This window comes from Agrobacterium sp. MCAB5 (assembly GCF_052114365.1).
Classification (GTDB): domain Bacteria; phylum Pseudomonadota; class Alphaproteobacteria; order Rhizobiales; family Rhizobiaceae; genus Agrobacterium; species Agrobacterium tumefaciens.
The window spans coordinates 569,732-681,646 of sequence record NZ_JBFREP010000001.1; the positions used below are offsets into that span (position 1 = coordinate 569,732).

General features: G+C 59.8%; 111 protein-coding genes (2 of these 111 only partly in view). 55 read left to right on the top strand and 56 right to left on the bottom strand.

Annotated features, from left to right (window positions below):
* From AB4Z23_RS02755 to AB4Z23_RS02785, 7 genes are all read right to left on the bottom strand, one after another.
* On the bottom strand, positions 1-608 hold the start of the coding sequence (locus AB4Z23_RS02755) for a glutamate--cysteine ligase (RefSeq protein ID WP_013635532.1). The gene continues 766 nt to the left of window position 1, outside the view; 608 of the gene's 1,374 nt are visible here — the first part of the coding sequence; it begins with the start codon at positions 606-608; its stop codon lies off the left edge, out of view.
* A gap of 173 nt (positions 609-781) precedes the next feature.
* A complete protein-coding gene (locus AB4Z23_RS02760; protein ID WP_421477883.1) occupies positions 782-1,519 on the bottom strand; it encodes a 16S rRNA (uracil(1498)-N(3))-methyltransferase in 738 nt (245 codons plus the stop codon).
* A 20-nt stretch (positions 1,520-1,539) separates the two neighbouring features.
* Positions 1,540-3,045, bottom strand: coding sequence for an inorganic phosphate transporter (locus tag AB4Z23_RS02765; protein ID WP_441359988.1), 1,506 nt, complete (start codon positions 3,043-3,045; stop codon positions 1,540-1,542).
* 161 nt (positions 3,046-3,206) lie between these two features.
* On the bottom strand, positions 3,207-3,647 hold the full coding sequence (locus AB4Z23_RS02770) for an NUDIX hydrolase (RefSeq protein WP_013635535.1): 441 nt from the start codon (positions 3,645-3,647) through the stop codon (positions 3,207-3,209).
* A 274-nt stretch (positions 3,648-3,921) separates the two neighbouring features.
* Entirely contained in the window at positions 3,922-4,692 is a 771-nt protein-coding gene (locus AB4Z23_RS02775; protein ID WP_421477884.1) for an HAD-IIB family hydrolase, read from the bottom strand.
* Positions 4,689-6,035: a glycosyltransferase family 4 protein gene (locus AB4Z23_RS02780; RefSeq protein ID WP_004432251.1), complete on the bottom strand. Its 1,347-nt coding sequence runs from the start codon at positions 6,033-6,035 to the stop codon at positions 4,689-4,691. The genes AB4Z23_RS02775 and AB4Z23_RS02780 overlap by 4 nt, the downstream gene beginning before the upstream one ends.
* Positions 6,036-6,137: 102 nt before the next feature.
* On the bottom strand, positions 6,138-6,911 hold the full coding sequence (locus AB4Z23_RS02785) for a FadR/GntR family transcriptional regulator (protein ID WP_019564254.1): 774 nt from the start codon (positions 6,909-6,911) through the stop codon (positions 6,138-6,140).
* A 290-nt stretch (positions 6,912-7,201) separates the two neighbouring features.
* Between AB4Z23_RS02785 and AB4Z23_RS02790 the strand changes: the two genes are divergently transcribed.
* Positions 7,202-8,476: a DUF3422 family protein gene (locus tag AB4Z23_RS02790; RefSeq protein ID WP_065688321.1), complete on the top strand. Its 1,275-nt coding sequence runs from the start codon at positions 7,202-7,204 to the stop codon at positions 8,474-8,476.
* Positions 8,477-8,485: 9 nt separating this feature from the next.
* Here AB4Z23_RS02790 and AB4Z23_RS02795 read toward each other — a convergent pair whose 3' ends face one another.
* Positions 8,486-9,385 (bottom strand): LysR family transcriptional regulator, encoded by a 900-nt coding sequence (locus AB4Z23_RS02795; protein WP_441359989.1) that lies wholly within the window; start codon positions 9,383-9,385, stop codon positions 8,486-8,488.
* A 98-nt stretch (positions 9,386-9,483) separates the two neighbouring features.
* Between AB4Z23_RS02795 and AB4Z23_RS02800 the strand changes: the two genes are divergently transcribed.
* The 3 genes from AB4Z23_RS02800 (at position 9,484) to glcF (ending at position 13,531) form a co-directional block, all read left to right on the top strand.
* Positions 9,484-10,932, top strand: a complete 1,449-nt coding sequence (locus AB4Z23_RS02800; RefSeq protein ID WP_404944505.1) for an FAD-linked oxidase C-terminal domain-containing protein — start codon at positions 9,484-9,486, stop codon at positions 10,930-10,932.
* A 91-nt stretch (positions 10,933-11,023) separates the two neighbouring features.
* A complete protein-coding gene (gene glcE, locus AB4Z23_RS02805; RefSeq protein WP_441359990.1) occupies positions 11,024-12,226 on the top strand; it encodes a glycolate oxidase subunit GlcE in 1,203 nt (400 codons plus the stop codon).
* A 3-nt stretch (positions 12,227-12,229) separates the two neighbouring features.
* Positions 12,230-13,531, top strand: coding sequence for a glycolate oxidase subunit GlcF (gene glcF, locus AB4Z23_RS02810; protein WP_113157280.1), 1,302 nt, complete (start codon positions 12,230-12,232; stop codon positions 13,529-13,531).
* A 150-nt stretch (positions 13,532-13,681) separates the two neighbouring features.
* Here the strand turns inward: glcF and AB4Z23_RS02815 are convergent, their stop codons facing one another.
* Entirely contained in the window at positions 13,682-14,341 is a 660-nt protein-coding gene (locus AB4Z23_RS02815) for an outer membrane beta-barrel protein (RefSeq protein WP_013635541.1), read from the bottom strand.
* Between the two features lie 263 nt (positions 14,342-14,604).
* A complete protein-coding gene (locus AB4Z23_RS02820; RefSeq protein WP_004432233.1) occupies positions 14,605-15,378 on the bottom strand; it encodes a L,D-transpeptidase in 774 nt (257 codons plus the stop codon).
* A gap of 237 nt (positions 15,379-15,615) precedes the next feature.
* Here AB4Z23_RS02820 and AB4Z23_RS02825 point away from each other — a divergent pair, with 237 nt between their 5' ends.
* Together AB4Z23_RS02825 and AB4Z23_RS02830 are read left to right on the top strand one after the other, a co-directional pair.
* Positions 15,616-16,245 carry a DNA-3-methyladenine glycosylase I gene (locus AB4Z23_RS02825; protein WP_421477887.1) on the top strand — a complete coding sequence of 210 codons (630 nt, stop codon included), beginning with the start codon at positions 15,616-15,618 and terminating at the stop codon, positions 16,243-16,245.
* Complete coding sequence (locus AB4Z23_RS02830) at positions 16,242-16,685, top strand: hypothetical protein (RefSeq protein WP_038489949.1); 444 nt, start codon at positions 16,242-16,244, stop codon at positions 16,683-16,685. Before AB4Z23_RS02825 ends, AB4Z23_RS02830 begins: the two co-directional genes overlap by 4 nt.
* 14 nt (positions 16,686-16,699) lie before the next feature.
* On the opposite strand, the gene AB4Z23_RS02835 is transcribed toward AB4Z23_RS02830, so the two are convergent.
* Positions 16,700-17,743, bottom strand: a complete 1,044-nt coding sequence (locus tag AB4Z23_RS02835) for a YeiH family protein (RefSeq protein WP_019564245.1) — start codon at positions 17,741-17,743, stop codon at positions 16,700-16,702.
* Positions 17,744-17,825: 82 nt separating this feature from the next.
* Between AB4Z23_RS02835 and AB4Z23_RS02840 the strand changes: the two genes are divergently transcribed.
* Entirely contained in the window at positions 17,826-18,743 is a 918-nt protein-coding gene (locus tag AB4Z23_RS02840; protein WP_004432220.1) for a LysR substrate-binding domain-containing protein, read from the top strand.
* Positions 18,744-18,794: 51 nt separating this feature from the next.
* On the opposite strand, the gene AB4Z23_RS02845 is transcribed toward AB4Z23_RS02840, so the two are convergent.
* The 3 genes from AB4Z23_RS02845 to relB are packed head-to-tail and all read right to left on the bottom strand — an operon-like array spanning position 18,795 to position 20,046.
* Positions 18,795-19,559: a hypothetical protein gene (locus tag AB4Z23_RS02845; protein ID WP_421477888.1), complete on the bottom strand. Its 765-nt coding sequence runs from the start codon at positions 19,557-19,559 to the stop codon at positions 18,795-18,797.
* Between the two features lie 6 nt (positions 19,560-19,565).
* Complete coding sequence (locus AB4Z23_RS02850; RefSeq protein ID WP_038489955.1) at positions 19,566-19,835, bottom strand: type II toxin-antitoxin system RelE family toxin; 270 nt, start codon at positions 19,833-19,835, stop codon at positions 19,566-19,568.
* Positions 19,819-20,046 (bottom strand): type II toxin-antitoxin system RelB family antitoxin, encoded by a 228-nt coding sequence (relB, locus tag AB4Z23_RS02855; RefSeq protein WP_013635548.1) that lies wholly within the window; start codon positions 20,044-20,046, stop codon positions 19,819-19,821. The genes AB4Z23_RS02850 and relB overlap by 17 nt, the downstream gene beginning before the upstream one ends.
* A gap of 156 nt (positions 20,047-20,202) precedes the next feature.
* Between relB and hisS the strand changes: the two genes are divergently transcribed.
* The 4 genes from hisS to hisG are packed head-to-tail and all read left to right on the top strand — an operon-like array spanning position 20,203 to position 23,932.
* Positions 20,203-21,726, top strand: a complete 1,524-nt coding sequence (hisS, locus tag AB4Z23_RS02860; protein WP_111796762.1) for a histidine--tRNA ligase — start codon at positions 20,203-20,205, stop codon at positions 21,724-21,726.
* A 4-nt stretch (positions 21,727-21,730) separates the two neighbouring features.
* Positions 21,731-22,099 (top strand): VOC family protein, encoded by a 369-nt coding sequence (locus AB4Z23_RS02865; RefSeq protein WP_065688461.1) that lies wholly within the window; start codon positions 21,731-21,733, stop codon positions 22,097-22,099.
* A 16-nt stretch (positions 22,100-22,115) separates the two neighbouring features.
* A complete protein-coding gene (locus AB4Z23_RS02870) occupies positions 22,116-23,243 on the top strand; it encodes an ATP phosphoribosyltransferase regulatory subunit (protein WP_004432209.1) in 1,128 nt (375 codons plus the stop codon).
* The gene (gene hisG / locus AB4Z23_RS02875; RefSeq protein ID WP_065688313.1) at positions 23,240-23,932 is read left to right on the top strand and encodes an ATP phosphoribosyltransferase; all 693 of its coding nucleotides are present in this window, start codon (positions 23,240-23,242) and stop codon (positions 23,930-23,932) included. The genes AB4Z23_RS02870 and hisG overlap by 4 nt, the downstream gene beginning before the upstream one ends.
* A 63-nt stretch (positions 23,933-23,995) precedes the next feature.
* Here the strand turns inward: hisG and AB4Z23_RS02880 are convergent, their stop codons facing one another.
* The 4 genes from AB4Z23_RS02880 to groES form a co-directional block, all read right to left on the bottom strand.
* Complete coding sequence (locus tag AB4Z23_RS02880; RefSeq protein WP_013635551.1) at positions 23,996-24,442, bottom strand: DoxX family protein; 447 nt, start codon at positions 24,440-24,442, stop codon at positions 23,996-23,998.
* A 261-nt stretch (positions 24,443-24,703) separates the two neighbouring features.
* On the bottom strand, positions 24,704-25,138 hold the full coding sequence (locus AB4Z23_RS02885; protein ID WP_025592588.1) for a hypothetical protein: 435 nt from the start codon (positions 25,136-25,138) through the stop codon (positions 24,704-24,706).
* Between the two features lie 619 nt (positions 25,139-25,757).
* The gene (gene groL / locus AB4Z23_RS02890) at positions 25,758-27,392 is read right to left on the bottom strand and encodes a chaperonin GroEL (RefSeq protein WP_004432205.1); all 1,635 of its coding nucleotides are present in this window, start codon (positions 27,390-27,392) and stop codon (positions 25,758-25,760) included.
* A 74-nt stretch (positions 27,393-27,466) separates the two neighbouring features.
* On the bottom strand, positions 27,467-27,763 hold the full coding sequence (gene groES, locus AB4Z23_RS02895) for a co-chaperone GroES (RefSeq protein ID WP_003494080.1): 297 nt from the start codon (positions 27,761-27,763) through the stop codon (positions 27,467-27,469).
* Between the two features lie 369 nt (positions 27,764-28,132).
* Here groES and AB4Z23_RS02900 point away from each other — a divergent pair, with 369 nt between their 5' ends.
* The 4 genes from AB4Z23_RS02900 to AB4Z23_RS02915 all read left to right on the top strand — a co-directional run bounded on the left by AB4Z23_RS02900 (position 28,133) and on the right by AB4Z23_RS02915 (position 34,036).
* Entirely contained in the window at positions 28,133-28,981 is an 849-nt protein-coding gene (locus tag AB4Z23_RS02900) for a TIGR01459 family HAD-type hydrolase (RefSeq protein WP_004432196.1), read from the top strand.
* Between the two features lie 43 nt (positions 28,982-29,024).
* Positions 29,025-30,005, top strand: coding sequence for a bifunctional riboflavin kinase/FAD synthetase (locus tag AB4Z23_RS02905; protein ID WP_004432194.1), 981 nt, complete (start codon positions 29,025-29,027; stop codon positions 30,003-30,005).
* Between the two features lie 268 nt (positions 30,006-30,273).
* Positions 30,274-33,177 (top strand): isoleucine--tRNA ligase, encoded by a 2,904-nt coding sequence (ileS, locus tag AB4Z23_RS02910; protein ID WP_421477890.1) that lies wholly within the window; start codon positions 30,274-30,276, stop codon positions 33,175-33,177.
* Between the two features lie 205 nt (positions 33,178-33,382).
* Complete coding sequence (locus tag AB4Z23_RS02915) at positions 33,383-34,036, top strand: hypothetical protein (RefSeq protein WP_421477891.1); 654 nt, start codon at positions 33,383-33,385, stop codon at positions 34,034-34,036.
* Positions 34,037-34,088: 52 nt separating this feature from the next.
* On the opposite strand, the gene AB4Z23_RS02920 is transcribed toward AB4Z23_RS02915, so the two are convergent.
* Positions 34,089-34,547, bottom strand: coding sequence for a nucleoside deaminase (locus tag AB4Z23_RS02920; protein ID WP_013635558.1), 459 nt, complete (start codon positions 34,545-34,547; stop codon positions 34,089-34,091).
* 71 nt (positions 34,548-34,618) lie between these two features.
* Between AB4Z23_RS02920 and AB4Z23_RS02925 the strand changes: the two genes are divergently transcribed.
* The 3 genes from AB4Z23_RS02925 (at position 34,619) to AB4Z23_RS02935 (ending at position 38,248) form a co-directional block, all read left to right on the top strand.
* The gene (locus AB4Z23_RS02925) at positions 34,619-36,595 is read left to right on the top strand and encodes a pseudouridine synthase (protein ID WP_441359991.1); all 1,977 of its coding nucleotides are present in this window, start codon (positions 34,619-34,621) and stop codon (positions 36,593-36,595) included.
* On the top strand, positions 36,576-37,133 hold the full coding sequence (gene rsmD, locus AB4Z23_RS02930) for a 16S rRNA (guanine(966)-N(2))-methyltransferase RsmD (RefSeq protein WP_004432183.1): 558 nt from the start codon (positions 36,576-36,578) through the stop codon (positions 37,131-37,133). Before AB4Z23_RS02925 ends, rsmD begins: the two co-directional genes overlap by 20 nt.
* A gap of 188 nt (positions 37,134-37,321) precedes the next feature.
* On the top strand, positions 37,322-38,248 hold the full coding sequence (locus AB4Z23_RS02935; protein ID WP_013635561.1) for a patatin-like phospholipase family protein: 927 nt from the start codon (positions 37,322-37,324) through the stop codon (positions 38,246-38,248).
* Between the two features lie 42 nt (positions 38,249-38,290).
* Here AB4Z23_RS02935 and AB4Z23_RS02940 read toward each other — a convergent pair whose 3' ends face one another.
* On the bottom strand, positions 38,291-40,120 hold the full coding sequence (locus AB4Z23_RS02940) for a monovalent cation:proton antiporter-2 (CPA2) family protein (RefSeq protein ID WP_421477893.1): 1,830 nt from the start codon (positions 40,118-40,120) through the stop codon (positions 38,291-38,293).
* 116 nt (positions 40,121-40,236) lie between these two features.
* Between AB4Z23_RS02940 and AB4Z23_RS02945 the strand changes: the two genes are divergently transcribed.
* The 6 genes from AB4Z23_RS02945 to lpxK all read left to right on the top strand — a co-directional run bounded on the left by AB4Z23_RS02945 (position 40,237) and on the right by lpxK (position 46,261).
* A complete protein-coding gene (locus tag AB4Z23_RS02945; protein WP_065658307.1) occupies positions 40,237-41,583 on the top strand; it encodes a TldD/PmbA family protein in 1,347 nt (448 codons plus the stop codon).
* A gap of 93 nt (positions 41,584-41,676) precedes the next feature.
* A complete protein-coding gene (locus tag AB4Z23_RS02950) occupies positions 41,677-42,483 on the top strand; it encodes a 3'(2'),5'-bisphosphate nucleotidase CysQ (RefSeq protein WP_004432172.1) in 807 nt (268 codons plus the stop codon).
* Positions 42,484-42,541: 58 nt separating this feature from the next.
* On the top strand, positions 42,542-42,781 hold the full coding sequence (locus tag AB4Z23_RS02955) for a DUF4170 domain-containing protein (RefSeq protein WP_019564234.1): 240 nt from the start codon (positions 42,542-42,544) through the stop codon (positions 42,779-42,781).
* 215 nt (positions 42,782-42,996) lie between these two features.
* Positions 42,997-44,319, top strand: coding sequence for a lipid IV(A) 3-deoxy-D-manno-octulosonic acid transferase (gene waaA, locus AB4Z23_RS02960; RefSeq protein ID WP_013635565.1), 1,323 nt, complete (start codon positions 42,997-42,999; stop codon positions 44,317-44,319).
* Complete coding sequence (locus AB4Z23_RS02965) at positions 44,313-45,050, top strand: HAD family hydrolase (protein WP_065688038.1); 738 nt, start codon at positions 44,313-44,315, stop codon at positions 45,048-45,050. The genes waaA and AB4Z23_RS02965 overlap by 7 nt, the downstream gene beginning before the upstream one ends.
* A 164-nt stretch (positions 45,051-45,214) precedes the next feature.
* Positions 45,215-46,261, top strand: coding sequence for a tetraacyldisaccharide 4'-kinase (lpxK, locus tag AB4Z23_RS02970; protein ID WP_003519054.1), 1,047 nt, complete (start codon positions 45,215-45,217; stop codon positions 46,259-46,261).
* A 229-nt stretch (positions 46,262-46,490) separates the two neighbouring features.
* Here lpxK and AB4Z23_RS02975 read toward each other — a convergent pair whose 3' ends face one another.
* Both AB4Z23_RS02975 and mutL read right to left on the bottom strand, forming a co-directional pair.
* Entirely contained in the window at positions 46,491-46,712 is a 222-nt protein-coding gene (locus AB4Z23_RS02975; RefSeq protein WP_003519053.1) for a DUF2093 domain-containing protein, read from the bottom strand.
* Between the two features lie 149 nt (positions 46,713-46,861).
* Entirely contained in the window at positions 46,862-48,682 is a 1,821-nt protein-coding gene (gene mutL, locus AB4Z23_RS02980; RefSeq protein WP_080799292.1) for a DNA mismatch repair endonuclease MutL, read from the bottom strand.
* Positions 48,683-49,089: 407 nt separating this feature from the next.
* Between mutL and AB4Z23_RS02985 the strand changes: the two genes are divergently transcribed.
* Both AB4Z23_RS02985 and AB4Z23_RS02990 read left to right on the top strand, forming a co-directional pair.
* On the top strand, positions 49,090-50,709 hold the full coding sequence (locus AB4Z23_RS02985) for a response regulator (RefSeq protein ID WP_049790311.1): 1,620 nt from the start codon (positions 49,090-49,092) through the stop codon (positions 50,707-50,709).
* A gap of 142 nt (positions 50,710-50,851) precedes the next feature.
* Complete coding sequence (locus AB4Z23_RS02990; protein WP_003519050.1) at positions 50,852-52,204, top strand: putative bifunctional diguanylate cyclase/phosphodiesterase; 1,353 nt, start codon at positions 50,852-50,854, stop codon at positions 52,202-52,204.
* 92 nt (positions 52,205-52,296) lie between these two features.
* Here the strand turns inward: AB4Z23_RS02990 and AB4Z23_RS02995 are convergent, their stop codons facing one another.
* The 4 genes from AB4Z23_RS02995 to AB4Z23_RS03010 all read right to left on the bottom strand — a co-directional run bounded on the left by AB4Z23_RS02995 (position 52,297) and on the right by AB4Z23_RS03010 (position 55,580).
* On the bottom strand, positions 52,297-53,184 hold the full coding sequence (locus AB4Z23_RS02995) for an SMP-30/gluconolactonase/LRE family protein (RefSeq protein ID WP_421477894.1): 888 nt from the start codon (positions 53,182-53,184) through the stop codon (positions 52,297-52,299).
* 4 nt (positions 53,185-53,188) lie between these two features.
* Positions 53,189-53,818 (bottom strand): 2-dehydro-3-deoxy-6-phosphogalactonate aldolase, encoded by a 630-nt coding sequence (locus tag AB4Z23_RS03000; protein ID WP_026330617.1) that lies wholly within the window; start codon positions 53,816-53,818, stop codon positions 53,189-53,191.
* Positions 53,819-53,895: 77 nt separating this feature from the next.
* A complete protein-coding gene (locus AB4Z23_RS03005; RefSeq protein ID WP_112673269.1) occupies positions 53,896-54,810 on the bottom strand; it encodes a 2-dehydro-3-deoxygalactonokinase in 915 nt (304 codons plus the stop codon).
* A complete protein-coding gene (locus AB4Z23_RS03010) occupies positions 54,810-55,580 on the bottom strand; it encodes an SDR family NAD(P)-dependent oxidoreductase (RefSeq protein WP_111783295.1) in 771 nt (256 codons plus the stop codon). The genes AB4Z23_RS03005 and AB4Z23_RS03010 overlap by 1 nt, the downstream gene beginning before the upstream one ends.
* Before the next feature lie 84 nt (positions 55,581-55,664).
* Between AB4Z23_RS03010 and AB4Z23_RS03015 the strand changes: the two genes are divergently transcribed.
* The 12 genes from AB4Z23_RS03015 to AB4Z23_RS03070 all read left to right on the top strand — a co-directional run bounded on the left by AB4Z23_RS03015 (position 55,665) and on the right by AB4Z23_RS03070 (position 67,569).
* A complete protein-coding gene (locus AB4Z23_RS03015) occupies positions 55,665-56,534 on the top strand; it encodes an IclR family transcriptional regulator (RefSeq protein WP_025592617.1) in 870 nt (289 codons plus the stop codon).
* A gap of 208 nt (positions 56,535-56,742) precedes the next feature.
* Positions 56,743-57,483, top strand: a complete 741-nt coding sequence (locus AB4Z23_RS03020) for a helix-turn-helix transcriptional regulator (RefSeq protein WP_025592618.1) — start codon at positions 56,743-56,745, stop codon at positions 57,481-57,483.
* 78 nt (positions 57,484-57,561) lie between these two features.
* Positions 57,562-58,785 carry a CmpA/NrtA family ABC transporter substrate-binding protein gene (locus AB4Z23_RS03025; RefSeq protein ID WP_003519038.1) on the top strand — a complete coding sequence of 408 codons (1,224 nt, stop codon included), beginning with the start codon at positions 57,562-57,564 and terminating at the stop codon, positions 58,783-58,785.
* Positions 58,786-58,912: 127 nt separating this feature from the next.
* A complete protein-coding gene (locus AB4Z23_RS03030; RefSeq protein ID WP_421477895.1) occupies positions 58,913-60,064 on the top strand; it encodes an Mrp/NBP35 family ATP-binding protein in 1,152 nt (383 codons plus the stop codon).
* A gap of 337 nt (positions 60,065-60,401) precedes the next feature.
* Complete coding sequence (gene corA, locus AB4Z23_RS03035) at positions 60,402-61,379, top strand: magnesium/cobalt transporter CorA (protein ID WP_065661583.1); 978 nt, start codon at positions 60,402-60,404, stop codon at positions 61,377-61,379.
* A gap of 15 nt (positions 61,380-61,394) precedes the next feature.
* Positions 61,395-63,314 (top strand): potassium transporter Kup, encoded by a 1,920-nt coding sequence (locus tag AB4Z23_RS03040; RefSeq protein ID WP_003511693.1) that lies wholly within the window; start codon positions 61,395-61,397, stop codon positions 63,312-63,314.
* Between the two features lie 146 nt (positions 63,315-63,460).
* Positions 63,461-64,612 (top strand): cell wall hydrolase, encoded by a 1,152-nt coding sequence (locus AB4Z23_RS03045; protein WP_019564219.1) that lies wholly within the window; start codon positions 63,461-63,463, stop codon positions 64,610-64,612.
* Positions 64,613-64,882: 270 nt separating this feature from the next.
* Positions 64,883-65,248, top strand: coding sequence for an AtpZ/AtpI family protein (locus AB4Z23_RS03050; protein WP_003511695.1), 366 nt, complete (start codon positions 64,883-64,885; stop codon positions 65,246-65,248).
* A 60-nt stretch (positions 65,249-65,308) separates the two neighbouring features.
* The gene (locus AB4Z23_RS03055) at positions 65,309-66,058 is read left to right on the top strand and encodes a F0F1 ATP synthase subunit A (RefSeq protein WP_003511697.1); all 750 of its coding nucleotides are present in this window, start codon (positions 65,309-65,311) and stop codon (positions 66,056-66,058) included.
* A gap of 73 nt (positions 66,059-66,131) precedes the next feature.
* Positions 66,132-66,359 carry a F0F1 ATP synthase subunit C gene (locus AB4Z23_RS03060; protein ID WP_003494147.1) on the top strand — a complete coding sequence of 76 codons (228 nt, stop codon included), beginning with the start codon at positions 66,132-66,134 and terminating at the stop codon, positions 66,357-66,359.
* A gap of 81 nt (positions 66,360-66,440) precedes the next feature.
* Complete coding sequence (locus tag AB4Z23_RS03065) at positions 66,441-67,082, top strand: F0F1 ATP synthase subunit B (RefSeq protein WP_003511698.1); 642 nt, start codon at positions 66,441-66,443, stop codon at positions 67,080-67,082.
* A 1-nt stretch (position 67,083) separates the two neighbouring features.
* The gene (locus AB4Z23_RS03070; RefSeq protein WP_003511699.1) at positions 67,084-67,569 is read left to right on the top strand and encodes a F0F1 ATP synthase subunit B; all 486 of its coding nucleotides are present in this window, start codon (positions 67,084-67,086) and stop codon (positions 67,567-67,569) included.
* A 218-nt stretch (positions 67,570-67,787) separates the two neighbouring features.
* Here the strand turns inward: AB4Z23_RS03070 and AB4Z23_RS03075 are convergent, their stop codons facing one another.
* The 3 genes from AB4Z23_RS03075 to AB4Z23_RS03085 all read right to left on the bottom strand — a co-directional run bounded on the left by AB4Z23_RS03075 (position 67,788) and on the right by AB4Z23_RS03085 (position 70,762).
* The gene (locus AB4Z23_RS03075; RefSeq protein ID WP_115064351.1) at positions 67,788-68,477 is read right to left on the bottom strand and encodes a permease; all 690 of its coding nucleotides are present in this window, start codon (positions 68,475-68,477) and stop codon (positions 67,788-67,790) included.
* A 137-nt stretch (positions 68,478-68,614) separates the two neighbouring features.
* On the bottom strand, positions 68,615-69,268 hold the full coding sequence (locus AB4Z23_RS03080; protein WP_333704074.1) for a ribonuclease HII: 654 nt from the start codon (positions 69,266-69,268) through the stop codon (positions 68,615-68,617).
* A gap of 336 nt (positions 69,269-69,604) precedes the next feature.
* Positions 69,605-70,762 (bottom strand): PA0069 family radical SAM protein, encoded by a 1,158-nt coding sequence (locus AB4Z23_RS03085; RefSeq protein WP_421477896.1) that lies wholly within the window; start codon positions 70,760-70,762, stop codon positions 69,605-69,607.
* 288 nt (positions 70,763-71,050) lie between these two features.
* Between AB4Z23_RS03085 and AB4Z23_RS03090 the strand changes: the two genes are divergently transcribed.
* Positions 71,051-71,569 carry a hypothetical protein gene (locus AB4Z23_RS03090; RefSeq protein WP_003511706.1) on the top strand — a complete coding sequence of 173 codons (519 nt, stop codon included), beginning with the start codon at positions 71,051-71,053 and terminating at the stop codon, positions 71,567-71,569.
* A 27-nt stretch (positions 71,570-71,596) separates the two neighbouring features.
* Here the strand turns inward: AB4Z23_RS03090 and AB4Z23_RS03095 are convergent, their stop codons facing one another.
* The 3 genes from AB4Z23_RS03095 to AB4Z23_RS03105 form a co-directional block, all read right to left on the bottom strand.
* Positions 71,597-73,030, bottom strand: a complete 1,434-nt coding sequence (locus AB4Z23_RS03095) for an FAD-binding oxidoreductase (protein WP_003511708.1) — start codon at positions 73,028-73,030, stop codon at positions 71,597-71,599.
* A 48-nt stretch (positions 73,031-73,078) separates the two neighbouring features.
* On the bottom strand, positions 73,079-74,056 hold the full coding sequence (locus tag AB4Z23_RS03100; RefSeq protein ID WP_111783291.1) for an L-threonylcarbamoyladenylate synthase: 978 nt from the start codon (positions 74,054-74,056) through the stop codon (positions 73,079-73,081).
* A gap of 65 nt (positions 74,057-74,121) precedes the next feature.
* Positions 74,122-74,730: a DUF6656 family protein gene (locus tag AB4Z23_RS03105; protein ID WP_013635584.1), complete on the bottom strand. Its 609-nt coding sequence runs from the start codon at positions 74,728-74,730 to the stop codon at positions 74,122-74,124.
* A 332-nt stretch (positions 74,731-75,062) separates the two neighbouring features.
* Here AB4Z23_RS03105 and AB4Z23_RS03110 point away from each other — a divergent pair, with 332 nt between their 5' ends.
* The 4 genes from AB4Z23_RS03110 to AB4Z23_RS03125 all read left to right on the top strand — a co-directional run bounded on the left by AB4Z23_RS03110 (position 75,063) and on the right by AB4Z23_RS03125 (position 78,792).
* On the top strand, positions 75,063-76,307 hold the full coding sequence (locus tag AB4Z23_RS03110; RefSeq protein ID WP_003511714.1) for an aromatic ring-hydroxylating oxygenase subunit alpha: 1,245 nt from the start codon (positions 75,063-75,065) through the stop codon (positions 76,305-76,307).
* A gap of 7 nt (positions 76,308-76,314) precedes the next feature.
* Entirely contained in the window at positions 76,315-77,397 is a 1,083-nt protein-coding gene (locus AB4Z23_RS03115) for a hybrid-cluster NAD(P)-dependent oxidoreductase (protein WP_013635587.1), read from the top strand.
* A gap of 181 nt (positions 77,398-77,578) precedes the next feature.
* On the top strand, positions 77,579-78,043 hold the full coding sequence (locus AB4Z23_RS03120) for a BA14K family protein (protein WP_003511718.1): 465 nt from the start codon (positions 77,579-77,581) through the stop codon (positions 78,041-78,043).
* A 224-nt stretch (positions 78,044-78,267) separates the two neighbouring features.
* Positions 78,268-78,792, top strand: coding sequence for a BA14K family protein (locus tag AB4Z23_RS03125; RefSeq protein ID WP_003511720.1), 525 nt, complete (start codon positions 78,268-78,270; stop codon positions 78,790-78,792).
* 103 nt (positions 78,793-78,895) lie between these two features.
* On the opposite strand, the gene AB4Z23_RS03130 is transcribed toward AB4Z23_RS03125, so the two are convergent.
* Positions 78,896-79,891 (bottom strand): transporter, encoded by a 996-nt coding sequence (locus AB4Z23_RS03130; protein WP_421416241.1) that lies wholly within the window; start codon positions 79,889-79,891, stop codon positions 78,896-78,898.
* 223 nt (positions 79,892-80,114) lie between these two features.
* Between AB4Z23_RS03130 and AB4Z23_RS03135 the strand changes: the two genes are divergently transcribed.
* The 3 genes from AB4Z23_RS03135 to AB4Z23_RS03145 all read left to right on the top strand — a co-directional run bounded on the left by AB4Z23_RS03135 (position 80,115) and on the right by AB4Z23_RS03145 (position 83,073).
* Entirely contained in the window at positions 80,115-81,899 is a 1,785-nt protein-coding gene (locus AB4Z23_RS03135) for an acyl-CoA dehydrogenase (protein WP_421477898.1), read from the top strand.
* Between the two features lie 10 nt (positions 81,900-81,909).
* Positions 81,910-82,668, top strand: coding sequence for a crotonase/enoyl-CoA hydratase family protein (locus AB4Z23_RS03140; RefSeq protein ID WP_003511725.1), 759 nt, complete (start codon positions 81,910-81,912; stop codon positions 82,666-82,668).
* Positions 82,669-82,758: 90 nt separating this feature from the next.
* Entirely contained in the window at positions 82,759-83,073 is a 315-nt protein-coding gene (locus tag AB4Z23_RS03145; RefSeq protein WP_421416249.1) for a hypothetical protein, read from the top strand.
* On the opposite strand, the gene AB4Z23_RS03150 is transcribed toward AB4Z23_RS03145, so the two are convergent.
* Positions 83,074-84,324, bottom strand: a complete 1,251-nt coding sequence (locus AB4Z23_RS03150) for a class I SAM-dependent RNA methyltransferase (protein WP_141193574.1) — start codon at positions 84,322-84,324, stop codon at positions 83,074-83,076.
* A complete protein-coding gene (locus tag AB4Z23_RS03155; protein WP_038490049.1) occupies positions 84,321-85,073 on the bottom strand; it encodes a TlyA family RNA methyltransferase in 753 nt (250 codons plus the stop codon). The genes AB4Z23_RS03150 and AB4Z23_RS03155 overlap by 4 nt, the downstream gene beginning before the upstream one ends.
* 276 nt (positions 85,074-85,349) lie before the next feature.
* Here AB4Z23_RS03155 and AB4Z23_RS03160 point away from each other — a divergent pair, with 276 nt between their 5' ends.
* Positions 85,350-87,371 (top strand): methyl-accepting chemotaxis protein, encoded by a 2,022-nt coding sequence (locus AB4Z23_RS03160; protein ID WP_141193575.1) that lies wholly within the window; start codon positions 85,350-85,352, stop codon positions 87,369-87,371.
* Positions 87,372-87,497: 126 nt separating this feature from the next.
* Positions 87,498-87,881: an ACT domain-containing protein gene (locus AB4Z23_RS03165; protein WP_421477899.1), complete on the top strand. Its 384-nt coding sequence runs from the start codon at positions 87,498-87,500 to the stop codon at positions 87,879-87,881.
* A 62-nt stretch (positions 87,882-87,943) separates the two neighbouring features.
* On the opposite strand, the gene AB4Z23_RS03170 is transcribed toward AB4Z23_RS03165, so the two are convergent.
* Entirely contained in the window at positions 87,944-88,399 is a 456-nt protein-coding gene (locus AB4Z23_RS03170; protein ID WP_080800555.1) for an Lrp/AsnC family transcriptional regulator, read from the bottom strand.
* Positions 88,400-88,518: 119 nt separating this feature from the next.
* Here AB4Z23_RS03170 and AB4Z23_RS03175 point away from each other — a divergent pair, with 119 nt between their 5' ends.
* On the top strand, positions 88,519-89,481 hold the full coding sequence (locus tag AB4Z23_RS03175) for a nucleoside recognition domain-containing protein (RefSeq protein ID WP_421477900.1): 963 nt from the start codon (positions 88,519-88,521) through the stop codon (positions 89,479-89,481).
* On the opposite strand, the gene AB4Z23_RS03180 is transcribed toward AB4Z23_RS03175, so the two are convergent.
* A complete protein-coding gene (locus AB4Z23_RS03180; protein WP_421477901.1) occupies positions 89,462-89,815 on the bottom strand; it encodes a putative quinol monooxygenase in 354 nt (117 codons plus the stop codon). The genes AB4Z23_RS03175 and AB4Z23_RS03180 overlap by 20 nt on opposite strands.
* A gap of 6 nt (positions 89,816-89,821) precedes the next feature.
* Complete coding sequence (locus AB4Z23_RS03185) at positions 89,822-90,616, bottom strand: helix-turn-helix domain-containing protein (RefSeq protein WP_421477902.1); 795 nt, start codon at positions 90,614-90,616, stop codon at positions 89,822-89,824.
* A gap of 107 nt (positions 90,617-90,723) precedes the next feature.
* Here AB4Z23_RS03185 and AB4Z23_RS03190 point away from each other — a divergent pair, with 107 nt between their 5' ends.
* Positions 90,724-91,086, top strand: a complete 363-nt coding sequence (locus AB4Z23_RS03190; protein WP_013635596.1) for a nuclear transport factor 2 family protein — start codon at positions 90,724-90,726, stop codon at positions 91,084-91,086.
* Between the two features lie 41 nt (positions 91,087-91,127).
* Here AB4Z23_RS03190 and dxs read toward each other — a convergent pair whose 3' ends face one another.
* From dxs to AB4Z23_RS03225, 7 genes are all read right to left on the bottom strand, one after another.
* Positions 91,128-93,047: a 1-deoxy-D-xylulose-5-phosphate synthase gene (gene dxs, locus AB4Z23_RS03195; RefSeq protein ID WP_003511745.1), complete on the bottom strand. Its 1,920-nt coding sequence runs from the start codon at positions 93,045-93,047 to the stop codon at positions 91,128-91,130.
* A gap of 98 nt (positions 93,048-93,145) precedes the next feature.
* The gene (locus tag AB4Z23_RS03200) at positions 93,146-94,069 is read right to left on the bottom strand and encodes a pirin family protein (protein WP_003511747.1); all 924 of its coding nucleotides are present in this window, start codon (positions 94,067-94,069) and stop codon (positions 93,146-93,148) included.
* A gap of 102 nt (positions 94,070-94,171) precedes the next feature.
* Complete coding sequence (locus tag AB4Z23_RS03205) at positions 94,172-94,426, bottom strand: exodeoxyribonuclease VII small subunit (protein ID WP_003503059.1); 255 nt, start codon at positions 94,424-94,426, stop codon at positions 94,172-94,174.
* A 2-nt stretch (positions 94,427-94,428) separates the two neighbouring features.
* Complete coding sequence (locus tag AB4Z23_RS03210) at positions 94,429-95,364, bottom strand: histone deacetylase family protein (protein ID WP_003511750.1); 936 nt, start codon at positions 95,362-95,364, stop codon at positions 94,429-94,431.
* Between the two features lie 26 nt (positions 95,365-95,390).
* Positions 95,391-95,954, bottom strand: coding sequence for a biotin transporter BioY (locus AB4Z23_RS03215; protein WP_035197936.1), 564 nt, complete (start codon positions 95,952-95,954; stop codon positions 95,391-95,393).
* Between the two features lie 31 nt (positions 95,955-95,985).
* A complete protein-coding gene (locus tag AB4Z23_RS03220; protein ID WP_421477903.1) occupies positions 95,986-96,591 on the bottom strand; it encodes a CbiQ family ECF transporter T component in 606 nt (201 codons plus the stop codon).
* The gene (locus AB4Z23_RS03225) at positions 96,588-97,268 is read right to left on the bottom strand and encodes an energy-coupling factor ABC transporter ATP-binding protein (RefSeq protein WP_013635602.1); all 681 of its coding nucleotides are present in this window, start codon (positions 97,266-97,268) and stop codon (positions 96,588-96,590) included. Before AB4Z23_RS03225 ends, AB4Z23_RS03220 begins: the two co-directional genes overlap by 4 nt.
* A gap of 115 nt (positions 97,269-97,383) precedes the next feature.
* Here AB4Z23_RS03225 and AB4Z23_RS03230 point away from each other — a divergent pair, with 115 nt between their 5' ends.
* Entirely contained in the window at positions 97,384-98,577 is a 1,194-nt protein-coding gene (locus AB4Z23_RS03230) for a winged helix-turn-helix domain-containing protein (RefSeq protein WP_038490068.1), read from the top strand.
* Between the two features lie 168 nt (positions 98,578-98,745).
* Here AB4Z23_RS03230 and ribB read toward each other — a convergent pair whose 3' ends face one another.
* From ribB to AB4Z23_RS03245, 3 genes are all read right to left on the bottom strand, one after another.
* Positions 98,746-99,846 (bottom strand): 3,4-dihydroxy-2-butanone-4-phosphate synthase, encoded by a 1,101-nt coding sequence (ribB, locus tag AB4Z23_RS03235; protein WP_003511757.1) that lies wholly within the window; start codon positions 99,844-99,846, stop codon positions 98,746-98,748.
* A gap of 11 nt (positions 99,847-99,857) precedes the next feature.
* A complete protein-coding gene (gene aroC, locus AB4Z23_RS03240; RefSeq protein WP_003511758.1) occupies positions 99,858-100,955 on the bottom strand; it encodes a chorismate synthase in 1,098 nt (365 codons plus the stop codon).
* Positions 100,956-101,092: 137 nt separating this feature from the next.
* Positions 101,093-101,395 carry a hypothetical protein gene (locus AB4Z23_RS03245; protein ID WP_421477904.1) on the bottom strand — a complete coding sequence of 101 codons (303 nt, stop codon included), beginning with the start codon at positions 101,393-101,395 and terminating at the stop codon, positions 101,093-101,095.
* 13 nt (positions 101,396-101,408) lie between these two features.
* On the opposite strand from AB4Z23_RS03245, the gene AB4Z23_RS03250 reads away from it, so the two are divergent.
* Complete coding sequence (locus tag AB4Z23_RS03250; protein WP_003511760.1) at positions 101,409-101,669, top strand: DUF1344 domain-containing protein; 261 nt, start codon at positions 101,409-101,411, stop codon at positions 101,667-101,669.
* 199 nt (positions 101,670-101,868) lie between these two features.
* On the opposite strand, the gene AB4Z23_RS03255 is transcribed toward AB4Z23_RS03250, so the two are convergent.
* From AB4Z23_RS03255 to AB4Z23_RS03270, 4 genes are all read right to left on the bottom strand, one after another.
* On the bottom strand, positions 101,869-102,462 hold the full coding sequence (locus AB4Z23_RS03255) for a histidine phosphatase family protein (RefSeq protein ID WP_003511761.1): 594 nt from the start codon (positions 102,460-102,462) through the stop codon (positions 101,869-101,871).
* A gap of 31 nt (positions 102,463-102,493) precedes the next feature.
* Positions 102,494-103,312, bottom strand: a complete 819-nt coding sequence (gene fabI / locus AB4Z23_RS03260) for an enoyl-ACP reductase FabI (RefSeq protein WP_003511762.1) — start codon at positions 103,310-103,312, stop codon at positions 102,494-102,496.
* Between the two features lie 131 nt (positions 103,313-103,443).
* Positions 103,444-104,553, bottom strand: a complete 1,110-nt coding sequence (locus tag AB4Z23_RS03265; protein ID WP_174068044.1) for a DnaJ C-terminal domain-containing protein — start codon at positions 104,551-104,553, stop codon at positions 103,444-103,446.
* 212 nt (positions 104,554-104,765) lie between these two features.
* Positions 104,766-105,215 (bottom strand): RT0821/Lpp0805 family surface protein, encoded by a 450-nt coding sequence (locus tag AB4Z23_RS03270; RefSeq protein ID WP_003511767.1) that lies wholly within the window; start codon positions 105,213-105,215, stop codon positions 104,766-104,768.
* A gap of 56 nt (positions 105,216-105,271) precedes the next feature.
* Between AB4Z23_RS03270 and pdxH the strand changes: the two genes are divergently transcribed.
* Positions 105,272-105,892 carry a pyridoxamine 5'-phosphate oxidase gene (gene pdxH, locus AB4Z23_RS03275; RefSeq protein WP_003511768.1) on the top strand — a complete coding sequence of 207 codons (621 nt, stop codon included), beginning with the start codon at positions 105,272-105,274 and terminating at the stop codon, positions 105,890-105,892.
* Positions 105,893-105,927: 35 nt separating this feature from the next.
* Here pdxH and AB4Z23_RS03280 read toward each other — a convergent pair whose 3' ends face one another.
* The 4 genes from AB4Z23_RS03280 to AB4Z23_RS03295 form a co-directional block, all read right to left on the bottom strand.
* Positions 105,928-106,602: an HAD family hydrolase gene (locus AB4Z23_RS03280; RefSeq protein ID WP_003511772.1), complete on the bottom strand. Its 675-nt coding sequence runs from the start codon at positions 106,600-106,602 to the stop codon at positions 105,928-105,930.
* A gap of 6 nt (positions 106,603-106,608) precedes the next feature.
* On the bottom strand, positions 106,609-107,046 hold the full coding sequence (locus tag AB4Z23_RS03285; protein WP_003511773.1) for a bleomycin resistance protein: 438 nt from the start codon (positions 107,044-107,046) through the stop codon (positions 106,609-106,611).
* Positions 107,047-107,321: 275 nt separating this feature from the next.
* Positions 107,322-108,737 (bottom strand): metalloprotease TldD, encoded by a 1,416-nt coding sequence (tldD, locus tag AB4Z23_RS03290; RefSeq protein WP_421477905.1) that lies wholly within the window; start codon positions 108,735-108,737, stop codon positions 107,322-107,324.
* Between the two features lie 79 nt (positions 108,738-108,816).
* Complete coding sequence (locus AB4Z23_RS03295) at positions 108,817-109,341, bottom strand: invasion associated locus B family protein (protein ID WP_003511775.1); 525 nt, start codon at positions 109,339-109,341, stop codon at positions 108,817-108,819.
* Between the two features lie 441 nt (positions 109,342-109,782).
* On the opposite strand from AB4Z23_RS03295, the gene coxB reads away from it, so the two are divergent.
* Entirely contained in the window at positions 109,783-110,646 is an 864-nt protein-coding gene (gene coxB / locus AB4Z23_RS03300) for a cytochrome c oxidase subunit II (protein WP_019564187.1), read from the top strand.
* 17 nt (positions 110,647-110,663) lie between these two features.
* Positions 110,664-111,915, top strand: partial view of a cytochrome c oxidase subunit I gene (gene ctaD / locus AB4Z23_RS03305; RefSeq protein ID WP_003511781.1) — the 5' portion only. 458 nt of this gene lie beyond the right edge of the window; only the first 1,252 of its 1,710 coding nucleotides appear in the window; its start codon is at positions 110,664-110,666; its stop codon lies off the right edge, out of view.

A 111,915-nucleotide genomic window follows, 5' to 3' on the forward strand; every position in this document is an offset into this window, starting at 1 on the left:
AGCTTCATGGAAACGCGCATCTTCTGGCGCATATCCGCTTCGGAAGAGAAGTCGAGGTTAACCTGAATGGTGCAGGTACGGTACATCATGTCGAGACCCTTGGTCCCGACCTTTGGCATGTAGCGCGTCATGATCGCGTAGCGCGATTTCGGCATGCGCGGTGTTTCGTCATAGCTCCACAGCGGGCTGCCGCCTATGCCGAGAAAACGGATGCCCATCGGCTCCGCCACTTCGCGCAGGGTCGCCAGATGCTGGTTGGATTCCTTGCAGGTCTGATGCAGGTTCTCGAGCGGGGCACCTGACAGTTCGAACTGGCCGCCCGGCTCGATCGATATGGCGCCCATGCCGTGCTGTTCGCCAAGTCCGATGATGTTTTCACCATCCATGATCGGCTCCCAGCCGAGCTTTTCCTGCATGCCCTTCAGCAGAGCGGAAATGCTGGCCTCGCCGAAATAGGGAACCGGCCGGTTGCCCTCGCGGAAAAAGGCGAATTTCTCGTGCTCGGTGCCAATGCGGAAGTCGGCTTCAGCTCTGCAACCGCCGGCCAGATAATCTGTAAGCTCCGTGACGGAGGAGAGGGGTGTCTGGTCGGTCGTATCGCGTGCCATGGCTTACCTTGTTATGACGTCTCTGTTGCGGCGAGGCATATGTGTGGCAGATAGAGCCGGATCGTATCCGGAGGCAAATGAATTTCTTTTAAAGATGCATGAAGCGCAATGGTTCAGCGCATGTCGCGTAAAACTGTGCAGCGGTTTTGCGATAAAGACATGTTCCAGATAGGTCAATTCCAGTCGCCGATCGATGCCTGAATGACCGCAAGTGCTGCGACCGCAGCCGTATCGGCCCTGAGGATACGCGGCCCGAGCGGAATGGGGGTGACGAAGGCAAGGCTGCGCAGCAACTCTCTTTCCTCTTCGGAAAACCCGCCTTCCGGGCCGACCAGAAGAGCGATTTTGCGTTCCTTGATGGATTGCAGGACAGGCAGCGGATTTTGGCCCGCGTCGCCCTCGTCGCAATAGATGATCCGTCGATCCTGGGGCCAGGTCTCGAGCATGTCTTTCAGTTTCACCGGCTCGGCCACGTCAGGCAACGACAGGATGCCGCATTGCTCGGCGGCCTCGATGGCATTGGCGCGCAGCTTTTCGGTATTGTGGATCTTGCCCTGCACATGCTGTGTCATCACCGGCTGCAAAAGACCGGCCCCCATCTCGACCGCCTTCTGCACCAGATAATCCATGCGTCCGACTTTCAGCGGCGCAAACAGGTAGTGCAGATCCGATGCCTGCGGCTGGGGCCGTGTCTGTTCCAGAGGGATGAGGGTGATCTTCTTGCGGCTCGGAAAGGAGAGCCTCGCCTTCCATTCCCCGTCGCGGCCGTTGAACAGCAGGATTTCCGCGCCATCGGTCATGCGCAGCACATTGGCGAGATAATTGAACTGTTCGGTCGTTGCTTCCTGCGCCGCGCCCGCAACAAGCGGGGTTTCGACGAACAGGCGTTGCATCCGGAAATTTGCGCGCATGGGACTTTTCTGTTTCAGCGTCAGAGAAAGAGGAAGGACATAAGCCAATATAACAGTGCTGCAAGCGTAGCACTTGCGGGAACGGTCACCAGCCAGGCGGCGATGATGGTCATGAAGTGGGATCGCCGAACGAGATAACGGCGGCGTATCTCGGAAGGATTGTCCAGATATCGATCGGCCCGGCGGATTTGAATGGTGCCGGCCTGGACGAGTTCCTGTCGCCGTCGAGACGCCTGCGTGTACCATTCGCGGAAGAAGCCGACGCCGAACACGGCGCCGATCGCCGTATGGGTGGTGCTGACCGGCAGGCCGAAGCGTGATGCGACGAGAACCGTCAGAGCCGTAGCCACGGAAACGCAGAAAGCGCGCATCGGGTTGAGCTTGGTGATCTGTTCACCGACAAGGCGGATGAGGCGCGGGCCATAGAGAAGAATACCGCAGGAAAGCCCGAATGCGCCGACCAGCATCACCCAGAGCGGCGCGCGGGCGGACGTCTCCACCGCCTCGTCGTGCAGCGCACGAACGATTGCCACCACCGGGCCAATGGCGTTCGAAACGTCATTTGCCCCATGCGCAAAGGACATGAGGCCAGCCGCAAGAACGAGCGGCCACTGAAACAGCGTTCGAAGCGACTGGTTGCGGTTTTCCAATCCCACCGATTGTTTGCGGATGATCGGCACGCACAGCCGCCAGGCGACGAGGCCGGTCAAAAGCCCGATGCCGCTTGCATGGCCAAGCGAGACATGCACGATCTGCCTCAGCCCCACCCAGATGAGATAAGCGGTGAAGACCCCGGTCATGATGCCGATCAGAACAGGAACCCAACGCTTCGCGGCGTCGATCTTGTCCTCCCGGTAGATGATGAATTCCTTGATGAAGGCAAGGAGGGCGATGGCGATGGCCGCGCTTATAAAGGGCGCTAGAACCCAGGCAAAGGCGATGCTGCCAAGCGATAGCCAGTCGACTGCCCGGATGCCATAGGCCGCCATTCCAGCCCCCGCAACGCCGCCAACCACCGTGTGGGTGGTGGAAATCGGCGCTTTCGTCCAGGTCGAGATATTGACGAGAAGACCGGCGGCGAGAAGGGCCGACAACATAGCCCAGGAAAACACGGTGCGGTCGGGAATGGTCTGGATGTTGATGATGCCGCTGGAAATGGTCTCGACGACGTTGCCGCCGGTGATCAAGGCACCCGCGATTTCGCAGATTGCGGCGATGATGAGTGCCGCTGCAAGCGGCATCGCCTTGGCGCCGACCGCCGGGCCGACATTGTTTGTCACATCGTTCGCGCCGATGTTGATTGCCATATAGGCGCCGATGGCAACGGCTGCGATGATGATGACGGCGCCCGCCGTGCCCGTGACGAAGGCGCCGGCAAATATCGCCGCCAGAACAACGAACATCACCCCCGCACCAAGGCCGGCAAGCTGCTGCGTGACGTGCAGCGTCGCCTCTTCGACACGGGTGATCTTCTCGAGATCCTTGTCGAGCGTCGGCTTCATGTTCGGTGGCGGCTTCATTGCCATTCAGACCTCGTTCGCCAGCATTCCCATTCGTCCGGCAATGTCGCGGGCTGAAGGCAATTTACAGAAAGACTGTTACATCTCGCACATCTTTCCAAAATGAAAGACAGTAAAAGCCATGTTGGAAAAACAAACTGCAGATTGCCACTATTCGGGCGTGGACGCTATTTCGAAAGCGCCATCCGCTTGTCGAAAGTGAGCATGAGCGCTTTCAGTTCCGGCTCGTTGACCCGTTTGGCGGCCTCTTCGGGAGTGACCCATTCAAGCCGTCTGGAATCCTTCTCGGGAAAGCTGTCCTGCAACTCCGCCACTTCGAGCAGATGTACCTGAACCTTGCACAGCACATTGATGCCGCTGTTCAGCTTTTTCTCATACTCATAAAAGCCGAACGGGGCCTTATCCACCCTGCCTTTGACACCAGCTTCCTCGTAGGCTTCCTGTTCGGCAACGGCATGCGCCTTCTTGTTGGCCATGGGCCAGCCTTTGGGAATGACCCAGCGCCCCGTATCCCTGCTTGTCAGCAACAGGACTTCCGGCTCATGATGTTTTTTGGACGATCGATAGCACAGCGCTGCATATTGCTGTCGCGGCGGTCTGCGCAACATCAAGCCTACATCTGTCGCCAATCGATTCAAAATCTTCAATCCGTGTGGATCCTTCTTCGCCTGTTAGTCGTAACTGCTAATATAGATATCCTTTATGTCCCGCCAATCCCCTCTCACGCATAACCCACGATTGTCTTCATGCCGTTGAAGAGCGTAGGCAGCAGGGGATGTGGCAGGGGTGCGAACGAAGGCTTTGCCCGGTACGTAACCGTCAGCGACCGATCGCGGAAATACTGCATTTTTTCTGTTTTACGCTATTCAGAACGCAAAACCGCTATGAATTATTGCCGGAACTGCGTTGGCCAGCGTGCAATCCCCAATTCTGGAGACCTTCGATCACACCGTCAGCTTCGGTCGCGCGCGAGAGGAAAAAACGGCTGTCATTGTTCGCCAGCGAAAGAAGCTCCGGCAAGGCATTGCCAACGATCACACCGCGAATACCATTCAACTCGAACATCGCCCGATCATTGCCAGTATCGCCCGCAACCACTGATTCGTCGAGACCAATGTGCAGTTGTCCACATAACCACGCCAATGCCGCACCCTTGTCTGCGGCCTTGGGTAATATGTCGAGGTCGCGGTTGCTGGAATAGACGATCCGGGCATCGATATCCGCCGCAACCAGCGTGGCTTCGATATCACTGAGCGTCTTCTCATCCGCACCATGCAGGAACCAGCTGGATTTGAGTCCATGCTGATAGCGTTCCGCCTGCATGGTCACACCCGGCAGGCCGGCCATGACATCGGCGATCTTTTGCCGGTCGAAACCCGTACCGAGCGAATGCGTATAAGCGCTTTCAAGCTCGCCCCGCTCTCTTGCGTGCAGCATGGTGCCGACCCCGCCGATAATGTAGTCGGGCCTCGGCAAGGGAACGTCTTCCAAAAGGGCGAGCTGGTCATCGACCAGCCTGCCGCTATTGAAGACCAGAACCGGGCGAAGATCGTCCGGCAGCGAATGCCAGAAATCGCGGAACCGGCGCGTAGCGGCGTTATCGCCGACGACGGTTCCGTCGAGATCGGTGGAAAACAGGCGAAGCGGTTTCAATCGCCGTCGTTCCATGGTTCTGCCCAATCGGATTCTTCCAGAACAGGCATCAGCGGCCTGCCTTCCACCAGCGCCAGCAATTGCTGCGCGATTCCCGTCCAGGTGAAAAGGCTGCGCGCCTTGTGCGCCCCCATGCGGGAAAGCCGCCCATACAGCCGCTCGTGCTTGAACGGCTTCATCATGGTGATGCCAAGGTCTTCCTTATCGAAAGGATCGGCAAACAGCGCGTGGCGGCCGTAGCTGACGGCGCGGAACAGCCCGCCGTGGATGGTTACCACGGTCGGAGTTCCGCTCGCCATCGCCTCGATTGCGGTCATGCCGAATGGCTCGTAACGGCTCGACAGAACGAAAAGATCGGCTGCCCGGTAGATATCAGGCAAATCCTCGTCCTCGACATAGCCGGAAAACGCCACCTTGTCCTCCAGCCCGAGCGATTTGACTCGCTCTTTCAGCTGATTGAGAATGGTGGTTTCCTGCTCGTCCATATTCTCGCCGCCGACGGCCAGATGAAGGCGGGCTTCCGGTTCGCGCGCCGCAAGAACCGAGAAGCCGTCGATCAAAAGGTCGTAACCCTTGTTGGTGGCAAGGCGTCCAAGCGCCAGCACCACCTTGCCCTCGAAACCGAAACGCTGCCGGATCATTTGCCGCGTCGCATCAGAGACGGGGAAGAAGCGGTTGTCGTCATAACCCGGCGGGATCATGTGGATGTGCTTGCGCTTCAGACCGTAATCTTCGATCAGGACGTCGAGTTGCACCGGCGTCGTCGCAATCACCATGTCGCAACTGCGATAGATGATGAGTTCGTGCTGGATACGTTCCTTGAAATTGAACTCAAGTTCGAAGGTATCGGCCTTTTCCGGGTAATCGGTTTCCATCTGGCGTTTTTTCCAGAGGCCGAGCGAATGCGGCGTGTGCAGATGCGGGACTTTCAGCGCCTCGGAAAGCCGCTGCCCGGCAACGCCCGCATCCCAGTAGTGGCTGTTGATGAAAGAGTAGTTGAGGTTGTTTTTCTTGATGAAGCGCAACGCGTTTTCGCACCATTCCATCAGGTGGCGGTGCAGATATTCCTTGGGAATGAAATCGCGCCCGCCGCAGGGAATGCGCACCACACGGACGCGCTCGTCAACCTCGTCGAATTCCGGCTGGTCTTCGAAGCGGCGGGTATAGAGATCAACGGTGTAACCGAGCTGGCCGAGTTTGCGTGCAAGCTCAAGCACATAAACCACTTGTCCCCCGGTGTCCGCTGCGCCGAGTGGCGGGTGCGCGGCGACATAGCCATGCGTCGATATGAGAGCTATCCTTGGATAGCGTTCAGTTTCGCTCGTGGTCGTCATGGGTCCCATCTTGGTAAATTTTTCCAATTAACCCCAGAAAAAGACCAAAGAGGACAAAAGGTTCCATAAAATCTGAAGAAAAGCGATGCCGCATTTCGTCTGAAGCTGTTTTCAGGCGTTGCGCTGCTGTTGTCGCAGGCGTGAAATCCGGTCCCATTCCCTTGCCTGATGCGCCTTTGATGTGGTGTCCACGATGAAATCGATATGGGTTTCCGCCGCAGCCCTTGCCCCTGCCGCATTACTGCCCGCAATGGCCTCGTGGATGGCGATATGCTGTCTCAACACCTCGTCATGCGCACCTGCGACGCTGAATATGAGATGGCGGTTATAGAAGATGTCGTCGCTCAGGAGCCGGTAGCAGGACCGCAATGTGTGCATCAGCACGATATTATGTGCCGCCTCGCCGATGGCGTTGTGAAATTCCACATCGCTTGCAAGTTCTTCTTCGAAGCGGCCAGCCTCATGGGCCTCCCGCATTTTTTCGACGATAGCCGCAAGGTTGCGCCTGTCCGGTTCCGTCGCCCGCTGTGCCGCAAGTTCGGCGGTCATGCCTTCGATATATCGGCGATATTCCAGAAAATCCCGCGTTGCGCGGCTGTGGCGTGTGATCAGCGCGCTCAAGGGATCGGAAAAGACCGGACCGACAATATCGGCCACATAAGTCCCACCGCCGTGCCGGCTGGTGAGAAGGCCGCGCGTTTCGAGTTCCTTCAGCGCTTCCCGCAGGATTGGCCGCGAGACATCGAGCTTCTGCGCCAGTTCACGCTCGCCGGGCAGCCGGTCGCCATCCCGCAATATGCCGTCGAGGATCAGTTCCTCGAAACGTAAGATCACCTCCTGCGATGTGCGGCTATGCTCTATTCGGGCGAACAGTGTTTCGTCCATCGCAACATTCTCCGGCGAAGTCCCGCCCCGTAATCGATGGGGCAAATTATCAGCGAAGCATCGCACTGGTCAAATATTCTGTCCAGTTCTGCCGTAAGCTCTGCGCCATGCCTGCGGCAACACGGCACCTGCCTTTTTAAACTGGCTTTTGTTAAAGCACCCGCACAGGGTGGTGATGGCGGCTTTTCTCCGTCAGGTGCATCAAAACAATTACATCTGCTTCGATTGCGGTGTCGTCATCGCGATGGATGTTCTAGAAAACCGGCGAAACAGGCGGGGACGATATCGCAATGGCCAAGGGTAGATTTGCTTTCGCAAGCGCGCCGGAAAGATCGCTGGCTCTCGGCGAGGTTCATGCGCGGCCGACCGTGCTTCTCGCGCCGTCGCGCATCATCGTCCAGCTTGCCTTCATGATGGATGGCGGTTCTGCCGTGCATCACTCGGTCATTGCGGAAATGTCGCGTAGCCGGGGTGTCGCGCCGCCGGAACGCGATGCCCGCCACCATGCCATGCCCTGGGGGCAGGGCACGCTGCGCTGGGAGCGGCATACCGAATTCTCGACATGGTTCTGGGATGGCCCCGCGCCGGAAAAATTCGGCGGCGATATTGTCGGCGATCCGTTCGGCGACGGTTTTTCACCACCCGGCTCCCTGATATCAGGCATACGGCTGGAAATCCGTCCAGAGGGCGCAACGGCTCCCAATGCGGAGACCATGTTCGAGCCGACGAGCCTCTGTTACAGCGACGTGCGCGACGGGCAGGCGGCGATCCTCACCGATTTCCGTCAGGATCGCGACGGGTTGACGCAGATATTGGTGATCGACCGTGGCTTGAGCGATTACAGCCGCGGTGCGCTGGTGCAGCGGCTGCTGGATATCGAGACCTATCGCACGCTCGCCATGCTCGGACTGCCGATGGCGCAGACGCTGTCGCCGGAAATCCGTCGCATCGAAGATGGCCTGACGGGAATCACCCAGCGCATGAAAAACGGCGCGCGCGACGAGGCCGATGCGCTGCTGGCGGAGATGACCCGGCTTGCGGCGGAACTGGAAGCCAATGCCGCGCTCAGCCTCTATCGTTTTGGCGCCAGCCGCGCCTATGACGGCATCGTGCGTGAACGTATTCGCGCGCTTGCGGAAACGCCCGTTCAGGGGCACGAGACCATGGGCAGCTTTCTGGAAAGGCGTCTGGCGCCCGCCATGCGCACCTGCCAGTCGGTCGAGGAGCGGCAGGCCAACCTGTCGCGCAAGCTCTATCGCGCTACGGCACTCGTCAGAAGCTGGATCGACGTGGAACTGGAACGGCAGAACACGGTGCTCCTGAACACCATGAACAAGCGCGCCGCCATGCAGCTTCGTCTGCAGCAGACGGTGGAAGGCCTGTCGGTCGCCGCCATCTCCTATTATGTCGTCGGATTGATCGGTTATCTCACCAAGGCGATCAGCCACGATGTGCTGCCGGTTGATCCCGCCGTGGTCACCGGCCTTTCCGTTCCCTTTGCCGTCTTTGGCGTCTGGTGGGTGGTGCGCCGCATTCGCCGCTCCCATGTCGAAGGCGGGCACTGAATACCGGCGTCAATCATGCTCCCAATAGGGTGAGGGGCCGTAAAGTCCGGCGAGATAGTCGATGAACAGCCGCACCTTCGCGGGCAGGAACTGGCGGCTTGGATAGACCGCCGACAGCGTGACGTTTCGCGATCCCTCATAGCTGGGTAGAACCTGCACCAGCCGGCCGGCGCGCAATTCGTGGCCGATATCCCAGGTGGAGCGCAACGCAATTCCCAGTCCCGATATCACCGTCTCGCGGATCACTTCGCTGGAATTGGTGACCAGCATGCCTTCCGGGCGGATGCTGAGCGCCCCGCCCGGTCCTTCCAGTCGCCAGATATCGTTGTTGTGGGCCGGCAGGCAGCGGTGCTTCTTAAGGTCCTCGATCGTCGCCGGCATGCCGTGGGCAGTGACATATCCCGCCGAGGCGCATAGCACGCGGCGCACCGGCGCCAGCCGGCGGGCGACGAGGCTGGAGGAATTGAGATCGGCGATGCGGATCGCCAGATCGTAACCGCCTTCGATGATATCGATGAATTCGTCGCTGAGCACCAGATTGACCGACAGGTCCGGGTGGCGCTCCATGAACGTCTTCAGATGCGGCGCAATATGCATGCGACCGAAGGAGGTGGGAGCTGAGATTTTCAGCGTGCCGTTGACGGTGTTTGCGCGCCCAGACACGAAATCCTCGGCATCCTCCAGCCCTTCCAACACGGCAAGTACCCGTTCGTAAAAGCCCTGGCCCGCTTCGGTCAGTGAGATCTGCCTTGTCGTGCGCTGGAACAGCCGTGCGCCGAGCTTTTCTTCCAGCCGCTTGATGCGCTTGGAAATAACAGCGGGCGAATAACCAAGCTCCTTGGCGGCAAGCGACATGCTGCCGGAGGCGGCAACGGTTGCGAAGACCTCCAGGTCGCCCAGATTTGTCACAGTTGCCTCCCGATTATTTCCAGAACGGAAAAAATCCTTAGCATTTGATTGCGCTCCTTCAAAGTGGTAAAGAAACAATACCACTTGGCAAGACGTGCATGGAGGAGGGGGCGGTGACGCAGCCGATCAAGTTTCTGGAGCCGCGTGCGGCGGTTTTATCGAGCCGTGACCGCATCATATCCGATCTGAAGGATATCCTGGCCGAGGACTGTCTCGTGCACGAGCCGCGTGAGCTCGTGCCTTTCGAGACCGACGCTTTCGTCTCCTACCGCCGCCTGCCGCTGGCCGTCGCCTTGCCGAAGACCACCGAAGAGGTCGCAGCGGTGATGAAATATTGTCACCGTTACGGCATTCCTGTCGTGCCGCGCGGCGCGGGCACCTCGCTTTCCGGCGGCGCCATTCCGCAGGAAGATGCGGTGGTGATCGGCCTTTCGAAGATGTCCGCGATCCTCGAACTCGATTTTTACAATCGCACGGCAAGGGTACAGGCGGGCGTCACCAATCTCTCCATTTCCGATGCGGCCGGTGCGGAAGGCTTCTTTTATGCGCCGGACCCAAGCTCGCAGCTTGCCTGCACCATCGGCGGCAATGTCGGCATGAATTCCGGCGGTGCGCACTGCCTGAAATACGGTGTCACCACCAATAATCTGCTCGGCGTAAAAATGGTGCTTGTCGATGGCACGGTGCTGGAGCTGGGCGGCAAGCATCTTGACGCCGCCGGTTACGATCTTCTCGCCCTCATTTGCGGTTCGGAAGGCCAGCTCGGCATCGTCACCGAGGCGACGGTGCGGCTGATTGCCAAGCCGGAGGGCGCGCGCCCGGTACTGTTTGGTTTCGAAACCTCCGAAGAAGCTGGCTCCTGCGTGGCCGATATCATCGGCGCGGGCATCATTCCTGTCGCCATCGAATTCATGGACAAGCCGGCAATCGAGATTTGCGAGGCCTTCGCTAGGGCCGGATATCCGCTGGATGTCGGCGCGCTGCTGATTGTCGAGGTCGAAGGCTCGGAGGCGGAAATGGACGCCATGCTGGCCGATATCGTCGCCATTGCGAAAAAACACGGCGTGAAGACGGTCAGGGAATGCCAGTCGGCCATGGAGGCCGCTGCGATCTGGAAGGGCCGGAAATCCGCTTTCGGCGCAACGGGCCGCATCGCGGACTATATCTGCATGGATGGCACGGTGCCGCTTTCCCAGCTTTCCTATGTGCTGAAAAAAACAAGCGAAATCACCGACCGCCTCGGCCTTCGCGTCGCCAATGTCTTTCATGCGGGCGATGGTAACATGCATCCGCTGATCCTGTTCAACGCCAACGATCCGCAAGACGCCGCCCGGGCCGAAGAGGCGGGCAATGAAATCCTGAAGCTCTGCGTCGATGCGGGCGGTTGCCTCACCGGCGAACACGGTGTCGGCATCGAAAAACGCGACCTGATGCGGCACCAATATGCCGAGGCTGATCTTGCCCAGCAGATGGCGGTTCGCGCTGCTTTTGACGAGGGTTGGTTGATGAACCCTTCCAAGGTGTTTCCGCTGGAGGGGAGGGGATGATGTACTTTAGCTTTGTAGCCTTGGTGGGTGCGGCTCACCCCTCCGTGCCCGGCAGGGCAGAGGAGGGTATCTCTTGCTCGGAGCGCACCCCATGCTGACCCCCTATGCAGAAACCCAGGTCGCCGACATCATCCGCGACCACACAACCCGAAAAACTCCGCTGAAAATCATCGGCGGCAACACCCGCTCCGGTTTCGGCAATGCGGTCGAGGCAGATGAAACGCTTTCCTCCCGCGCAATGTCTGGCATCATCGCCTACAACCCTGCCGAAATGGTCATGACGGTCAAAGCAGGCACACCGCTCGCCACCGTCGAGGCCGCCCTTGCCGAAAACCGGCAGATGATGGCCTTCGAGCCGATGGACCACCGCCCGATCATGGGAACTTCAGGCGAGCCGACCATCGGCGGCGTCTTTGCTGCCAATGTTTCCGGCCCGCGCCGTTATGTGGCTGGTGCGGCGCGTGACAGCCTGCTCGGCATCCGTTTCGTCAATGGAAAGGCGGAAGTCATCAAGGCGGGTGGCCGGGTGATGAAGAATGTCACCGGGCTAGATCTTTCGAAGCTTCTGGCGGGTTCACACGGCACGCTCGGTTTTCTCACGGAAGTAACCTTCCGCGTGTTGCCGAAACCGCCAGCGGAAAAAACCGTGGTTGTCTCCGGTCTGGACGACGAGGCCGCGACGCGGATCATGGCGGCAGCGATGGCGATGAGCGTCGAGGTTTCCGGTGCGGCCCATCTGCCGGAAAGCGTTCGCTCCCATTTCATCGCAGGCGCTCTGCCGGAAGGTCCGGCGACAATCCTGCGGCTGGAAGGGCTCGGGGCTTCCGTCGAGGCGCGCGCGGCGAAACTCCTTTCCGTCATGGATCGGGTTGGCCCATGGGCGCTGCTGGAAGGCGAGGAGAGTGCTGTTTTATGGCGGCAGGTGCGGAATGTCGCGCCCTATGCCGGGCAAGATGCCAAACCGCTCTGGAAAGTCTCGGTCGCGCCGAGCGAAGGCCACAGGCTGGTTGCTGCCTTGCGCATGGAAGCGGGCATCGATGCCTTTTATGACTGGCAGGGTGGTCTCATCTGGATGCAGATGGAGGCGGACCCCGAAGCGAAATTGCTGCGCGGTGCCATCCGCGCGCTCGGCGGCGGGCACGCCACCTTGATACGGGCGAGCGACGCGGTGCGCGCCACCGTGCCGGCATTCGAACCGCGCCCGGCGGCGGAGGCCATATTGTCTGCGCGCATCAGGGAAAAGCTCGATCCGGCGGGCATCTTCAATCCTGGCAAGATGGGAAGGGCCGTCTGAACCATGCAAACATCCTTCACGCCCGAGCAACTGGCTGATCCGCAAGTGGCGGAATCCGAAAAAATCCTGCGCAAATGTGTGCATTGCGGCTTCTGCACCGCCACCTGTCCCACCTATGTCACGCTTGGCAATGAGCTGGACAGTCCGCGCGGCCGCATTTACCTCATCAAGGACATGCTGGAAAATAGCCGCCCGGCGGACCGCGAAGTCGTCACCCATATCGACCGCTGCCTGTCCTGCCTTGCCTGCACCACCACCTGTCCGTCCGGCGTCGATTACATGCATCTGGTCGATCACGCCCGCGCCCATATCGAACAAACCTATAAACGTCCCTTCATGGACCGCCTGACCCGCAATCTTCTGGCTGCAGTTCTGCCTTATCCCGGTCGCTTCCGGCTGGCCTTGCATCTGGCACGGATCACGCGACCCTTCGCCGGTGTGCTCGCGAAGTTTCCCGCGCTGAAACCGCTGCAATCCATGCTCGCTCTCGCCCCGGCTTCCGTGCCCGCCGTTTCAGCTTCTGCCCGTCCGGGTGAACGGTCAGCCGAAGGTGAAAAGCGTGGACGTGTCGCCATTCTTACCGGCTGCGCCCAGCCGGTGCTCGATCCTGGTATCAACGAGGCGACGCTGCGTCTTCTGGCGCGGCTTGGCGTCGAGGTTGTCGTGCCGAAGGGGGAAGGCTGCTGCGGATCGCTGGTGCATCATATGGGGCGCGAGGCTGAGGCGCTCGCCGCCGCCCGCCGCAATGTCGATGTATGGATGCGTGAAATGGAAAATGGCGGCCTCGATGCCGTCATCATCACCGCATCCGGCTGCGGCACGACCATCAAGGACTACGGCCATATGCTGCGGCTTGATCCGGCCTATGCGGACAAAGCCGCACGGGTATCGGCACTCGCGAAGGACATCACCGAATATCTTGCCACGCTCGACCTGCCGCAAAAGGAAAGCCAGGGCCTGACGGTTGCCTATCATTCGGCCTGCTCCATGCAGCATGGCCAGAAGATCACCATGGCACCGAAGCAATTGCTGAAAGCGGCTGGTTTTACCGTCCGCGATCCGGCGGAAGGGCACCTCTGCTGCGGGTCGGCCGGAACCTACAACATCATGCAGCCGGAGATCTCAGGAAAGCTGAAGGCGCGCAAGGTGAGGAACATCGAGGCCACACGCGCGGATGTCATTGCCACCGGCAATATCGGCTGCATCACGCAGATCGCGACTGGCACGGAAATGCCGATCCTGCACACGGTCGAGCTGCTGGACTGGGCTTATGGCGGACCGAAACCCGCGAGGCTTTTGGCCTAGAGCGCCGTTCGCTTGTAAGGGCCATGGGACCCGACACAAGGTTCGGGCCGGTGCGTCGTTCGCTCTGCTCATCCTGTGACAAGCACAGGAGTGAGGTTTGAGGGTAGCTTGGCACCCTGTCGGAAAGCGCCCTCTATTTCCATCCCAGCTTTAGAACTTGTAGGCCACGCCGAAGTTCACCGCATTGGTCATGATATCGGTTTTCAGCTTGCCGCCATTGTCGATATCCACGTCGATAAAGGAGTAGGTGCCTTTATATTCCACGAAGGTCGACCAGTTGTCGGTTATGCGGTAGCTCAGGCCGGCCTGCGCCTGCAGGGTTGCGCCACCGAACTGGTATTCGAAGGTTTTGCCGGAAGCCCGGGTAACCTCCACATGCGGCACGTTGATGCCAACGCCCGCGCCCACGTAAGGCGTCAGGCGCCAGGTCTCCAGCGGGAAACGATAGAGCGCGTTCAGCGTCAAAAGGTTCAGGCCGTCGGTGAACTCGAAATGCGACCAGCCGGAACGCGCCAGCGTCTGGTCGTCGGCATAGACCTTGTCATGGGTGTAATCGAGCGAGATGCCGAGATTGTTGAGCTGGCCTTCCTCGAACCAGTACGTGCCGCGCACCCCCCAATAGGCCGGGCTCGAAAATGACTTGCCTTCCCACCCCGCCCGGAAGTCCGTTCCGTCCGAAACCGTGACATCGCTGTGCGGGGCGCTTTGCCAGCCGCCGTAACCGGAAAATTCAAATTCCCCCGCAATTGCGGAGGAGAAGGAAACGCCGCTGAGCAGCAGGGCGCAAAGAATGGAAACGTGGCGCAGCATGGGGAGAATCCAGTTTGGTGTTGAGGAAACACCAAACCGCTTTTTAGTAACATTTAAATGACAGAAACGAAAAACGGGCGGTCAGTTGACCACCCGTTTCAAGGCCGTTCCATCATCCCCCTGAGAGAGGTCCGGCGCCTGGCGTCCCCCGCCAAGTCTCCTTCAATCAATCTAGTAGCGATTGTACCGCTGCGGGACATCAATTCAAGCGCGATCTGCCGTGGTGTGGGCTGCAAGTCCGCGTATTAGCGGCACCGTTGCCGTCATATCACAATGACGGTTGTTCCGACGTTCACACGCTCGTAAAGATCGGTGACATCCTCGTTGCGCATGCGGATGCAGCCTGAGGAATTGTTGCTGCCGATCGTCCAGGGCTGGTTGGTACCGTGGATGCGGTAAAGCGTTGATCCGAGATACATGGCGCGCGCGCCCATCGGATTGGCAGGGCCGCCTTCCATGAAGGCCGGAAGGTAGTGTCCCTTCGTCGCTTCGCGGCTGATCATTTCTTTCGGGGGCGTCCAGCTCGGCCATTCCGCCTTGCGGGTCACCTTGTGTGTTCCGGCCCATTCGAAACCGGGCTTGCCGACCCCGACCCCGTAACGACGGGCCTTGCCATCCGCCATGACGAGATAGAGGAAGCGGTTCGGCGTATCGATGACGATGGTGCCGGGCTTCTGAGTGGTCTGGTAGCTCACGATCTGAGGCAGGAATTGCGGGGCGATCTGCGTGCGCACCGGCGCATTCGGGCGAACGGCGGCGTTCTGTACCCGGGCCGGGCGCTGCGAGGTGACGCCGGAGCTTGGGCGCTGTGGCATGGCGGCCTGGCGTTGCTGGAAGAAAGGCTGGCGGGCTGCTGGCGCGCGCGGGTAAACCACGGGGCGCACATTGCCGCCACCAAGCTGCGTTACCCAAGGGGCGGAAAGGTCTGGACTGACGACGACAGGCGGGCGCTCCCGGTAACGCTCACCTGCTGCGGCGGCCGGGGCGGCGAAGGTGGAAACGAGGCTCAGCGCCAGAAAAACGGACTTCATCGTCATCGGGTGGACTCTCTCTGCGGTATGTCGCAACAATAGCAATTGCGGGATCATTCGCCCGCCTTGCCGGCTACGTTCGCACCTTGACGCCAGCGAATCGTAAATGGCTGTTCATTAAAAAGCGCTTGATTAGAAAAAGCTGGATTTAAGGTTAGCGACCCGTTTTGAAACGTGGTGAATGAGTGGTAAGTGCGCGCATCACGCCGGTCACGGGCGGGAGCGAAAAAGGGTGGTTGCGGTATGAACGAGGCGGGACTTGAAACGGGCGCGGATGGCCGCGTACGGTGTTTCTGGCAGCAGGGACTTGAGGATTACAGCCGCTACCATGACAGAGAATGGGGTTATCCCGTCACCGACGATCGTCGCCTGTTCGAGAAGATATGTCTCGAGGGCTTCCAGTCCGGCCTCTCTTGGCTGACGGTGTTGCGCAAGCGCGAGGCTTTCCGTCTTGCCTTTGCCAATTTCGAATTCGAAAAAGTGGCGCAGTTCGGTGAAGCCGACATTGAGCGCTGTGTTGCGGACAAGGGCATCATCCGTCATCGCGGCAAGATCGTGTCGACCATCAACAATGCCCGTCGCGCCATAGCGCTCCGGGACGAATTCGGTTCGCTTGCCCATTATTTCTGGGGGTTCGAGCCTTCCGCCGCAGAAAGGCCGCAAAGGCTGGGCTATGCGACGTTAAGGGCCAACCCCACCAGCGACGCGTCCATTCGTCTTTCCAGGGATTTGAAAAAGCGCGGCTGGACCTTCGTCGGCCCGACGACCGTCTATGCATTCATGCAGGCCATGGGTATGGTCAACGATCATATCGAAGGCTGTCATTGCCGTGAGCCGATCGAGGCCATGCGGCGGGAGTTTGTACGTCCATGAAAGCAAAGTCCCTTTTTCTGGCTTTTGCCATGGCCGTGGCGGCCGTGCCGCATCCGTCCTCTGCGGAAAGCCGCAACGTCGACGGCATCTGGCTGGACGACGGCGAAAGGCTCAAGGAAGTTGCCCTGCCGCCCACCGGGCCGCTGAAACTCGATGGCTGGACACGGCGCGGCCGTGGCGATGTCTACCGCCTGAAGGTCAAGGCCGGGCAGACGATGAAGGTCGAGCTTACCTCTTCCAGCGAATTCGTCCTGATGGCGATCTTTGATTTTTCGACGCCGGATCAGGACGCGATCTTTTTCAGCGACTCCGAAGGTAAAATCGCCACGTTGACGCCGAAGGCGGATACCGAATGGCTGATCCGCCCGACGCTTATCCTGGGATCACCGCGTCGCGGGCTCGGCGCGCATTATATCCTGACGGTCAGCACTCAGAAATAACGGCCCGCCGCACCTCAGGCCGTTTGCGTCAGCGCGATCAGGCCGAAGCTCAAGATTCCAAGCAGCACGAGCGAGAGGCTGGCGGCGACGATGACCTTGCCGCCGGCATGGCGAAGGCTGCGAATGTCGACCGACAGACCAAGCGCCGCCATCGACATGATGGTGAGGATGTTGGAGAGCGAGGCGAGGGGGCCTAGCAGAACCTCGGGAATAAGGCCGAAGGAACGGGCCATGATCATCAGCACGAAGCAGATGATGAACCACGGAACCATCTGCTGCAACTTCAGCCGGCCCTTGCCGGACTGGCCGTGGATGACGGAGAGGGCAGCAATGACCGGCCCCAGCATCAGGACGCGTATGAGCTTGACGATTGTCCCGGTCTGCACCGCAACGGCGCCGAGCGGGGCGGTGGCTGCTAGCACCTGCGGTACGGCATAGACCGTCAGGCCGGCGAAGATGCCATACTGGGTGGCATCAAGACCGAGAAGCTGCGGCAGAAACGGCATCAGCAGAACGGCGGCGACACCGAGAACGGCTGTAAAAGCAATCGATGCGGCGACATCTTCTGGCTTGGCGCCAATGGCGGGCGCTGCCGCCGCGATCGCCGAATTGCCGCAGATGGAATTGCCGCAGGCGATAAGGGTTGCGAGTTTGGGTGGCAGCCCCAGCATCCGCCCGGCGGCATAGCTGAAGATCAGCGACAGGGCGACGATGACAGCGATGCCGCCGATCAGCAAACCGCCGGCGCCTTTGAGAATGGCAAGGCTCAAGGATGCGCCAAGAAGCGCCACCGCAATCTCGAGCAGGGTCTTGGCACTGAACTTGATGCCGGCCGAAGCAACCGCTGGCAGCGACACGAGCGAACGCAAAAGCGTACCGATCAGAATAGCCAGCACCAGATCGCCGAGCCATGCATGTCCGGCAAGCCGCACCTGAAAGCGTTCCGCCAGAATGGCAGCGCAACTGACCGCTGCGCAAAGCAGAATGCCCGGCAGAAGCGGGGTCAGCGAGCGAAAAGAAGACTGGAAGGGATGAGTGAGGGTGCGATGCTGTGCCATGGCCAGACAATGCCGGAATGGCCTGTTTTATTCTATCAAATAATATGGCATATATTATTCGATAAAATCGAATGAAAAAGCCATGACCTTCGAACAACTCCGCATTTTCATCGCCGTCGCCGAACGCGAGCACCTGACAAGGGCCGCGCAGGCGATCGGTCTGACCGCTTCCGCCGTCAGTTCTGCTATCAAAAACCTCGAGGCATTTTACAATGTCGAGCTGTTCCATCGCGTCGGCCGCAATATCGAATTGACCGAAAGCGGCCGGGTGTTTCTGGGTGAGGCCAGGGCGACGCTGGCGCGTGTGCGCAGCGCCGAACTGATTCTCTCCGAAATGGGCGGTCTGACGCGCGGCGAAATCACTGTCTGCGCCAGCCAGACCATTGCCAGCTACTGGCTGCCGCCGATCCTCATGCAATTCAAGAAGCTTTATCCGGGTGTTACGCTGAAACTCGATATCGGTAATACGAAAACGGTAACGCAGGCCGTGCTCGATGGGCTGGCTGAGGTCGGCTTCATCGAAGGCAAGATCGACGAGCCGGCGCTGATGGTGCAGCCCGTGGTATCCGACAAGCTTCTGGTCGTCACCGGCTCCGCCCACCCCTTCGCCGACGGCCGTTATCTCACCGCCCTCGATATTCTATACGGAACGTCCTGGGTGTTGCGCGAACAGGGTTCCGGCACCCGCTCCGCCTTCGAGGCGGCGGTGCGGCAGATGGGCGTCGACCCGGCAGATCTTTCCGTTATGCTGGAACTGCCCTCCAACGAGGCCGTGGTGATGGCGGCACGCTCCGGCGGCGCGGCGACGGCGGTTTCCGCCTCCGTCGCTTCCCTCTTCTTACGCCAGGGATTGTTGGTCCGCGCCGGAATCGATCTGCCCGCCCGCAATTTTGCTCTTTTGCGCCACAAGGAACGTCACACCAGCCGTGCCGCCATGGAACTGGAACGCCTCAGCCGTGCCGCCTCGGAGGACTACAAGGCCGGTCTTGCCGGTTTGTAGGTCGAAAGGCCGCGCGGCATTATCGGGATCGCGGCGCGCGGGCAGAGCCTCTCAGGTCAGCTCATGCGCAACGACGTGATGAACGATTCGATAGTCCCTGCTTTCCTCTCCCAACGGAGCGAGTGGCCATTCCCATGCGGCGGCCGGCGCGGACAGATCAACGCCATGCAGCAAGTCCTCGTGCTGGTGCAGGCTGCCGTCTTTGCCGATAACGTCAAAGCATGTGTCCGTTACCAGGCACACCTTGCAGGGAAGGGCGGCCAGCGCATCCAGATGCGTCTGAATGAGCCTCGGCAAAAGGTCATCAGGCGCGCCGGCAATCTTCTCCCGCTCCAGCCGATGCCGCGCGCCGGTGCCGATCTGTGACAGGAGGTTGGCCGATACGACGAAATCCAGATAGGGCACCCGCCGCAGGAACTCGAGCGGTTCCGGTTCTTTACCGGCAACGATATCGTCAAAACCGGAAAGATCGCGGTTGACGATGCGCACATTCTTTTTGGAATTGAAGCGCAGTTTCGCCTGCACGCTGGCAAGATGCACCAGATCGACCAGAACCACGGTATCGAACATCGCCACCAGCGCATCGTATGGCACGTCGCGCAGCAGACCCGACCCGAGCACCACCGCCGTCCGTCTCTGTTTGAGTTTTCTCACCGATTGCAGCACAAATTGCTGGCTGTTGTTTTCATGCTCCGCCCATGCTGTTGCGCAGCGATTGGCGCGCGCCCATAGATTGACGGAATAGCGGATATGCGGCCGGAATGGCTTCGGCGTGGCCGCACGCGTGGCGGCATATTGCAGGGCTTCGAGGATCATTGATGCCTAACGGTAAATTTCTCGGCGATGGCCAATTTCCACCACCAGCACGACAAGCTTGTGGTCCTGTATATCGCAGATGATACGGTAATCGCCTACCCGGTAACGCCAGAAGCTGCCGAGTTCTGAGCCTTGCAGGGCGGCACCTGTCTGGCGGGGATTGTCGAGCGCCGCTACTCTCTCTTGAAGGAAAGCGCGGATACGCTGACGCGTCTGCGGATCGATTTTCCGCATCTCTTTCTGGACAAGAACATCGTATTCAATTGTCCAGATCACGCCAGAACTCCTCGGCGCTTACCACCTTTGATTCACCGCGCTGGATGCGCCGCGTCGCCTCTTCGGCTAGATAGAGATCTTCCATATCCTCAATATGTTTCTCAATCGCCTCGCGGATATAGTATGCGGACGTACGGCCCGTGCGCTCGGAAAGCGCTTTCAGCCGTTCATAGGTCTCGTCCGGCAGGCGGATGGCAGTCTGTTTGCTCATTGCTTGCGCCCTTTTCGACTAAAATGGGATACATGCATCCCATATAGCATTGTTTGCCCCGTGCGGCCAGTAGAACCAGAGGCTTTGCGGCTTGCCGCACCGGGCTTCATCATCTAATACACCGGCATAATTTCAGGAAAATATCGGATCGGCATCATGAGCGAAAAAGCAAAAAAGCCTCAGAAACTGAAAGCCCGCCTGCCGCGTGGCTTCGTGGACCGTTCTGCTGCCGATATCCATGCCACCAATGAAATGATCGACAAGATCCGCAAGGTCTACGAGCTTTACGGCTTCGATCCGGTGGAAACACCGCTGTTTGAATATACCGATGCGCTCGGCAAATTCCTGCCTGATAGCGACCGTCCGAACGAGGGCGTATTTTCGCTGCAGGACGATGACGACCAGTGGATGAGCCTGCGTTACGATCTCACTGCACCGCTTGCCCGCCATGTCGCGGAAAATTTCAACGAAATCCAGCTGCCCTACCGTACCTATCGCGCCGGTTATGTGTTTCGCAATGAAAAGCCCGGCCCCGGCCGCTTCCGCCAGTTCATGCAGTTCGATGCCGATACGGTCGGTGCTGCCGGTGTGCAGGCCGATGCCGAAATGTGCATGATGATGGCCGATACGCTGGAAGCGCTTGGTATTGCGCGCGGTGACTATGTCATCCGCGTCAACAACCGCAAGGTGCTGGACGGCGTCATGGAGGCCATCGGCCTTGGTGGAGAGGAAAATGCCGGTCGTCGCCTCAACGTGCTCCGCGCCATCGACAAGCTCGACAAGTTCGGCCCTGATGGTGTGAAGTTGCTGCTTGGTCCTGGCCGTAAGGATGAGTCCGGCGATTTCACCAAGGGTGCGGGTCTCGGTGAAGAGCAGATCGAAAAGGTTCTGTTTTTCGTCGGCATCAAGGATTATGCGGAAAGCGCCGATGATCTCGCAAAATTGGTTGCGGGCACATCCAAAGGCGCGGAAGGCGTCGATGAACTGAACATCATCGGCTCTCTGGTTTCCGGTGCCGGTTACGATGCGACGCGTATCAAGATCGATCCCTCCGTCGTGCGCGGTCTCGAATATTACACCGGCCCTGTCTATGAGGCCGAACTGACCTTCGACGTCACCAACGAAAAGGGCGAAAAGGTCGTATTCGGCTCGGTCGGCGGTGGCGGCCGTTATGATGGTCTCGTCTCTCGCTTCATGGGTCAGCCGGTTCCGGCAACAGGCTTCTCCATCGGCGTTTCCCGTCTGATGACGGCCTTGAAGAACCTCGGCAAACTCGGTCAGGTCAAGCCGCTCGCCCCGGTTCTCATCACCGTCATGGATGGCGATGTGGACAGCATGGGCCGTTACCAGCGCTTCACGCAGGCGCTGCGTGCCGAGGGCATCCGCGCCGAAATGTACCAGGGCAACTGGAAGAAATTCGGCAATCAGCTGAAATATGCCGACCGTCTCGGCTCCCCCATCGCCATCATCCAGGGTGGTGACGAGCGCGCCGAAGGCGTGGTGCAGATCAAGGACCTGATCGAAGGCAAGCGCCTGTCGGGTGAAATCGAGGACAATGCCAGCTGGCGCGAAGCGCGGGTGGCACAGATCACCGCGCCGGAGACGGAACTGGTGGCGAAGGTTCGCGAGATTCTGGAACATCATGCAGAGGACGTTCGCCGCGCCGCTGAAGGGCGCTGAGGCGATGGCGATCCTCGCGCTCGATCACCTTCAACTGGCGATGCCCGTCGGCCGGGAAGACGAGGCGCGAGCCTTTTATGGCGACCTGCTCGGCTTTGCGGAGCAGGCGAAACCCGCCAATCTGGCGGCGCGCGGCGGATGCTGGTTCTCATCTGAACCGATAAAACTCCACCTCGGCATCGATCAGGATTTCAGACCTGCCAGGAAAGCCCATCCTGCCTTTCTGGTAGACGATCTCAATATCTTGCGAAAAACACTTGAAACTGCAGGCTACCATGTGGTTGAGGATGAGCCGCTCGAAGGATATCACCGGTTTTATGTCCTTGATCCCTTCGGAAACCGCATCGAAATGATGCAGCCGCTCGAACCGTGACGAAAAGTACCGTTCCATGCCCCTGATCGACATGCCGGAATTTTCCGGAGAGCTACTGGAAGAATTCGCCGCGCGCCGCACAAGTCGTGTGAATACGCCTGTCATCCAGCCTGCCGAACCGTTTCTGGATATGGCGGGCGAGGATTTGCGCCGGCGTATTTTCATGACGGAGAGCGAGACAGGTGAAAGCCTTTGTCTGCGCCCGGAATTCACTATTCCCGTCTGCCTGCGCCATATCGAGACAGCGACGGGTACGCCGAAGCGTTACTCCTATCTGGGTGAGGTCTTCCGCCAGCGCCGGGAGGGTGCGAACGAGTTTTATCAGGCCGGCATCGAGGATCTTGGCGATACCGATATCGCCGCCGCCGATGCCCGCGCCGTGATTGATGCAACCGCCATTCTGAAACGCCTTCTGCCTGGCCGTTCGCTCGCCGTCACGCTGGGCGACCAGCAGGTGTTCGAGGCGGTCGTTGCAGCGCTCGGCCTGCCGCTCGGTTGGCAGAAACGGCTGGTGCAGGCTTTCGGCGATATGGCGCAGCTCGACGCGCTGCTGGAAAGTCTTGTGCACCCCAAGCCCATGACCGGCCTTGACGCGCGGGTCGCCGGCCTTCTGGCGACGGGCGAAGAGGCGGTGCTGGTCGATTATCTCGACACGGTAATGCAGGAAACCGGCTATTCCACCAATGCCAGCCGCTCGCCGCAGGAAATCGCCCGCCGTCTGCGGGAAAAGCTGGCGCTTGCCGCCACGCGTCTGCCGGATGAGAGTTTCGAACTGCTCAAGCAGTTTCTGGCCCTGCAGGCGCCCTTGCCGCAGGCCTCGCAAGTTCTGGCCGATTTTGCCGCAAAGGCTAAGCTGAAACTGGACGGTGCGCTTTCCGCTTTCGATAAGCGTGTCGCGGCCCTTGCGAATGCCGGGGTCGATCTCGAAACAGTCAGCTACGGCGCGGCCTTCGGCCGTCCGCTCGATTATTATACTGGACTCGTTTTCGAGGTGATGGAAGAAGGTAGCGATAGCGTTCTGGCCGGTGGTGGCCGTTTTGACCGACTGCTGACGCTGCTTGGCGCGCAGGAAAAAATACCGGCCGTGGGCTTTTCCCTCTGGCTGGATCGCATCGAAACGGTGCGCGGGAGCGATAAGCCATGATCACCATTGCCTTGCCCTCCAAGGGCCGGATGAAGGAAGACGCCTCCGCCGTTCTGGAACGCGCCGGGCTGAAGGTCGCAGCTGTCGGTAACGACCGGTCCTATCGCGGCCGCATCGAAGGGCGCGACGATATCGAGATTGCCTATCTCTCAGCCTCCGAGATCGCCCGCGAAATTGGTGCTGGCAGCGTGGATTTCGGCGTGACGGGTGAAGACCTGGTACGAGAGGGGCTGACCAACGCCGATGCGCAGGTGGAATTCTGCGCCCGCCTCGGTTTCGGCCATGCCGATGTCGTTGTCGCCGTGCCGGAAATCTGGCTGGATGTGGACAGCATGGCCGATCTCGGCGATGTGGCCTCGGAATTCCGTGCCCGTCATGGTCGCCGTTTGGCAATCGCAACCAAATACTGGCGGCTGACGCAGCAGTTCTTTTCGCGCCAGCACGGCATTCAGCTTTACCGTATTGTCGAAAGCCTTGGCGCCACCGAAGGTGCTCCGGCGGCAGGGCAGGCGGATATCATCGTCGATATCACCTCCACCGGCTCGACGCTGAAAGCTAACCACCTGAAAATCCTCTCCGACGGCATCATCGTCCGCTCGGAAGCCTGTTTCGTGCGCGCCCGCAAGCCGGACCACGAAGGTGATCCGGCGGTTCAGGAGATCGCGGCGCGAATAAAAGCGGCTGTCTGATAGCATAAAAGAAAAAAGCCGCCGGAGCGATCCGGCGGCTTTTTTCTTGGTCAGCCTATGGGTTCAGGCGCGGGCGGTAACGAAGCCGCGCTTTGCGTCGACGGAGTAGGCGCCTGCACCGAAGGTTGCGAGCAGGATATAGGCGCCGGCAAGGGTGATGTTCTTCATCAGCATGATGCCGTTCAGTGTGTTGATCCAGCCGAGAGCAGGCTCAGGCCAGCCGGGAACGGCAACGGTGCCGCTGTGGAATACGAGGCCGGTGAACACGCAGAATGCTGCAAGCGCCCATGCGGCGATCTTCGTCTGGAAACCGGCGAGAATGGCAAGACCGGCAACGAGTTCGAACAGGCCGGCAAGATAGGCAAGCGCGGTTGCGGCAGGCATGCCGGCGCCCGAGATCATGCCGGCAGTGCCAGCCGGATCGGTGAGTTTGCCGAAGCCGGAATAGATGAAGATGAAGGAAAGCAGAATGCGGGCGATGAGAACGAGAGCGTTCTGGCTGCTGGACATGGAGTATCTCCGGTAAGTGATCGGCGTGTCGCCGGTTAAACTGCAAGGTGATGTCTGGAGATATCAATGACCGAAAATCATGCATCTATAAAGATGAACAATAGAAGACAAATTGTCTTCATTTTGTGAACGACCAACAATGTCGTTCAATGACATTGAGCGCGCATCCCCGTTTGAACGGGACCATTCGACTCGATCTATCTATTTGTTTTAACAAATTTTCCTGACATAAAGCCGCTGCGCAGTTTTACTGGAAACGCGCTAGGCGGCGAAGCGCATATCCTCGAAACGCGGAAACAGGAAGAGCCCCGAAATGCGCCCTTGCTGGCCGATCTCGAAACCCGAGGATTCGCCCATGCAAATAAGCGGCTGCCGCATTGCCGGCAGGGTGAACAGGCCGGTGGAAAAGCAGAAGCGTGAGGGTGCGGCGGAAGCCTGTTCGAAAATTTCGAGCACGCGGTCGTGGTGACCCCGATCATAACAGCGGATCAGGCTGAGCAGGCCGCACTCACCCTGCGGCAGCCCATGCATGAAAGATGCATGTTCGCCAAGCTTGATGACGCCGCTCGAAAGATCGCCGCTCCATTCCTCCGAAATAAAGAAATGCGAGAGGGTCTGAGTATCCGGCATGGTTGTCGCGGCCGCAGGCAGAGCATCGTTGCGTCTTGATATTTCGAACAAATCGCGCCCCCGCATGAACATCGTACCAGCGCTGCAATCTCAAGCGTCGCTGCCAAGTTGATTTTTCATCGCCATCCGCATTCGAGCGTGCCTGCCAAGCATCGAACCCCTTCAATGCTTGCATCCCGCCGCGGCACCCTCACGGGCGCTGACTTATAGTTTATTTTCTTCTACCCACAACAACCTGTCAGAGAGAAAATCAAAAATAATATGTATTCCTTCATCGTAATCGCGAAATATATGAAAAAAAGACAACTAAATGTCGTGCTTATAAACTGGAGAGGGCGAAAATCCGCCCCATCGGCAATTGTGATTCGCCTCTATCGGCACCCGATTATTGCACGCGCTGCCAAAAACAAGCCGACTAAAGTTATCGCTGTTTCAAAAAGAGACAATATTTTTTAAGCCCGATCCCGGCAAGTGAAGATATCGCGCCAGCTGTCCCAAGGGGCATGGGCGGCAACGAAAAAGGGCGATCCGAAGACCGCCCTTTCGTATTCCAGTGACAGGACTGATTGGAAGTCCATGCCGCCCGTCTGGCGCGCTTGCGACGCCAGATCACCAAAAGGCATGGGCGGCAACGAAAAAAGGGCGATCCGAAGACCGCCCTTTCGTATTCCAGTGACAGGACTGATTAGAAGTCCATGCCGCCCATGCCGCCGCCAGGCATCTGGGGCATTGCCGATTCCTTCTTAGGAAGTTCGGCGATCATGGCTTCGGTGGTGATCAGCAGCGAAGCAACCGAAGCTGCGTTCTGCAGAGCCGTGCGAACAACCTTGACCGGGTCGACGATGCCGAGCTGGATCAGGTCGCCATATTCGCCGGTCTGGGCGTTGTAGCCGTAGTTGTCTTCGTTCCGGTCGAGGATCTTGCCAACAACGATGGAAGCTTCGTCACCTGCGTTTTCTGCAATCTGGCGAACCAGAGACTGCAGAGCCTTGCGGACGATGTTGATGCCGGCTTCCTGGTCGTCGTTCTCACCCTTGACGGTGATCTTCGTGGAAGAACGCAGCAGGGCAACGCCGCCGCCCGGTACGATGCCTTCCTGAACAGCAGCGCGCGTCGCGTTGAGAGCGTCGTCGATGCGGTCCTTCTTTTCCTTCACTTCAACTTCCGTCGAACCGCCAACGCGGATCACGGCAACGCCGCCAGCGAGCTTGGCAAGACGTTCCTGCAGCTTTTCGCGGTCGTAGTCGGAAGTGGTTTCTTCGATCTGCGCCTTGATCTGGGCAACACGGCCTTCGATGTCGGACTTCTGGCCAGCACCGTCAACGATCGTGGTGTTTTCCTTGGAGATCGAAACCTTCTTCGACTTGCCGAGCATGTCGAGGGTAACGCTTTCGAGCTTGATGCCGAGATCTTCGGAAATGACGGTACCACCGGTCAGGATGGCGATGTCTTCCAGCATGGCCTTGCGGCGGTCGCCGAAGCCAGGAGCCTTGACGGCAGCGATCTTGAGGCCGCCACGCAGCTTGTTGACGACGAGCGTTGCAAGGGCTTCGCCTTCTACGTCTTCAGCGATGATGACGAGCGGCTTGCCGGTCTGAACGACAGCTTCGAGAACAGGCAGCATGGCCTGGAGGTTCGAAAGCTTCTTTTCGTGCAGAAGGATGTATGCGTCTTCGAGGTCCGCAACCATCTTTTCCGGGTTGGTCACGAAGTAAGGCGACAGGTAGCCGCGGTCGAACTGCATGCCTTCGACGACTTCGAGTTCGGTTTCAGCGGTCTTGGCTTCTTCAACGGTGATGACGCCTTCGTTGCCGACGCGCTGCATTGCTTCAGCAATGTCGAGACCGATCTGACGCTCGCCGTTTGCAGAGATCGTGCCGACCTGTGCAACTTCTTCCGAAGTGTTGATCTTCTTGGCCTTGGCCTGAAGGTCCTTGACGACTTCAGCAACGGCCAGATCGATACCGCGCTTGAGGTCCATCGGGTTCATGCCGGCAGCAACTGCCTTTGCACCTTCGCGAACGATGGCCTGGGCCAGAACCGTTGCGGTGGTGGTGCCGTCACCGGCGATGTCGTTGGTCTTGGAGGCAACTTCGCGAACGAGCTGTGCGCCCATGTTCTCGAACTTGTCTTCGAGTTCGATTTCCTTGGCGACCGAAACGCCGTCCTTGGTGATGCGCGGTGCGCCGAAGGACTTGTCGATAACGACGTTACGACCCTTCGGGCCGAGGGTGACCTTCACTGCATCAGCGAGAATGTCGACGCCCTTGAGCATCTTTTCGCGCGCTGTGCGGCCGAATTTGACTTCTTTGGCTGCCATTTTCAAAACTCCTGGTTTCGAATGGCCGGACGGGGTCCGGCTTGAAATTTAAGGAAACAATGGGTGCGGCGAAATCAGCCGATGATACCCATGATGTCGGCTTCCTTCATGATCAGAAGGTCTTCGCCGTCGAGCTTGACTTCGGTGCCCGACCACTTGCCGAACAGGACGCGATCGCCAACCTTGACGTCGAGAGCGACGACCTTGCCGGCCTCATCGCGAGCGCCGGAACCGACGGCGACGATTTCGCCTTCCTGCGGCTTTTCCTTGGCGGTATCGGGAATGATGATGCCGCCCTTGGTCTTTGCTTCGGACTCAACGCGACGAACGACGACGCGATCATGAAGCGGGCGGAAATTGGTGCTTGTCATTGCCTAATCCCTCGATCAAATGACTTCAGGAACCTTTTGCAGGTTCACGTGATGGGTGTTAGCACTCCTCTTGTTGGAGTGCCAGCAAAGCCGAGATAAGGAGGCGTCCCCCCGGAGTCAAGAACGCACTGCCGGAAAAATTTCACGGCCTATGGTTACCAGCGTTCCATGACAGAAAATTTCCACGCTATGACGGACGAGGACAAATCGCTCTTTTTCAGGCAACCTTCGTTTTCGGCGTAGAGGGGTTTTATGTTCGGATGGTGGCCGGTGGTCCGGAGGCAGGCCTGGCGCCGCTTTTTTCCTTGCCATCGGCGTCGTGCTTTGCCATGTGACGCACACCCTTTTTTCGCACCCGGAAAGCATATCATGGCCCATCGCATTCTCACCCTCGGCGAAATCACTGATGGGTTCGACGTTGTTCTTTCGGATGTCTGGGGCGTGCTGCATAATGGCGTTAGCGCTTTCCCGGATGCGGCGGTTGCGCTGCACGACGCGCGCAAGGCCGGCAAGACCGTGGTGCTCATCACCAATTCGCCGCGTCCGGCCCCCGGTGTCATCGCCCAGCTTCGCGTTCTCGGCGTGCCGGATGAGGCCTATGACCGCATCATCACATCGGGCGACGTCACCCGCGGCCTGATCGCGGAAGGCCCGAGAAAAGTCTTTCTGCTCGGCCCCGAGCGGGACATGCCGCTGCTGGAAGGTCTCGATGTCGAACGGGTCGGCGAGGCGGAAGCGGAATCCGTCGTCTGCACCGGTTTCTTCGATGACGAGACGGAAACGCCGGAAGATTATACGGAAATGCTGAAAGGCTTCATCGCCCGCAAGGCACCGATGATCTGTGCCAACCCCGATCTGGTGGTAGAGCGCGGCGAGCGCATCATTCCCTGCGCCGGCGCCATGGCCGCATATTACGAACAGCTTGGCGGCGAAGTCCGTATTGCCGGCAAACCGCACGCGCCGATCTATGAAGCCTGCCTTGCGGCGGCGAAAGAAGTGCGCGGCGATTTCCCGAAGGATCGCGTGCTCGCCATTGGCGATGGCATGCCGACGGATGTAAAGGGCGCAATTGCGAGTGGCCTCAACCTTCTTTATATCAGCGGCGGCATTCACGCCGCCGAATATACGCTGAATGGCCAGACGGACGAGGCGCTTCTGAACGCCTATCTGAAGGGGCAGGGCGCGGCTCCCGGCTGGTGGATGCCCCGCCTTGCCTAGGAAACGTCTGGCGTAAGCCGGCGTAAACAATGGATCGACTGCAATGACCGTCTTTCATCGCAATGAAAAAAAGGAGCCGCTGCCTGAAGGCTTGCGCGGCGGCGTCATCGCGATCGGCAATTTCGACGGTGTGCATCGCGGCCACCGCGCCGTTCTGGACCGGGCGCTGGAACTGGCCGAGGCGCGTGGCGTTCCGGCACTGGTGCTGACCTTCGAACCGCATCCCCGTTCCGTCTTCCGCCCCGAAACGCCGGTCTTCCGCCTGACGCCTGCGCCGTTGAAGGCACGTATTCTCGAGGCCATCGGTTTCCGCTCGGTCATCGAATACCCCTTCGACCGCGAGTTTTCGCAGCGCTCGGCGGAAGAGTTCGTCAATTCCATTCTGGTCGACTGGCTGGGCGCCAGCGCCGTCGTCACCGGCTTTGATTTCCATTTCGGCAAGGGCCGCGAAGGTGGCCCGGCATTTCTGATGGCGGCCGGCAAGCGCAACGGCTTCGACGTGACGCTCGTGGATGCCTTTCGCGACGAGGGCGCGGATGTCGTCTCCTCGAGCCGTATCCGCTCGCTTCTGTGCGAAGGAGATGTGGCAGGTGCCGCCGGACAACTCGGGTATCGTTTCACGGTGGAAAGTGAAGTCATCGGCGGCCAGAAGCTGGGGCGAACGCTGGGTTACCCAACGGCCAACATGGCGCTTTCACCCGAAACGGAGCTGAAAGCCGGCATCTATGCCGTGCGGTTCCGCCGCCCCGACGGGGCGATTTACGATGGCGTTGCAAGCTTCGGTTACCGCCCGACGGTCACCGATAACGGTGCGGCCCTTCTGGAAACCTACGTCTTCGATTTTTCCGGTGATCTCTATGGTGAGGTCTGTTCGGTATCCTTCTTCGGGCACCTGCGTGACGAGCTGAAATTTGACGGCTTGGACCCGCTGGTCGCGCAGATCAGGCGGGATGAGGAAGAGGCGCGGGCGATGCTGTCAGGCGTGCGGCCGCTCAGTGAATTGGATGCGAAGATAGCATTTTGAGCGGGCAGATAATCCTGTCCCGGATTGTCGTCGCTTTTCACTTCCTTTTTGCCGGAAAACCGCATAAACAACCGGCCATGTCCCAATACCGGTTGCTGTTTAAAGTTCAGATAGGCCGAATTATTGGCCCGGCCTTCCGCCCGCTCTGAAGAGCCGGAAGGTCCGGGATTTTGGCGCTCGTCATGGCATTTGACATGGCGCTTTCCGTATTTGCCCTCTTTGAAATTGAGACGGCGCGACCGACACGGCGCGCAACAACGGTACAATTATGAGCGACACCGCAGAAAAATTCGACTATTCCTCGACCCTCTATTTGCCGCAGACGGATTTCCCGATGCGTGCCGGCCTGCCGCAGAAAGAACCGGAAACGGTGAAGCGCTGGCAGGAAATGGGCCTGTATAAAAAGCTCCGCGCCTCCGCCGCCGGTCGCGAGAAATTCGTGCTGCATGATGGCCCGCCCTATGCCAACGGCAACATCCACATCGGCCATGCGCTGAACAAGATCCTGAAAGACGTCATCACCCGCTCGTTCCAGATGCGCGGTTTCGACGCCAATTACGTGCCCGGCTGGGATTGCCACGGCCTGCCGATCGAATGGAAGATCGAGGAAGCCTACCGCGCCAAGGGCAAGAACAAGGACGAGGTTCCGGTCAACGAATTCCGCAAGGAGTGCCGCGAGTTCGCTGCTGGCTGGATCAAGGTTCAGTCGGAAGAGTTCAAGCGCCTCGGCATCGAGGGTGACTTCGAAAACCCCTACACAACCATGAACTTCCACGCGGAAGCCCGCATCGCCGGCGAACTGCTGAAGATCGCCAAGAGCGGCCAGCTCTATCGCGGTTCCAAGCCGATCATGTGGTCGGTCGTCGAGCGCACGGCGCTGGCGGAAGCCGAGGTCGAGTATCACGACGTTGAAAGCGACATGATCTGGGTGAAGTTCCCGGTGAAGGACGCTGCGCCAGCTCTTTCCGGCGTCTCTGTCGTCATCTGGACAACCACGCCGTGGACCATCCCCGGCAACCGCGCCATCGCCTTCTCCTCGCGGGTCGAATATGGCCTGTTCGAAGTCGAAAGCGCGCAGAACGATTTCGGTCCGCAACCGGGTGAAAAGCTGATCTTCGCCAGAAAGCTTGCCGATGAGGCTGCTGCCAAGGCGAAGGTGACCTTCAAGTTCGTGCGCGATGTGAAAGCTGAAGAACTGGCCGCCATCACCTGCGCCCATCCTTTGGCGTCGCTTGGCTACGATTTCCCGGTTCCGCTTCTCGATGGCGACCACGTCACCGACGATGCAGGCACGGGCTTCGTGCACACCGCGCCGAGCCATGGCCGCGAGGACTTTGACGTCTGGACTGCGCATCAGCGTGAGCTGGAAGCGCGCGGCGTTTCGCCGGCCATCCCGTTCCCCGTTGGCGATGACGGGTTCTACACCGAGGACGCACCCGGTTTCGGCCCGTCTGCCGAAGGCGGTGCGGCCCGCGTCATGGATGATAACGGCAAGAAGGGCGATGCCAACGAGCGCGTCATCAAGGCGCTGATCGCGGCCAACAACCTGTTCGCGCGCGGCCGTCTGAAGCACAGCTATCCGCATAGCTGGCGCTCCAAGAAGCCGGTGATCTTCCGCAACACGCCGCAGTGGTTTGTCTATATGGACAAGGAACTGGGCGACGGCACGACGCTGCGCTCGCGTTCGCTTGATGCCATCGACCAGACCCGTTTCGTTCCGGCATCCGGCCAGAACCGCCTGCGCGCCATGATCGAAGGTCGGCCCGACTGGGTTCTGTCGCGCCAGCGCAGCTGGGGCGTGCCGATCGCGGTCTTCGCCGACGAGCAGGGTGCGGTTCTGGTCGACGAGGCTGTCAACGCCCGCATCCTCGAGGCCTTCGAGGCTGAAGGTGCGGATGCCTGGTTCGCCGAAGGCGCCAAGGAACGTTTCCTCGGCAATGACCATGACCACGCCAAATGGCAGCAGGTCATGGACATCCTCGATGTGTGGTTCGATAGCGGCTGCACCCATACCTTCACGCTGGAAGACCGCCCGGACATGAAGTGGCCGGCGGATGTCTATCTCGAAGGCTCGGACCAGCATCGCGGCTGGTTCCATTCGTCGCTGCTGGAAAGCTGCGCGACGCGTGGCCGCGCGCCCTATAACGCCGTCGTCACCCATGGCTTCACCATGGACGAGCAGGGCCGCAAGCAGTCCAAGTCTCTCGGCAACGTTGTTGCACCACAGGACGTGATGAAAGAGTCCGGCGCGGATATCCTGCGCCTGTGGGTCATGACGACCGATTACTGGGAAGACCAGCGTCTGGGCAAGGCCATCATCCAGACCAATATCGACGCGTATCGCAAGCTGCGCAACACCGTGCGCTGGATGCTCGGCACGCTTGCCCACGACAAGGGCGAGGAGATCGGCTATGCCGATCTGCCGGAACTGGAAAAGCTGGTACTGCACCGCCTGTCCGAGCTGGATAAGGTCGTGCGCGACGGGTACGACGCCTTCGACTTCAAGAAGATCGCCCGCGCCCTGATCGATTTCGCAAATGTGGAGCTGTCGGCTTTCTACTTCGACATCCGCAAGGACACGCTTTATTGTGACGCGCCGTCGTCGCTGAAGCGCCGTGCATCGCTGTCGGTCATCGCCAAGCTGTTCGATTGCCTCGTCACATGGCTTGCGCCCATGCTGCCCTTCACCACTGAAGAAGCATGGCTTTCGCGCTATCCGGATGCGGAATCGGTGCATCTCGCCCAGTTCCCGGAAATTCCGGCGGAGTGGAACAACGACGCGCTGGAAGCGAAGTGGGAGAAAATCCGCAAGGTCCGCACGGTCGTCACCGGTGCGCTCGAAGTGGAACGCCGTGAAAAGCGTATCGGCTCCTCGCTTGAGGCAGCGCCCATCGTGCACATTGCCGACGCCGATCTTCTGGCGGCTCTCTCCGGGCAGGATTTTGCCGAAATCTGCATCACCTCGGCCATTTCGGTGGTCGGCGATGAAGGCCCTGCCGATGGCTTCCGCTTGCCGGAGGTCGCAAAGGTCGTGGTCGAGCAGAAGCTGGCGGAAGGCGCAAAATGCGCACGCTCCTGGCGTATCACCACCGATGTCGGTTCCGATCCGGACTATCCGGAGGTTTCGGCCCGTGATGCGGCGGCACTGCGCGAGCTTGCCGCGCTGGGATGATTTAAAGCTGCTGCGCATCGTTCCTGTCGAAAAATCGATTTCGAGTTTCGGGCCGATGCGCGAGGAAAATGGCCGGATGAATTGCGCTTTAGCTCTTCATCCGGTACACCTGCCTGAAAATGGCCGGATTTGCACGGCAATGCGGGCTACCGCCTGCCGAAAGACGATGTCTGGCGCAATGGGACGGACGGCTGGAAGGGTTTTTATGAAGACGATGAAGGCTTTTGGGCAGGATAACGCGCAGGGTTTGAGCATGTTCCGCACGGTTGCAGGTATCACGGCGATAGGCGTGCTGCTCGGCGCCTGCACGAGCCCGACCTATGGTACGGGCAAGACTGCGGCAGAACAGCTTGTAGACGACCTCGGCAACGCGACTTCGATCACCGGCAACGATCAGGAAAAACGTAACCTGAAGTACAGCCCGCGTCCCGGTCTCGTTGTCCCCGCCCAGTCCCGCGCCGAGCAATTGACGACGCCGCAGCAGAACATGGCAAGCCGCGAAAACAACCCGCAATGGGTCGAATCGCCGGAAGAGACCCGTGAACGCCTGCGTGAAGAGGCGGATGCCAATAAGAACAATCCGCATTACCGCTCACCGCTGCTTGCCGGCAACGGCACGGCCGGCCAGATGACCGAAAGCCAGAAATGGGAAGCCTTCCGCAAGGCCAAGGCAGATGCCCAGGGTGGCTCTGTCGTCAACGCCCAGCGCAAGTTCCTGACCGATCCGCCGCAGGAATATCGTAGCGTTCCGCAGGATCAGCTGACTGACCTCGGTGAGCCGGAGCAGAAGAAGGAAAAGCGCCGTAAGAAAGAAGCGGCGATGGCAAACACCGGCAAACCCTGGTGGAACCCCTTCTGATAAAATGAAGGGCTTATGGCCTGCGGGAAAGATTGCATCTCCCGCCGGCTGCTTATTCGTCGAGACGTTTCTCGCGAAAGAATTTCCGCAGAATTTCAGCACTTTCGCTTTCCGCCAGCCCCGAATACACATCAGGCGCGTGGTGGCATGTCGGCTGGCTGAAGAAGCGCACGCCACTATGCACCGCGCCGCCCTTCGGGTCTTCCGCACCGTAATAGAGACGACGGATGCGGGCAAACGAGATCGCCGCCGCGCACATGGTGCAGGGTTCCAGCGTTACATAGAGATCGGCACCGGGCAGGCGTTCCTGTTCCAGCGCCTCGCAGGCCATGCGGATCACGGCGATTTCGGCATGCGCCGTCACATCGTTCAATTCACGGGTGCGATTGCCGGAACGGGCGATGACGCGACCGTCCATAACCAGGACTGCGCCGATCGGAACCTCCTGCCGCTCACCGGCGGCACGGGCTTCCGCCAGCGCCAGTTCCATGAAATGCGTCCTTTCGGCCATTGCGTTTCAATTTCCTCTTAACCCTTGTGCTTGGACCTGATAGGACAGCCCAAACAACAGGCAAACAGCAAATGACTTTTAAAGACAAGCCGAAGCGTGACGGTGGCAAGACTTTTAGCCGCGACAAGAAGCCGAAAGGCCCCGGCAAGCCCGCCGCAGAGCGTGAAAAGAAACCGGTAGAAGCCAAGGCGGCTCCGGTGCAGGAAGCCGTTATGGGCACCAAGCCAGAGCGCATTTCCAAGATCATGGCGCGCGCCGGCGTTGCCTCGCGTCGCGATATCGAGCGCATGATCATGGAAGGCCGCGTGTCGCTGAACGGCGTCAAGCTGGACACTCCGGTGATGAACGCGACTCTTTCCGACAAGATCGAAGTGGATGGCATGCCCATCCGCGGGGCTGAGCGCACGCGCCTGTGGCTTTACCACAAGCCCGCTGGCCTGGTGACGACCAATTCCGACCCGGAAGGCCGCCCGACCGTTTTCGACAATCTGCCGGGTGAATTGCCGCGTGTGCTCTCCATCGGCCGCCTCGACATCAATACCGAAGGCCTGCTGCTGTTGACCAATGATGGCGGTCTCTCGCGCGTGCTGGAACTGCCGACGACCGGCTGGCTGCGCCGCTACCGCGTGCGCGCCCATGGCGAGGTCGATCAGGCAGCGCTCGACAAGCTGAAGGAAGGCATTGCCGTCGACGGCGTGCTTTATGGCGCTATCGACGCGACGCTCGACCGCACCCAGGGTCACAACGTCTGGATCACCATGGGTCTGCGCGAAGGCAAGAACCGCGAGATCAAGAACGTGCTCGGCGCGCTCGGCCTTGAGGTCAACCGCCTGATCCGTATCTCCTACGGCCCGTTCCAGCTTGGCGATCTGCCTGAAGGCAAGGTACTTGAAGTGCGTGGCCGCATGCTGCGTGACCAGCTTGGTCCGCGCCTCATCGAACAATCCGGCGCCAATTTCGACGCGCCGATCTACGATGCGCCTGTCGCCGACGACGAAGAAGAAAACACGCCCAAGCGCGCGCCCCGGTCCGAATGGGCAAAGAGCGACGCGCCGGAAGGCAAGGCGCGTTTCGACAGGGCTGCCGGCAAACCGGAAGATCGCCGCGAAAAGGCGCTCGGCCGTCTCGACACCAAGCGCGGTGACAAGCCAGCCGGCAAGTTCGGTGGCAAACCTGCCGGGAAATTCGGCGCGAAAACCCGTGGCGAAGAGGATGGCGAAGAACGCCGCCCCGCCCGCCCGCCCGCGGGCACCAGCCGCACGGCCAATGTCTGGATGGCGCCCGGCGCAAAGCCCACCCGTGATGGCAAGGAGCGGAAGTCTTCTGTCCGCGCGGAAGCGGAAAGCCTGTTCAAGAAGGCATCCGCCCAGGCGGAAGCGCGCCGCAACGTCGTCAGGCATGCCGATTCCGAGGGCGAGTGGATCCGTTCGGATTCCCCGCGCGAAGAGGAAGGCGGTCGTGGACGTGGCGACGGCCCGCGCGGTGGAAAGAGCTTTGGAGATCGCGGCGGGAAATCCTTCGGTGACCGCCCGTTCCGTGACAAACCACGTGAAGCGGGAGATCGCCCGCGTGGCGACGGTCCTCGCGGCGAGAAGAGCTTCGGAGATCGCACCGCACGCGGTGGAAAACCGTTTGGCGACCGTCCGTTCCGTGACAAGCCACGTGAGGAGGGTGATCGCCCGCGCAGCGACCGCCCACGCGGCGAGAAGAGTTTCGGAGATCGCACGGCACGTGGTGAGAAACCTTTCGGTGAGCGTCCGTTCCGCGACAAGCCCCGCGAAGACGGTGATCGCCCACGCGGCGACCGGCCTTTCGGTGACAAGCCAAGAGGCGCAAAACCGGGTGGAAAACCCGGCGGCAGGCCCGCATCGGGCAAGCCTTCTTTTGGAAAACCGGGTGAACGTGGCGAACGTTCGGGTTTTTCAGGCAAGGGCAAAGGCCCCGGTGGCGGTAGCGGCCCCGGCGGCGGTAAACCGGGCGGCAAAGGCCCGGGTGGCAAACCTTCTGGTGGCAGGGGAATGACACGTAATGCGGATCGTAGGCGGTGAGTTCCGCGGCCGAAATCTGGCCGCGCCGAAAACAAATTCCATTCGTCCGACAATCGACAGGACACGGGAAAGCCTCTTCAATATTCTAAGCCACGCCTATCCGGAAAGTCTTGACGGTACGCGCGTTCTGGACGTTTTTGCCGGAACGGGCGCGGTCGGGCTGGAGGCGCTTTCGCGTGGCTGTCGTGTGGCGCTCTTCGTCGAAAACGGCGTTGAGGGCAGGGGGCTGTTGTGGGAAAATATCGATGCGCTGGGGTTGCATGGGCGTGCCCGCATCCTGCGGCGTGACGCGACCAAGCTTGGCGGCGTCAACAATATCGAGCCCTTCGATCTCCTGTTCGCCGATCCGCCCTATGGCCAGGGCCACGGGGAGAAGGCATTTGCCGCTGCCCATGCTGGCGGCTGGCTGGCACCCGGTGCGCTCGCCATTCTGGAAGAGCGCGGCGATGTTGTGGTCAATGTCGAGCCGGTGTTCAAACCGCTCGAAAGCCGCATCTTCGGTGACTCGAAAATGCACTTCTACCGCTACGAGCCCTAGAGCATTTCCAGCAAAAACGGCCCCGGTTTCCGTGCGGAAATGCCGCAAAACAAAGAGTTAGCGTGTTTTCGCGATTTGAAGAAAAGCGAAAACGCTCTGACGGCAGCACTTTCCCGTCACGTCACGGTCTTGTCTTGTTTGCCGAATAGGCAGAGGCTTTGCCGTGGAAAGGGTCTTGGGTATTTGGCATGGAGCAGGGTGTAAACGACAGCGTCACAATGGTTCACGCCGGGCAAGAGGCAATCGATGCCAGCCGCGAGAGCGGTCATGAGCCGACATTCGGCCTGGCGCTCGGCGGCGGTGGCGCACGCGGCATCTGCCACATCAACGTTATCGAGGCATTCGACGAACTAGGCATTCGCCCGGTCGCGCTTTCCGGCTCCTCCATCGGCTCCATCATCGCAGCAGGCATGGCGGCCGGCATGAGCGGCAAGGAAATCCGCGAATATACGCTTGAACTCATGGGGCGGAAGGGTTCGGTCGCCAACCGTCTCTGGAGCCTCGGCCCCGCATCCATGCGCCATGCGGTCGATGGCTTTCGTCTTGGCCAGTTCAATCTCGAACTCATTCTGCACGCCTTGATGCCGCAGGCCCTGCCGAAGGATTTTTCCGAACTTGCCATTCCCCTGAAAGTGGTGACCACGGATTATTATGCGCAGACCGAAGTGGTGGTGGAAACCGGCGAGATCATTCAGGCGCTGGCGGCTTCTGCGGCTATTCCGGCTCTATTCATGCCGGTGCGCGTCAACGGCCGCATCATGATCGATGGCGGCATCTTCAATCCTGTGCCCTATGAGCATCTGATGGATCAGGCCGATATCATCGTCGGCATCGATGTGGTTGGCGGCCCTGAAGGTGACGGCACCACCATGCCGAACCGGCTGGACAGTCTGTTCGGCGCCAGTCAGTTGATGATGCAGGCGGCCATTGCCCTGAAACTCAGATTGCGCCCGCCGCATATTTTCCTGCGCCCACCGGTGCACCGTTTCGGCGTGCTGGATTTCCTCAAATCGGAAGAAGTGCTGAACGCTTCCGCCGGGATCAAGGATGATCTGAAACGGCAGATCGAAATGCAGGTGGAACTGTTCCATCGCGGGCAGGGCGTGGAGGCTTGAGCGGTACTCCTTGAGTATTCGCTATAGGCGAGCGCGTGCCGCTTAGTGGGTGACTGCTATTTCACCCTCGTCTTCGTCCTCTTCTTCCTCGCGCTTTTCCACCTTGTTCTTCGGCTTCATCAGTGGCTCGGGTTTCACTTCGCGCACCGGCTTGTTGTGCAGCATCTGCCTGCCGGCGGCGAGCCCTTCCACGGCCTGTAGCTGCAATCTCTCCTCGTCGCGCTCGCGTATGTCGTCGGAAATGGCAAGCGCCCTTTCGCCGTCCATGTCCAACCCTTCCAGAATGCGGCGGCCAAACAGCAGGCCCGATTCCAGCGTCTCGCGGATTTCGTATTCCACGCCCTTTTTCCTGAGATCGAGGGAATGAATGCGGTCATAGGAGCGGGCATAGATGCGCACGCTTGGAAATTCCGACTGGATCATGTCGATGATGCGGTCGGTGACTTCCTTTTTATGGGTGCAGACCGCCACGAGATCGGCGCGCTCTATGCCAGCCGCGATCAACACGTCCTTGCGTGTACCATCGCCAAAAAAGATGCGGAAACCGAAGCGGGAAGCCTGACGTACACGATCGGCCGAACTGTCGATGACAGTCACGTCGCGCCCACCGGCAAGCAGGATTTGCGAGGCGATCTGGCCGAAGCGCGAAAAGCCGATCATCAGCACATCGGCGCCAGCCCCGTCAAAATCCTCGTCCAGCTTGTCCTCATCGGCATCCTCCGCCGTCAGCCGGCGAGAAACCACTGCCAGCAGCGGCGTCAGCGCCATGGAAAGCGTCACGATGGCGACAAGGATGGAAGCCGTCGCCTGCGGAAACAGGCGGGAGGCGGCAGCAGTGGAAAACAGCACGAAACCGAATTCGCCGCCCTGCGCCAGCAGCAGCGCGATACGGCTCGATGCATAACGGGACGAACCGGCGATGCGGCACAGCCCATAGATTACGGCCGCCTTCACAGCCATCATCGCCGGCACGGCGATCAGGATGAGAAGAATGTGCTCGTAGACGATGTTGATGTGCAGCGACATGCCGACAGCCATGAAGAACAGCGCCAGAAACAGCCCGCGAAACGGCTCGATATCGGCTTCCAGCTCGTGCCGATAAGAAGATTCCGACAGCATCAGCCCGGCCAGGAGCGCACCCATGCCCATCGAAAGCCCAACCGCCTCCATGATGGCGGCCGCACCGATGACGACGAAGAGGGCGGCGGCGATCATCACCTCCCGCGCACCCGTGCGGGCGATGATCTGGAACATCGGCGTCAGCAGATAACGCCCGGCCAACACCATGCCAGCCACCGCGACAACGGAGGCGACGAGATCGTAGGCCATCGAATCCGTCGGCACGTCCGGCCGGTTGGAAAGAATGGTGACAAGGGCGAGAAGCGGTACGATAGCGAGATCCTGAAACAGCAGGATCGAGAAGGAGCGGTTGCCATGCCGCGTATTCATGTCGCCATCGTCTTCAAGAATCTGTAACGCAAAGGCGGTGGAGGAGAGTGCAAGGCCGAAACCCGCAACGAGGCTGCCGCGCGCGTCGATCAGTCCGGCCCACCAAGCAATCAATGCCAGCACGCTGCCCGTCACCAGCACCTGCGCCAGCCCCAGCCCTAAAATATCGCGCCGCATCTGCCATATGCGCGATGGCTTGAGTTCGAGGCCGATGATGAAGAGCAGGAAAACCACGCCCAGTTCCGAGACGTTGAAGATATCTTTCGCGTCTGTCACCAGATGCAGGAACGGCCCGATGACGATGCCCGCCACCAGATAACCGAGCACGGTGCCGAGGCCGAGTTTGCGGAAAATCGACGCCGCGATGACAGCGCCGGCCAGAAGCAGCAAGGGTTCGGAAAAGAGAGCGTCGTGCTCGGTCATGCTGGCTGACTTTCGAATATGGTGGCGACAAAGCCTTGTCGATGGAGAAAGCGGCGTTTCGCCCTTGATGCGGGGTTGATGGCACAATAAATGGAACAGGAATGAAAGGCCAACTCATGTCCTCAGAAATAGATTCTTCCAAACTTCTCGATCGCGCCAGCGAGCTTGTCGATCTTGCCCGTGCTGCAGGCGCGGATGAGGCGGATGCCGTCGTCGTCCGCTCTCGCTCGCAATCGGTCGGCGTCCGGCTTGGCAAGGTGGAAAGTACCGAATCCTCCGAAAGCGATGATTTTTCGCTTCGCGTTTTCGTCGGGCGGCGGGTGGCGAGCGTTTCGGCCAATCCCGGCTTCGACCTGAAGACCCTGGCGGAACGGGCGGTGGCCATGGCGAAGGTTTCGCCGGAAGACCCCTTCGCCTGCCTGGCAGACAGGGAGCGGCTCGCAACCTCCTACGACGATCTCGAGCTTTTCGATGCGACCGAGGTCTCTACAGATCAATTGCGTGAGGCAGCGCTCGCCTCGGAAGAGGCGGCGCTTGCCGTCAAGGGCGTCAGCAATTCCTCAGGTGCTGGCGCATCGAGCGGCATGGGCGGCCTCGTCCTTGCCACCTCGCACGGTTTTTCCGGCAGCTACATGGGCAGCCGTTTCAGCCGTTCCGTCAGTGTCATCGCCGGCGAGGGCACGAAGATGGAGCGCGACTACGATTTCGACAGCCGCCTCTATTACGCCGATCTGGATGCAGCCGAAGAGATCGGCCGCCGCGCCGGCGAAAAAGTCGTGCGGCGGGTCGGCCCGCGTCAGGTCGATACCGGCAGCAATATTACCGTGGTTTTTGATCCCCGCATCGCGCGCGGTTTCGTCGGCGCCATTGCCGGCGCGATCAATGGCGCTTCAGTTGCCCGCAAGACCAGCTTCCTGCGCGACAGGATGGGGCAGCAGGTTCTGAAAAAGGGCCTTTATCTGACGGACGATCCGCAGATCGTTCGTGGTCCATCGTCGCGTCCTTTCGATGGCGAGGGTGTCCGGGGAGAGAAGATGACGATGATCGAGGACGGGGTGCTGAAGCATTGGTTCCTCTCCACCTCGGCAGCGCGTGAACTCGGCCTTGAAACCAACGGTCGCGGCGTGCGCGGTGGCACTTCGGTATCGCCGTCCTCAACCAATCTTGCGCTGGAGCCAGGCGATATTTCGCCGGAAGATCTGCTGAGGGACGTCGGAACCGGCTTTTACGTCACCGAACTGATTGGCCATGGCGCCAATATGCTCACCGGTGAATATAGCTGCGGTGCGAGCGGTTTCTGGATCGAGAATGGTGAAAAATCCTTCGCGGTTTCCGAGGTCACCATCGCTTCGAACCTGAAGGACATGTTCATGCGTGTCACGCCGGCTAACGATATCGACCGCAAATATGGTGTAGCAGCACCGACGCTTGCTATCGAAGGCATGACGATCGCGGGCAAGTGAGGCGACCCGCGGGTTGTTTTCGCCAGCACTTTGTGTGCAAGTGCGAAGGGAAAAACAGGCGCGCCGTATGAGGCGCGCGGAAAAGACGGCAAAATGAACGATATGGCTGAGGCCCGCTGGGCTTCCGATCTGAGGCTGGTCCTCGAAGCCGCACGCAAGGCGGGCGAGACGGCCCTCGGTTTCTTCCGCAAGGACCCCGAGGTCTGGTGGAAGAATGGCGGGCTTTCACCGGTCAGCGCGGCCGATTACGCGGCAAACGAAATTCTTGAAACCATCCTGCGTACCGCCCGGCCGGAATATGGCTGGCTGTCGGAAGAGACGGATGACGATACGACAAGGCTGGCCCGCTCCACCGTCTTTGTCATCGATCCCATCGACGGAACGCGCGCCTTCATCGGTGGACGGGATACCTGGTGCGTCAGCGTCGCGGTGGTGCATGAGGGGCGACCGGTCGTTGCCGCCCTTGTCGCGCCTGCACTCGCAGAGGAATTCACCGCACTTGAAGGCGGCGAAGCGCTGAAGAACGGCAAGCCGATTTCAGCCGCCCGCGAGAACACCGGCGTCTTCCATCTGGCCGCACCGGAAGACGTGATTACGCATCTGCCGGAAGAGGTGCGCAGCACCGTCAAGCGCATTCCGCATGTGCCCTCGCTCGCCTACCGGCTGGCGATGGTGGCGGATGGCCGCATCGATGGAACGCTGGTCAAGGCGAACTCGCACGAGTGGGATCTGGCCGCCGCAGACCTGATCCTCGAAAGGGCAGGCGGCAGTCTGGTCGGACTTGATGGAAAACCCCTGATGTATAATCGCCGCGAGGTAAACCACCCCGCATTGTGCGCTGCAGCAGAATATGCGCTTCCCGCGCTTTTGAAAGCGTTTTCACATCTGTCCGATGGTTGACGTTTGCCCGGAAATCCCGCAGATGAGGGGCTCTCAGAGCTTAAGAAAGAGACAAGACATGACGGAATCTGGCAAACAGAAACAGCTGCTGCACCTTGTGTTCGGCGGCGAACTGGAAAATCTTCAGGATGTTCAGTTCCGGGATTTGAATGCGCTCGATATCGTCGGCATCTATCCTGACTACGCTTCCGCGCTGACCGCGTGGAGATCCAAGGCGCAGATGACTGTTGATAACGCCCATATGCGTTATTTTATCGTGCATATGCACCGTCTTCTCAATCCCGACGATAAAAATTGAGTCCTTTTGCCCTTGCGTTGTAATACTATTGGGTGAAGGCGAGTTTTCCCGTGATTCCTGCCCGGAATGGAAGGCAGGAAATTCGGTTGCGAGAAAACGTGATCGCGCTTTTGTTTCCGATGATAAAAAATGACGCAATTTGAGAAGAAGTAGGCGGCGATAGCAACAAAGAACAGGGGCAGGGCATTGCGCGGAATGATCAAGGGCAGAATGTCATGAGCAGCCGTATCGCACGTTTCGCTCTTTCCGGTTACAGGATTGCCGGTATCGCCGCTTATCCGTTTGCACGGCCTTATCTTTCCTATCGGGCCGCAAAGGGCAAGGAAGACAAGCGCCGCCGTCTAGAACGTTTCGGATACGCCAGCGCGGAGCGCCCCCGTGGCCCGCTCGTCTGGTTCCATGCCGCAAGTGTCGGCGAAACGCTCGCCCTCATTCCGCTGATCCGCGAAATACGCAAGCGCGATATCTTCGTGCTTCTGACCACAGGCACCGTCACCTCGGCCGAGCTGACCCGTACCCGGCTTGGCGATGATGTGATCCACCAATATGTGCCGCTCGACATCAAGATCGCGGTCAACCGTTTCCTCGCCTACTGGGCACCGGATGCCGCCATCACCGCTGAATCAGAAATCTGGCCGGTGACGATGATGGAGCTGGAGCGCCGGCACATTCCGCAGATCCGGGTCAATGCGCGGCTCTCAGACCGTTCCTTCGACCGCTGGAACAACCGGCACGACATTGCGGAATCGCTGTTCTCCAAGCTGGCGCTGGTGGTTGCGCAATCCGATGTCGATGCCGAACGCTTCCGTGATCTCGGCTCCTGGCCGGTGGTGATATCCGGCAACCTCAAGGGCGATACGGATCCGCCGCCTTGCGACGAAGCTCTGCTCGAGCACTATCGCAGGCAGATCGGCCCCCGCAAGACATGGGCGGCGATCTCCACCTTCGACGGTGAAGAGAAGGCAGCAGCCACCGTGCATGCGGCGATCAAGTCGCGCAACGGTCAATTGACCATCATCGTGCCGCGCCACCCCGAGCGCGGCGACGACGTGGAAGCCATGCTGAAGGGCATGGGGTTGACCGTGGCGCGCAGAAGCCGCAACGACGTGATCACACCGGAAACCGATATCTTCCTCGGGGATTCCATTGGCGAAATGGGGCTTTACCTCAGGCTCACCGAACTTGCCTTCGTCGGCCGTTCGCTGACGGCCGAGGGTGGGCAGAACCCGCTGGAGCCGGCAATGCTGGGCTGCGCCGTACTGTCAGGCGCGCATGTACAGAATTTCCGCGAGGCCTATCAGAAGCTGATCCGCGCCGGCGGCGGGCGCATCGTCCGCGATGTCGAGATGCTGGCCAAGGCGGTGCATTACCTTCTGGTCAACGACAATGAACGCTACAAGATGATCGATGCCGGCAACCGGGTCATTCAGGACATGCGCGGCGCGCTTTCCGCCACCGTCAAGGCGCTGGAGCCCTACATCAACCCGCTCACAGTCACCGCCAAGCTGCAACCGCGGAGTGCCATCGGTTCATGGTAGCGGATATGGAGATTGATGCGACCAAATCGATTGCCGCAGTCCTTTTCGACAAGGACGGTACGCTGTTGGGTTATGACGCAAGCTGGGGGCCGGTGAACCGCGAACTTGCGGCGATTGCGGCCAAGGGCGATCCCGTTCTTGCGGACCAGCTTCTCGCCGCCTGCGGCATGGATCCGGTTACCGGGCATGTGGTGCCCGACAGTCTTTTGGCTGCCGGCAATACGGCGGAGATAGCTGCCGGTCTCGTCGCCGCCGGTTCGCCTTGCGATGTCGTGGAGTTGACTGCGCGGCTCGACCGGCTATTCACCGAGGCAGCGGATAAATCCGTGCCGGTCACCGATCTCAAGGCATTTTTCGCAAGGCTAAAGGCACGCGGCTACAAGCTTGGCATCGCCTCCAGCGACAACGAAAAATCCATCCGCCAGACGGCGATCCGTTTCGGTTTCGAAAGCGATGTCGATTTCGTTGCCGGTTATGACAGCGGCTACGGCACCAAGCCGCAACCCGGCATGGTTCTCGGTTTCTGCGACGCGATTGGTCTTGCGCCTGCGCGCGTGGCAGTGGTCGGCGACAATAATCATGATCTGCACATGGCGAGAAATGCCGGCGCAGGATTGCGCATTGCCGTTCTCACCGGAACCGGCTCGCGCGAAAGCCTTGGCGCCGACGCCCATTATTGTTTCGATGATATTACCGCGCTGGAAACCCTGCTTCCGGAACGCGTTGTTTAGGTCATGTCCCCGCAGTGCGCGCCACTTGTCGCACAAGATGGGAAGAGACGAGCTGCGCATGTATAGCCGGGTTTTGCAATTCAGGGTTTTTTCTGGCAAATACCCATGTGACTTATCGAATTTAAGCGCAATGCCGTGGGTGATGCGGCCGGGAGCAGGCATATATGGTTTCTGAAGCGCCGCCTTTCTGGTGGCAGAAAGCAGGCTGGCAAGCCTGGCTGTTATCACCGTTTTCCCTTCTCTACGGCAATGTTGCCGGCCGGCGGATGCGCACGGCAAAACGGGCGAGCGTTCCGGTTCCGGTCATCTGCATCGGCAACTTCACCGTTGGTGGTGCCGGAAAGACGCCGACCGCAATGGCAATCGCCCGAGCCGCCACCGCAAAGGGCCTGAAACCCGGCTTCCTGAGCCGTGGTTACGGCGGCACACTTGATGTCACCACCCTCGTCGATCCCGCGCAGCACCGCTCCGCTGATGTCGGCGATGAACCCCTGCTGCTTGCCCGCGAGGCGGTGACGGTCATCTCCCGCAAGCGGGTGGAAGGTGCACATCGGCTGGTGAAGGAGGGCGTGGATCTCATCATCATGGATGATGGCTTCCAGAGCGCACGCCTGACATTGGATTATGCGTTGGTCGTTATCGATACGGTGCGTGGCATCGGCAACGGCCATCTTGTGCCGGGCGGCCCGGTCCGGGCGCCGCTTGCCGAACAGATGCGGCATATGACCGGACTCTTGAAGGTCGGTAACGGCCATGCGGCCGATCCGCTGGTCAGAACCGCGGCAAAGGCCGCCAAACCGGTTTTCGTCGCGGCGATAAAGCCGCAGGAACCGCAGGATTTCAGGGGAAGGCGCGTGCTGGCCTATGCTGGTATCGCCGATCCCGCCAAGTTTTTCCGAACCGTCGAGGGGCTTGGTGGCGAAATCGTGCTGCAGCGCTCCTTTCCTGATCATCACCATTTCAGCGATGACGAGATCGCCGATCTTCTGCAGGACGCGGATAAGGAAAACTTGCAGCTGGTGACAACGGCCAAGGACGCCGTGCGTCTTAACGGACACCATGGCCGTGCGGAAGAATTGCTGTGGAACAGCCTGGTGATCGAGGTCGACATGGTGTTCGACGATCCCAATGCGGCCACAACGATCATCGAGACGGCGGTGCGGAACTGCCGCGCCCGTTTGCTGCGAGAAAATGCGCGGACGTCAATTTAGAGCATCTCGTAACGCAAGCCGCCGGGCACTCACCCCCTCATTCCTGTGCTTGTCACAGGAATCCAGCCGACGTGTGTCTGCGCGGCCAAAAGACACCTTTCAGCCCAAGGACTTTGGCTGGCTGGATCCCTGTGACAGGCACAGGGATGAGGTTGGAGAGGTAAGCAGCCCTCAGCGCGAAAAGAAGAATTCGCACACGCGGCCATTTCGGGCGTGCTTCCGCGCCTGATCAGGCGGGCAAATTACCAGCCTTGCGCTCTGCCTCCAGTGAGGCGCTGGCATCCACATAGGCTTCCTGCCGGGCGACGCTCCAGTAGCGCAGCTCGTCGACCGGAATGGTCTTGCCGGTGATGGCGCATATGACATGCGAGCCGGTCTGCACGATCCGGAAGTCACCGTCGAGATATTCGATGACGGCGATGCGGTTTCCGCCTCCCTCAAATCTGTTCATCCGTTTTCGTCTCCTGCTATGTCCTGTCAGTGCATCCAGCCCAAAACGGCGTAGCGTTCTCCTGAACAATCCGGATGCTCCAGTCCCTTGAATTTATATCGCTGAGCTACGCCCAAGGCCAGCCCTGCCTGCTGCCCCCGGGTTAAGGCTCAGCTTCGGCCGAAGAGACGTTCTATATCGGAAAGTTTTAGCTCAATATAGGTCGGACGACCGTGATTGCACTGTCCTGAACCCGGCGTGTTTTCCATCTGCCGTAAAAGCGCGTTCATCTCCTCCGGCCGCATGCGCCGCCCTGAACGCACCGAGCCGTGGCAAGCCATGGTAGCGGCGACATATTCCAGCTTGTTGGCAAGCGTGGAGGCAGCGTCCCATTCAGCGATCTCGTCGGCAAGCTGCCGCACCAGCCCCTGCACGTTAACCTCGCCAAGCATCGCCGGCGTTTCGCGAACCGCGACCGCCCCCGGCCCGAAACGCTCGATGACCAGTCCCAGCGCATCGAAACCAGCCGCATGGTCCATCAGCCTGTCGCAATCCTCTTCGGGAAGGTCGATGATCTCAGGAATGAGCAGCACCTGTGAAGGCGGGCGTCTGGAATGCAGCGCATTGCGCATTTCCTCAAACACGAGCCGTTCATGCGCCGCATGCTGGTCGACGATGACGAGGCCGTCTTCCGTCTGCGCGACGATGTAATTCTGGTGCAACTGCGCCCGCGCGGCGCCGAGCGGATATTGTGACGGTTCCAGCGACGGGCTTGCAGAGGCCTCGTAAACCTCGCTGGGTTCTGCCCGCGCGGTCGGCATGGTGATGTCGGAAAAGCGCGATTGCACGGCCTCGGCAAATTGCATGTTCCCGGAAACGGCAAGCGGTCGGGAAGGCGAGGCCGCGGCGGACCATGTCGCAGCGGCAGACGGTCGGAGATTGGACGGGCTGTAGCCGGGGCGAAAGGCGTTCATCATCTGGCTGGCACCAGTCGTCGCCGCCCTGTCACCGTCACGAGTCAGCGCCTGGCGGATCGCACCGACGATCAGTCCGCGAACGAGGCCGGGATCGCGAAAGCGCACATCTGATTTCGCCGGATGCACGTTCACGTCGACAAAGGCGGGATCGAGCGTCAGGGACAGCACTGCGACCGGATATCGCCCGTGCGGTACGGTTTCGGCATAGGCACCGCGAATGGCGGACAACAGCAATTTGTCCTGCACCGGGCGACCGTTGACGAAGACATATTGATGCGCCGAGTTGCCGCGGTTGAAGGTCGGCACGCCGGCAAAACCGGAGAGCGTTACATCCTCGCGCCCGGCATCGATTTCGATGGCGTTGTCCTTGAACTCGGCACCGAGAATCTGCGCCATGCGGGCAAGGTGATCGTCGCCGGTGGAGGGGATTTCAAGCGTGGAGCGGTCGGTGCCTGACAGCACGAAGCGGATATGCGGAAAGGCAATTGCCATCCGCTTGACGACTTCGGTAATGGCGGCTGCCTCCGCTCGCTCCGTCTTCAGGAATTTCAGCCGTGCGGGCGTCGCGAAAAACAGGTCGCGCACCTCAACGATGGTGCCGGCATTGGCAGCGGCGGGCCGGACCTCGGAGACTTTGCCGCCGGTGACGGAGATCACCGAACCCTGCTCTGCGCCGTGTTGCCGGCTGGTGATGGAAAGCTTGGCAACCGAGCCGATGGAGGGCAGGGCCTCACCGCGAAAGCCAAGCGTGCGGATATCGTCAAGCGTGGTGGATATTTTCGAGGTGCAATGGCGTCGGACCGCAAGCTCCAGATCGGCAGGCGACATGCCGGAGCCGTTATCGGTGATGCGCACCAGTCCCTTGCCACCGCCCGCCGTGGCGATTTCGATGCGCGTTGCGCCCGCGTCGATGGCGTTTTCCACCAGCTCCTTCGTGGCGCTGGAGGGTCTTTCGATGACCTCGCCGGCGGCGATCTGGTTGATGAGGGTTTCTGAAAGCTGCTTGATGGCCATGATCATCATTTTCGCGGATTCGTCACGGCTTCGAAAGCAAAAAACTCAAGTCGTGAAAGTTTGCACATGTTTTGCGGCCTGCCCGGCGTTTGATCATTTCCGTTCAACGTCAGGTTAAGCGTTAATCCGCCTTTAATCGGCCTTGCATATGGTGAGGCGGCTTGAAATGACTGCAGGAACGAGGCCCCCCTTCGCCGGGTGGTGTGACGTCGTATATGGGTGAACGTCATCTTCCCCTCAAGACTGCTTCAAGTAGCGAACCCTGATGTCTCTTTTGCGGAATTTACCGTTTCATCCCGGCATTTGCCTCGGACGATTCCAATAGAAACATAAGCCTGACCCTGAAAACAGGTGGGAGTTTGCAGTTGAGTGATTTGGCGTCCTCCGGCGCGGGCGTTCATACAGTGATGCTTGATGCCCTTTGCGACGCGCTTGGCGCGGCGATCGTCGTTTACGACCGGAACGATCACATCGTTTTCGCAAGCCGGAAGCTTTTGAGTTTTTTTCCACTGCAAGAGGCCGTTATCGGGCCGGGCGCGCGGCTGCGCGACTATCTGAGCGCGCTTTACGATTGTTATCTTCTGGAAGCGGAAAGCCTGTCCGCCAATGCCCGGCAGCTGGGACGCGAGGAATGGATCGGCGAGCGGCTGGCGCTGCACTGGAAGGAAAGGTCTGAAAAAACCGAGCGGCTGAAGGGGGAGCGCTTCCTGCGCTTCGTCATGAACCGCCTGCCTTCCGGGCTGGGCATCAGCGTCGTTGCCGATATTTCCGAACAGAAGAAAAGAGAAGAACAGTGGCGCATCGACCTCGAACGCGTGCAGCTGATCGAAGACATTCTCGACAATCTGCCGTTTCCGGTCCTCGTCAAGGACCGGAACCTCGCCTATGTCGCCGTAAATAAAGCCGCCTGCACCATGGTCGAGACCAGTGCAGAGAGCATTCTCGGCCGCACGGTTTTCGATCTGCATTCGCGCCAGGTCGCAGGCCGGATCGACGCTGCCGATCGCATGGTGCTGGACAGCGGCACGCCGAGCATCCTTCCCGAAAGGGTGAGGCGCGCGAATGGTGAAGAGGTGCTGACGATTACCCGCAAGCAGCGGGTGGGTCGGCCTGGCCGGCATTTTCTGGTCACGACGATGGAGGACGTGACCGCGCTCGCCACCATCGACGCGAACGGCATGCCCGTCATCCCCTCGCTCGAACATGTCGATTTCGTCGCCTCCACCTATGGCAAGGATGAAGATCGCGATTCCGCCGGCGGTCTGCTGAAAAGCAAAGCGGTGCTGGTGGTTTCCGGAAACGGGCGCTTTGCCGAAGCCGCCTGCCACCGGCTGGCCGCGAGCGGCATGGATCATGCCGTGGTGAGGAGCGAGGAAGAACAGCGTAGTTTCATCGATATCGCCGCTTCCGCAGGCGTCGGCATCGATGTCGTCGTCGTCGACGCCCAGATGAGCGTCACATGCCTCGATATCGCGGCCGCGCATGACCTGCCGGTCGTCACCATCGAGGAAGAGGAGATCGATGCTTCGCTGCTGCATTATCTCGCCGTCGGGCTCAAATCGTCTCCGAAGCAAAAATCCTCCGACGAGGACTGGGAGATCATGACCGAGGACCTGCCCAAAATCCTCAAGACCGGCGGCGTCTGCGAGATACTTCTCGTTGAGGACAACAGGGTCAACCAGATCGTCTTCTCACAAATCCTTGAGGGATTGGGGCTGTCCTGGCGGCTTGCCACGTCGGGTGAGGAGGCGTTGCGTCTTTTTGAGGAGCAGGCACCGTCCGTCGTCCTGCTCGACACCACGCTTGGCGATATCGACGGTTTTGAGGTCGCCCGCCGTATGCGTGCACTGGCCGGCGACGAGCGCATTCCCATCGTCGGCGTCATCACCCACGCTTTCGAGGGCGATCTCGACAAATGCCTGGCGGCGGGCATGGAAGACATGCTGCTGAAACCCGTCAGTCCCGATATGGTCGATGCCGTTTTCCTGCGCCTTTTCGGCAAGGATGCCCTGCGGCTGCAAGCCTGAAGCTCCTCCATTTCAGCTTTTTGTGTTCGAGCCGCTGGCATTGCGGAGACGCCGCCGCATTTTCGGTGCGCGGTTCTATGGCTTTTTTAATACTTGCCCTGCATTGTGATCGCGGTCGACACGGGATTCACGAGATGCAGGAATGAAACGGGCAGAGCCGCAGGCGTTGCACGTCAGCCAGAACGAGCTGCAGGCGATGGCTTACAGCGATCCGCTGACGGGGCTTGGCAATCGTTACCGTTTGCGGGACAAGATCCGCATGCTCGCCAGCGAGCGTTCCAGCGATCCCGCGCCCTTCACCGTCGGCATTGCGAATATTGACGGCTTCAAACCCATCAACGATCTTTTCGGCGTGCAGGCGGGCGACGAGATTTTGTGCCAGGTCGCGCATCGGCTGAAGGCTTGCATTCCCGATGGCGCCGCCGTGACGCGCCATGATGGCGACGAGTTCGCCTTCGTGCTGCCGCTGGTATTCGAACGCACCGGCGCAGAGCGCATAGGCAACATGATCAAGGACGTGCTTTCTGCGCCTTACGATCTCGGCGACCGCAACGTCCGGCTTTCCTCCTCCTTCGGTTTTGCCATCTATCCCTTCGCCGGCGATGATTTCGAGGATTTGCTGAAAAGCGCCGAGACCGCGCTTTACCGCTCCAAGCGCCGTGGTCGTGGACAGATAACGGTCTATTCGCGCGAGATTGCGCAGGAAATGAAGCGCGCCACCCAGCTGGAACAGGCGTTGCGTAACGCCATCATCACCGATGCGATCGACGTGCATTTCCAGCCCATCGTCAGGCTGGAAGAAGCGAAGGTCATCGGTTTCGAGGCACTCGCCCGCTGGAACGACCCCGATCTCGGTTTCGTGTCGCCCGCCGTTTTCGTGCCGCTGGCCGAAGAACGCGGTTTCATCGACGCGCTGTCGGAAGCGCTGCTGAGGAAGGCGGCGGAAGCGGCGCTGTTCTGGCCGCGAGAGCTTTTCCTGTCCTTCAATCTGTCGTCCGCGCAATTGATGGACCCCGGCACAGCGGATAATATTCTGTCCATCCTGTCGCGTGTCGGCCTTGATCCGCACCGGCTGGAGCTTGAAATAACCGAAACCGCTGTCATGACTTCCGCCGATACCGCGCAGCGCATCATCAGCGAATTGCAGGGTGCGGGTGTTCGTATCTCTCTTGACGATTTCGGCACCGGCCAGTCGAGCCTTGGCCGCCTGCGCGACTTTACCTTCGACAAGGTCAAGATCGACCGCGCCTTTGTCTCCCGCATCAGCAGCGACCGTCCTTCGGAACATATCATCAAGGCCATCGTCGCCATGTGCGAAGGGCTTGATCTCGAGGTCGTCGCGGAGGGTATCGAGGAGCAGGCGGAAGAGGAAAAACTGCGCGCGCTCGGCTGCGCTATGGGGCAGGGCTATTTTTACGGCCGCCCCGCCGATGCCGCCGCCACGCAGCGTTACCTTCACGAAAACTATCGCGAGATCCTGTCGGATATTCCCTGAGAAATGGAGTGGCCTTGCACATAAGGCTGTAGGGACCTCCCCAACCTCATCCCTGTGACGAACAGGAATTAGAAGGCGGCACGCGCCGCGCTTCACAACCGGTAGAGCGGCTCGAACCTGCCCTTCACCTCAATCCCGAGCTCGAATGTCTTTCCGTGCTGCGGATTGGCGGCAATGGCGTCGTCGTCAAGATTTTCGCGGGCGGATGTGATGAGAAGGCGCGACGCATCGGGGCCGATGAAGGCCGGGCAGGTGGTCTGTCCCGCTGGCACCAGATAGCGTTCGATGTGGTTGCCGTCGGCATCGTAACGATCGACCGCACCCATGCCCCAGCGGGCGTTCCAGATATGTCCTTCCGCATCGCAGACCGATCCGTCTACGCCACCGTCGATGCCGGCGGTGTCAATGAACACCTCTGCCTTGCCGGTGGGAAGTCCCGTCTCGGCATCGAGCGGCACCTTCATCAGCTCGTTGACCTTGGTGTCGACGTAATATCCGGTCGTGCCATCGGGCGAAAAGCAGATCGAATTTGGAATGCTGACATCGGCAAACAGCTTGGTCACGGTTCCCCTGGCAACGTGGTAGATGCTGCCCGCGCCGATTTGCGCCTTGCGGCCCATGGTGCCGATCCACAGCGCGCCCGAGGGATGCATACGCCCGTCATTGGAGCGGTTGTCGGGCATGTCCTTTTCAAGCTCCGCATGCAGCGTCAACACGCCGGTTGCCGTATCGCGAAGGAAAAGGCCGTCATCGGAGGCGATCAATTGCTTGTGGTCGCTGATTTTCGCCAGTGCGCTGCCCATGAAGGGCAGGGCGTGCACCGTTTTGCGGCCGGAGGCGAGATGCAATTCATGCAGTTCGCGCCCGATGATATTGAACCACCAGGCCGTGCCGGTCGCCGGGTCGAAAGTCGGGCCTTCGCCAAGCGTCATCGGCGTTTCGTCAAGAACACGTCCGGCAAAGGGAAAAACGGTCGCCATGCTTTTATCCTCCAATTGCTGCATCATAGGCCGAAAGTGTGACGATGGCGCGCTCGCGCACCTCCGCGGCCGTCATGCCGGGCTTGTAGAGACTGGTGCCAAGCCCGAAAGCGAGGATGCCGGCGTTGGTATAGTCGGCGAAATTCTTGTCCGAGACGCCACCAACGGCGGCAATGACCAGATCCTTGGGCAGGATCGTCCGGATCGCATTGATGCCGGCCGGGCCGATGATGCTGGCGGGAAAGAACTTCAGCCCGGTTGCCCCGGCTTTTGCGGCAACCAAAGCCTCGGTCGGAGTCAGAACGCCCGGCATCGTCACCATGCCCTTGACGCGCGCGGCGGTGATGACGTCGGCATCGGCGTTGGGGCTGACCATCAGCTTGCCACCGGCGGCGTCCAGCGCATCCACGTCTTCCGTGCTGAGCACGGTGCCGGCGCCGATCAGGCAATCGGCGGGCGCCATCTTCGCGGCGATCTCGATCGAGCGGAACGGATCGGGCGAATTGAGCGGGATTTCGATGGCGCGGAAGCCGGTCTCGATCAGCGCGCCGACGACGCCTTCGGTTTCCTCGGGTTTAAGGCCGCGCAGGATGGCGATCAGCGGATATTTCATGGCGGGGAAGGGGATACGCATGGTGGGTCTTTCGTCCTTGAGCGGGATGGCGAAAAGCGTGAGCGGTTTTCGCCTGGAATTCCGCTCCACTGAATAATCTATGACCAGATGGCATTTGCGGCGGCTAACAACCCGCGCCGAACGGCCTCGTCTGCGTCGATGACAGTATATTGAATCTCAAGGGCTGCGAATGCACCCTCGTAAAGCGCACCGAGCGCGCCGGAGCCGATCAGCACCACCGGCGTGTCCCGCCGTACGGAGGAATGCGCACCGGCGATTTCCAGTCCGATCATGATGCCGGAAAGCTTGGCCTTGGCGTCTGTCGCGGTGAGGCCGTGCAGCAATTGTCCGGAGCGCAGGGTGAACAGACGGTTGGTGGCGAGCTGCGGATTGGCATAGACGTCACGCACCGCCGCCCTGAATACCTCGTGCTCGCCGGTAAAGGCTTCGGCTTCCGCCACCGCATGGGAAAGGATGGTCTGTTTCGATATGACCTCAAACAGCTCACCGGTCATGAAGGTGGCAAAGCCCGTCACGTCGCTGCCATCCACCGTTACCCATTTGGAATGGGTGCCGGGCATGCAGACCAGCTTCCTGCCGCCACCGGCGGAGCTGAGTGCACCGAGCAATTGCGTTTCTTCGCCGCGCATCACATCAGGTGCGTTTTTGTCCCGCTGCGCCAACCCCGGCAGAATGCGGACGTCCCGCTCCTGACCCGGCACGCGCACCGCACCATCGAGAACCGCTGAAAGCGATGCAGGCACGTCGATATAACCGGCCTCCACCCAGCCCTGCCGCGCACCTGCCATGCCGCAGATAAGAACCGGCAGTTTTTCCGGTGCGCCGATGGCATCGAGATGCGATTGCAGCACCTCTGTAAAGCCGGTCCGCATGGCCGTCGTCATGCCTTCAGCACTTCTGCGCTCAGCCAGCACCGCGCCGGACCGGCTGAGCAGCCAGAGCCGGAAACTGGTAGTGCCCCAGTCGACGGCGATAAAAGCGGGTTCAGACATTATAACAGGCCTCCGTCTACGATTATGGATTGCGCGGTGATCGCGCTCGATGCCGATGATGCGAGAAACAGGCACGGACCCACCAGATCGGCGGCGACAAGCGTGCGCTTGAGACATTGCCGTGCCGTGGTCGAGGTGACGTCGTCGTCCGTCAGCCACAATTCTTTCTGCCGTTCCGTCACGATCATGCCCGGCAGCAACGTGTTGACGCGGATATTTTCCGGCCCCAACCGTCCGGCCAGGCTTTTCGTCAGGCCGATGATGCCGGCCTTGGCTGCCGCATAAGAAGGAAGCTCGCCCATGTTCAGCAAAAACGAAATCGAGGAGAAATTGATGATGGCTGCGTCCTGCGCTTGCCGCAGATGTGGCAAGGCGGCCTGAACCGTGAAGAACATCTGCTTGAGATTGACGGCCTGATTGGCATCCCAATAGGCTTCTGTGACGGTATCGATGTCGTGGCGGTCGTCCCATGCGGCATTGTTGACGAGCACCTTGATGCCGCCGGTTGCAGCTGCTGCCGCCTCCACGCTCTGCCGGGTCGCCGCAATATCGCGCAGGTCGGTCTTGAAGAAATGGACCGGATGGCGTGCGGCATGAGCAAGCCGCGCAACGAGCGCCACACTCGGCTCTTCGGCGATGTCGATGAACGCGACCCTTGCGCCCTGCGCCGCAAAGGCCTCCACCAGCGATGCCCCGATGCCGGAGCCGCCGCCGGTGACGAGCACGCCCGCGTCCTTGAGGTCAGGGAAATGGGCTTGCATCATCGACATCGTCTCGTCCAGTGAGGGGCTTGATTGTTCCATTATTTGGAACTAGATTTTACTAAGTGGAATTATTCTCTTGGCCATAGGCTTATGTCAAGACAGATGACGGTGGATGTTGCCATGCTCGATCACAAAAACCCAAATGACAGCGAGCATGAGGTGGTTCCTGCCTTGGATCGAAAAAAGGAAAGCGTAACCGGCACGCTCGGTAAGGCCGTCTCGCTTCTGGAGCTTATCGCCCTTGCCGAAAAACCGATGCGCTTCACCGACGTTGTCGAGGCTTGCGGCCAGCCGCGCGGCACGGTGCACCGCCAGCTCGCCCATCTCGTGGCCGAAGGTCTGGTCGATCATGTCGCCGACCAGACCTATGTCGTGGGTCTAAGGCTGCTGCAATTGGCCGCCAAGGCCTGGAGCAGCAATGATCTGCGCAGCGTTGCCGCGCCGCATCTGGCGGCGTTGCAGGAGGCGACGCAGGAATCCGTGCATCTTGCCGTTCTGAACGGCGGGCAAGTCACCTACCTGGACAAGATGGAGGGCAAGCATACTTTGCGCATGCATTCGCAGGTGGGCAAGACATCACCCGCCTATTGCACAGGGGTGGGCAAGGCCGCGCTGTCAATGCTTTCCCCTGACGATCTCGCTGCACTTGCCGCAGAGCTGGACTTCCACCGCTTCACGCAAAATACGATCGTAACCCCGCAAATGCTGGGGCAGGATGTGGCCGCCATTCGCAGCAATGGCTACGGTTTCGACCTTCAGGAGCATGAAATCGGCATTCACTGCGTTGCCGCGCCGGTAATGGCGCCGGGGCGCAATTTTCTCGCGGCGATTTCCGTCACCGGCCCAGCCTATCGCGTGGATGTGGAGCAACTGCGGAAATGGGGTCCTCTGGTGCGCGAAACGGCCGATCAAATTTCGGCGGAACTTGCCTGCAGATTATCTCCGGTTGCGAATGGTTGAGAAAAATGGATGCGTGAAGCTGTTGGTTTCCGCTTCAAAAACGGCAGATCGCGCGGCGATGCGTGTAAGTGAAATCTTATTTTCGATTATTCGGAATTAAGTTTCAACTTTTGTTTGCATGAATCATTTTGGCGAGTAACATCCGCGCAATTTCCGCACGAAGGCAGGCCTTTGCGGCGGTATTTTCTCTTTTTTGAAGAACCGCTTCATGCAGAAAACAGAGACGGCCGCCGTTCAGTCGATTGGTGTTGATTGCGTTCGCGAGATCGCCGGTCTCAACACGCAATTTGATATATTCCGGTTTTTGAAACGGCTGACGGAAGCCTGGGGATTCAAGGCCTTCATGGTGCTTGACCTGTCGGCCGAAATGGCGAGCGAATTGTCGCAATGCACCATCATCACCAGCTGGCCGGCCGAGCTTTTGCAGCGTTATGATGAAGAGGGCATGCTGCAGAGAAGCCGGGTTATGGCGCAGTTGAAGAAATCGACCACACCCTTTTCCGTCTCCCTGGATTTTCTGGTTAGCGGCGACGAAAACGCGCCGAAGAAACCGGTCATCGGACTTTTTGAGCGGTTCGATATGATCAATTCGGTGTGGTTTCCCGTTCACGACATCACCACGATGCGGGGAGCGGTGTCCTTTTCCGGTAACAAAACGACTTTGCCCACCAGCCAGCTAGCGGAACTTTTTTACATTTCCAGCCACATCTTTGCCCGGCTATCTGAAATCCGCCGCCTTGATCTGCGGGTTCCCGAGACATTGAACGAGCGCGAGATAGATTGTCTGAACTGGACGGCCGCCGGCAAGACCAGCGCCGAGATCGCTGAAATCATGATGCTCTCGGAACATACCATCAATCACTACCTGAACCGTGCGACGAAAAAACTCGATACTGTCAACCGCACCCAAGCCGTCGCAAAGGCGCTCCGTGTCGGTCTGATTAAATAGCGAAACCGCAAATTTATCATTGTGATAAATGGGTTCCTGGGCGATCCTTCTTTCGAATCACCGGGAAGGAGAAATCGTTTGCCGGAACGGCATAGGATAAAAGCGGGGTTTTCTCCGACTGTCGATTGCGCCGTACTGATAGCCGCTGCCGAAAAAGGCTTTGCTGCCGACGAAGGCGTAGAACTGGAACTCATCCGAAAACAATCCGCGCGCGCTGTGCTTGCAGCACTTGGCGAGGACGAGGTTCAGATCGCCCATTTGCCTGCCGCGGTTCCCGTCGGTTCCGCGGTTGGCCTCGATGACCTGCCGGCCGATATTGTCGGCGTCTTCACTCTTTCCCTTGGCGGATCGGCAACGACCGTTTCGCACGGATTTTTCGACGAGCTTTACCGGGAGGGCATGAAGCTGCCGGACCCGGCCGCGTTCGGGCGGGCGATGGCCCGTGTCTGTTCCGCGCGCCGGGCGGCGGGTGAAAAACCGCCGGTCTTTGCGATCGAGGATATCGTGTCCACGCCGTTTTATGCGTTGCGTTATCTGCTCGGAAGCTGCGGTGTGCTGCTCGGCCGCGACATGGAAATCGTCGAAGCCCTGCCGAAGGCTATGCCGGCACTTTTGGAAAGCGGCAAGGTCGATGCGCTCTGTACCGCCGAACCGGCGGGCAGCGCTGTGGTGCTGGGTGGCGGCGGGCGGATCGTCACCACGGGAGCGCTGATCTGGCACAATGCGCCTGAAAAGATACTGGCCGTGAAGCGGCCCTGGGCGGAAGAGAACGCCACTGTGCTGGAAGGCTTGCTGCGTTCGCTTTATCGCGCCGGCGAATGGTGCGCCAACTCCGCCAATATCGAGGAACTTACCGGCATTCTTGCCGCCCCCCATTATATTGACGAGAACGGCGAATTCCTGCTTCCGGCGCTGACGGGCTATATTTCCACTTCGCAAAGGGACATGCAGCGTTTTCAGGAGTTTTTCGTAACAAGCGCCAAGGCCGCCAATTTCCCCTGGCAAAGCCAGGCGCTGTGGTTCTTCAGCCAGATGTTGCGCTGGGGCGAGGTCCCCCCCGATCGCCGGTTCGATGCAGCCGTTGTGGAGGCCGCGCGCAATGCCTATCGGCCGGATATCTTCCGCAAGGCGATGAAGCCGCTTTTCGTGCCGGTGCCGGGCGCGAACCTGAAGCTGGAAGGCACGTTGCGGGAGCCGGTCCATGTCGGGGCGTCACGCTCGGGTCTTGTCCTCGGCCCCGACTGTTTTTTCGATGGTCGGGTTTTCGATCCGGAAACGCTTGATATGGACGACGAAATCTGAAGTCTGCGAATAAACCGTCGCGGTGATCCGCTGTTTGCGGTTTGGCATTGGCGAACGGGCCGCGTTTGTCTATGGATGGCGCGGAATGCAGCCCATATCCGGCGGGATGATGTAGCGGAGTAAACATATGGCAGAGGTCAGCAAGCACCAGGTCGAAACGGCTTTGGAGGCAGTCATCTATCCGGGCAGCGGCAAAAGCATTGTGGCGCTTGGCATGGTCTCGGAAATCTTCATCGCCGACGCGAAAGCCTATTTCTCTATTACCGTCCCGGCCGACAGGGCAGCCGACATGGAGCCGTTGAGGCTTTCGGCTGAACAGGCCGCCAAGGGGGTTCCGGGTATCGCCGGTGCTGTCGTCGCGCTGACAGCGGATCGCAAACCCGGCACACAACAACCCGCACCGGCGCGCCCGGCGCCGGCACCGGCGCGCCCTGCGGCTGCAACCGGCCGGCCGGCCGCGCAGCCCGGCTCGTCGAAGGTCGGCGTTCCCGGCGTCGGCGCGATCATCGCCGTTGCCTCGGGCAAAGGCGGGGTCGGCAAGTCCACGACCGCCGTCAACCTGGCGCTGGGCCTACAGTCGCTGGGCCTCAAGGTTGGCATGCTCGACGCCGACATTTACGGCCCCTCGCTGCCACGACTGCTGAAGATTTCAGGACGCCCGCAGCAGCAAGAAGACCGCATCATCATTCCCATGGAAAATTACGGACTGAAGGTCATGTCCATGGGATTTCTGGTGGATGAGGAAGCGGCGATGATCTGGCGCGGGCCGATGGTTCAGTCCGCATTGATGCAGATGTTGCGTGAAGTCGCCTGGGGTGAACTCGATGTGTTGGTTCTCGACATGCCGCCTGGCACCGGCGACGCGCAACTCACCATCGCCCAGCAGGTGCCGCTCGCCGGCGCCGTCATCGTCTCCACGCCGCAGGATCTGGCGCTGATCGACGCGCGCAAGGGCATCACCATGTTCCGCAAGGTGGAAGTGCCGCTGCTCGGCGTCGTCGAGAATATGAGCTACTTCATCGCACCGGATACCGGCGCGCGTTATGATATTTTCGGCCATGGCGGTGCCAAGGCAGAGGCTGAGCGGATTGGCGTGCCGTTCCTCGGCGAAGTGCCGCTCACCATTTCCATCCGTGAAATGTCTGATGCCGGAACGCCGGTGGTTGCCGCCGAGCCGGATGGTCCGCAGGCCGCCATCTACCGCGATATTGCGGAAAAAGTCTGGGCCCGCATCGGTGCGGGCGAAAGAAAAGCCGCCCCGAAAATCGTTTTCGAATAACGTACCGGTTGCGGAAGAAAAAAAGGCCGGGCGGTCGCCCTGCCTGGATATATTTTAAAAACAATATGTTAACTGGTGGCTTCGGGAAAGGCCGATGCATTTGAACGCCAGAGATGCATCGCCTGCAATGCTGTCGCGAGAAAATATTGCTTGATTGGGTCTCGCTTTGGGAGCATAGCCCTGCGCCGTTTGGTTCTTGGTCCGTCAGTCCGGCGGGATGTGAAAATCCCGCTCGTTCCTGTGTTCCCTGAAGTGTTGTCCAAAGGTTTGCCGACCTTGAACAGGATATGTTAAGCAGCATTGCGCTGAAGCCAGCGATGCGGACCGGAGAAACGGATTGATAAAAGCCTATCGCGCCAACTGCGAGGCGATCAGCCTGTCGCCAGACGACGGCCGTGAACAGATTCCCGACGATATCGTCTGGATCGACCTTATCAATCCGACGAGGACGGAAGAGCAGTATGTTGAAAAACTGCTGGGGCTTGAGCTGCCCACCCGCGAGGATTTGAAGGATATCGAACCTTCCAGCCGCCTTTACATGGAAGATGGCAACGTCTTCATGACCGCCTCTCTGGTTTGGAAGGCAGATTCCGACGGTCCGCGCCTGACAGATGTCGCCTTTATTCTTGCCGGCAAGCGCCTTGTGACGATCCGTTATGCCGAGCCGAAATCATTCCACCTCTTCACCGCCGCCATTACCCGCGTGCCGCACGAGATGCGCAGCGGCACCGCGCTGTTGCTGAAACTGCTGGAAACCATCGTCGATCGCACGGCGGAAATTCTCGAAAACTCGGTGGCAGGCATCGACAATCTCGCCGCCGATCTTCTCGGCAGCCAGGCGCGCAGCAAGCGCAAGGCGCCGCGTTATCTGGAAGACCGACTGACGAACATTGCCGCCTATCACCGGCTGATCTCCAAGGTTCGCGACAGCCTTGCTTCCCTTGCACGCCTGCAGACTTTCCTGTCCACAAGTGCACAGGTCCAGCAGGACAAGGAAGCGAGGGAACAGAGCAAATCGATCGGTCGGGATATCCAGTCGTTGAGCGAACATGCCTCCTTCGTTTCCGGCAATCTGACATTCCTGCTGGACGCTTCTCTCGGCATCATCAACATCGAGCAGAACGGTATCATCAAGATTTTCTCGATCGCGTCGGTCGTGTTCTTGCCGCCCACTCTGGTGGCGTCGGTTTACGGAATGAACTTTCAGCTCATGCCGGAGTTGAACTGGACGTTTGGCTATCCACTCGCGCTCGTCGTCATGCTGATGTCGGCAATCATCCCGTTTCTCTTTTTCCGTTGGAAGGGCTGGCTCTAAGGAGCCAGGATCATCATGTCTCAAATCGCAGACAAGGACTTTACCGAGAAGCCGGATTCGGATGACAAGCATCAGAACAAGGGGCTTTATGCCGCGATCCTTGGTTCTATCGGCGTCGTCTACGGCGATATTGGCACCAGCCCGCTCTATGCCTTCCGCGAAGCGCTAAAGCCGATCGCCTATGATGGCGTGACGAGAGAAGAAGTCATCGGCCTGACATCCCTGATGATCTGGTCTCTGACGATCATCGTGACGTTCAAATACATCACACTCCTGCTGCGCGCCGACAACGACGGCGAGGGCGGCACACTCTCGCTTCTGGCGCTTTTGATGAAGACGGCGGGCACTCACCGCAGCGTTCTCATCGTGCTCGGCCTCATCGGCGCAGCCCTGTTCCTGGGCGATGCCATGATCACGCCGGCGCTATCAGTGCTTTCGGCGGTGGAGGGTCTGAAGCTCGTCACTCCGGCCATGGACGACTTCATTATTCCGATCTCCGTCTGCATTCTCATCGGCCTCTTCGCGATCCAATCGCACGGTACGGGAACGGTGGCGAAATTCTTCGGACCGATCACCGCTGTCTGGTTCCTGGTCATGGGTTTAGCCGGCCTCATTCACATCGCCGATGATTTCGGCATTCTCTATGCCTTCAACCCCTGGCATGCGGTCGAGTTTCTCGCCAATGAAGGCTTTTATGGCATCGTAGTGCTGGGCGCGGTTTTCCTGACGATCACCGGTGCTGAAGCGCTTTATGCCGATCTCGGCCATTTCGGCCGCCGTCCCATTCAGTGGGCATGGTTCTGTCTGGTTTTCCCGGCACTGACGCTGAATTATCTCGGTCAGGGCGCGCTGGTTCTCAAGGACCCGGCGGCGATGTCCAATCCGTTTTATCTGATGTTCCCGCAATGGGCGATCCTGCCGGCCGTCATTCTGGCGACCGCCGCCACCATCATCGCCAGCCAGGCGGTTATAACAGGCGCGTTCTCGCTCGTGCGTCAGGCGATCCATCTCGGCTATCTGCCGCGCATGGAAATCCTCTTCACTTCGGAAACCAATACCGGGCAGATCTATCTTCCCGCCGTCAACACCATCCTGCTGTTCGGCGTCGTCGCACTGGTGCTCACCTTCAAAAGTTCGGATGCACTGGCCACCGCCTACGGCATTTCCGTTACCGGCGCGATGGTCGTCACCAGCATGATGTTCTTCGAATTCGTTCGCAAGCGCTGGCAATGGTCCATCTGGCTGGCGATTGGCGTGCTGGCGCCGCTTCTGCTGCTGGAACTGATTTTCCTCGGTGCAAACCTGCTCAAGATACATGATGGCGGCTACGTGCCGGTGTTGCTGGCAATCGCTTTCACCATCATCATGACCACCTGGCAGCGCGGCTCGAAAATCCTTTTCGCCAAAACCCGCCGCAGCGATGTGCCGCTGAAGGCTTTCGTGGCTTCGGTGGAAAAGGAAAGCGCCCATGCGCCGGTGCGTGTGCCCGGCACAGCGATTTTCCTGACTGGCGATCCGGATGCCGCACCCGCTGCATTGCTGCACAATCTCAAGCACAACCACGTCCTGCACGACAAGAACGTGATTTTGACGATCCGCACGGAAGACCAGCCGCGCGTCCGGCCCGAAAATCGTTACACGTTGACGAAGCTGAGCGATCGTTTTGCCGTGGTCGAACTGCATTTCGGCTTCATGGAAACGCAGAACGTCACCCAGGCGCTTGGTTACCTCAGGCGCACGGGTTACAAGTTCGACATCATGTCCACCTCGTTTTATCTCGGTCGCCGCAAGCTGGTGCCGGATCCGAAATCGGGCATGCCCGGCTGGCAGAATCGACTGTTCATCGCGCTTGCCGAAACGGCCGCCGATCCCTCGGACTACTTCCGCCTTCCGGCCAACCGCGTGGTGGAACTCGGGTCTCACGTCGTCGTCTGATTATTAGAAGGTGGTTACACATTAACGTGAAGCCGCGCCCGCGCGCGGCGTTAACCAAGCATCAAGGTTAATAAGAGATTCTCGAACACCTGTAACAAATATGGTTCCTGGTGTTCGGAGTGCTGGTTTTGCGTTCGAAAAGAGTAATGCGTCGTCGGTCCTTTGCGTCCCTTCAGGCATGGACCTCACCCGTTGTCTTCGGCCTTGCTGCCTGGCTCGTCTTTCCTTCCATTGCCGCACGCGCGGATTTGGCCTCCCTGCTGGCAGGGCTGGACAATGGCGGCGAGCAATGGCGCATGGTGCTGACCGCGTCACCGGCAGGCTCTGTCCATAATGCCTCGCTCACCTTTAACGATGCGGAAGGGGAGGCGGCGTTGCATGGCAGCGGCATGACCCTGCCCGATGGCCGCAAGGTGGCTTTCGTCACCAACAAGAAGGGTGACGAGACGACACCCGACAGCGAGCGCGTCAACCGTGCCGCCAAAAAGGGTCGCATCGTCGCAACCGAAATCATGCAGCCGCCAAAGGCCTTCACCGCCGGTTCCGTGCTGGAACGCACCAGCATGTTGGATATAGAGCCGCTGAAGCGCAAGGACCGCACGGCTTTCGTGAAACCGAAACGCGGCAGCGACGTCAAACTTGCCTCCTTCTATTTCCGCCGTGAAGAAAAGAAGGCCGACAAAAGCGTCTCTCCGATGCTGGCGGAACTCGTCACCAACAGGACTCCCGATATTCTCGCCACGGCTTACGCGCCGGCCGAACCGGACTTCGCCCGTGAATCGCCGTTCGACGCCATTCTGAAAAAGCCGGAGGCCGGCCGCTTCGTGCCGTTGATCGGCGCGGACGATCACGCATGGGCGGCAACGCCGCTGCCCGCTGCCGTGTTTTCCGCAGCCGAACAGCAATGCCTCGCATCCGGCATCTATTTCGAGGCGCGCGGTGAATCGGTCAAGGGACAGGCGGCGGTGGCACAGGTGATCCTTAACCGCGTGCGCAACCCCGCTTATCCGAAAACCATCTGCGGTGTCGTTTATCAGAACAAGGACTGGCGCAACCGCTGCCAGTTCTCCTTCGCCTGCGACAATATAAAGGACCGGGTGAATTCCGAACGTCACTGGAAAATGGCGCGCGAAGTGGCCATGGCAACCACCGCCGGCAAAATCTGGCTGACGGAAGTGGGCTCGGCGACTCACTATCATGCCGTCTATGTTCGTCCCGCCTGGGGAAAATCCATGAAGAAGGTCGGCAGGATTGGCTTGCACGTCTTTTATCGAACCTATGGTGGCGGCTGGAGCTGATACCACCGCCAATTTGTCGCAATTTGCGTGTCAAAAATGCCGATTCCCGGGGGAAACATCGTCGGCAAACGGCGATTTGGCGTTAAGCCTTTGTTTTTAAATATTTAATTTGTCAAAAAACAAGCTTCGCCAGTGCCTTGACTAGCGAAGCCCCTAAAACTATGTTGCGCGCGACTTCAGAGCGGGCTGGAACAGGCTTAATCCGTCACCGTTTACAACTCCAAAGGGTTCTGGCATGGCTGGAACGGAGAAAATGGGTGGGATTTTAAGATGACTGGCAACCGTGACGATAGTCTGGACGAGCGTCGCAAGCGCCTTGCCGAAGAGTTGGCAAAGGTGAAGGCGGAGGATGAGGCGGAAGTGAGGGCGGAGACCAATGCCGCGGAAAGCCGGAAAGGCTTTGCGATGGCGGTGAAGCTCTCATCGGAGTTCATTTCGGCCATCGTGGTCGGCGCTATGCTGGGTTATCTTCTGGACTATTTTGTCGGCACGACGCCGTGGGGGATGATCGTTCTTCTTCTTCTCGGTTTCTGCGCAGGCGTATTGAATGTGTTGCGCTCCACGGGCGCGGTGGCAAAGCCGCCGCTGCTTGAGAGAGCCGACAAGCGAGACGAGGGTGGAAAAGACGGCGTTTAAGCTGTTTTTTCTTGCAGTTGAGATGCCGCCATGAGCGGCGACAGGTAAAGAGGGCAGCCGGTGGCAAACGATCCGACCCATCAGTTCTTGGTGCAGCCGATCATTCCGATCGAAATTGGCGGCGTCGATTTTTCCTTCACCAATGCGTCGCTTTTCATGGTCGCGACCGTGGCCGCCGCTTCCGGTTTCCTTTATTTCGCAACGTCGAGCCGCGGTCTGATCCCGACCCGCATGCAGTCCGTTGCTGAAATGTCCTATGAATTCATCGCCTCCATGCTGCGCGAAGGCGCCGGCAAAAAGGGCATGGTGTTCTTCCCATTCGTATTCTCGCTGTTCATGTTCGTGCTGACTGCGAACCTTCTCGGCATGTTCCCGTATTTCTTCACGGTCACCAGCCAGATCATCGTCACCTTCGCGCTTGCCTGCCTCGTCATTGGCACGGTCGTCGTTTACGGTTTCTACAAGCACGGTCTGCATTTCTTCGGCATCTTCGCACCTTCTGGCGTGCCGAAGGCGCTGTTGCCGCTTGTCGCGTCAATTGAAATGATTTCGTTCCTGTCGCGTCCGATCAGCCTTTCCGTTCGTCTCTTCGCGAACATGCTGGCTGGCCACATCACGCTCAAGGTTTTCGCAGGCTTCGTCGCCTCCATGGGTGCGCTCGGCGCGCTCGGTATCGGCGGTGCAGTCCTGCCTCTCATCATGACGGTCGCAATGACCGCTCTCGAATTTCTCGTTGCCTTCCTGCAGGCTTATGTGTTCGCGGTACTGACTTGCATGTACCTGAACGACGCCGTGCATGGTGGTCACTGAGAAGTAAAGTCGCTGGCCCCGGCAACGGGCGCCAAAAGATAGCCGCAACAACCAATATCTCAAGGAGTCTCACATGGAAGCGGAAGCAGCAAAGTACATCGGCGCAGGTCTCGCATGCCTCGGCATGGCTGGTACGTCCCTCGCACTCGGCCGTATCTTCGGTGATTACCTCTCCGGCGCACTGCGCAACCCCTCTGCTGCCGACAGCCAGTTCGGCCGTCTGGTATTCGGCTTCGCCGTTACGGAAGCTCTGGGCATCTTCTCGCTGCTCGTAGCTCTCCTTCTCCTGTTCGCTGTCTAATAACGGCATCAGGTCTGGATCACGGCTCGCGCAAATTGCGTGCCGTGATCCTTCGCATTTGCAGTCCCCCTGGAGGTGAGCATGTTCGTGACCGAGGCTTATGCCCAGTCAGCACCGACCGTAGGTGAAACGCATACGGAAACTCCGGCTGTCGGCCAGCCGCAACCGGAAGCCACGCACACGGAAACCGGTGTAGCGCACGGCGCCGAACACGGTGCTTCCGGCGTTTTCCCGCCGTTCGACCAGTCTACTTATGCATCGCAGGTCCTGTGGCTGGCGATCACGTTCGGCCTTTTCTACCTGCTCATGCAGAAGGTCATCGTTCCTCGCGTCGGCGGCATTCTTGAAAACCGTCATGGGCGCATTGCACAGGATCTCGATGAAGCGGCACGGCTGAAAAGCGAAGCCGACGCAGCCGTCGAAACCTATGAAAAAGAACTCGCGGCAGCCCGCGCCAAGGCAAGCTCGATAGGCTCCGCGGCACGTGACGCCGCCAAGGCGAAAGCCGATGCCGACCGCGTCGCTATCGAAGCCGGACTTGCCGAGAAGCTTGCCGCCGCAGAAAAGCGCATTGCGGGTATCAGGGATCAGGCATTCGCGGATGTCGGCGCCATTGCCGAGGAAACCGCGACCGCAATCGTTGACCAGCTGGTTGGCGCCAAGGTCAAGGATGCCGACGTCAAGGCCGCCATTGCAGCCGCTTCGACTGTGAAGGGAGCCTGATATGGCGTTTGATGCATCATTTTTCGCTCTTGTCGGTCTTGTCCTTTTCTTCGTCCTGATCGCCTATCTCAAGGTTCCGGGCATGCTTTCCAAGTCTTTGGACGAGCGCGCGCAGAACATTCAGGACGAGCTGGCCGAAGCCAAGCGTCTGCGCGAAGAAGCACAGCACCTGCTGGCCGAATACCAGCGCAAGCGCAAGGAAGCCGAAGCTGAAGCAGCCGGCATCGTTGCCGCTGCCGAACGCGAAGCGGCCGCCCTGACCGCCGAAGCCAAGCAGAAGACGGAAGAATTCGTCGTCCGCCGCACGGCCCTGTCGGAACAGAAGATCAAGCAGGCAGAAGAAGACGCCATCGGCGCCGTTCGTGCCGCCGCCGTGGACATCGCCATTGCAGCTTCCGAGAAGCTCATTGCCGAAAAGACCACCGCTGCCGCAAAGGCCAAACTTTTCGCCAACACCATTGGCGAAGTGAAGTCGAAGCTCAACTAAGTTCATCTCGGACTATTCAAAACCCCTCCGGCACCCGCCGCGAGGGGTTTTTTGTTTTATGCCTCAACCAGGGGCGGTGTTGGCAGGCTCGCGGTTGCACACTGTGGTGCCGGCTTGCAGCGTGTCTATCGATGTCTGTCGACCTTTGGAGCAAAAGCATCGGCTTTGAAGACTGGATGCTGGCCGGCAATTCGTGGCTGCCGGTTTGTCGAGGCTTGTTAAGTGATCGCGGGATAGATTGTCTTGGCCTCGAGCGCTATCAGCACCGCCAGTACAAAAGCTGCTGCGGTGGCAACCAGAAATGCGCCACTGAAAGCCAGGCCTGCTTTCGCGATGCCCAAGCCAAGATCCTGCATCAGCCATCGTATCTGAGCCTGCGCATACCAGATCGTGGCGAGCGCGATAATGGCGAGCCCGAACGTAAGGCCATGTTCCATAGGCATGGATGCAAAATCAAAACCCAGAACCAGGACAAATGTAAACGGCGCAGCCACGTAACATTGGCTGAAGAACGGCGGACGCAGTGAATTTCGGGTGATCCTCACCCGTTTCCACCGCAGAAGCGTGACGGCCATACACAGCGGATAAATCCCGAATATAACGCCACGCGCTATGAGCAGGTTCGAACCCGAACCAAGCTCCCGGGCGGCCAATGTGGGATCGTAAATGGTCGGAAGGAAGGCGGAGAGCCCCTGCGAAAATAGCAGAGTGATCAGGAGGAAGAGGGGCGGACTCAGTGTGTCGTCATACTGGTCCTCAAGCCGATCCGCGAGTTCGCTATCGGCGTAGCGCATCATGCTGAGCGGTGCGACGACCGATCGCCACATTGTCAGCGGATAGAAGAGGAGCCATGAAACCAGCTCGTAGAGAAGTTCTTCGAGCGACTTCAACAATTTCATGAAATCCAAATCTCTTCTCCCAAGGCCCGGCAAGTCCACGCATTGAGATAGAGTTCTACCAGTGGAGACGGAGATCGTCACCTCATGGCACGGCGCTGGAATCCCGGGCGAGACCGCATTCTCCGCTTCAGGATCGTGGTTTTCGATCAGTCCTGCTTCAGCGGCCTGAAACTCATCCGGTGCAGCGGGCAGGGCCCATGGCTTTCTATGGCGCGCAGGTGGGCTGGTGTGCCGTAACCCGCATGGCCTTCGAAACCATAGGAGCTGTGCACTACACCGGCCCGTTCCATCATCCGGTCACGGGTCACCTTGGCGATGATCGAAGCGGCGGCGATTGAGAGGGAGCGGGAATCGCCCTTGATGACGGCCTTCGACTCGCAGGTGATGCCCGGCGGCTTGTCGCGGCCATCTGCCAGCACGAGGGCCGGGGAGATTTCGAGGCCGAGTACGGCGCGACGCATCGCATCGAGGCTGGCGCGCAGGATATTCATGCTGTCGATAAGGCCGGGGCCGGAGGAGGCGACGGAAACGATCGATGTTTCCATGATTTGCAGAAACAGGCTTTCCCGTTTCAGCTTGGTCAGTTTCTTGGAATCGTCAAGACCACCAGGAATATTGTCGGGATCGAGAATGACAGCTGCCGCAACCACTGGTCCCGCGAGAGGTCCCCGACCTGCCTCATCCGTGCCGGCCACGGGCCAAAGCCCCTTCTTCCTCGCTTCAAGTTCGAAGGAGAAATCGGGTCCCGTATCGGCGAGATCAAAGAGGGCAGGAGAATCGGGTGTGGTGCGGCGTTTCATGCGGCAGAAACTTGCACACACACCCGATCTCCTGCAAGCCCCCGGAAGCGGGCGATGACGGGCGCGGCCAGCCGGGTCAAGGGGCGTGGCCAACCGTGCCCCTTAGGTCGTCATGACCTTTGATCCTCCAACGGGGCGGCGGAGGAAAAACGATCGCACGCGAGGCGGCGGGTTCCGGGGGGGATGTCCGACGGGCCAGGGAAACCCGCCGGGCATTTCGTCAAGAGCATGGCCCCGTCAACAGGAAAGGGCCACCACTCCTTATGGGTCTGCACCGCTGGGTATCGTTGCGCGCATCGTAATGCGCCTTCGATCGGCCAAGCGGGCCTCATATTTTCAAAGCAGCGACAATTGCACGCCGGCACCTCCCGGCGGCACGAAGATATCGTCGCGCAGGTGAATGCCGCGGCGGATGAGGCCAAGCCGTTTCGTCGCCATTTCGAAACGCCTGCCTATCTGCCATGCATAGGGACCAGCACCCTTCATGCGTTTTCCGAATTCCGCATCGTAATCCTTGCCGTCGCGCATGGAGCGCACCAGCGACATGACATGCCGGTAGCGGTCCGGATAGTTGCGCAGCAGCCAGTCGCGGAAGAGCGGGCTGACCTCCAGCGGCAGGCGCAGCAGCACGTAGGAGGCCTCCTTTGCGCCAGCGGCCTTGCCGGCTTCGAGAATGCGTTCGATCTCATGATCGTTGAGTGCGGGAATGACGGGTGCCATCATCACCGCCACGGGAATGCCGGCATCCGTCAGCGCCTTGACCGCTTCCAGCCGCTTTTCGGGCGTGGCGGCGCGCGGCTCCATGCTGCGTGCAAGCTTGCGGTCCAGCGTCGTCACGGAAATACCAACCTTCACTAGACCCTTCTTGGCCATGGGCGCGAGAATATCGATATCCCGCTTGACCAGGGCCGATTTGGTGACGATGGCGACGGGATGGTCGGCCTTTGCCAGCACTTCCAGTATCTGCCGCATGATCCGCCATTCGCGCTCGATCGGCTGATAGGGGTCGGTATTGGTGCCGATGGCAATGACGCGCGGCTTGTAGCCGGGCTTCGCCAGCTCCCTTTCGAGCAGCTTTGCCGCATCCGGCTTGGCGAAAAGCTTCGCCTCGAAATCCAGCCCCGCAGAAAGCCCCATATAGCTGTGCGTCGGACGGGCGAAACAGTAGATGCAGCCATGTTCGCAGCCGCGATAGGGATTGATGGAACGGTCGAAAGGGATGTCAGGCGATTCGTTGCGGCTGATGATGCTGCGCGGCTTTTCCACCTGCACTTCGGTGCGGAACTCCGGCAGCTCCTCGAGGGTCTGCCAGCCATCGTCGAAAACCTCCCGCTGCAGGGCCTCGAAGCGCCCGCCCGGGTTAAGTCCGGCGCCACGCCCTCGACGACGGTCGATCTCGATGCGCAGGCCCGACGCATCGGCCAACGCATTGGCAATGTCAGGCGTATGGCTCGGCTGGAAAGCAGCCTGCCCCGAAAGCGTATGGTCTCTCATCTGGATGCTCCCAGGGTGCAGCACGCCTCTCAAGGCAAGCCAACGCCCTAAACCGTTTCCACTCGAACCGGCGTTTCATTGCCTCTTCGAATGATTAAATTCCTACCGTAAAAATGAGAACATTACAAGAACAAAAAACGCAAAATCGATAGCTGGCAGACCCGCGGCCGGGGTCTTGTTTGTATCAATCCCACCTGAAGGTGGGTTAGAGTTAAGCCTGAACGGTCGCGGATTTTCTGACATTCAGTGCAGTGGCAATTTATTGTGCGATGCGTTAGAGCTATGCATATGTTGACAGTCATAATGGAATGCCGGGATCAGGAACCGGAACTGGCGCATACGCTGTCTGCGCTTGTAACCGGGGCCGTGGAAGGGCTGGTAAGCGACGTTGTGATCCTCGATCACGGTTCGCGCGATGGATCGTCGCGCGTCGCCGATGCCGCTGGCTGCCGTTTTTATGCGCAGTGGGACATTGAGGATGTCATGCGCTCGGCGCGCGGGCATTGGATCCTGCTGGTCGAACCGGGTGCGCGTCCGCAGAGCGGCTGGATCGAAGAGATTCTCGAATATGTGGCTGTCTGTGCCGAGCCCGCGCGTTTCTCGCCTTCCCGGTATCACAAGCGGCCCTTTTTCAGCCGGATAGTGCGCCGCCGTCCTCCCTTGGAATGCGGCTACCTGATGCCGAAGAAACATGCGGTGGCGATCGCAAAATCCGGCATGGGCCTGACACAGCTCGTGCACGCGCAAAAGCCGCGCCGCCTGAATGCGGAACTGGTTCCCGCCTGGACGGCGAGAACTTCCAACTAACCTGCAACGATGATGAAGCTGCTATCCCTAGCGGGCGGTGATCACCTTGCCGGGGTTCATGATGCCGGCGGGGTCAAAGGCGTGTTTGATGCGTCGCATCAGGTCCATTTCAATGCCAGGCCTGATAGCGGCCAGCTCGTCGCGCTTCAACTGGCCGATGCCATGTTCGGCCGAAATCGAACCGCCGAGCGACAGCACGATGCCGTGCACGATCTCGTTCATATCCCGCCAGCGACCGATGAATTCAGCTTTGTCCGCACCAACCGGCTGGGAAATATTGTAGTGGATGTTGCCATCGCCCAGATGGCCGAAGGCGCAGACGCGGGCGCCGGGAATGGCGGCAAGAACGGCCTTTTCCGCCGTTGCCATGAATTCCGGTATCTTCGACACCGGAACGGAAACGTCGTGTTTGATAGAGCCGCCTTCCGGCTTTTGCGCATCGGACATGCTTTCGCGCATATGCCAGAGCGCCTGACGCTGCGCTTCCGATGAAGCGATCACCGCATCCTCGACCAGCCCAGCCGAAAAACCGCGCTCCAGCAGCGATTGCATCATTGTTTCAGCCGTCTCAGCCGAATCGGAGGTGGAGATATCGATGAGCGCGTACCAGTCATGCGGCGTTTGTAGCGGATCGCGCACGCCGGGAATATGTTTGGCGGTGAATTCCACGCCGATGCGCGGCATCAGCTCAAAACCGGTCAGCGCCGTGCCGCAGAGGTTCGAGGCCATTTCGAACAGCTTCAACGCATCGTCGGTGGATCGAAGACCGGCAAAACCCACCTGATGGCCGAGCGGCACGGGGAAAAGCTTCAGCACCGCACCGGTGATAACGCCGAGCGTGCCTTCCGAACCGATGAAGAGATCGCGCAGATCGTAACCCGTATTGTCCTTTTTAAGCCGGCGAAGCCCGTCCCAGATTTCACCTGTCGGCAGCACCACTTCAAGCCCCAGGCAAAGCTGGCGCATATTGCCATAAGCGAGAACTGCCGTGCCGCCGGCATTGGTGGCCAGATTACCGCCGATGCGGCACGAGCCCTGCGAACCGAGCGACAGCGGGAACATCCGCTCCACGGTCGATGCGGCCTTGTGGATGTCGTCTAGAATGCAGCCGGCATCCGCAACGATGGTGTTGGCGACCGGATCGATGTCGCGGATACGGTTCATGCGCTCGAGCGAGAGGATGATGTCGGTTCCGTCAGCACGCGGCGTCTGGCCACCCACAAGGCCGGTATTGCCGGTCTGCGGCACGATGGGCGTGCCGGTCTCGCTGGCGAGCTTCAGGATGGCTGCAACCTCCTCGACAGTGCCGGGCTTGAGCAGCAGCGGTGACGCACCATGGTAAAGCCCGCGATTCTCCACAAGACGCGGCGCCATTTCCACAGCGTCGCGCACCGCGTTTTTTTCGCCGACAATGGCAGTGAAGCGGTCGAGGATGTCGGAGGAGGGGGCTGCGATTGTCATTGGCGTCTCGCTGTCATTTGAAACGGTGGGCGAAATGGTGAAGTACCGTCAGCCTCGCGGCGCGGCGGCGCGGGAAAGGCGGTCATTGATCGCCTCTCCAAGACCGTGGGCGGGAATGGTTGTGACCGCGATTGTCGCGGCACCGCTCGCATCGGCTGCTTTGAGATAATCGAACAGATTGGCGGCCGCCTCGGCAAGATCGCCGGAAGGGCTGAGGTCGAGAACGGTACGGGCCGTCTCTTGTCCCTCAACCGCGATGCCGCCGAACCGGATCAGTGCCTCGTCAGAAGAAACGGACGTCGCGTCGAGGCGAACAGCTGCACCGGGCGCATAATGCGAGGCGAGCATTCCGGGTGCCTCGATGGCAGCTGATGCCTTTTCCGGCCGTTCGAGCTGGGTGCCGGTGATGCGCTCGATCTCCTCGGTGACGATGCCGCCGGGACGAAGCAGCCGCACCCGCCCGTCGTCTTCCACTTTGACGATGGTGGATTCGACACCGACGGAGGCAGCACCGCCATCAAGAATGAGGTTGATCCTGTTACCGAGATCAGCCTCGACATGGGCGGCACTGGTGGGGCTGATCTTGCCGGAACTATTGGCACTGGGCGCAGCAAGAGGTTTGTCGAACCGGCGGATCAGATCACCGGCGAAACCCTGCGGAACGCGAATGCCGACGGTATCGAGCCCGGCCGTTGCGAGTGAGTGAATGCCGCTTGCCGGTTTCAGTGGCAGAACCAGCGTCAACGGGCCGGGCCAGAAGGCTTCGGCGAGGCGTCGCGACACGGGATCGAAAACCGCATAACGTTCGGCCATGGCGATATCGGCCATATGGCAGATCAGTGGATTGAACTGTGGCCTGCCTTTCGTTTCGTAAATGCGGGTAATGGCCGCCGGATCGGTGGCGTCCGCAGCAAGGCCGTAGACGGTTTCCGTGGGCAGGGCGATTGGCTGGCCGCGGGAAAGCTCCTCGACGGCCGCCTGCAAGGCGGTTTCCCGCTCGTTTTCGATATCGATATGACGCGCCATGATGCTGCCTTTCAGGGCGTCAATAGCGTATTTCAGGGCCTTATGGAAAGCGCTATCGTGGGCTTTTATATTGCCTTGATGATCTTGCGCATTTCGTCCGAGCGGGCGCCGAGCATAAGCACGTTTTTGAGCGCAACGCGTGGGTCGTGGGTCTGGAACAGCAGGCCGCCGCGATGGAAGGAGGTATCGATGGCGACGTTCTTGTTTGGAAGCGCGTTGATGGCGACTGCGAAATACATCCGCGAATAGCGCGCATCGATGTTTTCGAAGAAGTTCTCGGCCCCGCTCAACTCGGCGAAGAAATTCGCGAAATAGAATGACCAGAGCACATGGCGCTCGGCGTCGAAACTGGTTTTCGCTGCCGTGACATGGCAATAGCCGAGATGCGGCCGCTCATCCAGCAGATGGTGGAAAACCATCTTGGGAAAACGGATGGACTGGTGAAAGCCATTGAGACGGCTATGGGTGGCATCGGCAGCAGCCTCGAGCTTGCGCCCGGTCATTGCCGCCACTTCTTCATGGCTGTAATAGACGCGTTCCCTCGGCAGCCAGCGTTCTTCGTAGCGGCTGATGCGCCCGGTTCGCAGGAAATCCGAATGCGCGGTCTTTGAACGTATCGGCGTGACCGAATGTTTGCCGGCATCGAAATAACGTATGCGTGTCGCCTTCTCCACCCGGAACGCCCTCGTTGTTGTCGATCAGTCAATATAGTTTAGGGCATGTTAAAACTCCGTTGCGCCACAACCCCCGTTTTTTAACGGGTAGAGAGGGAGCCGCGCGACATCATGCGTCATATTGCGACGTGGTTTCCGGCGGGGAATAGCTGCCGGATTTCGCAGCGGAATGGCGTGCAACGGCCATTGGCGCATGTCGCAATTTGTCGCCAATGCGGAAGCCGATGTCGCTGTCTGCGCTACCGCAAATGAACGCTGATGTTTAGATGGGATCACACTTCCGCAGTCCGATAAATGGTGTGGGGCAGGGCGGTTTGATCGAGGATTTGGCCATGGAATTGCGTGATACCGTACTGCGTCAGCTGAAGAACCGCCGCGAAGGCTTCAGCCTGGAACAGTCTTTCTACACGGACCCGGATTATTTCAATCTGGACATGGAAACCATCTGGTACCGCGACTGGCTGTTTGTCGGCCATGATTGCGAAGTGCCGAAGGCCGGTAACTACATCACCGTTCAGGTCGGCGCCTATTCCGTCGTCATCATTCGCGGTCGCGATGGACAGATTCGCGCCCTCCATAACTCCTGTCGCCATCGCGGTTCCCGCGTATGCTCTTCTCATAAGGGCCAGTCCGCACGCCTCGTCTGTCCCTATCACCAGTGGACCTACGATCTGGACGGCAAGCTGCTGTTTGCCCGCCATATGGGCGATGATTTCGACAAGGCTGAATTCGGCCTGAAGCCGGTCCACTGCGAAACCGTTGCCGGTTACGTCTTCATCTGCCTGGCAGACCAGCCCGCCGACTTCGCGCCGATGCGCGCCGAGGTCGAAAGCTACATGGCGCCGCATCGCATCTGGGAAGCCAAGGTCGCGCATGAAAGCACGATCATCGAAAAGGGTAACTGGAAGCTCGTCTGGGAAAACAACCGCGAGTGCTACCATTGCGCCGCCAACCATCCGGAACTCTGCCGCACCTATCCTGAAAACCCGAGCGTTACGGGTACGGACGGTGGTGCAAGCGATCCCGAGATCGGTGGCCACTGGGCACGCTGCGAGGCTGCCGGCCTGCCGAGCCGCTTCAAGATCGATCCGAAAGGCCAGTTCCGTGTTGCCCGCATGCCGCTGATCGGCGAGGCGGAAAGCTACACCATGTCGGGAAAACGCGCCGTGCGCCGGCCGCTTTCCGATGACGTCAGCATCAGCCATATCGGCGCGCTGCTTCTGTTCCATTATCCGACGACCTGGAACCACTTCCTCGGCGACCACACCATTTCCTTCCGCGTGCTGCCGCTCAACGCCAATGAGACCATGGTCACTACCAAATGGCTGGTGAACAAGGATGCGGTTGAAGGCGTGGATTACGATCTCGAGGACCTCACGCACGTCTGGAACGAAACCAACGATCAGGACCGCCGCATCGTTGAGGAAAACGCCTTCGGCATCCGCTCGCCCGCTTACCAGCCCGGCCCCTATTCCATGGAAGACGAGGGCGGCGTGATGCAGTTCGTCAACTGGTATGCCGATTTCATGGTTGACCGGCTGTCGGGCGACAAGGCCCGCCTTTCGGCAGTAGCGTAACGCGAAGATGAATATGGCTGTGACCTACAAGCACATAGACGAGATGAAGCCGTGGAGCGACAAGCTCCACCTGCTGGAATGCATTTCGGTGACGCCCGAGACGCCTGACGTGATGACATTCCTGTTCCGGTCGGAGGATCAGAACTGGTTCCGTTACCTGCCGGGCCAGTTCGTGACGCTGGAGTTGCCAGTAGGCAAGGAGCCGCTCTACCGCACCTACACATTGTCCTCCAGCCCGTCGCGGCCCTATGCGCTGTCGGTCACGGTCAAGGCGCAGGCCACCAGCATCGGCACGCGCTGGATGTTCGACAATCTGAAGCCCGGCATGAAAATCCGGGCACTCGGCCCGCTCGGCGATTTCTCTTATGTCCGGCATCCCGGCGACAAATACCTGTTCATCTCGGCCGGCTCCGGCGTGACGCCGATGATGTCGATGGTGCGCGACATGAGCGACCGCGCGCCGCAGAGTGATATCGCCTTCATCAATTGCTCGCGCTCGCCATCCGATATCGTGTTCCGTCACGAGCTGGAATATCTTGCCCGCTTCATGCCGAAACTGTCGCTCGGTTTCATCGTGGAAAATTGCGGCCGCACTGATCTCTGGTCCGGCTTGAAGGGCATGGTCGACAAGGCCAAGATTGCGCTTCTGTCGCCTGATTTCATGGATCGCACGGTGTTCTGTTGTGGACCGGAGCCTTTCATGGCCGCCATCCGCTCCATGCTGGATGCTTCCGGCTTCGACATGAGCCGTTACCACCAGGAAAGCTTTTCGCCAGCCGCCCCGGTTGCTGTGGGCGAGAGTATTCACACCGTGGCGGATGGCGAAGCACTCTCGATGGTGGGGTTTACGCTTTCCGGCAAGGAAGTGCCGTGCCAGCCCGGCCAGACCGTTCTGATGACGGCGCGCGCCGCCGGTGTGCGCATCGGTGCCGCCTGCGAATCGGGGATTTGCGGCACCTGCCGGGTGCTGAAGCTCTCCGGCGAGGTGGAGATGAACCACAATGGCGGCATTCTCGATGACGAAATCGATGAAGGCTATATTCTCGCCTGCTGCTCGCGGCCGTTGACCGACGTGAAGGTGGAAGCCTGAGCGCACGAAATCCTGCGTCTTATGCGGGAATCTATTTTTGAACCGGAACCAAAGGTCTTAAAACTCGTTTGCACGTCATCGAATTCTTTTCGGGTGTTTCAATGGGGCTGCCCCTACCTCCGACAAGACCGAGTAGTTAGAAAGCGCGGTTCAACGCGCCACAGCAAACGGAGGAAAGATCATGATGAATTTCCGCACGACGAGCGTCGCTACGGCGGTTGTCCTGTTCCTGACAAGCTTCACGCCGTCGCAGGCGTTCCAGGCGCCTGTTCCAATGGCGAAGCCGGCAATCTCAACCGAGAATGTAGTGCCGGTACAGTACCGTGAATGGGACCGCCGAGGTGACCGTAGATACGGCGACCGCATGTATCGTCCGCGCCCGTCGCGGGACGGATATTATAACGGCCATCGCGGCTATCGCGACCGCCGTCCGGGCTACCGCTATCACAACGGAATGTGGTTCCCTCTGGCGGCCTTCGCCACTGGCGCAATCATTGGCGGCGCCATGGCGCAGCCGAGACCGGCCTATGGCGGCAGCCATGTTGCCTGGTGCCAGAACCGTTGGCGCTCTTACCGCGCCTACGATAACAGCTACCAGCCGAACAGCGGTCCGCGTCGTGTATGCGTATCTCCATACAGCCGTTAAGCACGCCTTTCGAAAGCCCGGATCCGATCCGGGCTTTTGCTTTCGAGTGCCGAGTTTCGGTAACCGAAGCGTGACAACGCCGTTAATGCTGGGTTCAGGCGAAAGCGCCTAGCCTGCAACCTGTGATGTTCCAGCCAGCACCGACAAACTGGCTGGATAAAAAGAAAAAGGTGTTATTATTCACGTGCAACGGCCTGTCGACCGTCGTGAATGGAGGAAGTCAGATGAGAAGCTATGTGAAGAATATCCTGGCTGTCGGTCTTTCTGCAATCGTGGTTGCAGGAGCGATTGTTCCCGCTGAGGCAATGCCATTGCTGATGGCGCCGAAGAGTGTCGAGACCCTGGGTAACGATGCCGGCAAGAATGTCGTCAATGTGCAATACTGGCGCGATCGTGACAATCGTGGCGGCTGGGGCGGCGAACGCCGCGGCTGGTACGGCGGCCATCGCGGTTATCGCGACTACCGCCCGGGTTATCGTCACCACGACGGTTACTGGTTCCCGCTCGCAGCCTTTGCGACGGGCGCGATCATCGGCGGCGCACTGTCGCAGCCGCGCGAAGTCTACCGTCCGGTTCCGGAATATCGCCCGCGTCCGGTCTACCGCGAATATCGTCCGGTCCGTCGTGCCGGCATGAGCCAGGCGCATGTGAACTGGTGCTATGGCCGTTATCGGTCCTACGATGCCTATAGCAACACGTTCCAGCCCTACAATGGCCCACGCCAGCCCTGCTATTCGCCTTACAGCTGATAGCAATACTCCGTCACTCCGGCCTTAATCCGGCAAGACGGAGTAGGGATTGACCAGCCTGATAGTTATTACGAGCCGCCCGGATGCGGGCGGCTTTTTGTTTTCACAGAATGCGAGCCCGCTTCAGCACGAACCAGGCAAGCATAACCGAAATCACGATGAAGATGCTGGCCGCCATCGTGCCGCCGGTGCCGACCGTAAATGGCAACTCATCCGTGTTCATGCCGAAGAAGCCGGTGACCAGCGATGGCGGCAGCAGGAATGCCGTCATCAGCGACAGGATATAAAGATGCCGGTTGGTTTCGGACGAGAGCTTGGAATCGATTTCCTCGTGCAGCAGCCTTGCGCGTTCCTGAAGGGCGTAGACATCGTGATCCACGGCCTCGAGGCGGCCCATCAGCCGCGAGGCGACATCCTCGAAACCGTCAGGCATCTCGTCCTCATCGGCCGCAGACGCCCGCCGCATCAGGGTGAGCACCGTGCGCAGATGCCGGTGGAGGCGAACGACCGTGCGCCTGAGCGGCGCAAGCCGCCGCCGCTCGTCGCGGTTTTCGCTGTCATAGACCAGGTCCTCGATGGCGTTCAGCTCTTCGGTCGTTTCCATCACCAGGCTGATCAGCGAACGCTGGAATTCCGCGACGAGGCCTTCGAAGACATGGGCCGGCGTGAGGTAGCGGTTGGAATTCTTGTCGACTGCCGCTTTCAGCCGGTCCACTGAGCGCAAAGGTTGCAGACGGGTGGTAATGATGAAACGGTCGCTGACCGCGAAATGCAGCCAACCGAAATCACGCGTTTCCTGATCGAACTCGCGCTGGAAATCGACCAGCGTCCCATAAAGTGACTTTTCATCCACCGTGATGGACGGATGGGTTTCATGGGTGGTGAGGCTTGCCAGCGCTGCCGGATCGAGACCATCGATCGTTTCGAGAAAGCCCGCCACCCGCTGATCCGCAAGATTGAGGTGCAGCCAGAAGAAGCCCTCGCATTGCGCCATCTCGCCAAAGCCCGCATCGGGCGCAAGCCGCCGGCATGGCGCCGTTCCGGGGTGGAATTTATAGGCCCAGACAAGGCCGGGGATAGCGGGCGTTATGAGATCCATCGTGGCAGTCCTGACCGGCGGAATGGGAGGGGAGGCGTCCGTCGCCCCAAGACGGAAACGGCAGCGGTGGCACGGCACCTGTCAGCGCATGCTGAGCAAATTCATATGACAGTTTTATAACAATCCCGCTGAAAAGGCGGGAATTTTCAAATTGACGTTTACGTAAAAATCATTTAGCCCGAAAGCAACAGCACGATAGGCAAGAGCTTCGGGAGGAGGCAGCATGTATACCGCGCCGGTGGATGATATCGCCTTTACACTCAAACATGTGGCGGGTCTGCAAGACGCGTTGTCCAGAGGTGCTCTGGGAGACCTCGGTGAAGATGTGGTCGATGCCATATTACAGGAGGCCGGCCGTTTCGCCACCGAGCAGGTCGCGCCTCTTGCCGATATAGGCGACCGACAGGGCGCGCGGCTGAGCGACGGCAAGGTCTCAACGCCGGACGGCTGGGCCGATCTTTACCGGCGCTGGGCTGAGGCCGGCTGGAACAGCCTCACCGCACCGGAAGAATTCGGCGGCCAGAGCCTGCCGCATATGCTGAACGTCGCCGCACTCGAAATGTGGAATTCCGGTTCCATGGCTTTCGCGCTTGCGCCGACGCTCACCATGGGCGCGGTGGAAGCTCTCGTTGCCCACGGTAGCAACGACCTGAAGCGCATCTATCTTCCCAAACTCGTCTCCGGCGAATGGACCGGCACGATGAACCTCACCGAACCGCATGCGGGATCGGACCTTGGCGTGCTGAAAACCCGTGCCGAGCGTAATGGTGACGGCACCTACCGCATTTTCGGGCAGAAGATTTTCATCACCTGGGGCGAACATGACGCCGCGGACAATATCATCCACCTCGTTCTCGCCCGCCTGCCGGATGCGCCGGCCGGCACGCGCGGAATTTCGCTGTTCCTCGTGCCGAAATTCCTGCCCGAAGACGACGGCACGCCGGGCAGTCGCAACGACGTCTTCTGCCATTCGCTGGAGCACAAGCTCGGCATTCACGGCTCGCCCACCTGCACGATGATCTTCGGGGACGGAAAGTTTGGCGAAGAGAAGGGTGCCTTGGGCTGGCTGATCGGCGAGGAGAACAAGGGTCTCGCCTGCATGTTCACCATGATGAACAACGCCCGCCTTGCCGTTGGCATGCAGGGCGTGGCAATCTGCGAGGCGGCGACACAGAAGGCAATCGAATACGCCAGGGAACGCACGCAGGGCAAGGCGCCCGGCTGGCAGGGTTCGGGCATGAGCCCTATCATCGAGCATCCCGATATCGCCCGTACGCTGTTGACGATGAAAGCGCTGACACAAGGGGCGCGCGCCATCTCCTTCAACTGCGCCCACGCCATCGATATGGCGCATGCCGCCGAGGACGTGGCTGAACGCGCCCACTGGCAGGAGCGCGCAGCTCTTTTAACGCCAATCGCCAAGTCCTTCTCCACCGATGCCGGTGTCGATGTCGCTTCCATGGGCATTCAGGTGCATGGCGGCATGGGTTTCATCGAGGAAACCGGTGCGGCGCGTTACCTGCGCGATGCCCGCATCGCGCCGATCTACGAAGGCACCAACGGCATTCAGGCGATCGACCTTGTGGTGCGCAAGCTGCCGCTTTCCGATGGCGCACAGGTGCGCGGTTTCATCGCAGAATTGCGTGAAATCGTCGCCCGAACTGCTGCCTCGAACCGCAGTGATCTCGGCGAGACTGCCCGTTATCTCGAAACGAGTCTCACCGATCTCGAAACGGCGACCGACTGGTTGCTGGAACGCCTGAAAGCGGGGGAAACCGAAACCGCGCTCGCCGGTGCCACGCCCTATCAGCGCCTCTTCGGGCTGGCGCTCACCGGAGCCTATCTTGCCAAGGGCGCCCTGGCCCAGGTGGATGACGGCAGGGGAGCGCATCGCGCATCGCTCTGCCGGTTTGCGGCGGAAAACCTGCTGGCGGAAACGGCAGCGCTGAGGGATCGCGTCATTGCCGGTGCAGCAAGCCTTGCCGCCGCCCGCGCCGTGCTGGGTTAAGGAGAAAACCATGTCGGACGACCATATTTTAGTCGAGCGGGTCAGTCATGCGCCTGACGTTCTGACCATCCGCTTCAACCGGCCGGAAAAGAAAAACGCCATCACCGATGCAATGTATCTTCGCATGGCAGAGGCTCTGAAGGCCGCCAATGCAGACCCGGATATCCGTGTCGTCGCGTTTCTGGGTACGGAAGGCTGCTTTTCCGCCGGCAATGACATGGCCGATTTTCTTGCCTTCGCCATGTCTGGCGCAAAGGGCAAGCTCGCGGTACTCGATCTTCTGAAGGCGCTGGCAACCTTCGAAAAGCCGCTGGTTTCGGGCGTCGATGGGTTGGCCATCGGCATCGGCACGACGCTGAACCTGCATTGCGATCTGACCGTTGCCTCCAACCGCAGCCTGTTCAAGACGCCGTTTGTGGATCTGGCGCTGGTGCCGGAAGCTGCGTCCAGCCTGCTTGCGCCAAAGCTCATCGGCCATCAGCGCGCCTTTGCCCTGCTGGCCATGGGCGAAGGTTTTACCGCCGAACAGGCCTTGCAGGCCGGAATGATCTGGAAAGTCGTGGCGCCGGAACATGTCGAAAGCGAAACGCTGGCGCTTGCCACGCGGCTCGCCGCCAAGCCGCAGCAGGCGCTGAAGATTGCCCGCGATCTCGTGCGCGGCAATCCGGCAGATGTGCTGGCCCGCATCGATGAGGAAGCCCGCCATTTCACCGCGCAATTGCAGAGTGCCGAGGCGCGGGCCGCTTTCGAGGCATTCATGCGGCGTTAAGCGTTCCGGCAGGAATTCCTTGCTGTTAAGCAACCCGGTAATATGGCTTGGGTTAGATAACGCAACGTCATCCTTCGAAGGCCACCCGCTATGCGTCACTTTGTTTTCGCCCTGACCGTCCTCCTCTCCGCTGCGACTGTCGCAGAGGCGGCGGCGACCGTGCCTTTGCCGGGTTCGAGCAATAACGTCATTCTGGCGCAGTCCACGCAAGAGGACAGCCCGAATTATTACTCCGGCAATTCCCGCGATCGCCAGCGCCGCGCGCGTTTCGTTTGCGTCATCACTCCACCGGACAGCGCCAATCGGCGCCGGCCCTATATCTGCCCCATCGAGCAAGGCCGCGTTGGCGGCGCCTGCCGTTGCTCGGGCGTGGTCGGCAACGGCACTGTTGACACCGCCTGGTGATTATTTCTCCAGCGTCGCCACCGCTTCCACATGCGGCGACCACAAGAACTGGTCGACCGGCGTGACGCGCGTGACGCGATAGCCGCCCTCCACCAGAATGGCGAGGTCGCGCGCAAGCGTCAGCGGATTGCAGCTGACGGCGACGATTTTCTTCACCGCGCTGCGCGCAAGTTCCTTGCACTGAACTTCCGCACCGGCGCGCGGCGGATCGAACACAACGGCATCGTAATTCTTCATTTCGCTCGTCATCAACGGCCGGCGGAAAAGATCACGCTTTTCGATGCTGACGGGTTTCAGGCCCTGCGTGTTGCGCGCGGCGAAATCGAGCGCTTTCAGCGGCTTGTCCTCTGCCTCAACCGCATGCACGCGGCCGACGCGCGCAAGCCGCAGCGCAAACGTGCCGGAACCGCAGAAGAGATCGGCGATGCGTTTGGATTTGCCAACATGGGCAAGCACCAGTTCCGCCATGGCGTCTTCGGCCTGTTTGGTTGCCTGCGTGAAACCGCCGGCCGGTGGGGAAACCGGAATGCCGCCGAATTCGATGATCGGCTTTTGCGGTTCGATCAGGATTTCGCCAGATAGCGCGACACGGGCGATGCCACGCATTGCCAGCACCGTTTCCGTCAATGTGCGCCGCTGTTTGTCGCCAACGGATTTGATGCCGTCGACGGAAATGTCGAGGCCCGAAAGCGTTTCAAGAACGGTCATGCGGAACGGTTCTGCATTCGACGCAAGGGAAAGGCCGATTGCGCGCACGGCGTCCAGCCGCGCGACGATACCGGGCGAGGTGACGGGACATTCCTCAATGGCGACGATGTGATGGCTGTTTGCCTGGCTGAAGCCGAGCAGCAGGCCCTTTTCCGTCTTGCGGGCGGCAAACACCGCGCGGCGGCGCTCGCCGGGGCGACAGATGACGAGATCGTCTACTGGCGGCGTCAGGCCTTTCGATCTCAGCGCCGAAACCACCAGCTCCCGCTTGAAGGCGTGGTAGGGCTGGTCGGCAAAATGCTGCAGCGAACAGCCGCCGCAGGTGCCGTTAACGCCCTCGGGGCCGAAGTGGCGGCACACGGGTTCGCGGCGATCCGCGGAGGCTTCCGCAATCGAGATGATGGAGCCGGTATCCTTGACCTTGGCGATCGCCACCGTTTCGCCGGGTAGGGCGAAGGGCACATAGACCGGGCCGTCGGGACAGTGCGCAATGCCGTCGCCCTGGGCGCCAAGGCTCTTGATGCTGACGGTCTGCGTGCTCATGGCTTTTCGCCTCCGAGAAGAAATTCGATATTGCCATCGCCGCCGGAAATCGGCGAGGGGATGAGACCGAGGCTCTTCCAGCCCATGTCTTCAACGAGCCAGCGTTCCAGTTCGGCAGCAACGGCAGGCGCCGTTTCCGGCTCTTTCAACAGCCCGGCCTTGCTGATGGCATCACGGCCTGCCTCGAATTGCGGCTTGACCAGCAGAACCGCGTGCGCGCCGGAGGCTGCAAGTGCGAGTGCCGGGGCAAGGGCGAGCTTTATGGAAATGAAGGACACGTCGGAGACGATGAAGTCCACGGACCGGTCATCAATGTCGTCGGTTGTCAGGAAGCGCGCATTCAGCCCTTCCAGATTGGTCACGCGCGGATCGTTCTCGATCCGTGGATGCATCTGCCCGTGGCCGACATCGATGGAGGTGACGTGTTTTGCGCCGCGATGAAGCAATACCTCGGTGAAGCCGCCGGTGGAGGCGCCGACGTCGAGGCATTCATGGCCCTTCGGATCGAGCCCGAAGTGATCGAGCGCGGCGGTGAGCTTGAGGGCGGCGCGGGAAACATAGGCCTGCGCCGGATCGGTAATGGCGATCTTGACGTTTCCGGCAACGGTTTGGCTGGGCTTTGTGGCCGTTTTCCCGTTGACGCTCACGGTGCCGCGCGCAATCGCATCGCGCGCACGCGAGCGGCTGGCAAAGTGGCCGAGCGAAACAAGAAGCTGGTCAAGCCGTTCATTTTCAGGTGTTTTGGACATGGTCCCGTGTCAATGACCGCCAAACCCCGCAGATGCAAGCGATTTATCGCGCGCAAGGCTTCGCAACGGCACCATTTGCCGCAGCGCAGGGTCGTTTCGTGGTCTTTAACAGCATATGCGATTAATCCAATATAAAGGCTTGTATTGCACTTTGTCTGCAAGGCCCGTGCGGCCAGTCGGAACCTGCCATGACGGCATCTCCTCCCATTTCCAAAATTGCGACCGTTGCAGCGCAGACGCTTGCTCCGTGGCATCAGGTCGCCGAGAGAGTTTGCGATGTCGCTAAAAAATTTCCCCATCAACATTAAGCTCATTGTCACCTTCTGCGTCTTGATGGGCGTTTGCCTGCTCGCCTCGGCGGTGGTCTTCTGGCAGACGCTGGGGAGCGAGCACGTCACGGTCCAGAACAACAAGGCCAACAAAATCCTGCATGCGGTTGACGGTGCGACGGCCGCAATGCTGGAACAGGCCGTCAACCAGCGCGGCTTTCTGCTGTTTCGCAGCGACAGCACCTACAACGATGTTTTCGCCCAGCGCGATCTGATGCTGAAGAAGCTTGGTGAAGCCCGTGCGCTTGCCGCCGGCCAGCCGGACATTCTGAAATCCATCGATGACATGCAGGCATCCGCCACCGTGTTCTTCAAGGAACTGGCGGAACCGCAGCTTGCCGCCCGCAAGACGACCGAAGCACCGATTTCCGAAATCATCGAGATCGGTCGCAATCAGGCCAAGGGTCAGCTCGACGGTTTCCGCGCCTCCGCCGCCAAGATCAAGGACCAGCTGAACGGCTTGTCGGCAAGCTACGCCGCACAGCAGGATGCTGCCGCACTCAACCTCAAGCTCGCACTTCTGGGTGGCGGCGCGGTTGCCGGTCTTCTGGCCGTGGCCCTCATCTGGGCCCTGTCGCGCTCCATCGTCACGCCGATCGTCGGTATGACGGCGGCTATGAGCAGGCTTGCCGACGGCGATATGACCACGGAAGTTCCGGCTCTCGACCGCAAGGATGAAGTCGGCAAAATGGCGAAAGCCGTTCTCGTCTTCAAGGAAGCCGGGCTGGAAAAATCCCGCCTTGCCGGCGAAACCGAGCGCATGCGCTCCGCAACCGAGGCCGAGCGCCGCCGCAACGAGGAAGAGAAGGCCCAGGACGAAGCCGCCAACGCCCTTGCGCGTGATGAGCTTGGCAAGGGTCTTGCGGCTCTGGCGGAAGGCGATCTCGCCTACCGTATCGAAACGCCGTTCGCCTCCTACATCGACCCCATCCGTATCGACTTCAACAGCGCTGTCGAAAAGCTGCAGCAGGCCATGCGCGCAGTTGGCGAGAATGCCGCTGCAATCAATGCCGGGGCTTCGGAAATGCTCTCTGCTGCCGACGACCTGTCGCGCCGCACCGAACAGCAGGCCGCTTCCATCGAGGAAACCGCCGCAGCACTGGAAGAAGTCACCACCACGGTGCGTGACAGCGCAAGGGGTGCTGAGGACGCTGGCAATCTGGTTCAGCGTGCCCGCAGCGGAGCGGAAAAATCCGGCGTCGTGGTCCGCAAGGCGGTTGCCGCCATGCGCGAGATCGAAAAATCATCGGGCGAAATCGGGAACATCATCGGCGTCATCGACGATATCGCTTTCCAGACCAACCTGCTTGCGCTGAACGCAGGCGTCGAAGCCGCCCGTGCGGGTGATGCGGGCAAGGGCTTTGCCGTCGTCGCGCAGGAAGTGCGTGAACTCGCCCAGCGTTCCGCCAATGCCGCAAAGGAAATCAAGACGCTGATCGGCGCTTCCAGCCAGCAGGTGGAAAACGGCGTCAACCTCGTCGACGAGACCGGCAAGGCGCTCGAACTCATCGTGGCAGAAGTCGAGGAGATCAACGCCCATGTCAGCGCCATCGTCGTCGCTGCCCGCGAACAGGCGACTGGTCTGCAGGAAATCAACACGGCCGTGAACACCATGGATCAGGGCACGCAGCAGAATGCCGCAATGGTTGAGCAGCAGACCGCTGCCAGCCATTCGCTCGCCCGTGAAGCGGAAGCGCTCAATAGCCTGCTCGGCCAGTTCAAGGTGGGCGGCGTTCGCGGTGCCGTTGCCGGCGCCGGCGGATATTCTGCTCCTCGCCAGTCCTCGGTGAAGCCTGTCTACCAGTCCGCACCCGCCGCACCAGTCAGAAAAGCCGCAGTGAAGCCTGCCTCCACAACCGCAAGGCCGGTCGCTTCACCCGCCCGCGCCCTTGGCCAAAGCCTCGCCCGCGCCTTTGGCGGCAAAGCGGAAGCGCCGGCTGCAAAGGATCAGGACTGGACGGAGTTCTGATCCTGACGGTCACGATCATCAAGCGTGAATCAGGGGGCTGTGAAGCTCCCTTTTTGTTGCTAGATTTACGGCGCGAGCACTCAACCACGCGTTCTGTCGCAGTTTCCCAACAAAGGTTATTTCGAGATGGCACCTAGCATCAAGTTGAAAGTTCTGGATGGTGCATATGGGGTGGCCCGACTTGAAGCATCTGAAGCCATTCCGGCCTGGGCCGATGGCGGTGGCTTCGTCAGTATCACCCGGACTGATGATGAGCTTTCCATCGTCTGCCGGGAAGATCGTATACCTGGGCATGTCAGATCTGATACGGGTTGGTCCTGTCTAAAGCTACAGGGGCCATTTGCCTTCGATGAAACGGGCATCGTCTTGTCCGTTATCGACCCGCTCTCGACCAATGAGATCGGTATATTCGTGGTTTCGACTTTCGATGGCGACCACCTGCTTGTGAAATCGAACGATCTGGAAAAAGCTTTCGTTCTGCTGAAAAATGCAGGGCACACCCTCATCTAGAGACCCATTTGCCACGACGACTTCTCCAAGGAGGAGCGTTTTGACGAGTGAAATGGAAGAATTCAATCGAGCCGAATGGCTGTTTCCTCTTTCGCCGTTCGTATGACGACCATGGTGAAGAAGCGTGCGACATTGTTCTGGTCGCGGAACAGCCTGTCACATAGCGCGTCGAACTCCTCCATGTCGCGCAAGCGCAGCATCAGGACGACATCGGTGGCTCCGGTAACGGAATAGGCGTGTGAAACCGCGTCCTCGGCGCTCGCCAGGTCGAGAAAACGGCGCATATGCTGCTCGCCGTGCAATTTCAGTTCCACCGTCACCAGCGCCTTGATTGCCCGTCCGGCTCTGGCGGGATTGAGGATCGCGACAATGCGGTCGATCACGCCCGATTTGCGCAGCCGCTGCAGACGGCGCAGGCAGCTGGAGGGCGATAGCCCCACCTCCTCGGCCATGTCCACATTGGTACCCGATGCATCGCGCTGCATGAGGTTTAAAAGTTTGCGGTCGATACGGTCCATTGCCGCAGCATAATCTCTAATGGTCAACTTGCAATAAAATTGCACAAAGCTGCAATCTTTGACCACAAATGCGAACCGGCTCGAGCTAGTGGATTGAGACAATCTTTAAGGAGTCTCAGATGCCATTGCTGATGCCGGTCTGGCGTAAAACGCGGGAAACGCTTGAAATCTATTGGGTGCTCGTCCGGATCACCGTTCCGATTGCGATCCTCACCGAACTGTTGTCGAGGATGGGCGCGATCGAGGCCGTGGCCCCGGTCTTTGCGCCGGTCATGAACCTGATCGGGCTTCCGCCGGAGCTGGGGCTGGCCTGGTTGACGGGAATGCTGGTGGGAATATGGGGCGCTGTGCCGCTGGTCTTCACGCTGGTTCCGGTATCCTCGCTCAGCGTGGCGGATGTCACGGTTTTCTCGGCCCTCATCCTGTTCGCGCATGGGCTGCCCATTGAGCAGAAGATCATTGAAAAGGCCGGTCCCGGCGTGATCGCAACGACGCTGCTGCGTATCGGGGGCGGATTGCTCTATGCCTTTCTCCTGCACCATTTTCTGGAGGTGACAGGGTGGCTGTCGGCCCCGGTGAACCCGGTCTGGACTGCCATGGGCGCCACACCCGACTGGGCGGACTATCTTTGGGGCCTTGGCGAAACCATGCTTTCGATGCTCGTCATCCTTCTGGTCCTGTCCTTTGGCCTTGAAATCCTCAGGCTGACCGGCGTCCTGGCCTTGATGATGAAAGCGCTTTCGCCCGTGCTGCGTCTTGCCGGCATTCGCGGCGAGGCCGAACATCTCACCGCCATCGGATTGTTCCTCGGTATCTCCTATGGCGCCGGTCTTCTGATCCGCGAGGCGCAGTCGGGAGCGATATCGCCGCGTCAGGTCTTTCTGTCATGCGTGTTCATGGGGTTTGCGCATAGCGTCATTGAGGACACCATTGTCGTGATGTCGCTGGGTGCAGATGTCTACGGCGTTCTGGTCGGGCGGCTCGTTTTCGCCATTGTAGCAACCGCCGCTATCGCAGCCTTGCTGCATCGCCTGTCCGACGAAGTGTTCTTCGCGCGGATGTTCAGGCCACAGGGTACATAGACGAAGACACGCCAGGTTTCGCCGCGGGGCCGGCATGATCAACCCGCATGGGGTGCCAGACGGAGATATCGCGCGGGGCATCTAGAAGCTCGGGCAAGGCATCGTGCCAAGCCTGCCGATAGGGACGATGAACCTGAACGTCTAGGACATCCTGATGATCGCTCCAGGTCTCATGCAACAGGAAGTGGTTTTCGTTTTCGCCGTCCCGATGCAGGGTTGCGTTCACAAAGGTGTTCTCGTGTCGCATGGCGTCGAGCAGATCATTCAGCAATCCTAGAAAACGTTCGCGCTGATCGGCACGGACCTTGAAGCCGATGAGATAGGTGGTGTGCATGGATAGTTACTCCTTTGTACCGTTCATCAGGGCGGCGCGGGTCTCGGCGTCGGCCGGGTAGAAACATTCCAGCACCAGCTCGGACAACGTCACATCAGTGGCGGTTCCGAAAACCGTGGTGGTCGAAATGAAGCGCAGCACGCCCCCGGACAACGGATCGCGTAGTTCGAGCGGTATCGCCAGCGGATCGGCCCCGGCGGAATGCCGTGGAGCTGCAGGCGCGGGATAGGCGGAAAGTTCCGCATGCAGCCGGGAAAGCGTCTCGTCTCCGGTCTCTTCGACTTGGCGGCGTAGGCGATCCAGCAGGTGATGCCGCCATTCGGCAAGATTGACGATGCGTAAACTCAAGCCATCAGGATGAAGGCTCAGCCGCAATACATTGAGGGGCGGGTGAAGCAGGTCTTCGGATATGCCGGCGAGAAGCGATTTGATCGCATCATTTGCAAGAACCAGATTCCAGTGGCGGTCGACTGCAAGTGCCGGGAAGGGCATGTGGCCCTGCACCACGGTTTCGACGGCCTTACGAACGGCCGTCATATCAGGCGCATCCAGTGATCGTTCGGAATGGATCGGCGCATAGCCTGCCGCCAGCATCAGCCGGTTGGCGGCGCGGGCGGGCATGGAAAGCTGCTCTGCCAGCCTCGCCAGCATTTCACGGCTGGGCGAAGATCGCCCGCTTTCCACAAAACTCAGATGGCGCGCCGATATCTCGGCATCGGACGCCAGATCGAGCTGGCTCAATCTGCGGCGCGCGCGCCATTCCTTAAGCACCTGGCCGACATGTTCTTGATGATGTGTCATGCCCCGCAGCCTAGCAGAAGATATCGGCAATGCGATTACCTCGCAGGTAATTGTTCTGCGTCACAGCCCCCGGCATGCTCGGGCCGTCAACAAAAAGGAGCGCAATCATGACGCAACATCTCAAAATCGCCGAAACCTACCTCGCTGTCTGGAACGAGGAGAACGATGAACGCCGCCAGCGCCTCGTCAGCCAAGGCTGGGCTGAAATGGCGTGCTATACAGATCCTTTGATGCAGGGTGAGGGGCAGCAGGGGATTGCCGCGATGATCGAGGCGGCGCGGCAGAAGTTTCCGGGATATCGCTTTGTGCTCACAGGCACCCCGGACGGCCACGGCAACTTCACCCGTTTTTCATGGCGTCTCATTTCGCCTGACGGAGAAGATGTCGCCGGCGGAACCGATGTCGTCAGCCTAAATGCCGAGGGGCAGATTGAAAATGTCGTCGGTTTTCTCGATGGCGCCGCATCCTGAGGCAGAGGCGGGTCGTCCCGCCTTCTGTCCCATTAATGCTGTCAGCCGGCGAAACCGACGCCGGCCTGACGCTGGCCGAGCGCATTGAACACGGTTGAAACGATGCCGGCGCGGTCGAGGCCGGCATTGGCATACATGGTCTCGGGCTTGGCCTGCTCCACCCAATGGTCGGGCAGCGTCAGGGTCCGAACCTTCGGGCCGTGGTCGAGCAAGCCTGCGCTTGCCATGAAATGCAGCACATGTGCACCGAAACCGCCGACAGAGCCTTCCTCGATTGTCACCAGAACCTCATGATGAGCGGCAAGCTGGCGGATGAGGTCGAGGTCGAGCGGCTTGGCGAAGCGCGCATCGGCAACCGTGGTCGAAAGTCCGGCGGCATCGAGGTCTTCGGCAGCCGCCAAGCATTCGGCAAGGCGTGTGCCGAAGGAAAGGAGTGCGACCTTGGTGCCCTCCTTGATGATGCGGCCCTTGCCGATCTGCAAAATCTCACCGCGCGCGGGCATCTCGACGCCCACGCCTTCGCCGCGCGGATAACGGAAGGAAATCGGGCCTTCATCATAGGCTGCGGCTGTGCGAACCATATGTTTCAGCTCGGCCTCGTCGGACGCCGCCATAACCACCATGCCGGGCAGGGTGGCAAGGAATGTGGTGTCGAAAGAGCCGGCGTGGGTCGGTCCGTCTGCGCCGACGAAACCGGCGCGGTCGATGGGGAAGCGCACGGGCAAGCTCTGTATCGCCACATCATGCACCAGCTGGTCGTAACCGCGTTGCAGGAAGGTGGAATAAAGCGCGCAGAACGGCTTGTAACCGTCAGCCGCAAGCCCCGCCGCGAAGGTGACGGCGTGCTGCTCGGCAATGCCGACATCGAAGGTGCGGGCCGGGAAAAGCTCGGCCATCTTGTCCAGCCCGGTACCATTAGGCATGGCGGCGGTGACGCCAATGATCTTGTCGTCGAGGGTCGCTTCCTGGATAAGCGCTTCGGCAAACACGCTGGTATAGCTCGGCGCATTCGGCTTGGCTTTCGCCTGCGCGCCTGTAATGACATCGAACTTGTTGACGCCGTGATATTTGTCCGCTGCCGCTTCCGCCGGTGCATAACCCTTGCCCTTCTGCGTCACCACATGGATGAGAACAGGGCCTTTCTGGTTGTCGCGCACATTGCGCAGTACAGGCAGCAGGTGATCGAAGGAATGACCGTCGATCGGCCCGATGTGATAGAAGCCAAGCTCCTCGAACAGCGTGCCGCCGGTTACGTAACCGCGCGCATGGGTCACGGCGCGGGTAATGGCGCGGTCGATGGTCTTGCCGAGATAGGCGGTGAGTTTCTTGCCGAAATCGCGAAAGCCCATATAGGTGCGGCCGGAGGCGAGCCGCGCGAGATAAGCGCTCATCGCGCCCGTCGGCGGCGCAATCGACATGTCGTTGTCGTTGAGGATGACGATCAGCCGCGCGTCGAGCGCACCGGCATTGTTGAGCGCCTCAAACGCCATGCCCGCAGACATGGAGCCATCACCGATGACGGCGATAACCTTGCGGTCGCTCTGATCCAGCCCCGCAGCCACCGCCATGCCGAGACCGGCGGAAATGGAGGTGGAGGAATGGCCGGCGCCGAAATCGTCATATTCGCTCTCTGCCCGACGCGTGAAACCGGAAAGCCCGCCTTCCTGGCGCAGCGTGCGGATGCGCTCGCGACGGCCGGTCAGGATCTTGTGCGGATAACATTGGTGGCCGACATCAAAGATCAACCGGTCTTCCGGCGTGTTGAACACCTTATGGATGGCAATCGTCAGCTCCACCACGCCCAGACCGGCACCCAGATGCCCGCCGGTGCTCGACACCGCGTCGATCATCTCGTCGCGCAACTCCCTTGCCAGTTCCGGCAGGTCGCGATCGTCGATCTCCTTGAGATCGGATGGAAAATTCACCCGGTCAAGCAATGGGGTCTGTGGCATTCCGGTCAATCGTTCGGCCTTTTCTCGTGTCAGCGGCGGGCACCAGTGCGTCTTTCATATGGAAAGCCGGCAGTTGAGCCCTGCATGTCGTTCACTTCTATAGAATTTCAACCCTCCGGCAAAGGGACAAACTCTTCTTCGTCGCCGGGAACGATATCGAAGCGTCCGGTTCTCCACTCCTGTTTGGCCTGCTCTATGCGTTCTTTTGATGACGAAACGAAGTTCCACCAGATGTAACGGCGCTGGTTGAGTGCCGCACCGCCGAAGATCATGATGTGACAGCCGCCACTGCCGCTCTGCAATGTGATGTCGTCGCCGGGCCGGAAGACGAGCAACTGGTCGGCGGCAAAAACGTCACCTGCGACATCCAGAGAGCCGGAAAGAATGTAGATCGCCCGTTCCTCATGGTCGGCAGAGAACGGGAATTTCACACCCGGTTCCAGCGTCAGGTCAACGTAAAGCGTGTCGGTAAAAGCCGAAACGGGGGAAGTGAGGCCTTCGAAATCACCGATGACGACCCGACCGGATGCGCCCTTGATATCGATCAGAGGCATGTCTTCGCGGGCGGTATGGGAAAAGGCCGGAGCGATTTCCTCCATATGATCGGGGAGGGCAAGCCAGGTCTGCAGGCCGGACATGGAAAGCGGATGGCCGCGCAGGTTTTCCGGCGTGCGCTCTGAATGCACGATTCCGCGCCCCGCCGTCATCAGGTTGATGTCGCCGGGCCGGATGACCAGTTCGGTGCCGAGACTGTCGCGATGCTTGATTTCGCCGTCAAACAGATAGGTAACGGTGGAAAGCCCGATATGCGGATGCGGCTTGACATCCAGCGCCTCGCCCGCCTTCAGGATGGCCGGACCCATGCGGTCGAAAAAGATGAACGGGCCGACAAGACGCCGCTGCCGCGTCGGCAGCGCCCGCCGCACGGCGAAGCCGCCAATATCGCTGGTGCGCGGAATGATGAGGTTTTCGATGGCGTCGCAGGCGAAAGCATCACCTGCGACAGGATCGTTGCCGGGAAAGAAGGACATCCGAAGCTCCTCGTATCGTTACACGCAAGCTTACCACGAACGATACGACGTGGGAGCGCCGTAATGTTGAACGCTGTGTCGCCCCCGTTCAACAGGACGTGTTTATTCCCCGTCCAGCGGCTCCACGCCCTGTGGTTTTCCGGCGCGGTCGAGACGGATTTTCTCGATACGCTTTTCGGCGGCGTTCAGAAGCGTCTCGCAATGTTTTTTCAGGGCTTCGCCACGCTCGTAGATGGCGATCGACTCGTCCAGCGCCACGTCTCCGCGCTCCAGGCGTGCAACAATGCTTTCCAGCTCGGCGACGGCCTTTTCGAAGGAATAACCGCTGACATCGGCTGTGTTGGCATTTTCCGTCATTTTCAACCCTTCATCATTCTCAAAATATGCATGGCCGCCGATTCCGCCAGCCCTTCCAGATCATAACCGCCTTCAAGCAGGCTGACGACCCGGTTCGAGGCGTATTTGTCCGCCATTTCCAGCAGCCGCCCCGTCGCCCAGTCGAAATCCTCGCCCACCAGATTGATCTGCGCAAGCGGATCGCGGTGATGCGCGTCGAAACCGGCGGAGATGATGATGAGATCGGGCGAAAAATCGGCAATCGCCGGCAGGACGCGGGATTTGAACGCCTCGCGAAAATACTCGCTGCCGGTATTGGGGGAAAGTGGCGCGTTGACGACATTGTTCTTCACGCCGGTTTCGTTTTTATCGCCGCTCCACGGGTAAAGCGGCATCTGGTGGGTGGAACAGAACAGCACTGACGTGTCGTTCCAGAAGATATCCTGCGTACCGTTGCCGTGATGCACGTCCCAGTCGATGATGGCGACGCGCTCTGCGCCGTGCACCTTCTGGGCGTGACGGGCGGCGATTGCTGCATTGTTGAAGAGACAGAACCCCATGGCCTTTGCGGTTTCCGCATGGTGGCCGGGCGGGCGGGACGCAACGAAGACGTTGTCGGCGGCACCCGTAAACACGTCATCTACCGCCACCATCGCAGCGCCTATACCGGTCAGCGCCGCCTGCAGGCTTTTCGGCGAGACATAGGTGTCGGCCTCGACGCGGTTGATCTCGCCATCTTCCTCGGGAATCTGGCGCATGACAGACAGCAGATGCTCCTCCGGATGCGCCAGAAGCACGGCATCCTCGTTGGCCTGCGGTGCTTGCTTACGGACCAGTCGCTCGAAATTCGGATGTTCGAGCGCAATGTTCAGAGATCGCAGCCGATCCGGCCGCTCGGGATGGCCTTCCGGCGTGATGTGTTCAAGGAAGATCGGATGTTCGTAAAGACGGGTCGCCATTCTCTAATCCTCCCGAAATAAGCTGATCAAGCGCGCTGCGGCAAAAGCGGATAGCCGACCATCACAGCGCGGCCGGCAAGTGCGGCAAGCACGGCCTTCAACGCATCGCCGGGAATGAAGGCGAGCGAACCCATGAACGCCTTTTCAAACCCGAGCCCGACCACCAGCGCCAGATAGGAGATGCCGAAGGCATAAAGCACGACCACGCCGCCGGCGAGGCTTGCGATGAAGAAACCGATACCCTGCGTCAGAGCCGACTGGCCGCGATTGACGAGTTTTTCCGAGAGCGTGCCGGTGACGAAAGCGGCAGCAATCCAGCCGATCAGGAAGCCCGTGGTCGGCGTGGTGAAGATGGAAAGGCCGCCGCGTCCGCCTGAGAGGACTGGCAGGCCGATGGCGGCGATGAGGATGGTCAGAAGAACCGCGAGCGTGCCGCGTTTCGCCCCCAGCACGACACCGGCCAGCATGACGCCAAGTGACTGCGCGGTGATGGGCACCGGAATGAAACCAAGCGTGATCGGCGGCAAAAGTCCGAGTGCGATGATGATGGCGGAAAACAGCGAGATCAGCACAAGGTCGCGGGTCGTCATGGCTCGGGAACTCCGGGTGGTTGTTTTGCCGTCAGCTTTGGCCTCTGAAACCGCGCGCGTCAATGGCGTCGGCGATGGCATCCGCATCCTTCAACGTCATAATGACGAGCGGCACGATGATCGTGGCCAGCCGAACGGGGAGGCCGCGCGCCCGGTGCGCATCGCGCATGGCATGGTAACGATTGACGATCTCAGGCACGAACCGCACGACGAGCCCGACCGCGAGCCCGATATCCGCCGCCTTGACCAGCCCCAGCCTCTCCAGCGGGGCGGCGGCAAGCGCGATTTCGTCCATGAATTGCGAAATGCTGACGGTGATGGTGACGGCGGTGGCGAGAAGCGCCAGTGCAGTCAGCCGCAGAAGATTGACACTCGCATCGTGTACCGGAAGCAGCAGATAGCTGAAGGCGGCAACGAGGAGAATGGTCAGCATCACCGGGCGTAGCCGCAGGCCGATCTCGCGGAATTGCAGCCGCGTCTCGCGCAGAATGGCGGCGGCCACAACGACGGCGCATCCCAGCAAAAGCAGATCGCGGGTGAGAAACAGCGCAATGCTGAAAACCATCAGCGTCACGAGCTTGAGGCGCGGAGAGACGCGGTAGAGCCAGCCCGTGCCTTCGACATGCAGGGACTTCATCGCGACGCAACCTCCAGATAACGTGCCACCGCCTCTTCGGGGTTGGCGTCTGCAACAAGCTCGCCTTCGTGAAAAACCAGTACGCGATCGAAGCCGGAAAGCAGCGGCAGATCGTGGGTGATGACGACAAGCGCCTGCGACAGCGCAGCCATTGTCTTTTCAACGATCGCGCGGTTTTTGAGGTCGAGCTGATTGGTCGGTTCATCGAGAATGAGGATTTGCGGTTCAGTGACCAGCAGGGCGGCCAGCGCCGCCAGCTGCAATTCGCCGCCGGAAAGCTCGTGCGCGCGCCGCTCTTCCAGATGAGCGATACCGAGCCGGGCAAGCACGGCCTTGACCCGCGTTTCTGTCTCCGTCTTGCCGATACCGAGTCGCTTGAGGCCAAAGGCGACATCGTCGCGTATGATCGGCAGGATGATCTGGTTCTGCGGATTCTGGAAGATGAAACCGACTGCCTGCAATACCGCTCTCGCATCTTTGACGGTGTCGAGACCGTTCACCGACACCTTGCCGCGCGTCGGCTTTGTCAGACCATTGATCAGCCGCGCAAAGGTGGTCTTGCCCGAGCCGTTGAGGCCGATGACGCCGATACGCCGTTCAGTCAATGTCAGGGACACGGGCTGTAAAGCCTGCCTGCCCTCGAAGGCGACGCCTGCGGTGTCGAAACGGATTTCCAAGATTGATGCATCCCTCTATCGCTTTCCGGTTCTATATCGTGTCATCAACAGAAGTGAAACAAAGAACAAAAAAAGAACATTGCAATCCTGAAAAAGCCGTCATACCTTCTGCTTTATGACGATCAAGGTTTCAAACGAAGCGGCAAAGCGGATTTTTCTGGCGCGGCAGGGGCTTTGCTCTCCGCCCGGAAAGGCGCTTTCCAAGGATGGCCTGCTGCAGCTCATTACCGATATCGGTTTCGTGCAGGTGGACAGTATCGGCACGGTGGAGCGCGCCCATCACCAGATAATATTCTCCCGAAACCAGACCTACAGGCGCGAACATCTGACAGCACTGCTGGAAAAGGACCGCGCGCTGTTCGAGCACTGGACGCATGATGCCTCCATCGTGCCGACCGAATTTTACCCATATTGGAAGCACCGCTTCCGCCGCCGCGAGCCGATCATTCAGGAGCGCTGGCGCAAATGGCATGGTGAGGGGTTCGATGCGGCTTTCGCCGAGACGCTGGAGCGCATCGCCGCCACGGGTCCGGTTCTGGCGCGTGAGTTGAAGGAGGAGGGGCATCAGTCCGGCGGCTGGTGGAACTGGCATCCTTCCAAGACTGCACTCGAATATCTGTGGCACACCGGTAAGCTTGCCATATCCGGCCGCGTGAATTTTCAGAAGGTCTATGATCTGGCGGAGCGGGTCATTCCCGGCGAGCACCACGAAAGCGAAGTGGAGCATACGCAATTCGTCGACTGGGCCTGCCGGCAGGCGCTCACCCGGCTGGGTTTTGCCACCCATGGCGAAATCGCCGCCTTTTTTGATCTCGTTACCCCGCAGGAGGCGAGGGACTGGGTCAAGAGCCACCGTGACGAACTGTGCGAGGTCTCGCTTCTCGCAAGCGATGGCGGTGCTGCCCGTCCGTCCTATGCCTTTGCGGATTTCAGCGCCGATGTCGCCAACCTGCCGGAACCGTCGTCCCGCGTCCGTGTGCTGAGCCCCTTCGATCCGCTGTTGCGCGACCGCAACCGCACGGAGCGGCTGTTTGGCTTCTATTACCGTATCGAGGTCTTCGTACCCGAGCCGAAACGGCAATATGGCTATTACGTCTTCCCGCTTCTGGAAGGCGACCGACTGATTGGCCGTATCGACATGAAGGCAGACCGTAAGCGCAGCACGCTGGATGTGCGCCGCCTGTGGCTGGAACCGGGCGTGCGCGCCTCAGCGGGAAGGCTCGAAAAACTAGACGCGGAATTGTCGCGGCTTGCGAAGTTTACGGGGGTGGAGAGTGTGAATTATCTGGAGGGGTGGCGGGATGTGTAATTGCGCCTTGAGCCGGCGACTGCCTCTTCCGTCATGCTCGGGCCTGTCCCGAGCATCTGCAACGGAAAATGTATAGGATGCGTCTGCAGATCCTCGGCACAAGACCGAGGATGACGCCGGACGGGCGGAGAGGACGCCAAATCGAAGCTCCCTCGCGACGTCCCCACATCACCCGATATCGGTTGCCGAAATCTTGATCCCGAAGCCTTCCAGCCCGACATAGTGGCGCTCGCGGGTCGTCATCAGCTTGATCGAGCTGATGCCGAGGTCTTTGAGAATCTGCGCGCCGAGGCCGATTTCCAGCCACTCATTTTCGCGGGAACGGGCCTGTGCGTGCGCTTCGTCGGGATCACGCGCCTTGCGCCGTCCGTCCACCTGGCCGACGCCGACAGAACCTTCGCGTAGATAGACGATGACGCCGCGGCCTTCTTCGGCGATCTTCTGCATATAGTGCTGCACCGGCTGGCGGTCGCCGAACACGTCGTCAGCAACGTTTTCAGGGTGCAGGCGGACGGGAATATCGACGCCATCGCGGATATCGCCGAAAATCACCGCCATATGCTGCATCCGGTCCCATGGCAGGGAATAGGTATGCGCCTTGGCCGGTCCGAACGGGGTTTGGATGGTGAAGGAGGATTCCATCTCCACCAGCGTTTCCTTGCGCTGGCGATAGGCGATCAGATCGGCGACCGAAACATGCTTCATGCCGTGTTTCTCGGCGAAATCCAGGACCTGCGGCCCACGCATCACGGTGCCGTCGTCATTGACAAGCTCGCTGATGACGCCGATGGGCGGCAGGCCGGCGAGCCGGCAGAGATCGACCGCCGCTTCGGTATGGCCGGAACGCATCAGCACGCCGCCTTCGCGGGAAATCAGCGGGAAGATATGGCCTGGCCGGGTGAAATCCGACGCGCCGACATTCGGGTTGGCGAGGTTGCGCACTGTCAAGGTGCGGTCATCCGCGGAGATACCGGTCGTGGTGCCATGCTTGAAATCGACGCTGACGGTGAAGGCGGTCGTGTGGGCGCTGTCGTTTTCCGCCACCATGGCGTTGAGGTTCAGCCTCTTTGCCTCGTCACGCGGCATGGGCGCGCAAACGATGCCGGATGTGTGGCGCACGATCAGCGCCATTTTTTCCGGCGTGCAATGAACCGCCGAAATAATCAGATCGCCTTCGTTTTCACGGTCGTCGTCGTCGGTCACGACAACGATCTCGCCAGCTTCGAAAGCGCGGATAGCGTCGACGACACGTTTCTGATCATAGGCCATTTCGGATTACCTCACTTCAACCGGCCGGTCTGGCCACGATCTCTCAAATAATGGTCGGCAACGGTGCAGGCCACCATCGCCTCGCCGATCGGCACGGCGCGGATGCCGACGCAGGGGTCGTGGCGGCCCTTGGTGCGCACATCCACATTGCGGCCGTCGGTGTCGATGGACTGCCGCTCCGTCAGAATGGAGGAGGTGGGCTTGATGGCGAAGCGGGCGATGACGGGCTCGCCAGTCGCGATGCCGCCCAGAATGCCGCCGGCATGGTTCGACAAGAAAATCGGTTTGCCGTCATTGCCCATGCGCATCTCGTCGGCATTCTCCTCGCCGGAAAGCTCGGCCGAGGCAAATCCCTCGCCAATCTCCACGCCCTTGACGGCGTTGATCGACATCAGGCTGGAGGCAATATCCTGATCGAGCTTGGCGTAGATCGGCGCGCCGATGCCGGCCGGAACACCTTCCGCCACGACTTCGACGACCGCGCCGATCGACGATCCCGCCTTGCGGATGCCGTCAAGATATTCTTCCCACACCGGCACCATCGCCGGATCGGGGCAGAAAAACGGGTTCTGATCGACCTGGTCCCAATCCCAATTGTCACGGTTGATCTTGTGTTTGCCGATCTGCACCAGCGCACCGCGCACGTTAAGGCTCGGTACCACCTTGCGGGCGATTGCGCCTGCGGCAACACGCGCCGCCGTCTCGCGGGCGGAAGAGCGTCCGCCGCCGCGATAGTCGCGAATGCCGTATTTCAGGTCATAGGTGAAGTCGGCATGGCCGGGGCGGAAGCTGCGGGCAATCTCGCCGTAATCCTTGGAACGCTGGTCGGTATTTTCGATCAGCATCGAGATCGGCGTGCCGGTGGTTATCATCGTCTCGCCGTCCTCATCCAGCATCACGCCGGACAGGACTTTGACGATGTCATCTTCACGGCGCTGGGTGACGAAGCGGCTTTGGCCGGGCTTGCGCTTGTCCATCCAGTGCTGCACCTCGGCAAGCGTGAAGCGAATACCGGGCGGGCAGCCGTCCACCACGCAGCCCAAAGCGGGCCCATGGCTTTCGCCCCAGGTGGTAACGCGAAAAAGATGACCGAAGCTGTTATGCGACATATTTCTCTAGACCGGAAAACGAGGGCGCGCCTGCGGACAGGGGCCGTTTAAAACAAGCGGATTTGTCATAGTAGAAAATCGGACCAAGGCAAAAGCCTTTCTTTCATCGCAAGTCCGATAAGACGGCGACGCACCGTTCACGACGCCGAGCAGCCCGGAAAACGACAGGCGTGACGATGGCTGACGACTGGCCGGATGAATGATTCGGCGGAAACGGCGCAGAGTTTTCCAGGTGACAAAAGTGTAAAGGTGCTGGTGTTTTCCACGCTGTTTCGCGGTTTTCCAATATTGCCGGGAAATGCGGTGTAAAAATCACTAACGACTTGAACGCGATCCAAAATCCGTTCATCAATTGGGCCGAAAATGTCATGGTTGCGGGCAATTTCCGCCACATTCGAAAGGCAATTCTTCATGCATGTAAAGTTTTCACGCAAATTCACGAAAGCTAGATCGATGCGTATGATGATTGCCGCCCTTCTGGCCACCGCCAACTTGCTTATGCCTATCAACAGCTACGCCCAGAGCGTCGATGTCGAGGGAACGATCAGCAAGATCGACGTGAATGCGCTGACCATTACCTTGAACGACGGCAAGAATTACCGTGTGCCGGAAGAGTTCAATTTCGAAGGCCTGAAGGCAGGTGTGAAGGTCGTTGTTTTCTACACGGAAGTGGACGGAAAACGCGTGGTCGATGATCTCGAGGTCGTGCAGTAAACTGCGGTTTAGGCTCTGCCTGTTGTCGAGGCAGACCTCTCTAATCCCGGTCGGGAAGCTCCAGAATTTCCATCATGCCGGACTTGATCCGACATCCAGCCGACGAGCGTCTGCGTGGCGGGATTGGTTTTTTCAGCCTAAAGATTTGGGTTGGCCGGTTCCGGCTCGAGGTCGGAATGACGGAGCAGGATCGGTACCCTCACGAAATCCACTCAGCACTGTTCCTGTCGATCTCGACCTTCAAAATCCGGTCCTGCGGGATCTGCGTCGTAGAGGCTTCATCCTTGTCCATGCCGGAAACCAGGCGGAAGATCGAGCGGATTACGCCGCCGTGGCAGACACATACCGTCGGCACCTCGACTGAGGAAAGCCATGCGCCAATACGCCAGGACAGGATTTCATAGCTTTCGGCATGCTGACCGGGGGGAATGAAGTCCCACTTGTTGGCCTTGCGCGCCTTCACCCGGTCGGGAAATTCTTTTTTCAGTTCCGGCAGTGTCTGGCCTTCCCAGTCGCCGAAGGAAACTTCAACGAGGCGGTCATCGGTGCGGTATGCGTGGGGATCGAGCCCCATCGCTCCGCGCATCAGCTCCATGGTCTCGCGCGTGCGCCCGAGCGGGCTTGCCACGTAATCGAAATCACGCGCGGAGTCGCCGAGAATTTGCGCCAGAACCTTGCCGTTGCCGACCGCTTGCGCGCGGCCGAAATCATTGAGCGGAATGTCTTTCTGGCCCTGAAGCCGGCGTATCGCATTCCAGTCCGTTTGTCCGTGCCGGATCACATAGACGAGCAAGGCGATACCCCTGTTTCAAAGTTCGGTCGGCTCAGTCCTTGACCACCGAGATATCCGGCGCGTCAACAGCCTTCATGCCGATGGTGTGATAACCGGAATCCACGTGGTGGATTTCGCCGGTGACAGCCGTCGAAAGGTCGGACAGCAGGTAAAGCGCCGACTTGCCGACTTCTTCGATGGAAACGGTGCGCTTCAGCGGCGCGTTGTATTCGTTCCATTTCAGAATGTAACGGAAATCGCCGATACCGGAAGCCGCAAGCGTCTTGATCGGGCCAGCGGAAACCGCGTTGACGCGGATGCCGCGACTGCCGAGGTCTACCGCGAGATAACGCACGCTTGCCTCGAGTGCAGCCTTGGCCACGCCCATGACGTTGTAGTTCGGCATGACCTTCTCGGCACCGTAGTAGGTGAGCGTGATGATCGAACCACCATCATTCATGATCGGCTCTGCCCGCTTGGCAACGGCGGCCAGCGAGAAGACGGAAATGTCCATGGTGCGGTTGAAGTTATCGCGGCTGGTGTCGAGATAACGGCCGGTCAGCTCGTCCTTGTCCGAAAAGGCGATGGCGTGCACGACGAAATCGATCTTGCCCCAATGCTTTTCCAGCCCGGCAAAAACCGCATCGATCGTCTCGAGGTCGGTCACGTCACAGTGGCCGGCCATGAAGGCGCCCAGTTCCTGCGCCAGCGGTTCAACACGCTTCTTCAGCGCGTCGCCCTGCCAGGTGAGCGCGATTTCCGCGCCCGCGTCCGCGCAAGCCTTGGCAATGCCCCAAGCGATTGAACGATTATTGGCGACACCCAAGATGATGCCGCGTTTGCCAGCCATAAGGCCGGATGCCTGAGCCATTGTATGCTCCCTGATACTTTCGATTGATTCTGCCTATGGCATAGGCTGCAATCCTGTTCAAGATTGCCGAGGATCATCTACTGTTAGGGAACGTAACAAAGGGTGCGTTGTCCCGCCTATTCGCAAAACTTTTACAAATAAAGGCCTTCGCGCATGTGGCGCATGAGGTCAGTCACCTTCTCGTCCGGCTTTTCGAGCAGGATGATGCGCAATTCGATGACGAGATCGCCATATCCACCCTTGCCGTCCGCAAGCCCCTTTTCGGCAAGCCGCAGCTCGCGGTCGGAGCCGGACCAGGCAGGAATGGTGACGGTTTCCTCGCCAAGCGGCGTCCGGATACTCGTCTCGCAACCCAGAACCGCGTCACTGAGAGAGATTGGCAGCGTCGTATGAATATCGAAGCCGCGAAGGGAAAAGGCGTCGTCGCGTGCCGCCAGCAACGTGACGGCCAGATCGCCACGCGCAATGTTCGGCAGCTTCAGCCCCTGGCCCTTTAGCCGCACCACATGACCGTCCGTCATGCCGGGTTCAAGCTGGAAGCGTACCTCGCGTTCGTCGGCAAGGGATACGGTGATCCATTTGCGCTCCAGAAGTTCGGTGACCGTAACGGTGGCTTCCGCCGTGATGTCAGGTGCCTTTTCCGGCGGCGTCTGCGGGGGGCGGAAGCGACGCACGAGAGCGCTGAAGAGGTTGGCGGCGAGCGAAGCGGCTGCGGTTTCGCTTGCAGACGTCTGCGTGGTCTCGCCAGCACCGGGCGCTTCGCCCTTAACGCCCGTGGCTGCGGCTTTCGCCGCTTCGGCTGCCTGCTGCACCTTGGGGTCGTTCTGCGCGTCTGCGCCGAAAATCCGCTCGACGATATCTTCGGCCGTTTCGGGTTTTGCATCGGCTTTCTGGCCGGTTTGCGCCCTGTTGCGGGCATCCGCACGGGCCAGTTCCTCCATCAGCTTCTCAGCGGCCCTGGCGCGCTCGGCGGCCTCGCGTGCCGCCTCCCGCTGCTGCATGATTGTTTCGCCGCGCCGCTTCTTCTCGGCCGCCTTGCGAGCCTGGTCGTAAAGATCGCGCTTTTTGGGGTCTTTCAGAAGATCGTAGGCCTGCCCGACCTCGGCGAATCGCGCCGACGCGTCAGGGTCATCGCGATTGGCGTCCGGATGGACGGTTTTTGCCTTCGTGCGCCAGGCAGCCTTGATGTCTTCGTGACGGGCGTCACGTTTTAAGCCGAGGATAGAATACGGATCGCGCATGCGAAACACCAGTTACGTTGGCTCAGGCACGTGCAGCCGCTCATGGCGCAATCCTGAAACAAACCCCTCCGAAAAGGGATGCCTACGATCATTCGCATGCATGCCCTCGGTTCAAACAACGTCGACTGTGGCAATAAGTTGCTAAGCAGTTGTTTACGGGGAATGCGCGCTGCCATGCGGCCGGATTAATTCCGCGCGCCAGGGTAAACAGTTTATTTCTGTTCGAAGCGGGTGAGTAACCATTCGCCGGTTTCCGACAGGCAGGCCTGTCCGGCATAACTCGCAACACCTTCGAAAGAGTGGCGTGTCGTCTTGAAATCGCGGCAGACGAAACCGCTGGACTTGTCTTCGTGAATGGTGGTGACGACACCAGCGCTGCCGGTTGCGGCATTGGCCCAGGGCAGGGGCTGTTCCGCGAGTTTGGTGAGATCCGCCGATGTGACCGCATTGCGGATGGTCGCGTCGTCGGTCTGCGGGTTATTATTGGGCTGGTTGGGAACGGAGGCGGTGGAAAGCGAGCGATCGACCTTGTCGCCGCCGAACAGGTCAAGGCTGACGCATCCGCTCAGCACCACAAGCATTGACACGATGGCGGAAACTTCCGCTATCGATGAAAGGAGGCCCTTTGTTCGACTGTTCGACTTTGCTATGACGGTCACCATCTTTCGCCAGAGATCATCTCTGGGGTCCAAATCAGCTCGGGAGCATTTTAGTCAATATGTCGGAAACGGGGTTAACATCCAGTGACTTCACTGAAGAAAATGAACCGTTCACGCTTTTTGCCGAATGGCTGAAGGACGCGACGGCCTCCGAAATCAACGATCCGAACGCGGTAGCACTCGCAACCGTCGATGAAAACGGCCTGCCGAATGTGCGCATGGTGCTGCTGAAGGACGTCGACGATCGCGGCTTCGTTTTCTATACGAATTTCGAAAGCCAGAAGGGGCGCGAGATCCTGGGCCAGAAAAAAGCAGCCATGTGTTTCCACTGGAAAAGCCTGCGCCGGCAGGTGCGTCTGCGCGGCGAGGTGGAGATCGTTACCGACGCGGAAGCGGATAGCTATTACGCCTCGCGTCCGCGCGGAAGCCGCATCGGCGCCTGGGCGTCGAAACAGTCGCGGCCGCTGGAAGGCCGGTTTGCGCTGGAAAAGGCGGTTGCCGAATACACCGCTAAATATGCGATCGGCGATATTCCGCGCCCCTCCTACTGGTCCGGTTTCCGCATTCGCCCGGTCAGCATCGAGTTCTGGCACGACCGCAAGTTCCGCCTGCACGACCGTGTCGAATTCCGCCGCGAGACGCCGGATGAACCGTGGTCCAAGGTCCGCATGTATCCTTGAAAGCTGCAGGAGGCAGGCCGTCCTTGCCCGCGCCTTCATGCCTCTGATAACGGCGCCTGTTGCAGGAGACCGGCAACCGCATGAAGGTCGGTTGAAACGGCGATGCATTTTTCCCGCATTTCCTCGGTCGGCGGCGCGACATCCGGCACCATGATCGTCATCATGCCCGCCGATGAGGCGGAGCGCACGCCGTGCCAGGAATCCTCCAGCGCCAGGCAACGGCCCGGATCGATGCCGAGACGTTTTGCGGCAGTAAGATATGGCATGGGCGACGGCTTCGGCTCCGAATAGTCGCCGCGGGCGACGATGGTATCGAAACGTTTGAGCAGGTCATAGGGGCCGAGATGACGCGTGACGGAATCGTGCCGCGAGGAGGTGGCGATGGCGCGGCGTATATCGAGCCTGTCGAGAAGATCGAGGATTTCGACGACGCCGGGTTTCAGCGCCACGCCTTCCGCCATCATCACGGCAAGATGCCGGAGCCAGGCGTCACGGAAGCTGTCGATCGGAAAATCGGCGCCATAATCGGCGAAAATGGTGCCGGTAATGACATCCCACGGGCTGCCGCAGACCTTCTGATAGGTCTCGACCCGCATTCCGTGGCCGCCCTCATCTGATGCGGCCAGAAAGGAATCGCGATAAAGCGTCTCGCTTTCGATCAGCAATCCGTCCATGTCGAAAACGACAGCATGCGGGAGAAAAGGCAGCATGGCGGCTCAACCGAACCGGAAGGGGCGTTCACCGAGGCTTTCGAACGGGCGGAGCAGGTAACCGTCCGGATCGGCGACGATGAATTGCCGGTTGCCGACCTCGACTGTGCCGCGCCTGTACCATTTTTCCTCTGACGGCAGGACAAGATCGATCGACGCCCGCTCAAGCCGCGCGAGGATGGGCAGCAGGGAAGGAACGGCAAGTTGCAGATTCATGCCGCGGCCCAGCGGAAATTCAAGCGCTGCATTTTCCGCCACGAAGGTCCGGGTCGCACCGATCTGGTCGATCATCAGCTGCGCATCACCCAGCGCCAGATAGGCAAAGCCCTCTTCGGCGCGCTCATAAACCACATGAAAACCGATCAGGTCGCAATAAAAAGCGCGGCTTTTCTGCCAGTCGCTGACGGCTAGTTCCGGGACGAGGGCATTTCGTATGATGGTCATGGTCTCCTTTGCCGCGCAGGCCCGGCTATGGGAGGCGTGGCCTGCGGTAATGGGGCGATATTATCGTCTTCCGGGTGACTTGCCAGAGGAATCCTCATCATGGCAGCCATGTGCGGAGTTGTGGGCTGAAGCAGGTTCAACTTTTCGGCCTGCCACAGCTTTTCTCACCTCATGCCGGACATGATCCGGCACACAGTCAGCCCAAGTCCTTGGGCTGAAACGGCTCATCTCGCCAAGCGGACGCGGGTAGGCTGGATTCCGGCTCGAGGCCGGAACTACGCCTTCGTGCCGCCGACGGTGATCTGGTCCATGCGCAGGTGCGGCTGACCGACGCCAACCGGCACCCATTGCCCGGCCTTGCCGCAATTGCCGATGCCGGTGTCCAGTTTCGAATCGTTGCCGATCATCGAGACGCGCTTCATTGCGTCCGGCCCGTTGCCGATCAGCATTGCACCCTTCACCGGCGCGCCGATCTTGCCGTTCTCGATGAGATAAGCCTCGGTGCAGCCGAACACGAACTTGCCTGATGTGATATCCACCTGACCGCCACCGAAGGAAACGGCATAGATGCCCTTCTTGACGGAGGAGATGATCTCTTCGGGCGTCTTGTCGCCTGACAGCATGTAGGTGTTGGTCATGCGCGGCATCGGCACATAGGCATAACCCTGCCGGCGGCCATTGCCTGTCGCCTTTGCACCCATCAGCCGGGCGTTCTGGCGGTCCTGCATGTATCCCACCAGCCTGCCGTTCTCGATCAGCACATTATAGGCCGACGGTGTTCCCTCGTCGTCGACGGTGAGCGAACCACGGCGGCTGTCGATGGTGCCGTCATCCACCACAGTCACACCCGGGGCTGCCACCATCTCGCCCATCAGGCCGGCAAAGGCCGAGGTTTTCTTGCGGTTGAAATCGCCTTCGAGGCCATGGCCCACAGCCTCATGCAGCATGACGCCGGGCCAGCCGGAGCCGAGAACCACATCCATGGTGCCAGCGGGCGCATCGACGGCGGTCAGGTTGACGAGCGCCTGGCGCAGCGCCTCGTCCGCACCGCGCTGCCAGTTCTCCGTGGTAATGAAATCGCCAAAGCCGACGCGGCCGCCAATGCCGTAGGAGCCGCTTTCCTGCCGGTCGCCTTCACCTGCGACCACGGAAATATTGATACGGGTCATGGGCCTGACATCGCTGACGCGATGGCCATCGGCGCGCAGAATATCCACTACCTGCCAGCTTGCGGAAATCGTCGCCGTCACCTGTCGGACATTCGCGTCTTTGTCGCGCAAATAGGCATCGATATCGGTGAGAAGTTTCACCTTCTCCTCGAAGCTCGGGCTGCCGATCGGGTTTTCGGCGCCGTAGAGCTTTTTGTTAGTGCGTTGTGGGGCTGCGGCATAGGAACCGGAATAACCTCTGGTCACGGCGCCAACCGCATCCGACGCCCGCTTCAGCGCAGCCTGCGACAGCTCACCCGCATGGGCGTAGCCAACGGTCTCGCCGGCAACGGCGCGCAGGCCAAAACCCTGGTCGGTATTGAAGGAGCCGCCCTTGAGGCGGCCGTTATCGAAGGTCAGCGATTCGGCCTGCGCATGTTCGATGAACAACTCGCCATCGTCTGCGCCGGTGAGCGCTTCCGCGACCAGCTTGCGCAACTGCGTCTCGTCGCAATCGAAGAGATTTACAAGGTCGTTGGTCATTGAAGGCTCCAGTCTTTATCGTTCCTTCGATTTAGGCACTGGAGCCGACAGACGCAAGGCTGTCTCTTTACACGAGGCTTCAGGGAAGCGCGTCGTAGCCTTCGGCAAAGCCGGTGAGCTCGATCGGAATACCGACCCGATCCTGATCGACGGATTCACGCAGCGCGAAAACCGCGTTCTTGCCGGCGCGCAGAACCTTCAGCAGCTCGTCGTCAATATCGACCTCGACATAGCAGCCTTCGGAGAAGCAGCGGGTGAAATAGGCGCGGCCAATGTTGTTGTTGTCGATATAAAGCTCCATGCCGTCCTTCAGAAGCACGCCAAGCGGTGCGAGGATACGCAGGATGCGCGACTTGCGGTCCGCGGTTTTCAGGACCACCACCGAAAGCCCCACTTCCGGGCGGTCGTCGGCAATCACGTTCTGCATCAGGGCGCATTGATCTTCGGATGCGCCTGCCGGCTTGTCGCAGATCACCGACCATGCTCCATGCGTCGACTTCGGCGTTCCGGGCGGCTGCTGTTGCGCCAGCGCCGCTGCGGCGGGAGCGATGATGGCAAGACCGGCGGCGGCAAGAAAAGTGCGCGCGAGCGGGGAAAGACGCATGGATACCTCTGGGATTCGAATCAGTGCGGCTATTTTGACGCCATAATCCGGAAAAAAAAGCCTTGGTACCTCAATTCCAGCCGAGTTGGGCGGAAATAGGACCTGTTGCCAGGTGCAGGCGCCTGATTTGACCGTGCGGCAGCCGGTACCTGGTGGCTCAAGCCTGCTGCAAAAGCGCTGCCAGCATGGGCTGCGCCGGATTTTGACCATTGCCAAGCGCACCTGAAATATCTTGCGGGATACGGGACATGGGAAACTCGGCTGCGACGAACAATGGTGAAATTGGCTGACATCCGTGTCCTTACGCATATTGCGGCAGAGGACAAACTGTGGTTTGAAGTTAGTACCATAAGCATGGATTCTGCGTCTGTAATTGATCAAGATCAGACGCGTGAGGGAGAGGGTACCGTGACGAATAGGATTTACGCAGCATTGGCGGGGATGACCTGTCTGCTCACGGCTGTCGGCGCCCACGCCGATCAGCCGGTGCATTGGCAAATGGGCATGCAGGAGGCCGCCACGCCGATCATGCACGAAATACGCTGGTTTGAACAATATACGCTCTGGTTCATTGTTCCGGTTACGCTTTTCGTTCTTGCGCTGCTCATTATCGTCGCCTTGAAATTCCGTGCAGCGAAAAATCCGGTTCCGTCCAAGACCAGCCACAACACCGCGATCGAAGTGGTGTGGACACTTGCGCCGGTTCTCATTCTCCTGTTCCTCGCTTTCCCGTCGTTCAATCTTTTGAACGCGCAGCTGACGCAGCCGGAAAACCCTGATCTGACGCTGAAGGCGACTGCGACGCAATGGCTCTGGAACTACGAATACAAGGCTGCCGAGGGCGCCGAGCCGCTCGCCTTCGACAGCTATCTGCTGAAAGAGCAGGATCGTGCAGCTGCAGGCAAGGAGGACAAGGCCCGCTACCCGCGTCTTCTCGCGGTAGACAATGAAATGGTCGTTCCGGTCGGCAAGACCGTTCGCCTTCTGGTGACGGCGGCGCCTACGGATGTCATCCACGCCTTCGCCATGCCCGCTTTCGGTGTTAAGATCGACGCCGTTCCGGGCCGCCTCAACGAAACTTGGTTCAAGCCGGAGAAGGAAGGCCTTTATTACGGCCAGTGTTCCGAGCTTTGCGGCAAGGACCACGCCTTCATGCCGATCGCCATTCGGGTGGTTTCCGAACAGCAGTACAATGCCTGGCACGCCGCCGCCGCTTCAGATCTGAACGGCGCGAACCGGGCACTGATGGCCTCCGTCGATGGCGCTCCGCGCACGGTCGACGTTGCCGCCAACGAAACCAACTGAGACCTGGAGTGACGACAATGGCTGGACCTTCCGCACACGACGATCATCACTCGCATGGTCAATCCGCTCATGATGGGCACGCGCATGATGATCATTCGCATGATCATTCCCACAAGCCGGGCTTTTTCGCCCGCTGGTTTCTGTCGACCAACCATAAGGACATCGGCACGCTCTACCTGATCTTCGCCATCATGGCGGGTATCATCGGTGGCGGGCTTTCGGTTGTCATGCGTATGGAGTTGCAGGAGCCGGGCATCCAGATCTTCCACGGTCTGGCCTCCATGGTCTACGGCTTCGAGGGTGACGCTGCCATCGACGGCGGCAAGCACATGTTCAACGTGTTCACGACAGCGCACGCGCTCATCATGATCTTCTTCATGGTCATGCCGGCGATGATCGGCGGCTTTGCCAACTGGATGATCCCGATCATGATCGGCGCTCCTGACATGGCTTTCCCGCGCCTCAACAATATTTCCTTCTGGCTGATCGTTCCGGCGTTCATCCTGCTGCTCCTGTCGCTTTTCGTCGAAGGTCCGGCGGGCGGTTACGGCGTGGGTGGCGGCTGGACCATGTATCCGCCGCTTTCGACCAACGGCATGCCGGGACCGGCGGTGGATCTTGCGATCTTCTCGCTGCACGTTGCCGGCGCGTCGTCGATCCTTGGCGCCATCAACTTCATCACCACCATCCTCAACATGCGCGCTCCGGGCATGACGCTGCACAAGATGCCGCTTTTTGCCTGGTCGGTTCTGGTCACCGCATTCCTGCTGCTGCTTTCTCTGCCGGTTCTGGCTGGTGGCATCACCATGCTTCTGACCGACCGTAACTTCGGCACGGCATTCTTCTCGCCGGAAGGCGGCGGTGATCCGATCCTCTACCAGCACCTGTTCTGGTTCTTCGGCCACCCGGAAGTGTACATCCTGATCCTGCCCGGCTTCGGCATCATCAGCCACATCGTGTCCACCTTCTCCAAGAAGCCGGTCTTCGGCTATCTCGGCATGGCATACGCCATGGTCGCCATCGGCGCTGTCGGCTTCATCGTGTGGGCGCACCACATGTACACGGTCGGCCTTTCGCTGGAAGCGCAGCGTTATTTCGTCTTCGCAACCATGGTCATCGCGGTGCCGACAGGTATCAAGATCTTCTCGTGGATCGCGACGATGTGGGGCGGTTCGCTGACCTTCTCGACCCCGATGGTCTGGGCAATCGGCTTCATCTTCCTGTTCACGGTCGGCGGTGTTACCGGCGTCCAGCTCGCCAATGCCGGTC

Excerpts from the sequence above, each read along its gene's own strand:
- AB4Z23_RS02760 (WP_421477883.1), bottom strand. The coding sequence starts at position 1,519 with ATGCGCGCAAATTTCCGGATGCAACGCCTGTTCGTCGAAACCCCGCTT.
- AB4Z23_RS02765 (WP_441359988.1), bottom strand. The coding sequence starts at position 3,045 with ATGGCAATGAAGCCGCCACCGAACATGAAGCCGACGCTCGACAAGGAT.
- AB4Z23_RS02770 (WP_013635535.1), bottom strand. The coding sequence starts at position 3,647 with ATGTTGCGCAGACCGCCGCGACAGCAATATGCAGCGCTGTGCTATCGA.
- AB4Z23_RS02780 (WP_004432251.1), bottom strand. The coding sequence starts at position 6,035 with ATGGGACCCATGACGACCACGAGCGAAACTGAACGCTATCCAAGGATA.
- AB4Z23_RS02785 (WP_019564254.1), bottom strand. The coding sequence starts at position 6,911 with ATGGACGAAACACTGTTCGCCCGAATAGAGCATAGCCGCACATCGCAG.
- AB4Z23_RS02790 (WP_065688321.1), top strand. The coding sequence starts at position 7,202 with ATGGCCAAGGGTAGATTTGCTTTCGCAAGCGCGCCGGAAAGATCGCTG.
- AB4Z23_RS02800 (WP_404944505.1), top strand. The coding sequence starts at position 9,484 with ATGGAGGAGGGGGCGGTGACGCAGCCGATCAAGTTTCTGGAGCCGCGT.
- glcE (WP_441359990.1), top strand. The coding sequence starts at position 11,024 with ATGCTGACCCCCTATGCAGAAACCCAGGTCGCCGACATCATCCGCGAC.
- glcF (WP_113157280.1), top strand. The coding sequence starts at position 12,230 with ATGCAAACATCCTTCACGCCCGAGCAACTGGCTGATCCGCAAGTGGCG.
- AB4Z23_RS02815 (WP_013635541.1), bottom strand. The coding sequence starts at position 14,341 with ATGCTGCGCCACGTTTCCATTCTTTGCGCCCTGCTGCTCAGCGGCGTT.
- AB4Z23_RS02820 (WP_004432233.1), bottom strand. The coding sequence starts at position 15,378 with ATGACGATGAAGTCCGTTTTTCTGGCGCTGAGCCTCGTTTCCACCTTC.
- AB4Z23_RS02825 (WP_421477887.1), top strand. The coding sequence starts at position 15,616 with ATGAACGAGGCGGGACTTGAAACGGGCGCGGATGGCCGCGTACGGTGT.
- AB4Z23_RS02830 (WP_038489949.1), top strand. The coding sequence starts at position 16,242 with ATGAAAGCAAAGTCCCTTTTTCTGGCTTTTGCCATGGCCGTGGCGGCC.
- AB4Z23_RS02835 (WP_019564245.1), bottom strand. The coding sequence starts at position 17,743 with ATGGCACAGCATCGCACCCTCACTCATCCCTTCCAGTCTTCTTTTCGC.
- AB4Z23_RS02840 (WP_004432220.1), top strand. The coding sequence starts at position 17,826 with ATGACCTTCGAACAACTCCGCATTTTCATCGCCGTCGCCGAACGCGAG.
- AB4Z23_RS02845 (WP_421477888.1), bottom strand. The coding sequence starts at position 19,559 with ATGATCCTCGAAGCCCTGCAATATGCCGCCACGCGTGCGGCCACGCCG.
- relB (WP_013635548.1), bottom strand. The coding sequence starts at position 20,046 with ATGAGCAAACAGACTGCCATCCGCCTGCCGGACGAGACCTATGAACGG.
- hisS (WP_111796762.1), top strand. The coding sequence starts at position 20,203 with ATGAGCGAAAAAGCAAAAAAGCCTCAGAAACTGAAAGCCCGCCTGCCG.
- AB4Z23_RS02865 (WP_065688461.1), top strand. The coding sequence starts at position 21,731 with ATGGCGATCCTCGCGCTCGATCACCTTCAACTGGCGATGCCCGTCGGC.
- AB4Z23_RS02870 (WP_004432209.1), top strand. The coding sequence starts at position 22,116 with ATGCCCCTGATCGACATGCCGGAATTTTCCGGAGAGCTACTGGAAGAA.
- hisG (WP_065688313.1), top strand. The coding sequence starts at position 23,240 with ATGATCACCATTGCCTTGCCCTCCAAGGGCCGGATGAAGGAAGACGCC.
- AB4Z23_RS02880 (WP_013635551.1), bottom strand. The coding sequence starts at position 24,442 with ATGTCCAGCAGCCAGAACGCTCTCGTTCTCATCGCCCGCATTCTGCTT.
- AB4Z23_RS02885 (WP_025592588.1), bottom strand. The coding sequence starts at position 25,138 with ATGCGGGGGCGCGATTTGTTCGAAATATCAAGACGCAACGATGCTCTG.
- groL (WP_004432205.1), bottom strand. The coding sequence starts at position 27,392 with ATGGCAGCCAAAGAAGTCAAATTCGGCCGCACAGCGCGCGAAAAGATG.
- groES (WP_003494080.1), bottom strand. The coding sequence starts at position 27,763 with ATGACAAGCACCAATTTCCGCCCGCTTCATGATCGCGTCGTCGTTCGT.
- AB4Z23_RS02900 (WP_004432196.1), top strand. The coding sequence starts at position 28,133 with ATGGCCCATCGCATTCTCACCCTCGGCGAAATCACTGATGGGTTCGAC.
- AB4Z23_RS02905 (WP_004432194.1), top strand. The coding sequence starts at position 29,025 with ATGACCGTCTTTCATCGCAATGAAAAAAAGGAGCCGCTGCCTGAAGGC.
- ileS (WP_421477890.1), top strand. The coding sequence starts at position 30,274 with ATGAGCGACACCGCAGAAAAATTCGACTATTCCTCGACCCTCTATTTG.
- AB4Z23_RS02915 (WP_421477891.1), top strand. The coding sequence starts at position 33,383 with ATGAAGACGATGAAGGCTTTTGGGCAGGATAACGCGCAGGGTTTGAGC.
- AB4Z23_RS02920 (WP_013635558.1), bottom strand. The coding sequence starts at position 34,547 with ATGGCCGAAAGGACGCATTTCATGGAACTGGCGCTGGCGGAAGCCCGT.
- AB4Z23_RS02925 (WP_441359991.1), top strand. The coding sequence starts at position 34,619 with ATGACTTTTAAAGACAAGCCGAAGCGTGACGGTGGCAAGACTTTTAGC.
- rsmD (WP_004432183.1), top strand. The coding sequence starts at position 36,576 with ATGCGGATCGTAGGCGGTGAGTTCCGCGGCCGAAATCTGGCCGCGCCG.
- AB4Z23_RS02935 (WP_013635561.1), top strand. The coding sequence starts at position 37,322 with ATGGAGCAGGGTGTAAACGACAGCGTCACAATGGTTCACGCCGGGCAA.
- AB4Z23_RS02940 (WP_421477893.1), bottom strand. The coding sequence starts at position 40,120 with ATGACCGAGCACGACGCTCTCTTTTCCGAACCCTTGCTGCTTCTGGCC.
- AB4Z23_RS02945 (WP_065658307.1), top strand. The coding sequence starts at position 40,237 with ATGTCCTCAGAAATAGATTCTTCCAAACTTCTCGATCGCGCCAGCGAG.
- AB4Z23_RS02950 (WP_004432172.1), top strand. The coding sequence starts at position 41,677 with ATGAACGATATGGCTGAGGCCCGCTGGGCTTCCGATCTGAGGCTGGTC.
- AB4Z23_RS02955 (WP_019564234.1), top strand. The coding sequence starts at position 42,542 with ATGACGGAATCTGGCAAACAGAAACAGCTGCTGCACCTTGTGTTCGGC.
- waaA (WP_013635565.1), top strand. The coding sequence starts at position 42,997 with ATGAGCAGCCGTATCGCACGTTTCGCTCTTTCCGGTTACAGGATTGCC.
- AB4Z23_RS02965 (WP_065688038.1), top strand. The coding sequence starts at position 44,313 with ATGGTAGCGGATATGGAGATTGATGCGACCAAATCGATTGCCGCAGTC.
- lpxK (WP_003519054.1), top strand. The coding sequence starts at position 45,215 with ATGGTTTCTGAAGCGCCGCCTTTCTGGTGGCAGAAAGCAGGCTGGCAA.
- AB4Z23_RS02975 (WP_003519053.1), bottom strand. The coding sequence starts at position 46,712 with ATGAACAGATTTGAGGGAGGCGGAAACCGCATCGCCGTCATCGAATAT.
- mutL (WP_080799292.1), bottom strand. The coding sequence starts at position 48,682 with ATGGCCATCAAGCAGCTTTCAGAAACCCTCATCAACCAGATCGCCGCC.
- AB4Z23_RS02985 (WP_049790311.1), top strand. The coding sequence starts at position 49,090 with ATGCTTGATGCCCTTTGCGACGCGCTTGGCGCGGCGATCGTCGTTTAC.
- AB4Z23_RS02990 (WP_003519050.1), top strand. The coding sequence starts at position 50,852 with ATGAAACGGGCAGAGCCGCAGGCGTTGCACGTCAGCCAGAACGAGCTG.
- AB4Z23_RS02995 (WP_421477894.1), bottom strand. The coding sequence starts at position 53,184 with ATGGCGACCGTTTTTCCCTTTGCCGGACGTGTTCTTGACGAAACGCCG.
- AB4Z23_RS03000 (WP_026330617.1), bottom strand. The coding sequence starts at position 53,818 with ATGCGTATCCCCTTCCCCGCCATGAAATATCCGCTGATCGCCATCCTG.
- AB4Z23_RS03005 (WP_112673269.1), bottom strand. The coding sequence starts at position 54,810 with ATGTCTGAACCCGCTTTTATCGCCGTCGACTGGGGCACTACCAGTTTC.
- AB4Z23_RS03010 (WP_111783295.1), bottom strand. The coding sequence starts at position 55,580 with ATGTCGATGATGCAAGCCCATTTCCCTGACCTCAAGGACGCGGGCGTG.
- AB4Z23_RS03015 (WP_025592617.1), top strand. The coding sequence starts at position 55,665 with ATGTCAAGACAGATGACGGTGGATGTTGCCATGCTCGATCACAAAAAC.
- AB4Z23_RS03020 (WP_025592618.1), top strand. The coding sequence starts at position 56,743 with ATGCAGAAAACAGAGACGGCCGCCGTTCAGTCGATTGGTGTTGATTGC.
- AB4Z23_RS03030 (WP_421477895.1), top strand. The coding sequence starts at position 58,913 with ATGGCAGAGGTCAGCAAGCACCAGGTCGAAACGGCTTTGGAGGCAGTC.
- AB4Z23_RS03040 (WP_003511693.1), top strand. The coding sequence starts at position 61,395 with ATGTCTCAAATCGCAGACAAGGACTTTACCGAGAAGCCGGATTCGGAT.
- AB4Z23_RS03045 (WP_019564219.1), top strand. The coding sequence starts at position 63,461 with ATGCGTCGTCGGTCCTTTGCGTCCCTTCAGGCATGGACCTCACCCGTT.
- AB4Z23_RS03050 (WP_003511695.1), top strand. The coding sequence starts at position 64,883 with ATGACTGGCAACCGTGACGATAGTCTGGACGAGCGTCGCAAGCGCCTT.
- AB4Z23_RS03060 (WP_003494147.1), top strand. The coding sequence starts at position 66,132 with ATGGAAGCGGAAGCAGCAAAGTACATCGGCGCAGGTCTCGCATGCCTC.
- AB4Z23_RS03065 (WP_003511698.1), top strand. The coding sequence starts at position 66,441 with ATGTTCGTGACCGAGGCTTATGCCCAGTCAGCACCGACCGTAGGTGAA.
- AB4Z23_RS03070 (WP_003511699.1), top strand. The coding sequence starts at position 67,084 with ATGGCGTTTGATGCATCATTTTTCGCTCTTGTCGGTCTTGTCCTTTTC.
- AB4Z23_RS03080 (WP_333704074.1), bottom strand. The coding sequence starts at position 69,268 with ATGAAACGCCGCACCACACCCGATTCTCCTGCCCTCTTTGATCTCGCC.
- AB4Z23_RS03085 (WP_421477896.1), bottom strand. The coding sequence starts at position 70,762 with ATGAGAGACCATACGCTTTCGGGGCAGGCTGCTTTCCAGCCGAGCCAT.
- AB4Z23_RS03090 (WP_003511706.1), top strand. The coding sequence starts at position 71,051 with ATGTTGACAGTCATAATGGAATGCCGGGATCAGGAACCGGAACTGGCG.
- AB4Z23_RS03095 (WP_003511708.1), bottom strand. The coding sequence starts at position 73,030 with ATGACAATCGCAGCCCCCTCCTCCGACATCCTCGACCGCTTCACTGCC.
- AB4Z23_RS03100 (WP_111783291.1), bottom strand. The coding sequence starts at position 74,056 with ATGGCGCGTCATATCGATATCGAAAACGAGCGGGAAACCGCCTTGCAG.
- AB4Z23_RS03110 (WP_003511714.1), top strand. The coding sequence starts at position 75,063 with ATGGAATTGCGTGATACCGTACTGCGTCAGCTGAAGAACCGCCGCGAA.
- AB4Z23_RS03115 (WP_013635587.1), top strand. The coding sequence starts at position 76,315 with ATGAATATGGCTGTGACCTACAAGCACATAGACGAGATGAAGCCGTGG.
- AB4Z23_RS03120 (WP_003511718.1), top strand. The coding sequence starts at position 77,579 with ATGATGAATTTCCGCACGACGAGCGTCGCTACGGCGGTTGTCCTGTTC.
- AB4Z23_RS03125 (WP_003511720.1), top strand. The coding sequence starts at position 78,268 with ATGAGAAGCTATGTGAAGAATATCCTGGCTGTCGGTCTTTCTGCAATC.
- AB4Z23_RS03130 (WP_421416241.1), bottom strand. The coding sequence starts at position 79,891 with ATGGATCTCATAACGCCCGCTATCCCCGGCCTTGTCTGGGCCTATAAA.
- AB4Z23_RS03135 (WP_421477898.1), top strand. The coding sequence starts at position 80,115 with ATGTATACCGCGCCGGTGGATGATATCGCCTTTACACTCAAACATGTG.
- AB4Z23_RS03140 (WP_003511725.1), top strand. The coding sequence starts at position 81,910 with ATGTCGGACGACCATATTTTAGTCGAGCGGGTCAGTCATGCGCCTGAC.
- AB4Z23_RS03145 (WP_421416249.1), top strand. The coding sequence starts at position 82,759 with ATGCGTCACTTTGTTTTCGCCCTGACCGTCCTCCTCTCCGCTGCGACT.
- AB4Z23_RS03150 (WP_141193574.1), bottom strand. The coding sequence starts at position 84,324 with ATGAGCACGCAGACCGTCAGCATCAAGAGCCTTGGCGCCCAGGGCGAC.
- AB4Z23_RS03155 (WP_038490049.1), bottom strand. The coding sequence starts at position 85,073 with ATGTCCAAAACACCTGAAAATGAACGGCTTGACCAGCTTCTTGTTTCG.
- AB4Z23_RS03160 (WP_141193575.1), top strand. The coding sequence starts at position 85,350 with ATGTCGCTAAAAAATTTCCCCATCAACATTAAGCTCATTGTCACCTTC.
- AB4Z23_RS03165 (WP_421477899.1), top strand. The coding sequence starts at position 87,498 with ATGGCACCTAGCATCAAGTTGAAAGTTCTGGATGGTGCATATGGGGTG.
- AB4Z23_RS03170 (WP_080800555.1), bottom strand. The coding sequence starts at position 88,399 with ATGGACCGTATCGACCGCAAACTTTTAAACCTCATGCAGCGCGATGCA.
- AB4Z23_RS03175 (WP_421477900.1), top strand. The coding sequence starts at position 88,519 with ATGCCATTGCTGATGCCGGTCTGGCGTAAAACGCGGGAAACGCTTGAA.
- AB4Z23_RS03180 (WP_421477901.1), bottom strand. The coding sequence starts at position 89,815 with ATGCACACCACCTATCTCATCGGCTTCAAGGTCCGTGCCGATCAGCGC.
- AB4Z23_RS03185 (WP_421477902.1), bottom strand. The coding sequence starts at position 90,616 with ATGACACATCATCAAGAACATGTCGGCCAGGTGCTTAAGGAATGGCGC.
- AB4Z23_RS03190 (WP_013635596.1), top strand. The coding sequence starts at position 90,724 with ATGACGCAACATCTCAAAATCGCCGAAACCTACCTCGCTGTCTGGAAC.
- AB4Z23_RS03200 (WP_003511747.1), bottom strand. The coding sequence starts at position 94,069 with ATGTCCTTCTTTCCCGGCAACGATCCTGTCGCAGGTGATGCTTTCGCC.
- AB4Z23_RS03205 (WP_003503059.1), bottom strand. The coding sequence starts at position 94,426 with ATGACGGAAAATGCCAACACAGCCGATGTCAGCGGTTATTCCTTCGAA.
- AB4Z23_RS03210 (WP_003511750.1), bottom strand. The coding sequence starts at position 95,364 with ATGGCGACCCGTCTTTACGAACATCCGATCTTCCTTGAACACATCACG.
- AB4Z23_RS03215 (WP_035197936.1), bottom strand. The coding sequence starts at position 95,954 with ATGACGACCCGCGACCTTGTGCTGATCTCGCTGTTTTCCGCCATCATC.
- AB4Z23_RS03220 (WP_421477903.1), bottom strand. The coding sequence starts at position 96,591 with ATGAAGTCCCTGCATGTCGAAGGCACGGGCTGGCTCTACCGCGTCTCT.
- AB4Z23_RS03230 (WP_038490068.1), top strand. The coding sequence starts at position 97,384 with ATGACGATCAAGGTTTCAAACGAAGCGGCAAAGCGGATTTTTCTGGCG.
- ribB (WP_003511757.1), bottom strand. The coding sequence starts at position 99,846 with ATGGCCTATGATCAGAAACGTGTCGTCGACGCTATCCGCGCTTTCGAA.
- aroC (WP_003511758.1), bottom strand. The coding sequence starts at position 100,955 with ATGTCGCATAACAGCTTCGGTCATCTTTTTCGCGTTACCACCTGGGGC.
- AB4Z23_RS03250 (WP_003511760.1), top strand. The coding sequence starts at position 101,409 with ATGCGTATGATGATTGCCGCCCTTCTGGCCACCGCCAACTTGCTTATG.
- fabI (WP_003511762.1), bottom strand. The coding sequence starts at position 103,312 with ATGGCTCAGGCATCCGGCCTTATGGCTGGCAAACGCGGCATCATCTTG.
- AB4Z23_RS03265 (WP_174068044.1), bottom strand. The coding sequence starts at position 104,553 with ATGCGCGATCCGTATTCTATCCTCGGCTTAAAACGTGACGCCCGTCAC.
- AB4Z23_RS03270 (WP_003511767.1), bottom strand. The coding sequence starts at position 105,215 with ATGGTGACCGTCATAGCAAAGTCGAACAGTCGAACAAAGGGCCTCCTT.
- pdxH (WP_003511768.1), top strand. The coding sequence starts at position 105,272 with ATGTCGGAAACGGGGTTAACATCCAGTGACTTCACTGAAGAAAATGAA.
- AB4Z23_RS03280 (WP_003511772.1), bottom strand. The coding sequence starts at position 106,602 with ATGCTGCCTTTTCTCCCGCATGCTGTCGTTTTCGACATGGACGGATTG.
- AB4Z23_RS03285 (WP_003511773.1), bottom strand. The coding sequence starts at position 107,046 with ATGACCATCATACGAAATGCCCTCGTCCCGGAACTAGCCGTCAGCGAC.
- tldD (WP_421477905.1), bottom strand. The coding sequence starts at position 108,737 with ATGACCAACGACCTTGTAAATCTCTTCGATTGCGACGAGACGCAGTTG.
- AB4Z23_RS03295 (WP_003511775.1), bottom strand. The coding sequence starts at position 109,341 with ATGCGTCTTTCCCCGCTCGCGCGCACTTTTCTTGCCGCCGCCGGTCTT.
- coxB (WP_019564187.1), top strand. The coding sequence starts at position 109,783 with ATGACCTGTCTGCTCACGGCTGTCGGCGCCCACGCCGATCAGCCGGTG.